This window comes from Paenibacillus sp. Negev47, assembly GCF_058313655.1.
Map to the genome: position 1 here is coordinate 3,516,742 of NZ_CM177754.1, position 115,343 is coordinate 3,632,084.

Consider the following 115,343-nt stretch of genomic DNA (forward strand, 5'->3'; position numbering starts at 1 on the left):
CCCGACTGTTACAAGACTCTGAACTCCGTGTAAACGATATAGCGCAAATGGTCGGTTACAGAAAAAATCAATATTTTATCCAGTTGTTCAAAGTGGAATACGGGGTTACGCCCTACCAGTACCGCAGAAATATGATCCATCAATGAATTCGTATGAATTGGGACAAACTACCAATCGAACTTAGATAAATAGATTATGATTCGCTTGGGATGCTTGTCCCAGATAGTAACCTACCCCACCAATGGTAACTTCGTCTATTAACTCTTCCCGCTGAATGCCCATTAAATCCATGGACATCTGGCAGGCTACCAGCTCAGCCCCTTGTGCGATAACGGACTGTAGCAATTCTTCCAATGAAGGAACATTATTATTTTTCATCAGACCACGAATAATCTTTGGACCAACACCAAGCATGTTCATTTTGGACATGCCAAGTTTTTGGCTACCGCGTGGTAACATGATATCAAACATCCGGCCGATCATATTTTTGGATATAGATTGTGTCTGATGTTTCCGAATCACATTCAATCCCCAAAATGTGAAAAACATGGTCACTTTACGTCCGCTGGCTGCTGCCCCATTCGCAATAATTAGAGACGCAATGGCTTTATCCAGATCGCCGCTGAAGACCACCATTGTGCTTGCAGGATCGATGTTAGGAGAATCCATAACAGATTGTGCAGCATTCTTGGTCATAACAGCCTCAATCGTACCGCTTTTGGAGCGTTCCAGCTGTAAGAGCGTCGAACCAGACATGGTTGCCCATGCTTTCACATCTTCGTAGAATCCCGGATCGGAAGCTTTTACCCTCAAGTTCTCTCCATCGGACAGTTGATCCATCTTTTGCTTCACTTGTATTAATGGGCCCGGACAACTTAAACCGCATACGTTCAACTCATGATCGATGCGTTGTGGCTGTTCAGAAGTCGATTGGACCGGACCATGATTGATAGAAGAAATGGGTGCAGGCTTAAACTGGGCTTGACGATATGTTTTGTAACCCCCACTCAAGTTTTTAACGCTGAAGCCATGCTGTCGCAAAATTTGTGAAGCCGTGTAACCACGCAGACCAACCTGACAGTATACCCAAATGTCTTTGGAGATATCTAGTTCATTTAACCGGTTGCGAAGTTCATCCACTGAGATATGGATAGAACCCGGAATATTCCCATTGTGATGCTCCAACTCACTGCGAACATCCAGCAGGATTGACTGCTCCGGCTCACGTTCGGACAGCTGATCATAGGTGAATGTCTCAACTCGACCAGCCAGGATGTTCTCTGCTGCATAGCCGACCATATTTACCGGATCTTTTGCAGATGAATAAGGTGGTGCGTAACTCAGTTCAAGCTCTGCCAAATCTCCGATGTGGCCTCCAAAATGAATCGCTACTGCAATGTCATCAATCCGTTTATCCACTCCGTCATATCCAACGGCCTGTGCTCCTAAAATTTTACCTTCCGGAGTAAACAGCAGTTTCAGAGTAATCGCGGTGGAACCGGGATAATACGATGCATGTGAGGCAGGATGCACAATTACAGAGCGATATTCCACGCCGAGACGCTGCAGTGTTTTTTCATTACTGCCTGTCGTTGCACCTGTCATTCCAAAAACTTTAATAATGGATGTCCCTTGTGTTCCTTTATAAGTGGAATTTAATCCGGCAATTCGGTCAGCAACAATTCTTCCTTGTTTGTTGGCTGGTCCAGCAAGCGGAATAGCTGTCTTCGTACCGTGAATGGTTTCAGTTACTTCGATGGCATCACCAACAGCATAGATGTGTGGCACACTGCTTTCCAGAGCTTCATTAACAATGATATGTCCACGTGTACCTAGGGCAATACCGCTGTCATGCAGGAAAGATGTATCCGGCGTTACCCCGATCGCAAGAATAACCAAGTCCGCTGTCAGAACATGATCATCAGCAAGCTTTACTCCAATGCCCTTCTCTAGAGAATGAAATGCCTGAACACGCTTGGAGAATAGCAACTTTACACCATTCTGCTCCATTTCCTGTGCCAAAGATGCTGCCAATTCAGGATCAAATGGGGTGAGTAGCTGTCCATTACCCTCGATTAACGTCACGTCCAATCCGGCTTCCTTTAAGTTTTCTGCCATTTCAACACCAATAAATCCACCGCCTATAACAATTGCTGACTGGTTGTTATATGAATTTACTTGTGCTTTAATCCGATCAATATCAGGAATGTTGCGAACGGTGTAGATAAGTGAATGATCTATACCCGGCAAATCAGGAATGATCGGTTTGGCACCGGGAGACAAAATTAATTCGTCGTAGCTTTCGTCATATTGCCCCCGCTCCTGACTGTTTATCCGAACGGAACGTTTCTGCGGATCAATTGCAACGACCTCGCTTCTTGTGCGCACATCTATATGAAAGCGATCCGCCATCCCTTTTGGAGTCTGTACCAGCAGACGCTCTCGATCTTCAATGGAGCCACCAATGTAGTAAGGTAAGCCGCAATTGGCAAATGATATATAGGGGCCTTTCTCAAAAATTATAATTTCGGCATGTTCATCCAGACGGCGCAGACGTGCAGCGGCAGATGCACCACCAGCTACACCTCCAACAATCAGTACTTTTTTACTCATGATTCACATTCTTCCTTTCCAAACAAAGTAATAATAATCTGTTCAATCCGTTGATCGGCAAGAACATAATTCACTTCGAGACCATTCCGCTCAGTAGCGACAACACCTGCACTGCGAAGCTTCTGCAAGTGCTGAGATACGGTTGATTGGGGCAGGTCCAGACATTCTTGCATGTATGAAACATTACATTTCTTTTTTAACATCAGTCCACGCACAATGCATAAACGGATCGGATGAGCTAAAGCTTTCAGCAGATTGGCTGGTTCATCGAACTGTTTGAGAGTATTGATATCGAAAGCGGGAGTGGTCAAAAGTATTCCTCCTAAATTGTTATATCGTAATAATACGATGTAACGATATTAATGTCAAACCCTCAATTTCAAGAAATAATCTGAAGCCAATCGAACAGCCAGAATAATTGCGCTATTCAGAGAATTATCAAAGATAAACACATGGTTGTATTTTACGGATTCCAGTGAGTTCCATACCTTTGAAGACTCCTTATCTTTAACCGCAGCCGCCAACTGATACCCAATGGGCCGATCCGACAACCTCCGGACGATCCAAAATCTCTCTCACGGTAGGCTGATATTTTGTAATAAAGCGGCGTAGTAACTGCTTCGCAACTTGTGGGATGATCCAGATTACGCGTATTCATGACCGTAATCCTTCATAACCTTCACCCCATAAAAAAAGACATAGCAGTTTGTAACTGCTACGTCTCTAGTTTTCTAGTAAACACTCAGTACATGGCAGGAATATCTCCCGTAATGACAAATGTTGTACCATCATCCATCCGTTTCAATAAGAAATCAGAACCGTCTAAACCATGCAACCTAAGTGTTCTTATTTCCTTGGTTTTTCTGGCTTGGAATGTTTGCCTGTCTCCAGTTTCGCAGCTGCTTCCAACAGAAATACACCGCTAAGCTGTGCAGTCAGGTGGAGTGGATTCTGGGCTGGTTGACCCCACGCCTGACCGAATAATCCGTCTTTCCGACTGCCTTTCAGTAACGCATCTGCATTGCGATCAATCGCTTTCTTCAGACTCTTGTTATGCCCAATGTTATATAACTCCGCCAGGTAACGGATTAATATGCCTTTAAACAAAGCACCATCTCCATCCCCGTCCTCTTTGAAGATCCCCGTCTTTTCATTCGTCAAAGTCTTCAGAGATCCTGCAGCTGTCTTCTCTGCATCTTGCAAATACGCCTGATCTCCTGTAATCCGGTAGAGTTCCACACCGGCTCCAATGAATGTGCCTTGGTTGTATGTGAAGATCCAAGCTTCATTAACATCAAGCGTGCCATCCTCACGCAGCACCAAACCATCCGCTACAAGTCCCGTTTCTGGATTAACAAGATATTGTTTCTCCCATTCGTATATCTTTTGTGCCCATTCCAGATCCTGTGTATCACCAAAGCGTTCATATAACCTTGCTGCCAGGATGGAAGCTGGTCCGCTGGAGCATGCATTCCGGTTATACCGCTGATCCTTCTTCCATGCCATACCGCCCAGATCATCCTCCCACCAGGCCGTTTTAATGTCCTTCCAAAGATCCAGCACGTATCCTTTCATCTCTTCACTGCCTGTCGCATCATAGAGCCGAAGAGCAGCAAGTGCAAGCCATTCCATATCATCGTAGAACTCATTATGAAGTGAACCATTGTGTTCAATAATACTGCGAACCAAGTCTTCCGCACGTTCCGTATACGCTTCGTCTCCTGTGCGTTCATATCCGTCTACTAGTGCATCAACCGCATGAGCTTTCCACCAATAATTCAGGGCTTGTTCCCCTTCCGGTGTCGATGGATAAGCGTTATTCATCATTTTTTCTTCATCGTTCCAGTAGTACTCATGCAGCTTCTCCTGTGCCCACTGTGCTTGTTGGGAATAGTGATTCTTGCCTCCACCGCTGGCACCCATAGTGGTTACCAAAATGATACTGAGTACAACCGTCAGACTTACAATTTTCTTTTTTCTCATCCTAATCCATCCCTTCTTCGTCATGAGATTATTCTTTCACTGCACCGAGAACAATTCCGTGGATTAAATAACGCTGTAGAAAAGGGTAAATCAGCAGAATCGGGATCATGGAGACCAGTATTTTGGCAGAATTCAATGTGGTGTTAGAAATTTTATTATACTGCTGCAGCTGTTCAACGGAGAGATTCTGCATCTGATCTCGCGTAAGACTGAGCTGCTGCAGATAGGTCTGAAGCGGTATTTTGGAGCTGTCGTTGATTAGAATGATTCCGTCAAAGAAGTTATTCCAGTGCCCGACGATGACAAATAGCATAATAGTCGCCAGACTAGGCATCGAGATCGGGATGAAGATTTTGAGCAAAATTTTCATTGGTCCTGCGCCGTCAATAAATGCGGCTTCTTCAAGTTCCTTCGGAATTCCTTTGAAGAAATTCATCAGAAGAATCACATTGAAGACAGGAACGGCACCTGGCAGTACGAGCGCCCATATGCTGTTGATCAATCCGAGCTTGCTAATCACCATGTACCAGGGAACAATCCCCCCGCTGAACAGCATCGTAAATACGATAATCCACATGTAGGTGTTCCTGGATCTGAACTGTCTGACACTGCGTGACAGCGGATAGGCCATAAGAATGGTCAGAACCATATTAATGGCGCCCCCCAGCAGCACCCGTTCCACGGATATCAGAAAAGCATTCCAAAACTTCGTATCTTTCAAAATCTGTGCGTAGGATGAGAAGTTCAACTCCACCGGAAAAAAGTAGACTCTGCCGGCATTCACAGCCGTACTGCTGCTGACGGAAACCATGATCGTATTCACAATCGGGGCCAGGGACATGAATGTAATCAGGATCAAAGTAAACATAATCAACAGGCGGGATAGCCTGGAACCCAGCGTTTTTGATTGAATCATGCTAACCCTCCTAGAAAATTCTGTACCCCGCATATTTTGATGCCAGTCTGTACGAAACGACAATCAAAACAAAGCTGATAACCGATTTCATCAAACCTATGGCCGTCGCGAATGAATACTGCATATTGATCAAACCCATGCGGTACACAAAGGTATCAATAATATCACCTGTTTCATATACGAGCGGATTGTACAGGTTGAATACCTGATCAAATCCTGCATTCAACACATTGCCAAGACTTAGCGTACCCAGAAGGATGATGGTCGGGAACATGCCTGGCAGCGTAATGTTTAGCGTCTGTTTCCAACGATTCGCCCCATCCATTGCAGCAGATTCATATAAGGCAGGGTTAATTGCCGTTAATGCAGCCAGATAAACGATGGTTCCATAACCAAATTCCTTCCAGGTATCCGTCACAATAAGCAGCGGCCTGAACCAGTCATTGCTCGCCAGAAACATAATCCGCTCCAGGCCGAGGATTTCAAGGAAATTGTTAATCATCCCGTCAAAAGAGAAAATCATCGTGAGCATCGTACCCAGAACAACCCAGGACATAAAGTGTGGCAAATAAACAATGGTTTGAATCGAACTCTTGAATACCTTCAGCCGCACCTCATTAAGCAGAAGGGCGAATACAATCGGGACAATCAATCCAAGCACAATTTTCCCAACCGCAATGACCAATGTATTGATAAAAATCTGCTTCGCGTCCGGCAGTTGAAACATATAGGTGAAATTGCTAAGTCCTGCCCATTTGGAGCCGAATATGCCTTTGGCAGGAATGAACTTCTGAAAGGCCATGATTACACCAAACATAGGCACAATGGAGAAAATGAATAGCATGACCATGCCGGGCAGCAGCATAAAATGGTAGGTCATCTCGTCAAAACTCTTACGTTTCTTTTTCCCTGGGTAGCGCACTTCCCTTTGCGGATGTATCGTCGTTTCCACTCGTGACATTGTCCGTTCCACCTCCATCCTGCACGTCTATAGGCAGGTCTTATCGGTAAAAGCGCTTGCGGAAGTCTGGTACCAGGCCTCCGCAACATTGCGCTCCTACTTCACTCCGATTATTTTCACCTTTTGCTCATCTCTTTGACTTCTTCCGTAATCTCATCTCCACCTGTGCGTTTCCATGTGTCGACAAACGTATCAAATTCGTCTACCGGAGCTTGGCCCATAATGATCTTGAGGATCGTTTCTTCCTCGAGCTTCTGCAGGTTCGCCCACTTCAGCTTCATGGTCTCCGTTGTTCCGTAAAAACTGGCAGGAGTCACTTCCAGATTGGGGTTATTTGCTTCACGTTGTCCTTCAATCCGTGAGAGGTATTCGCCGTATGTGTTTAGATCTATGGCATTTCCTTTCTCCTTGAATTCCTGATAAGCCTTGAATGAAACGACCCGGTCTTCCTGAACTTTGGAAGCATCTCCGGTCTCATCGGCTTTCATTAAATCTTCGTAATAACGCTTCAACACATCATCATAATCGACTTGCATCGGAATTTGTGTCGGATCGTTGTTCCAGCGGCTCGCATCGGTCAGCATCTCATCGGGATGTTCCTTCTTGTAATTGATCGCATCCTCTGTTAAGGAATAGAGGAAATCCGTCGTGAGGTTAACTGATTTCATGATCGCTTCCGGGTGGGCAAAGTTCTTGTTCACCACGACGATCCCTCCCCCTACAGGATCCTGCCGAATGGTTCTGAACTTGCCGTTCTCATCCAGTGGTGCCGATACGGCAACCCAGACTGCATCCGGATCTTGTTTGATGGAGTCTTTGTAGTTCGTATAGCCGATCCACCATGGATTAAAAACCATTCCCGCCTGTCCGTTAATAACGAGTGCCTCTTTCTCTTCACTCGACCGGACAGCAAATTGTTTATCAATCAAACCTTCCTTATACATGGCACTGACTTCTGCCAGCGCTTGCTTCATTTCCGGCTGAACTGAGCCGTAAACCACTTGACCATCTTTCTCGATCCAGTTCATCGGAAAGGCACCATGCGCAGCAAATATCGGGGTAAAGTTCATCGCATTGGAATCCATCACCATGCCCACCGTCTTGCCTGTGCCCGATACGTCCTTTTCCACAAACATTCTGGCGAGATTCCACACGTCCTGGGCGGATTCCGGCAGCTTCGCGCCCACCTTATCTACCCAGTCTTTCCGGACCCATAGTAATTGGTGCTGGTTTCCGATGTTCGTCATCGGAAGTCCCATGATTTTGCCGTCCACCTTTACCTGATCCAGCAGCAAATCCCCATAGGAGCCATAGATGTTCTTCACACCTTCGGATGCAGTCTTCTCGTAAACCTCTGTCATATCGGCGATCAGATCATTATCTACCAGCTGGTTAAATATTTCGCGGCTGACCAGCATCACATCCGGCAGGTCACCCGTGGTCATGGATAAAGAAAGCTTCTGATCCATGTCTTCTGTTTCCCAAGCTACCTTGGCCTTGACGTTCACTCGCTCCTCTACATATCTCGTGGCCAAATTGTCCTCAATGGTATCCCCTGAAGGCAAGTTATTCACGTGATTGGTATTGCGACCAATTGTGAATTCCACTGGGGCCTCGTATTTGCCGTAAGGTTCGTAGTCTTGCTCTGATATTTGGGGCTGTGTGTTCTCACTGTTGCCCCCACTGCAACCGCTGAGTACAACCAGCACCATACAGGCCAGCAGCAGTGAAGCGATCTTACCGCGTTTGTTCATCCCGTCATCCCCTTCATTTGATTTGCTTGAATAACCAAATTGTATGCGTTTTCAATTTTGGCGTATATGCAATTTTTTTCGGATATGTATCACTTTTTTCATGACCTCCATTTTTCTCCCACCGTGTAATTACTTGTGTGGGAAACAAAATAAGCGGCTGCCGCAGCAACCGCCTTCATTTCTTGCGTTTATTTTTGTATAACTGCTTAAGTTTAAGACTTCGGGATCACCATAGACACTTCTGTTCCGTGCGCCGGCTTACTTCGAATGGCGAGTCCATAATCCTGTCCATAATACAGCTTGATTCGGTCATTTACGTTCCTCACGCCGCATCCCCCATTTTCACTGGTTAGCAACCGCGCGATCTGTTCAGGCGTCATGCCTGCGCCGTTATCCATTACAGCTAATTTTATACCTTCGCTCACCCGGCAGATCGTAATCTGAATGCAGTAATCTGTCGCAGCTGGCTCCACAAAACCGTGCTTAATGGCATTTTCCACAATAGGCTGTAAAACAAAATGAATCACTTCAGCTTGCAGCAACTCTTCATCAATATCATAATCCACGTCAAACAGACCATCGTTCATAATGAGCTGCAGATCCAGATATGCCTTAATATGCTGGGTTTCAGCCTCTATCGTGGTCATATGTCTCCCCTGGTTCAATGTCGTTCTGTAGAAACGGGCTAATGCCGATACCATATAACTTGTTTCAATATCTGCCTTATTCTCGGCCCTCCACCGGATAAATGAGAGTGTATTGTACAGAAAATGGGGATTAATCTGGCTGATCAGCCTGTTATATTCACTTTCCTTCTTGGCGATCTCGGCATGATATACCTGTGAGATCAGACTATTGATTCTTCTCAGCATCTTACCGATGCCGTTCGTCAGCTCACCGAATTCATCCCGGGATGAACTCTGAATGATCACATCCAGATTGTTCCGTTCCACCTTGTCAACCTTGTATTTCAGACGAAGAATTCGGCGCGTAAAGTTGTTGGAGATAATATAGATGAACAGAAAAGTAACGATCAAACTGAGGAAAATGACAAACAGCGTAATTTGAAAAATGCCCATCGCATTCGCGTACGCATTGGTATTCAGCAGATCATAGTGGATCGTCCAACCATTGCTGGCAAGTGATCGGTTTAGGCTCAGATCGCTGGGCTCCCTTTTCTCCAATTCGGCTGCAGCATTCCGCTTTCTGTTTTCCTGAAAAATGACATGCCGATCCGAGTCTTCGATATGAACGGACACATGCTCAGACAGATTATCCAGATCTCCAAAGATGCTGTCATGCTGAATGGAAATCACCATAAAATTGCTGTCTTTCGGATTACTGATCAACTGCTGAACCAGATAGAGCTTCTCTCCATCCACAACCCAGCGTCTGCCTCGGAAACCGTCGTACCACGCTTTGCTCCTGAACTCCCCGATTGGCAATATATTATTGCGAATACCGAGAAGCTCTCCGGAAGTATAGAAGGTAATCCCTTCAATATTATCGTCCATCATTTTGATGTTTGAGATCAATGGTTCCATAATGTCACGAAGATCCAGGTACATATTATAATAATTATCATCGTAATCTTTGGTAAAGATTTGCGAGAAGTCTCGATTAAGTACCATAAACTCGCTCAGCGTATTGTACCGGTTGATTTTGTAATCCATGATGCTCGCCACCTGCTCCAGGCTTGCTTCCGCTTCACTTCGTAGCTCTTTCATCTGAATACGATAGGATTGAATGAAGGAGAGCAGTCCAAGCAGAAGAATCGGAATTAGCGCAATGACCAGATGCGAAAGCAACAGCTTGTTACGGAATCGGATATCATTGAATCTGCTCTTGATCCACCCGATCATGAAGCACCCCGCACTCTCTGAACTGTAACGGACTGATGCCGAACTTGTTTTTGAACAGCTTGGCAAAGTAGGAGTGGTTGTCAATGCCGACAGCCACCGCAATATCATTGATTTTCATATTCGAGTGAACCAGCAAATGACTTGCGCGGTTCAGCCGGTAATCCGTCAAATATTTCGAGAAGTTCTCCCCGGTTTCTTTTTTAAACAAAATGCTTAAATATCCTGGTGACAGATACACATCATGAGCCGCTTCAGACAATGAAATATCTTTCTGATGATTATCCTTCACGTAGTCCTTAACCTGCAGAATAACCTTCATTTCCATGGATTCAGGTTCAGACTGCCCGCCGTTCGGGCTCAGTTTTGTGATATCCACCATGACCTGCAAAAACTCTTCCTTTTCCAGTGGTTTAAGCAAATAATTCACGACACCCAGTCGAATGGCACTGCGGGCATATTCAAATTCATCATATCCGCTGCAAATGACAATATCCAGGTTCTGCTGCGTTTTACGTGCTTGCTTGCTAAGTTCCAGTCCGTCCATGAGTGGCATCTTGACGTCAGTGATCAGGATATCAATTGCATTTTGAACCAGAATCCGTTCCGCGGTCTTTCCGTTCTCCGCTTCCATGATGTGAAAAGGAAAGCCATAATGAGCAATCAAGTTCTTAATTCCTTCTCTTTGAACACACTCATCGTCAACAACAAGAACATTAAACATCATGACATCTCCTTTACGAGTGAAAGTAAGAGGATATAGAGATTAGGGAAATCTTCGTTATTTATGGTATGCCGGTTACAACGTAGTATATCATAGAATAAAGAAAGGGCTTTCATTTATCATAATCATTCCAAAATCATTGTTTTCAAACCAAAAAAGCCGCCAGTTAAGCGACTTCTTCAGCGTGACGATGCATGTGTTTCGACATCTGACATTATGTTAGTATGCGCAAATTGTCTCTTTTGTTTAAGAAACGATGATTTCTTTTTCCATCACAAAATCGTCCATCACAAATCCATTGCCAATATCAGCAACTTGTTCTCGAACCGTCTGAAATCCTTTTTTCTCATACACAGCAATACTTGATTCGTTATGACGATTTACAGTCAACCAGATCAGGTTCATACTTTGTTCTATACATAATTGCTCCAGAAAAGCGAGCGCTTGGCTGGCGTAGCCCTGTCCCCTGTGTTCCTTCCCAATATAAAATTTACTTAGGAACAGCTTACCCTCCTCTTGTTTAACAGACATATATCCGACAGGAGAGTCATCACGTTGGATGAAATAATATTCATATCCCTGTTGATAAATCTGTTCAGTAATGGCTGATTCGGATTGGTATTTTTGGATCATGTAATCAATTTGCTCAAGAGTAATGATGGACACATAATATTCTTGCCAAATTACTGAGGCCAATCGGGACAGTTCTGCGACCTCTTCTGATGTGTTAACTAGCGGAAATATAAGATTCATGGACTATTGCCTACCTCCTAGATCTCTCTCTCTCGTATTGATTCAGGCTCTCTACATATTATCAAATATTCCGACCAGTGGTAACAAATAAAACGCCATATCTCGGAATGAGATACGGCGTATTTTTAGTGGAGAAGGTTACCTGGGAAGTCCAATGGTGCGACTCTCTTTCTTGGCACTGATCCGGTACTCATCCGCAGTTAGCTCCTCCCCCTGGTAGGAAATCTGTACACGAAGTCTGACATCCCGCGCATCCAGTGTCCCATGAACATAAGAAGTAACATTTATTTGGTTCCGGTCAACATCCGGGGTCATGCGCACTTTCTGCAAGTGGATTGGGTCCACAGCCTCCAACCATACCGATTGCCATATGCCAGTCGTACGAGTGTAAAATATTTGTGCGGATTGTTCCTGCCAGAATTGCTTTCCGCGGGGTAACGTCACATCCTTGCTGTAATCCAGCGCTTGCACCGTTAATACATTGGTTCCCTCTTGCAAAACGTCTGTAATCTCGGCATGAATAGGGGTGTGTCCCCCTTCATGCCGAGAACCGCAAGCTGTCCATTGACCCAGACAGAAGCTTCATAGTCCACGGCTCCGAAATGCAACAGCAGACGTTTGCCTATAAACCCATCCGGAATTTCAAATGTGCGTTTATACCAGACGTTGTCGTGGAAATCCGGATCTTCAATACCGCTAAGCTGACTTTGAAAGGCAAACGGAACCTAAATGCGACGACTGAACGTTTGGGTACCTTCGCTCCATTTTTCTGAACGTCCACGATGATCGTCATCAAATTCGAATTCCCATTGCCCATTCAGACTCATCCAGTTTTGTCGCACAAATTGCGGTCGTGGATAATCTTCTCGTAACATTGTGATCTACACTCCTGTTCCCCATGAATCTGTAATGTATGCTTGAGGCTTCATGCCAGATTGATTTTGCGGATGACTTCCAGCGGTACTTTCGGCTGACGATCTTCCGTCAACAGACCATTAATCTCCTGCTGCACGTCCGTGACCTGTGTGTAACAATATCCCGAAATATAGGGAACAGCTTTGATCGCATCGGTGATGGAACGAAACCGTTCGATAAAGGCTTCAACTGAGTCCACCTGATTGCCATAACCCCAGCCTTTATCCGATTGGAAAGCAATCCCGCCGAATTCACTGATGATAATGGGTTGCCCTTTATAGTGGTAACCTTCGGCAAAAGCAAACTTCCATCGATTGGAGGCGGTTTTGTTATTTACGATGATGTCCTTATCCTGATACCGTTCCGAAAAAGCTTCTCCTGACTCCACATAATCATGGAGTGTCAAAATATCCGATACCGTATGCTCCCATCCGTCGTTGGTTATAACCGGGCGATAGGGATCGATGGCCTTGGTCAGATGATAGATGGATTGCGTAAACTGCTGCTGTCTCACCTCGTGGGCTATCGTAGGTATTCCCCACGATTCATTAAACGGAACCCAGGTAATGATGCTGGGATGATTATATTGCTGTGGTACAATTTCCAGCCATTCTTTGGTGAGACGGGTAACAGCATCATCATTGAACTCAAAGGTCGCCGCCATTTCCGACCAGACCAGCATGCCTTTTACATCACACCAATATAAAAAGCGTGGGTCTTCCAATTTCATGTGTTTACGGATTCCGTTATATCCCATCTCGGCAATTTTATCGATATCCTCAATCAGTGCTTCCACTGAAGGCGGGGTCAAATGGCTCTCCGTCCAATAGCCCTGATCCAGAATCAGTCTTTGGTACAATGGAGAATTATTCAGCAGAATCTGCCCATTTTCAATGGATATTTTTCGCATGCCGAAATAGGAATGAACCCGATCGATTTCCTTCTCATCTTCGTACATCACAAACTCGATATCGTATAGGTTCGGTGAATCCGGAGACCACAAAGACTGTTTCCATGGCCCACCCGCTTCATGTTTGACACTGGCTTCCACGGTCATCCAAGGTCGATCTGGAGACAGACTGATGGTTTGCACATGCTGACCCTTCAGCTCAATCCTTGTTTCCAAACGCAAGTTGTTTTTGCCTACTATTCCATTTAATTGAAAGTCCAAACGAATCATATGACGATCGATATCCGGTGTCATCTTAACCATTTCAACCCGTGCTTCACTTACATGCTCCAGCCAAACACTTTTCCATATGCCGGTGCTTTGCACATAAAAGCATTCAAAATTTTCATCTACCCAGCGTTGTTTCCCCCGTGGCTGCATCGCGCTCTGACTGTCTTCTACTTCAAGAACAATATTGTTCTCCGAACCGTAAGTGATATAAGGTGTAATGTCGAAGGAAAATGCCGCATATCCCCCCTCATGTTCACCCGCAACCGTTCCGTTCACCCAGCATTTGGCGCGATAATCTACACCCTGAAAATTCAAAATGGTTCTCTTCCCTTTGACCTCTTGAGGGATGACGACTTGCTTGCGGTACCAAACTAGCGGATGAAACGTCTCAATCCCGATTCCGCTCGCCTGTGTTTCATAGGTAAAGGGAACTTTAATTTGGAGTCCTTCCGGAAATTGAGCTTGATCATACCAATGCTCGCTTTCGCCCACCTGATTGTCATCAAAACTAAAGTCCCATTCTCCATTCAAATCCAGCCAGTCCTTACGTACAAATTGTGGTCTTGGGTAATCTTTACTGTAAAATTTAGTCGTCATATCGTTTCTCCCATCTCTTTGAGCTACATTGGGCTCGCTGGCCTGCAATAGCTGCTTTGTTTTTATGAAATTCGTACTTGCTCACATTATCCCTTAATTCCGGACATGCTGATTCCCTTGACGATCTGCTTTTCGAAAATGATAAACAGAATAATAATAGGAACTGACGCCACTGCATTGATGACCATGGGTTTTACATAATCCTCGGAGTATTGACCCATCAGCGTAGGAATGCCCATCGGTAGTGTAAATAAATTATCATCAGTTATGGACAGGAACGGCCACAGGAAATTGTTCCAGGAACCAATAAACGTCAGAATGGCCATGGAGGCCATTGCCGGACGGGTGAGCGGTAACATAATGCTGGTGAATATCCTCCAGAAACCACCACCGTCAATCTGTACACTCTCCAACAGATCATTGGGAACACCGTCAAAAAAACTTTTGAGTACGATGACAGCTACGGGCGAAGCAAGAGCCGGAATAATAAGTCCGCTGTATGAATTCAGCAAATGAAGATCTTTCGCCACCTGATAGAGTGGAATAATGGTAGCTTCCCCTGGTATCAACAGCCCTCCAAGGATGAAAAAGAAAACAATGGTACGGTAGCGAAACGGTACCTTGGACAGCGCAAACCCCGCCATTGCTGCAAAAATGACAGTGAGCACCGTTACAACCACTGCCACGAACAAACTATTGGCAATCCACTGAGACAATTTGGTCGTCGTTAGAATCTCTTCGTAAACGGCTAAAGAATAGGGAGGTTTGAACCAGTCCAGGACTGTGATGATCTTCATGCCTTCTTCCTTAATCGAGACGACAAGCATCCACACCAGCGGAGCCGCAAACATTACAGCCATCAATGCAGAACCCGTACGAAACAGCCACTTCATCAGCTATCCGCTCCCTTCCGGTTGTTAATCCAGTATTGCAGCACCGATAACACCAGTAGAATGACGAATAATATATAGGACATCGTCGCGGCATAACTGAGGTTATTATTCTTAAATCCGGTTTGATAGATCAACTGAATAATTGGACGAGTCTGATCCAACGGCCCTCCGCCCGTAATAACATATATCTGCATAAATACTTTGTATGAAGCGATGATTTGCAGCATCGTTATGGTTTTGGTCAGTGGAGCTAGATAAGGAAGCGTTATTCTCCAGAATATCTGAGTATCACTTGCGCCATCCAAACGTGCAGCTTCATAGATCTCATCCGGGATTTCCTGCATTGCCGAGAGATACAGAATGAAATTAAAACCTACCGTCCACCACAAGGTAATGACTGTAATGACGATCCAGGCCAGGCTCGTTTCGGTCAGCCAAAAAATTTCGCTGTTTTGGGGTAGCAGCCCAATGAGGTGCAATACGGAATTGACGAAACCCGTATAAGGCTGGAATACGAACAACCCTAGGTAAGCTGCGACAGCAACCGAGAGTACACTTGGGATAAAAAAGATAATCCGGTAGAACTTTTGCAAAACCGATTTTCGATTCGCAATCAGTGCCAGCACAATGGAGAGTACAATCATGGTCGGAGTACTTAGAAAAACAAAGAAGGTCGAGTGCCATATCGCTTCCCAAACTTCCCTGTCCTGAAGTACCTTGCGGAAGTTATCCAGGCCGACAAACTCCATTTTTTTAATTAGTGTCCATTTGTAAAAGGTCATTTCAATGCCTTTGATCATCGGCCAGATCGTAAACAATACATAGACAATTAGGAATGGAAGTAGAAATACAAGTGCCTGCATCTCCGCCCTCATTTTTTTGAACTTCATACCCGTCTCCCCTTTGATTGACACGCAAGCCCGCGATAATGCTTACCCATGCGCAAGCTTGCGTGTCCCGTCTTCCTTCTATTCACTCAGTATTTTCTGAATGCCTGCCTCCATGTTGTTCATGGCATCAGACGGTGTCATTTTGTTGACCCATACTTCATTCAAAAATTTAAAGGCGACTTCTTCACGGATTTGGGCAGTTTTGGTTGATTGTTTGCTGAATTTAACGACACTTGCCACCTCGGAGTAATCGCTGCGATAAGGCATATCCTTAAATTCCTGTTTTTCTAGAACGGATGGTTTGGAAGGAATATGGCCAGCTTTGGCCCATACTTGGCCATTGTCTGCAACCCAATCGGCGAATATCATGGCCGCTTTACGTTTGGTTTCGTCTTCATCCTGAGTCAAAGGCAGAACAATCGTGTGGGAGTCTCCCCATGTTGCTTCCTGATTATAAAATTTGGGAATCGGCATAGCACCAAATTCAAAATCTTTGGTGGATTCCCAGGTTCCTGTTGTCCAGACACCCGTCATCGTAATTGCGGCAGTTCCACTTTGGAAATTTTTATAGAAATCAGGATCATTTTTCTTGATATAACCTTCGGTATATAACTTCTGGATGTAATCGGCTGCCTGGATCCCTTTTTCTTTATCAATAGCCGCGGATTTCAGATCATCCGATACTACATCATTGCCACCCAACTGCGTATACAACGACCACCATAGACGGAAAGGATCATCATTGTTATTAGACAGTGCAAACGGAGTAGCCTTAGCCGGCAACTTTTCTTTTAGTGTCTTAAGGAAACTTACAAAACCATCAGCCGATTGCTCCAACACCGGTTTTCCATCTTTGCCGAGCAGACCTGCTTCTTTAAGTAACTTTTTGTTGTAGAACATGATAAAAGCATGTGTATCAATGGGCACTGCATAATGCTGGCCGTCCACTGTAACCGCATCCAAAAGATTCTGGTTGTAAGAATTCCAGTCCACATCTGCATCTGTAGCGGGTGTGTCGAGCTCAGTTACAACGCCTTGATCGATCAGATCGGGCAGCCTGGAGGAGTGGGAAATACCGATGTCAGGTCCATTGCCATTACCAACAGCAGTAATGAGTTTAGTATAATACTCACCCCATGCCAGTTTGGTATTTTTCACTACAATGTCAGGATGGGATTTATTGAATTCGTCAACCAATGTCTGCATGTTCGCACCGTCTCCACCATCGAATAGCGTCCAGAAAGACAATGTCACTTTTCCATCACCGGAATCCCCTTCACCAGCACCGCTATCGCTTCCATTACATGCGCTTAGAACCATTGATAGTAAGAAAAGTATTGTGAGTGCCAACAAGCCCATTCTTCTTTTCATGCGAGTATCCCCTTTGTTCTTGATTTATAGATACAAACGATATAATCAATTTATTACACTAATATTGTATCTATACGGGGATTATATCGATGGAATTATCTAATGTCAACGCTTTCAAATGATTTTTATGTAATTGTCAATTAAAAAGAAGCTTTAGTTACAGTATGTCCGCAACTAAAGCTTCTTTTTACCAAACTCCCTGATCCATTACATAATTCAGTGTCATTTTAATATTCTGATCATAATCTCCAAATTGCCGTCCAAAGAGGTTAATTCCCCCTTGATAAACAGCATCCGGTTTAATGCCTACACGCATTCTCAACTTATGGGTGTCCTGCAGATTAAGCTGATTCAACGTTACAGAGGAAATTTTCTCCATGTCCAAAGTTGTCTTTTCCCTGTCCACTCGCCATGTCTTCAACAATCCATACTGAGTAGACCACTCGTACCACCAGGCAGGATTCAGTTTGCCTCTTCTGTCTCCAAAATCTCCGGGACACGTCCACGTGCCAATATCTACACCATTAATCCAAACGGAGATATCCGATGGCCAGTTGTGGTCGTAGTTAGGCGCTTCGGAGCAGATTTCCATGGACAGTTCAAGCGATTCAATCCGAGCCCCAGTCGGGATCTCAAGTGGCATTAAATATTCTACATAACCCTTGCGGAACCACATAATTTGGGCTCCAATATGTTTGGGGTGAAAAAAGCTGGCAGGCTCGTCTTCTCTTATAATCATCCCATCGGCACTCGCCATGCCGCAAGTAGGAGATACTTCGCAATCACTATAATGACCAATAGGCATATCTACCTCATAAACCTGTACATCCCCTTTGGGTAGGGCCTTCTCCGTATTCAACGCAATGTGAATGTCATCATAATTACGGCTGCATACCTTCATAGCTCCGCGAGAGGCGGGCAACAGTTCTGTATTAATTAACCGTGCTGCTTCCAGTACCTTGATGTTGCTTGCTACGGTAGACACTGGAAGTTTGAGGGCTTCAGCGATTTCTACGATATTCAGATTCTTCGAAATCAGAAGGCGAAGAATATCAACTCGGGAGCGTGTGGATAAGGCATGAGTCACTATCACAAGCTTGTCCGGATCATCAAAACTAAGCTCAAGCATTAGAATTCCCACCTCATTTTATGAGTATATTACAATAATCTTACTGGTATACCCCAAAAGAGTCAATATTACTGTATTAAATTATTTATTTTGTATTAAATAGAGTTATTACATGAATTCGGAAGGTTCAATTCCATAACGACAAAACCCCGCCAAGGTCCGCGAGGGCCTGACAGGGTTCTGATCGTATTATATAAACATCTAGTTCACAGGTTTTATATCAAAAAAGTCCAGTTCTCCATAACCTTCACCCTTGGAAAAACGAATTTTGTTCACACCGGCATTCAGCTGTACTCGGGCAGTAGACAGTCCCCAGTTCTCCCACCCTTTGTTAGTGATATGAAAAGGACTCGCTGTGTCTCCATTCACACTCAGCAATAGATTGGACCAGTTGCCACCAGCCGTACCATTTGCCGTTCTTGCCAGCAAAATACATTGGCCAGCGGAGGCTGCATTCGCATTAAATTCTACATAGCTGTCGACTGTATCGATATGTCCTGCTTTCATGCCCCCCGAACGTCCCCTCTTCACCTTCGTATCGAACAACTGACTTTTCTCCCGAAGGCAAGGCAATTGGAGCATTGGGATTCACCGGTGCCCCCAAATTCGGAGTATTATCAGCCTTCCATGTGAATTTTTGCAACCGGATCTCCCGATTCCAACCGGAATTGTTGAACTTCGCTGTATGGTACATGATCCATTCTTCGGTTCCATCAGGAGATTTGGTAAAGGAATGATGGCCCGGACCATATAGGCCGTTTCCGGATTGGAAGATGGGCTGACTACGCTTGCTCCAGATGAAACCAGATAGGTTTAAAACGCTCGATACTCACGATGAACGAGGTACCGTTATTGGGCATATGGCGCATCCTTATCACCCGCATTCATCGTATACCTTACCTGCATAATAATGTTCTGTTCATGATCCCCGAACTCATTGCCAAACAGGTTGATGCCTCCTTGATGCTTAGCATCCGGATGAATTCCAATGCGTAATCTTAACTTGGGTTTATCCCCGAGGTGAAGATCTGACAGGGACACATCAGAAATTTTCTCCTTGTCCAGCATGGTCTTGTTGTCGTCCACACGCCATTTTTTGAGAATGCCGTATTGTGTAGAACCATCAGACCACCATGCCGGATTCAATTTACCACGGCGGTCGCCCAAATCTCCGGGACTTGTCCACATCCCGATCTCAATGCCATTAACCCATACGGAAATATCCGAGGGCCAATCATTATTATAGGTTGCTACTTCAGAACAGATTTCCATCGACAATTCCAAAGCTTCAATCGTTGCGCCTTGTGGAATATCCATCGGAAGCAAATATTCTAGGTATCCCTTTGCCAGCCAGATAATCTGAGCATCAATATGCTTGGGGTGATAAAAGCTGGCCGGGTCGTCTTCCTTCAAAATCATGTCCTCCGAGCTCGCCATACCACATGTTGGCGAAACCTCACAGTCACTGTAATGCCCTATCGGCATCTGAACTTCATAGATATTTGTATCGCGTTTGGAAAATGATGTAATCCGATCCAATACGATGTGAATGTCATCATAATTGCGGGTGCATACCTTCATTGCCCCACGGGAAGCCGGAAGCATTTCCGTATGTATTAAATTGGCCGCCTCCAGCACTTTAATATGATTAGCTACCGTTGACACTGGCAGGTCCAGCGCTTCGGCAATTTCGATAATGTTTAATTTGTTGACATTTAAAAGCTGGAGAATGTCAATCCGGGAACGAGTCGACAGGGCATGGGTTATAGTTACCAGTTTTTCCGGGTCGTTAAAGCTGAGTTCCAGCACGTATTTGCTCTCCTTTGGACGATAGAAATTAAAGATAATTCTACTGAATAACCAGCACAAACACAATTAAACCGTTTATCAGCCCACAAAAAAAACCAGCCAATGTTTGTTAAGCAGCATTTCAGCTCACGCAGGCAATCACAACCACCTTGTTGGCTTGGCCTCACGCATAAAGACCTTTAAATTATATCTAATTGGTTATAAGAATCCGTGCGCCCCTTTGTTATACTCCACTATAGAAATCGTTCATATTTTGAATTCAGGAGGTGTGCTTCTCTCTATTTTGAAATGTATTTTTTAAAAGCCATTTAAAAATAAAGGAGTTGCAATATGAAAAAATGGAGAATCCTGTTTTTAAGTGCAGCCTTATGCTTTCTGATGCCCACCAATATTTATGCGTACAATAATCCGTTTAATTTATCAAACTCTTGGCATTGGTCGAATAGCGATTTTTATGGTGAGGGTGACCCGTACATCTTGAAGTTCAACGGGACCTACTACCTGTATGTCAGCACAGTAGATGACTCGATAGGTGTGAAAGTATGGTCATCCCCAAATCTGGTTGACTGGACATATCGCGGTTTATGTTCGACGGAGGCAGTGACCAAGGCGGCGTATGCTCCCGAGGTTGTATATTGGAACGGCCAATTCTACATGTATACCTCCCCAGGAGGCGGTGGTCACTACGTACTTTCCAGCCCCAGCCCCACTGGCCCATTCACACTTCAAACAAGCAACTTGGGTATGGGCATTGACGGCAATGTCTTCATCGACGATGACGGCAAATGGTACTTCTACTCCACCGGGGAAAATACAATTGCTGCGCGTCCGATGACAAGCCCAACTACATTTGGTCCCCCAGTCGCAACCGGATTATCCATGGCTGGATGGACTGAAGGTTCAACCACTTTTAAACGAGACGGGAAATACTACATGACCTACACTGGAAACCACGTTTGGAGCACTGCCTACCGTGTCGATTATGCAACGGCCAGCAGTCCAACGGTTGGATTCAAACCGGAGGCGAACATGAATCCAATCCTTATTAATACCGAAGGCTCCAATGTCGGACTTGGTCACAATTCAATCATCAAAGGGCCAGACCTTGATTCAGATTATATCGTTTATCATAGTCATGCTTCTGATGGGAATATAACCTACCCTGGACGTAAGATGAATATGGATCGGATCGTTTGGAATGGAGACAAGCTTCTCGTGCAGGGACCCACAACCGCATCACAACCAAATCCGGAATTACCGGATTTTGAGGAACGCTTTAACAGAACATCGATCGGCAACAGTTGGACGAATGTTGGTGGCGGCACATGGGGGATTTACAACCAAGAGCTCATGTGGCAGGATACCATAGGTTCAGCATCAACGTACCGTCAGGTCACAGCAGTCAAAAGCGCCAGCGATTATACGGCCGAGTTTAACTTAAAACAGTTGAAACAAGGTACCACTGAAAACCCTGTATATGGTGCTGTCTTCTCCTATATCAATGAGAATTCTTATGGCGTGGCGGTATTGAATCGCAATAAAAATCGTTTGGAGACGAATTACGTTGTAGAAGGCGTGAGCCAGGGCTGGCAATATGCATCGCTTCCAGCAGGTTACGACTATTCCAAGTGGCATCAGATCCGCGTAGAAAAGGCTGGTACCTCCTTCACTGTTTATATGGACGGAATGAAGAAGCAGACTCGAACCATTGATGGACTCAACGGTGGTAAGATCGGTTACACGACTACGGATGCACACGCTGATTTTGGCTATACGGCATTCAGTAATAAAGTGAACGGTAGCAGTGCTTGGAACACGTATAAACCCTTGCCTGGCAAAATTGAGGCCGTTCATTATATGGATGGAAGTGAAGGAACTGCTTATCATGATCTTACAGCAGCTAATATTGGAGGTACCTATCGGAAGGACGCAGTTGATATTCGCAGCTCCGCGGCTGAAGGCAAGAATGTTGTTGGATGGAATCAGACTAGCGAATGGCTTAAATACCGTGTCAATGTAGCCGAGACCGGATACTATGATTTGGATGTTCGACTAGCCACGACGTTCAACGATGCAAGCTTCCGGGTATGGGACGGGGCAACCGATCTGACAGGCATCGTAAGTGCATCTAATTCAGGTGATTGGGAGAACTGGACAACGGCCAGCAAGAAAGGATTGTATTTGACTGCTGGCAATCATGAATTACGGTTTGAGTTTGTGAAAGGAGAATTCGATTTCAGCGATTTGACATTTACGCGCGGTGAGGCAGTGACAGGCATGGCAGATGATTTTAATGATGGCAATGATAATGGCTGGACACGATTCGAGGGAAACTGGTCAGTTACTACTGGTGGTGAGCTCGATTCTGCAGGCAACACTTTCGGAAAGACCACGATAGGCAAAGAGTCTTGGGCTGACTATACGGTTGAGTCGGACATTAAACTAATTGATACTAGTGGGGATGCTGGAATACTGGTTCGGGTTAACAACCCTTCCAATGGTAAAGTACTTGCGAACAATCCGGATTATGTACAAGCATACTATGCATTCATTAAGCCAGATGGTGTCTACCTGGGCAAAATGAACTACGGCTACGAGACGCTCGCTTCAGTCCCCCTTTCAATTGCTTCAGGTACCTGGCAGCAAATGAAGGTAGTGACATCCGGCACGACAATTACAGTGTATGTTGGTGATATGAACACACCAAAGATTACGTACAAGGACAATAGCATGAATCCGTTCACGCACGGCAAAGTTGGCCTGCGAACCATGAACAATCACACACGGTTCGATAATTTCCGTATAACACCATAATTAGTTAATAAAAAGAAGTGGTCTGGCAGTAGTTATGTCGGATCACTTCTTTTTACTTTCTTGTTGTTATGATGATGGAATCCATTCCATTGGCACAAAGAGCTTTTTGGGGGTTCGTACGCCGTGATGTATCTGATCCAATAGCAAGGTGACAGCCTGTACACCAATCATCTTCTCGTCTTGCTGAACATAGGCAATACCATCGATCCCGGGATCATCGAACGTGACGATCGCTACGCGTTTTGCGCTCTCCCTGCCAATAGTACGGATTAACGAATAATGAGCTAAACGCGCTAGTTCAACGTCAACAGCCACCAGTGCTGTAAATCGACCATAATATTGACTTATCCAATTGTCCAATATCTGCTCTCTATTCTGTATCGATTCATTAAAAATTTCATAAGGCATCGTAAGACGAATGATATCCTCTTGTGATATACGCGCTTTCGTCACCGCTTTTTCAAAACCTGCAATTCGTTCGATCACGACACTGTGCTCCTTGGGTGGGGTAACTAAAGCAAACTGTCGAAACCCTTGCTTAACCAAATTAGTTACAGCTATATGCGCCCCCTCTATATTATTCGAGCAGACGCTTATGTTTGGCTTGTCCATATAATAACGGTCAATTAATACATAAGGACACCCTAGTTTTGAAGCTCTGTCAATCGTTTGTCGTTCATGTTCACTCCCAATGGAAAACAGCACAAACCCTACAACTTTCAACTCATATAGCTCTTCAATAGCTAGGAGTTCTTTCACTGAACTGCCTCTCGAAACACGGATAACCAACGTATATCCGTTTTCGTTGACAGCGTTTTCGATTGCATCGAGCAGACGTTGCTCCACTTTAGTGCGCATGGACGGGATGATTATTCCTATCATTTCTTTTGCTTTTGGAGGTAACGGGATGTGATGACCCTTAAGGCTCTCGTCCGTTTTTTGGTATGTCTCAATTGGTATGCGTAGTTTGAACGAGGCTTGACCAGCCACGAATGTCCCTTTTCCTTTTATGCGGACGACCACACCCTCTTCTGCCAGCCCCGCCATAGCATTTTTGGTCGTTATTAAGCTGACATGGAATTGTTCGGCCAGTTCTTTTTCCGAAGGAATTCGGTCTCCTGAACGCAGATTTCCGAGCGTAATTTGATGTTTTATTGCATGTTGAATTTGCTTGTATAATGGTATGTTTTTCATGACAATCACCACTTTTACTATACTATGTGTTCTACTTCTGGGACAACTAGTTTCGCCAAGTGAAAGCTGCTGATTATACCTACCTGTGGATTTTGTTGATAATGATTTCTCTGCATTCCGCCTGATTAGAAAAACCTACGATTCAAGCTCTTTGATTACTTTGGCAGGTACACCTCCAATAACACAATTATTAGGGACATCTTTGGATGCGAGGAAAATAATGTCGGGTTTTTGAGCAAGAAGAATTACTGCCATTCGTTGAACGTGATCAAGGTGGGAGAAGAGTTTTAATGAAGAGGACTTAAGTTGGTTAGATCTGATTACTTGTTGTGGATTACGAATATTTCTATTGCAGATTTGCGCAAGATCGTTGAGCTTACTCAAGAAGGAGATTGGATAGAGCTTTTAAGAAAATCAGCCAAAGAAAAAAGAAGGGGCATTTCGCTCCTTCTTCTCTCCAGATCAGACATTACTCCAGCAGGAAATCCTTCTTAGTTGAAGTTATTCTTGAGATTTGCTTTGATAAACTGATTTCAATAGATGCTGAAATAGACATGCAATATCCCTTATCTTTACACACACTTCAACCTGATCTCCAACACATTAATCTATAAAAAAATATTTCCCTGAGTGTAAATCTTCTATTTCTTGAGAAAGTCTTTTAGTACGTGGCTTCATATAACTTTGAGCTTTTTGCAAAATATCTGTATGCCCACCTAGATCATACAATATTGTAGTAGATAACACTTGTACAATATAAAGGCTCGATTGAGTTGCCATCCATTCAAAAAAATCAAAAAAGTTCTCAATTAGTTCTGTGTCATCATTTTCACGAAGCAATCTTTCAACGTAAGTAGCCACTTCATCACCAAAAAACACATGTCCTAGAAACTCTTGATTTAAATCCAGATGTTCTATGTAATAATCGTGGAATTCAGGGAAAAGTCTTAGGAACTGATTGATTAAAATGTCACTATCCATTCTCCAGCCTCCTATCTACTATTTCAGGCCCCTTTTAACTCAGAACTTAATATAGTATCATCTGCAGACCAATTTTCGTTTGTTCTACTGTTCTTTTCGTTTAAAAAACATCTTGCCAACAATAAGTCCCATACCAGATGAACATATCAGATAGCCAAAGAACAAAAAAAGTAAATAAACACCATGAAGATCTGCAGGAATCTGCTTTAAGCCTTCAAACCAAGCAGAACGAAAAGGATACAGGAGTGCTACCCAAATGATCAGCAAGAAAAGAAGAAAATTAATTATTTTCAGCACAATAACGATCCTTTCAAGTCCGAGTGGAAACAATCGGAGATATACGCTGTATCTTTTATTTCGTATACCTTACTCCTGCCCGTACAATATTAGTTAGCTTATGTATCAGAGTTGCTATGTTGAATCTATAAATAATTACTAATTATACTAGTAAACATTAGGGGATTTCTTATTCTTCAGTGAGTATAACAAATAAAGGTAATATAAGCACACAAAATTAATCATGAAAGACGCCATCCTAAAGGAAACAACTCGCTGCTAACCAACGTTAAAGTTAAGTGAAAAATTCGTATCTTCCATGCGCGTTTTCATGCAAATTCGTGTTCGATTTTTTCTTCTTTCTTGGCTGTCCTTTCCAGGATAGGTACGTCCAAATCCGTAGGACATACTCGACCGGCCCATTTTTAAATTTCTTGAGATATAGTGGGCTGAGCCACAATTGAATTCCGTAAACAGCAACTGCAATAATTGCTCCGATGAATACGCCAGCACGACCAAATAGTCCCAGGCCGTATCCATAAAAGATTGTCGTACAGATGACGCTCTGCATCAGGTAATTTGTCAGTGAAAGACGTCCGACCGCCTCGAACCTGCCCATCAGGCTAGAATGGCGGCTTCCCGCGTACAACAGCGCAAATGCATATATGTATCCGAGTGCAAGCAGTGTTCCCCCAAGCGTCCCGCCGATTCCCATTCCGGGCCATCCTCCCGCACCCAATTTTGGCGCCAATTCACTATATGCTTTGAGTATCAAACCAACTGGAATCAAAAATAAGGCACGACGAAGATACATATGTCTCATGGCCTGAAGATCGTTAAACGTACCCATCCTGGCAGCATGCATGCCAAGCAGGAACATCGGTATCGTCATAAGTGGGGCTAACACCAGGGCTATTAGGGCGTATGATACCTCCAATTCCCCACCGAACGGATCGCCGTTATTACTGAAATCCCTGATCTCCGCGTAGGTGCCACTACCGTATACATCCTGACTTTGAATGATATAGTTATCCGTATGAGTCGACTCAATAGATAGCGGATTCATCGGATTGGATGCCGGGAGACCAAGTAGCCCTGCTCCAACAAGTAGCAGTACCGCCCAAATGAGCAGCGTTTTGGGTTTCCGATTTAGGAACATCAGCAGGAAGAAACCGAGTACGCCGTAAAACGACAGGATGTCCCCTTCCCAAAGATAGATTATGTGCAGCATTCCGATACCAAAAAGTAATAGAAAACGTCGAGCCAGATGACACTTTGGTCGCAAATCTCGTGATTTAAGACTTTCCGACAGTTTAATCATTCCGAAGCCAAACATAAATGCAAAGATTGGCATAAAACTACCCACCACAGTGATTAGCAGGAATGAGAGGAAAGCCTGGTCTGCACCGCCAATCCCGAACAGTTGGGGTTTACTCTGGCCAAACATTCCATATTGGAAAGCCAGCATATTCGCCATCACGATGCCGGCCAGACTGAATCCACGCAGTCCATCAATTAATTGGACGCGCTTTGTTGATGTGCTCAATCAATCACCTCTGTCTATAGCATAAAGATCAGATCTACATAATAAAAAAGTCGCTAATTTAGCGACTCTTAATTGAAACACCTTAAAGGGTGACAATGATTGGGCCATTCTTAGTAAGGATAATCGTATGTTCGATTTGAGCTACATAGCTATTTTTAGTAGCAAAGGTCCAGCCGTCTCCTTTTTGGTAGACTTCTTCTTCTGAAGTTGAGATAAACGGCTCGAATGCGATAACCATACCTTCTTTTAACAATTCATCATCCGATGGATCATTATAATTATAGATGTGATCAGGTGCTTCGTGTATCGCACGTCCAACACCGTGTCCTGTAAGGTTTTTAATAACCGTTAATTCATGCTGTCTTGCTGTTTGGAATACGGCTTTTCCGATTCCGCTTTTTTTGGAACCCGGTTTTGCTTTTTTGAGACCTGCTTCAAATGCTTGTTTCACAACGTCACATATTTTCGTTAACACTTCTTCGCCTTCGCCTACGACAAAGGAGATTCCGGTATCTGCAAAATAACTGTTTTTGGAGCCAGACACATCAATATTCACGATATCTCCTTCTTGAATAACCCGCTCCCCCGGAATACCATGTGCCACTTCTTCATTAACACTAATACAAGTATAGCCTGGAAAATCATACTCACTTTTTGGAGCAGAAATGGCACCTGCTTTCTCAAAAAGCGCTCCGGCTAGATCGTCAAGTTCTTTAGTTGTTATACCTGGAAGTGTTTTTTGTACCAATTCATCTCGAATAGAGCCGACGATTTTACCAATTTCCTTCAAACCATTAAAGTCTTCTTCTGTTCTTGCGATCATTTTTTCTACCTCACTATCTTTTATCATCCATTGATTACATAAGTGTTATCTTTTCGCATAACTCAAGCAATGTAAAATAGTATACGTTGATTGAACATTAGATAATCATATCCAAAGCAGCAAAGCTTCGCAACTTTTTTATCAACATCGTGACTGTGTTTGCTCTCTTATTCCTTCATATTATTGAAGTTCAATTCTCCATCCCTTCATATATTCTGCGCCGTAAGTAAGGGTATAGTTATGAAGGAGTTTCTGTATTGCGCTTATCTGTTCTGACATAGCTTTACTACTTGTTCTAACGACAAATACAGGAAAAATATCGTTTTCCCTGAACTGGTTAATGATCAATGTCAAAGCTTGAATATCGTCACAGTTTAATGAATCCAAAGTTTCTTCCAGTGTTGATTTTTCTTCGTCAGGTCCAAATATGTCGATGTGAATCCATCTATTTCGTTCATTGCTGATCGTCTCAGGAATTTTAAATAATCTACGATGTCTTGCAAGAACGAATGCTGGATCAATGACTTCTCTGGCGCGTTCTTTCATCTCCCGTTTCTTTATATGTTGTTCACGAAATACTTTTGGTCCTTCTGGAAAGATCTTATTGAATCGTTGATAAAAATACCTGGGCGAAGAAAAACCACTCTCGATTGATATTTCTACCAGACTCTGTTCGGTCGTTAATAATTGTTTAATGGCCTGCTCAATGCGTAAGTAATGGAGCAAGTTTTGCAGCGTATCGCCTATCAATAGCTTGAATTGTGATGATAAGTAATCCAAATTTAAATATTCCTCTGTATGTTTGACGATGTCATTCAAAGATGCTTTGTTCATAAACCCCCTTTGATTAAACAAATAATCATATATTCGTCCTATTCGTTGCAGCTTGGTTGCGTTCCCTTCGAACATTCTTTTCGCATCAAAATTCATAATGCACAGGTCCAGCAAATGTTCGACTGTATTCTTTAAACTTAACAATGGCACTTCGCTCGAAGTTAAACTTGGAGTAATTAACGTGCATATTTCTTCAATGATTCCTTCTACTCGTTCTAAACCTAGATACGCTCCTGGGCTAAATTCATGCGCAAACCAGACATATGATAAATCCGGGTAATATCCTTTTGCAAATTCAGCATCGATATTTATTTGCAGTACCACATTGTTTTCATCGGTCTGCCATAAACGGTGAACTTGATTGATATTGAAAATTTCTATTGTACCCGCACCTAATGTTCTTTGCTCATCTGCAATGGCAACATGAATACTACCTTCCAACACAATCGCTACTTCGATGGAATTATGCCATCGGAACGGTTCATCTTTAACTTTTAGAAACTGTACGTTCACGGGAGAACGGTGGGCCAAATAACCCGTAGCACTCATCCTGTATTTTCCCCTTTCACTACAAGTTAACTAATCATAAGCAATACACGAGCAACATAAGAAGAAATCTAAGAAATGTACCAACAACTCAAAGAAATGTGAATTGTTCACGTTGCTTCATTTTAGGAAAATGAATGATAGAACATCTATTAACTCTTATGTGAAGGATTGGGGAGATATCCATGAACCAAATTGAAATCACACAGCAGCTTCATGTACAACAACATGAACAAGTTGCTCATTTATTTTACGAAGCTTTTCCATTGAAAGTTAAACATCTGTGGTTTTATGCAAAAACGAAAGAACAAGCAGTCAAGCTATTATCTCAGTCTATTCAATTTGAACAAGGCATATATGCATTAAGAAATGAAGAAGTGGTAGGATTTCTCGGATACAATATTGGAAAAAGAGCATTCACACCAGCCAATTATAGAGCTTTTCGGAACGTGTACTCCCCATTTGAAGCGACTTGGCGATTTTTATGTTATGCATTTTATTTAAAATTTCATTTGTATCACGAAGATATCTTGCATATTGACCCTATTGTTGTATCAGAAGAAGCTCGTGGCCATGGAATAGGCAAATTGTTACTAAGTAAGGTGGAACAGCTCGCAATGAATCAACACATGACTAAGATCAATTTGGAGGTTGTTGATACGAATCCATCAGCACAAAAATTATATGAGCATTTCGGTTATAGGATCCAAAAAGAACTGAAATCCGGCCCAGTTACTGCAAAGGCTGGCTTCAACAAAGTGATATTTATGCAAAAATGCTTAGAGGGCACGAAAACAATCTAATCAATAGCGATAACCTCTCTTGCTGCCTCGATGAAAGATAGTAGGATTGGTGAAAGCCACTTGTCTTTGTGCCATAACATCTGTGTGTACACGTGCAAGTCTGGAATTTGCCATGGGAGGGCAACTAAATCGCCCCGTTTAACTTCTTCTTCCGCTGTTATTTCAGGAAGAAAAGCAATACCAATACCTGCAATGGCACATTGTTTGATGGCTTCGGCATTCTGAAATTCCAAGTATGTAATGGTATCCATGCCTTTTTGCTCAAATGAACGATCAAACATGGTTCGATAAGTACAGCCCTTTTCATTCGTCAGAAACACTTCTCCGTGAAAATCCTCCAACTGAAGTACAGTTTGATTCGCAAGTGGATGGTCTGGGGCCGCGAAAAAGCGGAATGTTTCTTCGATCAGCGGTTCGACGGCAAGTCCAGTTGAGCGAATGGATTCATCCAACATAAAGACAACATCCGCGGTTCCCTCAAAGAGCGTTTGCTTGAGTTGTTGATTGGGAACGGAACGGAAGATGAGACGAACTCCCGGATGGCGCAAACGAAATAGACGAAAGACAACTGGAAGTCGATAGGCGCAGAGTACCTCGTTGGCACTTATCGTTATAGTGCCGCTCAGTTGTTCATTGTCATGAACCTCACTGCGAGCTTCCTCCAGTTGATCCAGAACGCTGTGCACATGCGTTAAAAAACGTTTACCCGCAGTAGTCAGCACGAGTTGTTTGCCTAGTCGGTCAAAAAGACGAGCGCCAAGCTCATTCTCCAATGCTTTAATTTGCATCGTGACGTTTGAAGGGACATAATTCAACGCTTCCGCAGCCCGAGTGAAATTCAACGTGTATGCCACTGTGCGGAACGTCGTTAGTTGGCGCAATTCCATCATTCAATTCCCCTTTACTTTCAATAATATTGAATACTGCATTGATTTCTATTCACTTTTATTGAGAGTACCACAGGCCTATACTGACAACAAGAAATTACATTTTACTTATGTAGTTTCATCTTGAAGGGAGAGACAAAATGATGGAATATGAAATTTTTAATTTGGGTGACGTGACCTTGCAATCCGGAGTGACATTACCGAACGCTTTTCTTGCGTATAAGACGTATGGAAAATTAAATGAGAAGAAAGATAATGTCATCATCTATCCAACGGCATTTGGCGACCAGCATGTGCAGAATGAATGGTTAATTGGAAACGGCATGGCACTCGATCCGGAGAAATACTTCATTATCGTGCCGAATCTATTAGGCAACGGGTTATCTTCGTCCCCTAGTAACACGCCTCCCCCATTTGATCGGGCTAATTTTCCTCAGGTAACCATCTATGACAACGTGACATTGCAACATCGACTAGTGACCGAAAAATTCGATATTCAAAAGATTGCTCTCGTCGTGGGTTGGTCCATGGGAGGCATTCAAGCATTCCAATGGGGAGCAACATATCCCGACATGGTAGAACGCATTGCGCCGATCGCTGGAATTGCCAAGCCGTGGCCTCAGACCTTAGTGGTGCTGAATGGAGTCAGCGCCCCGCTTATGGCTGTCGCTCAGTTCGAACCAAGCAAACTCAATGATTTGACTTCTGCAGACTTGCGCGCTGTGGGTCGTACTTATGCAGGATGGGGATTTTCGCAAGCATTTTATAGAAAGGAGCTCTATCGTGAGTTGGGATTTGATTCAGTCGCATCGTTTGTGGCCGACTTCTGGGAGCCTGTGTTTATGACGATGGATCCACACAATGTCTTGACCATGTTATGGACAGGCCAACATGCAGACATTAGTGTCAACCCCTCCTATAATGGGGATTTTGATCAGGCACTCAAAAGCATTCAAGCTCTTGCCTACGTTATGCCAGGAAGCACGGATCTCTTTTGTACGGCGGAAGATAACGAATACGAGGTTAAGCTCATGCCTAATGCGGTGCTAAAACCTATCCAATCGATCTGGGGGCACTTTGCCGGTCGGGGAATCAACAGTGCGGATAATACATTTATTGATGACAACCTCAAACAATTGCTCACGCTTAGTGTAAATGGATAACCAAGTAGGAAACCACTCGTGCTTTCATCAAAATGATTTCCTTTCACATGGATAAATGTGGCTTTCGATTTGTATATGCCTCGGAAGATCTCTCATTCCATATGGATTAATATGCTAAAAAAAACGAAGGGAACTGCCTTCGTTTTTTACTACCTATGACGTCAAATTAGTTTACTATTCATTGTGTGTTTCTTAATAGCAGGTACAATGGTTGTTGCCCATACAACTCGTATTGGTACAACATTTTTTCAATAATTTGTTGAGGAGAACCGACTTTCTCTTCGAATAATTCTTCATATGAGCTCAATTCATGATTTGGTATGACTGGGGCCTAATCCGATTTTCTTGAGAAGATTAGTTAACTGTATTTTTTCTTCATTGGTAATATAGGAAAGATTCTTAGAAATTACCTCAACGTGTTGAGGAAAGATCTCTTTAAATAAGGCTTGACCTTGATCTGTAATGACTACATTTGATGATCGGCGGTCGGTTGGACTTGGTTCCCGTTTTACTAATTCTTTCTTTTCAAGCTTATCTACTACATATGTGATACTCCCACTAGGGATAGAAAATTTTTCACTTATATTTTGAACCGTGTGTGGTCCCTTATTATAAAGGAGTTCCAAAACCATGAAGTTCTCGTTACTAATGCCATAACTTTCTATATCTTTTGTAACATCATCAAAGACCGTTTTACTTGCTTTTATCCACACACGGAAAAGTCTTAAATCAATCTGACTTTGTTCATCTCCTTGAAACATGTAGCGAACCTCCTAATTAGATGACTACAAGAAAAGTCACCATTGGTTATCTTGGTTTATTATATAAAGGATACGCAACTTCTGTAGGAACTTCAATGAGTACAATTCTAAGGTCTTGATCTACAGCTTTTATGATGATTCTCTCTTCTTCCTTTGATTGAGTGATCATAAAGTCCTTATGTGAGAAATGAGTGGGTTCCCCTGTATCTAAAGCAAGCGTTCCATCCCCTCTAATCGCTAAACTAGCCAACGTACGGTTCAGGGAAAGGTTATGCGTGTATACCTTCCCTTGTGGAATAAATACATCCCACATTTGGGCATCTGTCACGATTTGCATGGGAGAATCGTTTCCTAAAACTTTTTTGATCTTCACATCGTCTATATATACTACCGAAAACTGATTAGAATCGAATTGTACATAAACAGGGGGACGTTTAACCGCTTGACTTAAATGAGGTTCAAACCAGATTTGAAATATTTCTGTTGGTTCCTTCAAAGCCTCGCCATGGTACACACCAGAGCCTGTTTGCATCAGTTGGGTTCCCCCTTCTTCTACAACACTTTCCGTACCCAGTGTATCCTGATGATATGCCTTACCTTTAATGACATAGGTGATGATTTCGAAACCTTTATGTGGATGCAAACCGATTTCTGCAGGTTCCTGAGAGTGAGCCCAAGCCCAGTAAAATAAGGGACCTAGACGAGTAATGATGGATCCTTCTCCAGAAAAACCAATAGGTTTTTGTTCTTGTATTTTACCGCCATCGAACTGACCACTCGCTTGATCTCCAGGTTTAATAATTTGGATTCCCATTATAATCTCTCCTTAGATTAACTCACTACTCACACAAACAAAGATCCGTAATTGATTAACAATACAACTAATCCCAACACTAATAAAATGATCGGCATGAGCATTTGTTTCAATTGATCCTTAACTTTAATGTGAGTAAGGATGGCACCGATCATCGTTACAACGATGACTAAACCACCCCAAGCAGCTAAATTTTCACTCCAAATACCTGCAATAACTAAACCTGCTGCAATAACTTCGATCAGTCCAGTAAACACTCGAAACGCTCCGGGATATCCATAATGCTTGAATCCCTCCACCATCTGCTTGGACCCAAACTTCATAAACCCAAACATAAGGAACCCTAACCCCAATATGACTTGCAGAACAATGGATAGAATACTCATAAATTCAATCTCCTCTTTACCCTATAATTATTTATCCTAACACTAGGATGAATATATCCTATCATTAGGATATATGGGTGTCAATTAAAAAGTTGATTTACCTTCTTACATATTGTCCGCTTGAATCTTGAATGCAATCTTCTCATTGACAAATCAAATATTTGTTTGTTAATTTTGTCTTTCCGGAAACATAAATACGGAAAAATCGAGAGGAATTTTCATATGAACACAATTTGGACACCAGTATCCGTAGGGAATTTGAATTTGCAACATCGCTTGGCTCTTGCTCCAATGACTAGATCCCGTGCGCTTTATGATGGTACCCCTGGAACACATAGTGCAGAGTATTATGAACAACGCGCTTCAATGGGTCTACTCATTAGTGAAGGAACTCAGCCATCCGAGGATGGACAAGGTTATTTAACTTCCCCAGGTATCTATACAGATGAGCACATAAGAGGTTGGAAACAGATTACAGATCGCGTACATCAGGCAGGAGGATATCTGTTCATTCAGCTTATGCATGCAGGCCGGATGTCACATCCAGAAAATACACCACATCACCGTCAACCCGTTGCTCCTTCAGCTATTGCTCCCAAAGCACAGATGTACACTGCGAAAGGCATGCAAGATATTCCTGCTCCGCGTGAGTTAAGTCTGGAAGAGATTCAAGAAACGATTCAGGACTTCCGTAAAGCAGCCGCAGCTGCGATAGCGGCAGGTGCTGATGGTGTAGAAATTCATGGAGCAAACGGTTATCTTGTACATCAGTTTATTTCTGAAAATGCAAATGTACGCACCGACTCGTATGGAGGTTCAATTGAAAATCGCGCTAGATTTGCCATCGAGGTAGCAAAAGCTGTAGCTGAGGAAATTGGAGCAGGTCGCACAGCAATTCGACTCTCTCCCGGGGTTCCTTTAGGCGATATATCTGAAGGCACAGACGGGCCTAAAGTATATGAATACTTGATTTCTGAACTTGCTAAACTTAACTTAGCCTATCTTCATATTCTGCATGGTGGGGATGAAGATCATCTTACAAATATTCGTTCAGCTTGGCCTGATGTACTTATTGTTAATCGACCAGGACGTCCTTTGGAAGAACTCGATAGGGACTTGAAGAATAACTTGGCGGAGGCATTTCCATTTATAACTCCCTCACTTTACAAGTGTTGAATTATTCACTACGCTTATAGAAGCACAAGCGGAAAGGTGAAGAGTGATGAACAACTTTGAAGAAGAACACAAACCAGACTCTAATACATCTCATGTAGAAAAAGAAATGCAAGTCATCCAGCAATTCCCCATTAACTTTGCGGTTTTTTCCATGGCGAGATCACATCGTGGTTTGGCTGCGCACTTGTTGCGTGAAGTTGGACTGTTTACTGGTCAAGAAATTATGTTAATGCAATTAGGAGAGCAAGATGGACAATCGCAGCAGAGTCTAGGACGGACGATGCGCTTGGACCATTCAACGATTGCCAAATCCGTTCGGCGATTAGAAGAGTCTGGCCTGGTCACTCGCTCTAAATCGCCCAAAGATGGGCGCGTCACGCTAGTTACACTGACTGAAAATGGCCGACAACTCGTTGACGAGGCTGTTGCCGTTTGGACAAAAATGGAGGAAGCTGCATCACAAGATCTCTCGGAACAAGAACGTGAGCTGTTAATCTCGGTATCTCGAAAAATTTCATCCAACCTAGAGGGTTTCCTTTAGGACTTAACCCCCCCCTCCAAAGGTGCATTTGACTTCTTCTACCTTAAAGGGGGGGTATTCTAAACTCCATATACAAAACTCACATAAAATTACTTCATTGGGCGATACTACCCAGAAATATATTCTCCGGTTTGGAGTTGAAGGCCAATGAAATCCACATCTAATATCAATACCTAGCACCAAGATGTTTGAAATCGATAAATGATGATCCTCGAACATCAAATTTTCGTAATTTGACTTGCTGTGACTTCATCCGTAATGAGCATATTAATATACCCTCCTCGCAAAGCAGCCAGGATGCAGTCGATTTTGTGCAGACCAAAAGCCATGCCCACCACCGTTTTAGTCTTCTTTAACTGCTCCAGTCCAAGGCCAATGACTCTATGATTAATGGGATGTTCGGTGATTGTACCTTTACGAGTAATAAACACAGAATTAATATCCGCTACCGTATGGAGTGCTTCTAATTCAGCTAACACTTGCTCATTCAGATAACCCGATCGTTCCATCGTTGACATGGAATACGGATTTCCGATCCCCACCAGAGCGAGATTGATATTCTCCCCCTCTTTAAGAACGGCCGAAATATTAGGCATGCCAACAATTTGCTCCCTTAACTCTTCTGTTTCCACAACGGCCGGAGCATATAACGTATCACAGGTTACGCCCATTTTTTTGGATAACTCATAGGCAATCTGATTGGAGTGCATTTCATTTCGCGAATTCCCTGTTCCACCCACCAGTGGAATGATTTTGACATTCTCTTTTTTCTCCAAAGGGAACTCTCGCACCATATGATAGAGCGTATTGCCCCATGAGACACCCACACGGTCACCGTTTTTAATCAGTTTTTGGACAAATTGAGCAGCAGCCTTGCCTACTGCACTCGACAACAACTCTTTATTCAGATCCTTGGTTGGAACGACCAGCACCTGTTTGAGGTTAAATAAATCTTCCAGTTTTTTCTCCAATTTGGACGTTTCGTAATCATCATCGTGAATGACAATCTCAATAATGCCCTCTTCCTTCGCACGCTGCAGCATCTTGGAGATGACTGGCCTGGATACACCGAGCTTCTCCGCAATCTTCTCCTGTGTCCAGGATTCATAATAATACATCTTACAGACTCTTATCATATTTTTGCGTTCGTCTATATTCACATATAAGTCCGCCTTTTGCGTTTAAATTTCCCTTCTTACACATTTCCCACTATAAAATGGGATTCGCGGCGGAGTCAAGCCAGGATAACTTTGCCAAAACAATTTTACAAAAGATTGACACTCGGTTGACACGAGAGTAATAAACTCTTTTTACAATTGTAACTGTACGGAACATTTGTAAAGAATGCAGATCAAGACAGACTGAGGTGCAAAGATGAATGTGAAGATATTAGGTTACTGGGGTGGTTATCCCGCAGCTGGCGGAGCAACTGCGGGATACCTTGTAACCACAGATGAAGGGCAGATTTTGTTGGACTGTGGTAGCGGCGTTATGAGTAAGCTCCCCACCGAGACATGTGTGGAAGAACTATCAGGTGTTATTTTGTCTCACTTGCATCATGATCATATCGCGGATCTGGGAGTCCTCCAATATGCTGCAGCGGGTGCTATTCGCAATGGTCGCATGTTGAATAAACTGAAGCTGTATGCACCGGATAATCCAGTGGATATTCTGAATGGTCTATATGGTGAACATACCGAGGTCATCCCGATTGATCCTTCATCCAAGATTCAGCTTGCTGGCGCAGAGATCGAATTTGTACAGGTGCAGCATACCATTACATGTTACGCCGTTAAGATCACATATCAAGGCAAGGTGCTGGTGTATTCCGGTGATACCTCGTACTGTGATTCCCTTATCGAGCTGGCTCGTGATGCAGACATCTTTCTATGTGAGGCTACCATCTGTGAAGGCAGTGTACACACAACTGGCCAAGGACATATGAATGCACTTCAGGCAGGCATGATTGCTGGTCAGGCTAACGTCAAGCAGCTCGTCCTTGTCCATCTTCCCGGAGATGGTAATCTGGAATTCATGCGGGATGAAGCAAGCCGCTCTTTCCAGGGGCCTGTGGATATACCCGAACCACTTCGTATGTATGTTGTGTAAGTTAATCGATCCGGGAGGAATATGTTCATGTACAGATTGTTAGCCCTTGATCTGGACGGTACGATGCTCAATCCAGATAAAATGATAACACCTATGACACGAAGCTCCATTCAACAATTAATCTCAGCGGAAGTGAATGTCACGATTGCATCTGGGCGATTTCCCGCTTCCGTATGGTCACACGCTAGGGAAGTCTCCATGAATTTCCCACTGGTAGCATTGAACGGTGCTGTGACGGTAGATCCCGTGACTGGACAACTGCTTGATGGCGTTGCGCTCAAAACAGAGGATATGCTGTTCATGTTGGATGTCATCCAGCAAGAAGGAGCTTACATCCATTTCTATGGATACAATGTCCTCTACGTCCAAGAGATTAATGATATCAATAGGAACTGGGCCATCAACAATAGGGTCAACAGACCGGAATTGGATTCATTTGAAGAAGGTGATGAACTTGATGCTAAACAGGCTGATCTCATTCGCTTCGTTGAAGTCGGAAAGGATTTCAGAACCTTTGTAAGCCAGATGTCAGGCATGCTCTTCAAAGCAGCCGTAATCTGTACAGACCACGACTCACGCGAAAACCTATTTCGTATCCTTGACGAATCAGGATTATTCCAATGTACACGAACAGGAAGTTTGCGATTTGATGTTAATTCAGCCGGAGTCAGTAAACGAGGCGCACTCGAACGTCTATGTCATGCACATCAGATCGAACCCAATAAGGTAGCTGCAGCCGGAGATTATGATAACGATCTGGACATGCTGCAATGGGCAGGATTAGGAATCGCCATGGGAAATGCAGAGCTCCATGTGAAAGAAATCGCTAATGTTGTGACTGGCAGCAACGCTGAAGACGGCGTTGCGCAGGCAATCCATACGTTCTTACTCTAAATTTATCAGCTAGACACCAAAGGAGAGATTATCTGTGATTCCATTCAAAAAGTCGTTACTACTGCCCCTTCTGGCAGGCATGATTGTATTCAGCGGTTGTTCTGCACAGGGACAAGCCACGCCAGATCAAGATAGTTCAGGCGCAGCTTCAAGCACAATGTCAGGTAAACTTTCCTTCTATACATCCCAGCCTGAAGAAGATGCAGGCAAACTGGTAAAGGCTTTTAACGATAAATATCCTGATGTTCAAGTCAGCATCTTCCGTTCCGGAACCGAAGAAGTCACTGCCAAGCTTCAGGCAGAGCGCCAAGCGGGTAAAACACAGGCGGATGTACTCCTGCTGGCCGATGCAGTTACCTTTGAAAATCTGAAAAAAGATGATCTTCTACAATCGTACAAGTCCCCAGAGCTAAGCGAAATCCCGACAGATCTGGTTGATCCGGACGGTATGTACGCCGGTACGAAGGTTATGGCAACGGTACTCGCTACCAACACCCAAAAAGTCACTACTCAACCGACATCTTGGCAAGAGCTGACTCTGCCGGACAGTAAGGACGCAAGTATTATGCCGAGTCCCTTATACTCGGGTGCAGCAGCATATAACATCGGTGTGTTTAGTCGAACAGATGGGTTTGGATGGGATTTTCTACAGGAAACCAAGATGAATGGCATGGCCGTAATTAAAGGAAATGGTGCCGTTATGAAAGCTGTAGCCAGCGGTGAAAAATCATATGGCGTCGTTGTGGATTACCTCGTAGCCCGTGAAAAAGCGAAAGGTTCTCCAGTTGAACTGATCTATCCAGAAGAAGGTGTTCCCATCATTACAGAACCGATCGGGATTATGAAAGAAGCTGCCAACGTACCGGCTTCTCAAGCCTTTGTAGATTTCATTCTCTCTGAAGAGGGCCAGAAGTTGTCTGCCGAGATCGGTTACTCCCCTATTCGTGAAGGTATTGCCCCACCTGAAGGATTGAAAGGTGTATCAGAAATGAAGATTTTGCCTGGCGATGCGGCCAAACTTGCAGCGGATCGTGAAACAGATAAACAGCAATTCATTAATGTGTTTGGCGAGTAAGGATTGGAGCTGTCTGAATGGAGAAATTGAAGAGAAACATGATCATTCTTAGGGGACAAGATAACGGGCGCAAGTCCGTTTTCTCCCTCCCCGGCCTGTTTCGTTGGAATCGATTGATCGCCCTGTTGGGTGCTATAGCTGTTCTATTATTCTTTGTGTACCCCATCCTGAAGCTGGTTCTTCTTAGCTTTCAGGGCGAGCAAGGGTTAACGTTAGCACATTATAACGAATTGCTTCAGCAGGAGCGTTTCTGGTCCACATTGCGTAATACCGTATATATCGTCATCGGTTCAACCGTGTTCTCGCTCGTGATTGGAACTGCACTGGCCTGGGTCGTCGCCTATACGGATATACGACACAAATCGGCCCTTCATATGGGGATCATGCTTTGTTTTATTCTTCCCTCTTATGTTCTCACGTTATCTTGGTCTTCATTTACCGGGTCACAGAGCTGGCTCGCACATCTGCTGCAATGGATTCATCCCGATCTGGCTCCTTGGAGCATGTACAGTATGGGCGGCATCGTGTTTGTGATGGGTATTCATCATTTTCCGTTGGTGTATATGTTCACTTTGGATGTACTCCGCAAAATCCCGCGTGATCTGGAGTGGGCAGCCAGAGCCGGTGGTGCCAGCAGGATCGAGGTCTTCCGTCGTATTACACTGCCGCTTGCTCTTCCGGGTCTAACGGCGGGCGGATTGCTGGTTTTCCTGGCTTCGCTGGACAATTTCGGAATACCTGCTTTCCTTGGCACACCTGTGAATATTTCCGTTCTCAGTACACTTATATATGAAGAGATTATCGGATTCGGCCCTTCGGCATTTGCCCGTGGTGCATCGTTATCTGTACTGCTCGGTGCTGCTGCGGTAGTCGGCAGTCTGTTGCAGTGGATTCTTTTACGTAAAAGTCATGCTTCGGATACGATGCAACCTGATCTTACCCCAAGGTATAATTTGGGTCGCATGCGCAAGCCGCTGACCTTGGCCATATGGGCAGGTCTCGCACTGATTACAATTATTCCGTTGTCTTCAATGATCTCGATGTCTTTAAAAAGAGCGTATGGTCTCGGTCTGACTCGTGCCAATATGACCCTGGACAATTATAAATATATTCTCTTCGAGAATGAGCGTGTGTGGCAGGCGATCCAGAACAGCCTGGTCCTCTCTCTTGTCACGATGCTGGCTTGTCTGATTATTGGTTCAGGATTTGCTTATATACGAGTTCGTAAGCCTAATCAATTCAATAAAATGGCCGAACTGGCCACTGCTGTTCCCTATACACTACCCGGCATTGTGTTCGCACTGTCCATGATTCTGGTATGGATGGAGCCTATTCCCGGTTGGAACCCTGGCATCTATGGCACCATGACCATTTTGTTTATTGCCTACATCTGCCGATTCCTTATTCTTCAGATCCGTTCAAGTGTCACTTCATTCATGCAGTTGGATGCATCCATGGAAGAAGCCGCGCGGATATCCGGAGCCGGTTTCTGGCGTAAATGGACTGCTGTTCTGCTGCCTTTATTGCTGCCGGGTATTCTGACCGGAGGTATGTTGGTCTTCCTGACTGCCCTGACCGAGCTTACTGTATCGGCATTGTTATATTCATCAGGTTCACAGACCATTGGTGTTACCATATTTAGTTTTGAACAGGCAGGAGATACCCTTTATTCAACTGCATTGTCCAGTCTGATTGTCGCACTTATTGCGGCAGGCGGAGTTATTTTGCTCATCGCTCAACGTTGGGCAACTCGTAAGGGAGTGAAGTCATGAGTATCCAGATTCAACAGGTCAGCAAATCCTTCGGAAGTTACCAGGCACTTCATTCCATTGATTTAACGATTAAGGATGGCGAATTCGTCGCGATCCTTGGACCGTCAGGCTGTGGAAAAACCACATTGCTGCGTATTCTTGCCGGATTTGAGCAGCCAAGTAGCGGTAATGTTCTGATGGATGGCAAGGTAGTTGCAGGTTCAGGGACATTGCTACCTCCGGAGAAACGCAGAATTGGCATGGTGTTCCAGTCCTTCGCACTTTGGCCGCATATGAATGTTTCCGAACATGTCCGTTTTCCCATTAGAACACATAAATCAACACCTCCTCATATTAAAAATAACGAGCAGAACCGCATTCAGGAAGTCCTGAATATGTCTGGACTGTCCCATCTGGCCGAACGTATGCCGCATGAGCTATCTGGAGGACAAAAACAACGCGTCGCTATTGCACGCGCCATCGCCCCCCAGCCCTCATTGCTGCTGATGGATGAACCCCTCAGCAGTTTGGATGCCATGCTTCGCATGGATATGCGGCGTGAGATTCAACAAGTACATCGGAATACGAAATCAGCCGTAGTTTATGTTACGCATGATCAGGGCGAAGCCCTTGCCATGGCTGACCGAATTATTGTGATGAAGGATGGTCGGATTGAACAGGCTGGAACGCCGCAGGAGATTTATTTGCGGCCAGAGACCGAATTCGTGGCGAGGTTTGTATCGAAATCCAATTTGGTCAAGGGTCACTGGGATACAGACATGTTCATCCCTGAAGACGGTACGAATATTGCTTGGCCTGGCAAGCATGTTGCAAACTATTTTAAATCCAACGGGTTGTATCCCGTTAGGCCCGATGAGTTTCATTTACAACCTTGCACTGAAGCTGGAATATTGGGCGAGATCGCCAATGTTCAGTTTCAAGGGAAAGAATTCCACTATGATATTCGCAGTGATACCAAACGTTGGGAAGTCATCTCTCCTCTTCCTTTCGCCCTGAATGAACAAGTAAGTCTGAGTCTTTCTTCCGTCGGCGGTGAAGGAGTGTGACGTTGTGACTCCAACCCCGAAACTGATTTTCTTTGACATTGATGGTACTTTGCTGGACCGCCATAATCGAATTCCCGCTTCCGCCAAGCAAGCCGTTCTGGCGTTAAAGGAAGCCGGACATGTGGTCGCTTTAGCTTCAGGACGATCTCCGTTCTTGTTGGAACAAGTGCGGCTTGAACTGGAACTGGAGTCTTATGTTAGTTTCAATGGACAATATGTGATGCATCAAGGAGAACTCATTCACAGTAATCCCATCCGTTCGGAAGCTTTGGAGCAATTGTCTGTATTTGCTGAATTATCGGGACATCCACTCGTTTATCTGGATCATTCACAGATGAGCTGCAGTCAGGAATATCATCCACATGTAGACCTTTGTCTAACGTCGCTTGGTGTTACGCATCCTGGTTACACCGAGGGCTTCTGTACGAATAGGTTGATCTATCAGACGATGTTATTCTGCTCCTCAGAAGAGGAAACAGTATACCGTGAAAAGTTTCATGATCTCCACTTTGTACGATGGCATCCGTTGTCCATGGACGTTCTACCCGCCGGAGGTTCCAAAGCCGAAGGTGTTACCCGACTCGCAGACCGAACGGGGTTTTCCCCTGAAGATGTGTATGCTTTTGGCGATAACTTCAATGATATGGAGATGTTCCGTTATGCAGGCTGCAGCATTGCTATGGGCAATGCCCCGCATTCTCTACAACAACTGGCGTCTCATGTTACAGCAAGGGCAGAGCAGGATGGGATCTGGCATGGTCTGAAATGGGCAGGTTTGTTGTAAAAAAAACAAGCAGCAGTACTCTACTCTCTGTGGCAAAGTATGAGTACGCAAAGACCTCCTTTATAAACATAGGGAGGTTTTTCAATTTGTCTGTTGATACCTTTCATGTTCCTTATAAAATACATCGTATAGGCCAGGCAGTATAAAAGGTGAAAAAGCAAAAAAAGCCGCTTAAATAGCGACTTTTAATGGGATTAGTTCTTCTTCATTATTTATTGAAAGTAACCTTCTCTGAACCGCCCTCAAAGATGATGGACGTGTCCCGCGGCTTGGATTCCGCGATTTTACGACCGCCTCTGTAAGAATAAAGCACTCCGGATTGTTTGCGTACGGCCTCATATTCATTCTCTGCTTCAAGAACGATGAAGTTAGCAGGTTTACCCTCTTCGATACCGTATACATCCTCGATGTGTAACGTTCTTGCACTGTTTTTCGTAATAAGGTCAATTGAATTCACGATCTGATCATAACCAAGCAACTGCGAAGCATGAATTCCCATATGCAGCACTTGAAGCATGTTGCCTGTACCGAGCGGATACCAAGGATCGAAGATGTCATCATGACCGAAGCATACATTCAGACCTGCTTCCTGCAACTCTTTAACCCGCGTCAGACCTCTTCTTTTTGGATACGTATCGAAACGTCCCTGCAAGTGAATGTTGACCAGCGGATTGGAGACAAAGTTCAAATCAGCCATCTTGAGCAAACGGAACAACTTGTACGTATAAGCGTCATTATATGATCCCATCGCTGTCGTGTGACTTGCCGTTGTGCGTGAACCAAGTCCACGTTCGTAAGCTTCCTTGGCAACGACTTCAACAAAACGGGATTGTTCGTCATCGATTTCATCACAATGGATGTCGATCAGACGGTCGTATTTTTCGGCCAGATCAAACGCGACTTTCATTGAATCAACGCCGTATTCCCGCGTGAATTCGAAGTGTGGAATGCCGCCGACTACGTCAACGCCCATCTTCAGTGACTCTTCCAACAGTTCTGCACCGTTTGGATAAGAGTGAATGCCTTCCTGCGGGAAAGCAACAAGCTGGATGTCCATATATGGAGCCATCTCTTCTTTTACTTCAAGCATCGCTTTAACGGCAATCAAACTCGGATCGGTAACGTCCACATGTGTCCGTACATGCTGGATGCCTTGTGCCATTTGCCACTTCAGTGCTGTTTTGGAGCGTGTTTTGACATCCTCATGTGTCAAGAAAGCCTTGCGCTCTGACCAGCGCTGGATGCCTTCGAACAGCGTTCCGCTTAGATTCCATTCCGGTTCGCCTGCCGTGAGCGTTGTATCGAGATGAATATGAGGTTCGATAAATGGTGGAAGCACAAGCGATCCGTTAACATCCAGGACTTCCTCATTTTCAATCACTTCCAGCGTTTGTGTGATTCGGTCGAACTTCCCGTCCTTCACTACGATATTCCATAGTCCTTCTTTACCCCGCAATTTTGCGTTCTGTATAATCATTTATTTTCCCCATTTCTTTGGATTCTTTCGCAGGAACAATCAGCATCAAGACAATATAGGCTACTGCTGTACCAAGCAGTGCGTTCAATGGTGTTACGCCAGGAGCCAGTTGGGCGAATGCCACGCCGATGGCCCAAGCCACCATCGCTACCCAGTTTACATTTTTGAAAGACATCTCGGCAAATGACTTATAATTTCTACGTTTCACAATGAAGTAATCTGCGATAATAATAGCCCCGATGGATGGTACCGCCGCGCCCAGTACGTTCAGGAAACTGACGAAATTGTTGTACATCCACATAGCGAATACGGTACCGACGATGCCGTTTACGATGACGAAGAATTTCTTCGAAATTTTGGTGATGTTGGCAAAACCAAGACCCGATGCGTAAAGTGCATTATCATTCGTCGTCCAGATATTCAGACCCAGAACAATAATTGCCGGGATCATTAACCCTTGCAGGAACATGACCTCCGAGATATCGGCCAGGTTATAGGCCATCGCACCAACTGCACCGAAGAGAAACATGAGTGAGTTACCCAGGAAGAATGCAATCACTGTTGCGATAACTGCCTGTTTCGATGTCCGGGAAAACCGGGCAAAATCGGGTGTCAGCGTTCCGCCGCTTATGAATGATCCGATACAGATCGTTAATGCTGCCGCCGCGGTAAGCGACTGAGTCGGCGTGTAATCAAGCAACCCTTGCAGACCACCCAGCGAACCTGCACCTTCGAACATGGAGTAACCACCGAGAATGGCAATCGCAGGAACCGCGATATATCCGAGAATGACGAGTGACTTCATGCCGAAGATGGCTGATGCTGTCATGGCAAGTCCGAACACGATAATTAACAGGTACACGTTCCAGTCCATGGCTTTGGCGACCGGAATCGCGAACATGGCTACGCCTACTCCGAACCATCCGACCTGTGTGAAACCTAGCAGGAATGAAGGCAGATACGACCCTTTCGCACCGAACGCATATTTAGCTAGCAAATGAGTGGACAGGCCCGTTTTGGCGGCGATATGTGCCAGTGCCCCTGTGTAGATACCGAGCACCAGATTGCCTGCAAGTACGATGCCAATGAACTCCATGAACGTCAAGCTGACGCCCAATGTGCCTCCTGCCAGCATGCTTGCAGAGAAGAAAGTGAAACCCAGCATGACGGATAACGTCTTCCAAAAGTGGTTTCTTTGCGCTTTCGGCACGGCTTGCCATGAAAACTCTTGATCTTGTTTGCTCATCAGAATACCCCCAACATAAAGTGTATCTGATACCAAAAAAAGCAGAAAAAAAAGGCTACTCGTCAAGTTATACACTGACAAGTAGCCTCTTTTTGCATCATAACCCGCGCGAAGACACAGAGCATCCTATTACGGAATATGCCCTGATTCTCGCGTGATTATGAAATCCGCTGCCCTTGCCAGCCTCTCTGGACTGAATTAAAGGTACCAGTATTCAATTACATTCTATTATTTTGGAAAAACCTGCAGTTGTCAATGTCATTATTATCCAACGGTTATTAATTCCTTATACAGCAAGCTATTTTTTATTCCTATACCATGCCTTATGTATTCTTTCAAATACCTATGACTAGATAGGCTACCAGTGACTGGAACAGGCTAATAATATGTCGAGTTTACGATATATGTTCAACAGCTTCTGGTAATATTTATATCAAAATCAATTCCCCTTTTGTATAATGTAGGAAATAAAAAAAGTCGCTATAATAGCGACTTTCAGTGTAAACATATGAATTTATTTTAGTGAACTTAATAGTTCTTCAAAAGCTTTTATATTCGTGTCAAAATGAGGAACGGTTTGCGTTTCTTCAGCTGATTTGACCAGTTGTACAACTAAATCATTATAAGGTGTCGCAATTCCAGTACCTTTTGCTCTGCTTGAAACAACCCCGTTAATATAATCAATCTCCGTTTTGCGGTTCTTCTCCAGATCTTGAAGCATGCTTGCTTTGAGGAGTCTGGAGGGCTCCATCACGTAACGTAAGGTTTTTACCCGTTCAGGGATATCTTCTCCGCTGTTCAGTTCGAGTGAAGCGATATCGAATCCATTCATTTTAACCAATGTGATCCCATTGGCGTGAGCCACTTTAATTGTCTCGTCAGCAATATGAGCTGCGCTCACAATGCCGGCTTCATGATCCATAATGTCTCCATATTCCCCATTCAATGCAGCGGATAGACCACTGAATGCGTTATTGATCAGCAATTTGGACCATTTTGTACCAACCAGGTTATCGGAAATATGTGTTCCACCCACTAGATCCAACACCGATTTCACGCGCTGAATTCGTTCGGTGAATTCACCATTTAATTCGCCTATTTGAAAAGCATACTGCTTAAATTGAGTGTACTCAGTGGTCAGGCTCGACACACCCGGTTCAATGAATGTAGCGCCGAACTCAACGGAGCCAGCAATAACACGTTTTTCACCCACGATGGATGCGACTTTTTCTTCCGGAATTCCGTTTTGCAAGGAACACACTATACTGTCCTCTTTCAAGAAAGGAAGTAATTCTTGGAGAATGGAATCGTTGTAGAGTTGTTTGGTTAAAAGTAACACGAGATCATATTGTCCTGATTTTTGATCAGGAGTAATTGCGTTTACTTTGGCCTGAAACTCTGTGGTACCCGTCACTTTAGCACCCGTCTGATTTAAAGCATCTACATGTTCTTGATATGCGTCGATTAACTCTACGTCGAGTCCGCCATCCGCAAGGTATGCGCCTACGATGGTTCCCAAAGATCCTGCTCCTACAATTGCAATTCTCATTTTATTTTTCCTCCTTATTTCTCTTCCAGGTAGTTATATACAGGTTGTGCAGCGTTTAAGGTTAGGTTGGTAAGGATATGAGAAGCGGACACAACTTCCAACACAGGCAGATCTGCAAGAGGTGCCAACGCATGTTCGAACAGATGAAGTCGGGCAGGTCCTGTCCAGGCCTCCTTCACTTCGATGTCCGTAATTTGAGTGCGGATCAGATCACATATTCTTAAATTCCCGGTATAGTCTGTAGCCATCTTAATCATAAAATTAGGTCGGCATATTTCACGTTTCGCGAACTCCTTATCCATCTCCACATGTTTATAGCCCATCGTTGCCGTGGCTACACGCAGCGTTCCATAATCAAGTGTGCCGACAAGTGTATCTGAATCGGTATACAACTTGGGTGCACCCAGCTTTTTCGGATAGGCGGTAAGCTCTCGACCACTCGCAATCGCGGGGAAATTGTCGACGTACATTGAATGCACATAATCGCCTTCCTCTCCATTAAATTGCACAGGAATAACTTGTCCAGCTTCTGTATAAGCACCCAGTCCAGAAACATCCGGCATCCACATCACTTCGAATTTAACCAAAGGTTCCGTAATTTCCAGAGGCTCTGGTACGGCTGCCCGCAAAGCTTTTTCATCGGTTCGATAAATAATATTCAAGTATTCACGATTCACGAATTTGTACGGTGGCATTGGGTATGCAGGAGCCGTTAGTGGTGTATTCAGATTTTTAGCTATGTTATTCACATCGATTTTCATCAAATGACACCTACCTTATGTTTTGTTTCTATATAAGTTGAACTCAAGATTATTCACACTGACACTACGATGACAGAACAACCTTCCAATCGCTGTTATCACCAGATTTTTCGATTCCCTTTTCTAAAGGGGAAAATTCGGGGATAGCTTATGCTTCCGATGCAGCTTTCTTTCAGAAAGCTTTTAGGCGAGCGCTTCGCTTTTCAGGTTTTTTCTGTCCTCTTCGTTATTGTGTAAATGAGTAGTTCAGCCTATATAGTCAGGTTTTTGGTATTTAAAATTTGATCTTTATCTCATAAAAAAATTCTACACCAATATTTAAATTTAATATAATACATAATAAGTGCTATATATATTTATCAGAATAAATAAGGAGTGCGAATGAATGGAATTGCTCCAGCTCAAATACTTTCAGACCGTTGCCTATACTGAACATATCTCCAAGGCAGCTGCACAATTGAATATCGCTCAACCTTCCCTAAGCTTAACGATTAAAAAACTTGAGGATGAACTGGGTACCCCCCTATTTCATAGGAGAGGACGAAACATTCAATTGAATTCCTCAGGTGAAATTTTATTGAAACATGTAAACCGGATTTTTATTGAAATTGAAAATGCAGAGATGGAGATTAAAGCAGAGGAACAGCAAATATCCAATACAATCAGGATCTCGATTACGAATACCCGATTTCTCACAGGCCTCATTAGTGACTATATCAACGCTTCTCCCGAAACCAAGCTTCATCAGGGTATTGGGACACGCAGTGAAATTATCACAGGTTTGAAGCAAGGCGACATGCATCTGGGCATTACAGGGCATCCGATTCAGGATGAGGAGATTGAGAGTGTTGTTCTTGTTGAGGAGGACATTGTTCTGGTTGTGCCCACGAATCATGTATACGGCGGAGAGACAAGCGTCTCATTAAGTGTTGTTGCAAACGAGCCCTTTATTTCCCTTGCAGATAATAAGGAGTACAGCCGATTTACCACCATGCTCTGTGAAAAAGCAGGTTTCCAGCCCAATCTTGCATTTGAGGTCGATTCTCATACCCTGCTTGAAATTATCAGGCTTAATCAGGGTGTTGCATTACTTCCGATCTCCGTGTGTAGAGCACTGGGCTTACGTTATGTAAAAATTGCTGATGATTCAGCGATATATCCAATTAGCCTCTCCTGGGTCAAACAAAAATGGTTATCTCCTGCTGTAAGAGAATTTCGTGATTTTATTACTTCGTACTATGAAGACCATGATGGATTGTTTAAAGTGGAGTAGGATTTCTTGATACATGACAAAAGATAAAAACAAAGACCACGTTAGTCCCTTGGAAGGAACCGACGTGGTCTTTGATCGTTCTCTATTCTTAGCTACACTGCAGTCTATCCTTGTACCAAACTTCCGGAATCATCTCACGCTCCAGTTCCAACAATTCATGGATGATCTTGTCCGCGTCACTGATGGAATTCACGAGCGGGTCAGTGAGCATCGCCCTTCTCAACTTCTCGTAGCTCTGTTCGAGCACAGCTTCGACCGTAAGCTCATGAGTATCCAGTATAAGTTCTTGCATACCTCTTATTCCGCGCGGCATCTCGCCTACATGGAGTGGCTTCGCCCCATCCATATCTACATTGCATAGTAGTTCCAGGAACGAATCCGCATTCATATTGGTTACCGCACCTTGATTGAGCGTATTGATGAAGAACTTTTTGCCCAAGTTCCCCACCATATTTTCGATGATATCTGTCGCATGATCCGGTCCGAAGGTGCTCATGTAATCGGCAATCGGAATGTTCCCCGCAAGGAAATCATCCACCTGCTGCCACATTTCGTCATGACGCTCATACCTGTCCTCTGTCTCCCAGATCGATAATGGAGGAATCGTGTCCGCAGTTTTGCCAAGACCCTGCCAATACCGAACGTATTCCTTTGTATGCGCGGTACAAGTAGGAATGATTCCGAAAATATCATACAGTTCATAGGTAATTGCATCGTTAAAAAGAGCTTTTGCGCCGCGATCACCGCCGTTATTCTCATCACCTGCCAGTTTACGCATGGCTTCTGCAATTGTGGGCATCACATTTTTTCCTTCATACTCGGCTTTGAGCAGCCAAGTGAAATGATTGACACCAGCGATACGAAAATCGAATTTCTGATCTATTTCTGCGGTAAACTGGCTAGTATTTTCGATGATTCCGGCTCGTACGGCATAATAGGCTTTCTTATGCGGCATATGATGACTATCGCACAGCGCAAACGATTTAAGCTTCGGAGCATAGCGATGTAATGCGATGCCATGAACGGTAGACGGGTTAATATAATTGATCACCCAAGCATCCGGACACAACTCCTCAATGTCTTTGGCGCAATCCATAATAACCGGCAGTTCCCGCATCGCGCGAAAGATTCCGCCTGGGCCAATCGTATCGCCGGAACACATGCGAATCCCATACTTTAGAGAAACCTGGCAGTCGATGCCCCGATATTTAACCGATTGTTCCGCAAAGCTGAGCACAACGAAGTCGGCTCCCGGAAGCACCTGTCTTCGGTCCACTGACCCCTCAATCTTTAGGGATACGTTGTTCTCCTTGGCGACCATTTCCGCTAGTGTTACCATTTTCGAGAGCCGTTCCTCGTCCGTATCTACCAAAGCCAACGTTCCCTGATTCAAATATGGGGAGTGAACCATCTGCCAGATGGACTGACGACCAAAAAACAGGCTGCCCGCCCCAATAACGACTACCTTTGGATGCTGTGTACTTGTAGCATTCATCCATAACCCCTCCTCATAACGATATAAGTTCATTATAGGTGAGTGGGCTGGAATCGGAATGTGTGATAGTTTTCAATACATGTCATATCGTACGATGGTTAACAAGAAGAAAATCCTTTGTTATGATAGTAAAATATAAAGGATGTCATAAAGTGGAGAGGAATGGTTTGGATTAGATGCATGCAGGAACTGTGAATATGAGTATAATCGATGAACTTTCGGAGTATATCACACTTCGCATGAGCTCTTATTTGGAACAAACGCACGACAGCACTTGGACGGAACACAAGTCTCATTCTGATTATGATCTGTGGTTCATTACAGCAGGCTCCGTGCAGATTACCATCGATGGAATCGAGCATAATGCAGAACCGGGTGACGTGGTGTTTTTTTATCCAGATATGCCCTACACTGCTTCCACGACAGGAGAGTTGTGCCGATTCATATACATGCATTTTGATTTCAGCATTGCTGAGCAAAAGCGAATTCTCGGCGAGTTTCAACTCCCGGGCATTGTACCTGGCAATCTGATTCAAGAGGAATCAACGCTGTTCACTTCGTCCTATCGAAGGTTCAAGCAGAGTAGCGGTGCTTCCGGAAGTCCACTTTACTTGAAAGCCTCTCTGCTTCTCGTCATCGCCAAAATTTTTGAATTACACAGGCAAGGCCTGTATCATGGTGTGTTTCTGAAAGACCGAAAACCGAGGAAAATCGAAGGAAGTTTGGAGGTTCTTCAGAATGTGTTTCCCTACGTGGATGCGAATCTCCATCGTGCCATCCGAGTTAACGAGCTTGCAAACATTGCCGGCGTCTCAGAGAAATATTTTATTTCTTTGTTCAAGAAAATTCTGGGTATTACACCGGGGCAGTACATCAATCAGATCAAAATGAACCGGGCCAGAGACTATCTGTACGAGAAAAAATATACGATTCAGCAAATTGCCGGATTTCTGGGCTATCCCGATCCCTTTACGTTCTCCAAAGCATTCAAAAAATTTTACAACGTGCCTCCTTCCAAATTTGAATAACATGCCGCAGACAAACAAAGAGGCAACCGGTCGATCCGGCTGCCTCCACACTCGATGAATCCTTGGTTATTCAGGGTTTAGTTTACGTACAGGTCTCTTCAGCGTTCCTCATACTCAAAAGGAGCTTCAGTGGAATACATCTCATGGAAAAATCCTTTGTACGGTATATCCTCTTCCAGACATTTAATGAGATACAACAGTTCTTCGTCAGCTTCCGGTTCTTCGCCCGCACGCTGCCTTTCCTCAAATTGACCTAGAATATTCTCCAAGAGGGTGACTTGAATAAATAAAGGCAGCTTCTCCAACATCGCATCTGCGATTCGGGTCTCGGAAGTATAACCGGCAAGTGCGGTTTTAAAATACTCTCCCATGAACGTTCTGCGTTTACTGACATCGGGTTCGAATTGTATCCAACCCATACCGTGCGTCCATAGATCAGCCAGATCATACATATACCAACCGAAGCATGAATTATCGAAATCATACACGGTAATCTGTCCTGTATCAAAATCGATCGAATAATTCCCGTCATTATAATCGAAATGGATCATCCCGAAGGTTTCCTGGTTTGTATCCAAACCTTGTAAGGTATTCAGGAGCTCGACCATCTTCTGCTTGAGCAAAGAGAATGATTCAGGTACCAAGTTATCGATATATTTACCGTTGTAATTGTCAATCAAATGATGCCGGCGATGGACGGGAGTATAACTTTTCGATATGTGGTGTATTTTCCCCAGGACTTTACCGCTATTATAATAGTATTCGGTAAGTGGGACCCCTTCACGGTACTGATAATGGTTCTCTACCAGCAACTTCCCCTTGGCCCTCACAAACATACAGATAAAGAACGTATGCTCATCATAAGTGATCTCTTCCAGCAGATGGCCCCTTTTCGAGTTAACTACATTCGAGACACTTGCACCGTGCTCAAATAAATACCGGACATACTCCAGTTCGGCAATGTAATCTTCTCGCTTTCTGTCATGCAAAAAAGACACCCGGAGAATTAGCGATTCTCGCCCCTCTTGCTCACAAGTGTAAACGACATTACGTCCCCCCTCATGAGGGGGAATAAGCTGAATGTTGTAACCCTCCAGGTCAAACAGCTTGGATACCAGTGCCAGTATATGTGTATTGCTAATGTTAACAGCTTCGTTAAAGTTAATCATGATCTCCTCCAGTAAACATTGTTTGGACGGTTTCCCGCACTGCAATGTCCACAAAAGGAATCCCTGTAACGCAAATATCCTTCTGTGAACCTAAAGCATACACACCTTGTTAGACATTTGAAAACGCTCCTTTTTGTTCAGATGGTTATATTTTATCCTAACATTCCAGATTATTCTATTCCTTTTTCAACGCTGCAGTCTCGTAATAGTACCGAATCAAAATGTCCTGATCGTAGTTGCCGAACCCTTTTCCAAACAGCGTAAGCCCACCACGGCCTGGCACCCCTTCTTCCGGTCTTAATCCAAACGTCCAGTAGGTGGAAGAATCCAGTTGCAGATCATGGATACGCACATCCGAGATGCGCTGGCCATCCATAAACGTCCCTTCTCCGTTAATGCGCAGCACCTTCAGTACACCATACTGGTTGACGTCCAATTTCCACCATAGCGGTGTATGTTTGCCCTTCCGATCCCCAAAGTCCCCTGGGCTTGTCCATGTTCCCAGGTGTTTGCCATTAAGGGAAAAGCGGATGTCGGAAGGCCAGTTTTCATTGACTTGGGGTGCTTCCGAACTGAGTTCGAGTGAAATCTCAATTTCCTGGAGATGCTGTTCTGTATTCAGATAATTGGGAATCTTATATTCCAGAAAACCTCGTGCCAACCAAAGAATACCCGCATTGACCCGATCCGGGTCCATGAAGCAGGCTGGTGTGTCATATTGCCCAATCATTTGCGTCGTTGTTGCAATGCCACAGGTGGGCCAAGCTTCGTAATCCGTATACTGACCAACCGGAATAGAGACTTCATGGTAAGGAGCATCAACGGGTTCAGGGGAGAGATTGATAGTCATAAATTCTTGCAGAATAAAGCAGTATTTATACGTTCCACCGTTCTCACGCTTCATGCGGCTGCCTACGATGCCCGCTTTCTGCAATTTACTCACATGTGTACTAACTATAGCTTTGCTCAGATACAGCTCTTTGGCAAGCGCATTGATATGCATCTCCCTGTTTTGCAATAATAAGCGAACGATATTTAAACGGGCCTCGCTGGCGAGCGCCTCATATATGATCAAGGATGAGGAATCCGTGCCAAGCATCATGAACTTCACTTCCCTATCTCTTTAGAATTCATTATATTATTGATTTAGAATTCGTTATTTAGCGAACCCTGTAAAATAAACTTGCTCAATATAATAGCATTATGATACACATTAGATAATAAATCAATGAGTTGATTTTGCTTTTTAGCGAACTCATCGTGAAATAAATTTTCTTACACACCTAAAATTAATTCTATGGAGGTTTTCATTTTGCTTACATCCAAGATGCTTATTGATAAAGATTTTCAGGTAGCAGAGGTCGATCCACGGCTGTACGGCTCTTTTGTTGAACATTTGGGACGTGCTGTCTATGGCGGTATTTACGACCCTGGTCATCCCACAGCGAATGAACAAGGTTTCCGCCAGGACGCCATCGAAGCGATCAAAGCGCTGAATGTGCCGATTATCCGTTATCCGGGCGGGAATTTCGTATCCGGTTACAATTGGGAAGATGGTGTGGGCCCGGTAGCAGAGCGGAAACGCAGACTTGAGCTAGCCTGGTGGACCATTGAAACCAATGCGGTCGGTACCAACGAATTCGCTGATTGGGCCAAACTTGTCGGAACCGAAGTCATGATGGCGGTCAATCTCGGTACTCGCGGCATTGACGCGGCTAGGAACCTGGTGGAATACTGCAACCATCCTTCGGGCACCTATTGGAGTGATCTGCGGATCTCCCACGGATACAAAGAGCCTCATAAATTCAAAACGTGGTGTCTTGGTAATGAAATGGACGGACCTTGGCAGATTGGCGCTATGACCGCGCATGAGTACGGCCGAATTGCGAATGAAACGGCGAAAGCGATGAAATGGGTCGACCCGAATATTGAACTCGTGGCGTGCGGTAGCTCCAGTCGTGGCATGAGCACTTTTGCAGATTGGGAAGCGACGGTTCTCGACCTCTCCTATGAAAATGTGGATTATCTGTCCTTGCACGCTTACTACAACAATAATAAAGACAACACATATAACTTCCTGGCTACATCGCTGGATCTGGACCAATTCATCGACAGTGTGGCATCGATCTGCGACTATGTACAAGCCAAGAAACGCAGCAAAAAGAAATTGATGCTGTCCTTGGACGAATGGAACGTCTGGAACTCCATCGGCACGAGCCGAGCTGAAGAACGCTGGCAGATTGCACCACCAGAATTCGAAGATGTATACACGCATGAAGATGCTCTCGCAGTAGGTTGTTACCTGATTACGCTGCTCAAACATGCGGACCGCGTGAAGATGGCTTGTCTTGCACAGCTTATTAATGTCATTGCGCCGATCATGACCGAGAATAACGGAGCGATCTGGTTCCAGACGACCTATTTCCCGTTCATGCATGCGTCCAATTTCGGTCGCGGTACCGTGCTTCAATCTATCGTATCTTCACCAAAGTATGATTCCAAAGACTTTACGGACGTGCCTTACCTTGAAGCCATCAGCGTGCATGATGAAGAAAATGGAATGATCACCATCTTTGCGGTCAACAGACATCTGGAAGAACAGATGGAATTGAATGTGGACCTTCGCTCCTTCGGGGAAACTACATTTATTGAGCATATCGTACTGGAGAACGACGATCTGAAAGCCATCAATACCAAAGCGAACCCGCGTAACGTGGTTCCGCACAACGGCGGACATACAACGGTTGATCAGGGTACAGTGCAAGCTGTCCTGAACAAAGCGTCATGGAACGTGATTCGTCTGAAAACCAAGCAGGCTTAATTAAAGCAAGTTAGCTGAACTACCTTTTTCGTTAAAGAAGGGCGTCATACCGCGTTTCAATACTACGCAAGACCACTATAGTAAGGGACTGTCCCATGAGTCATATCGATGACGGGGAAAGTCCCTTATTCGTGTTCACTGTTACATACAAATCATGTTTACGCAAATAAGCTGCCTCCATTGATCACGGGAAGCAGCTTGCAGTTTCCTTTCTTGTAAAGCTATTGATTAATCCTCGTTCTCTTCCGCTTCAGCTTGGCTGGATTGAACTTGGCTCTGTGGAGCCATTAGACCTTGAACCGCACCCATGAACGGCTGAATGGACTTGATCATACCATAACCCATCTTCACAACCGGTACGAATTGCCGGATCATGCCAAATAGCCGCATACCGCCGCCCAGCATGCCTCCAAGTGAACCCGCTCCGCCAAGGCCGCCAAAGAGCGAACCCATCATGGGCATAAAGGATGACACTTGCGCACGTGATGCTGATCGCGAACGTGTGGATGGTTTGCGCGTACCGTTTATCTGTTTACGGCTCTGAGCACGAGTGCCTTTACCCTGTGAACCGGATTTTTGCTTGGAAGAATGAGTTTTTCGCTGAGCTGTAGTTTGGCGAGAAATCGCGCCTCCCCCGGTAAGCACCACACCTCCGTTATTCACGTCCGAGATGTAACCGATGTACGTTTCGCCATTATGGAGCGTCACGTAGACAGGTCGATCCTTATATCGCTTTGCCTTCAGGCGTATTTCATTGGTTTTAGCCATGGAATTTCACCTCGCTCTACTGAATGTACTTCAGTTTACGCGTTGGCTGGACTGCTTGCCTGTGCGAATGGGACATCTATGTGCACATCTAACCATTCAAGTCTTCATGTTCCTCATTTCCTAAATACATAACCGTTTTTTCTCCCTCAACCAACCTAACAATCTGCTTTCGTAATTTTGAGGGCAATAAAGGTTGTTGGATCAAGTTTTTAATTTCGAGCCATTCATATTCTACTTGGTTTTCGTCACTTGGCAGAATAGAATTGTCATTGTCCACTAAGCCTATGTACTCGGATAAAAAAACAAAATCTACACGATGAAGCGCTGCACCGTATACACCTTCAATTACGAATTCCAATGATAAAGGCTCTACCTCTACTCCGACTTCTGCTGCTACTTCTCTCTTCACGGCATCAGTCAGCGTTTCACCTGCATTCTGGCTCCCGCCAGGCAAGATATAGATTACATCGCCATTATCTTCCTGCCTAATCGCAAGCATTCTCCCATCTTTGATAATTAATGCTTTTGCAGAATTTCTAATCTTTCTCTCCATTGTAATCCCCCATATATCTGTCTCAAGTTGTTGAAGGTTAATTCCGTTTAACTTCACGATTTACATGAAGAATATTTTAACATATACGTCTAAACAAATTCTGAACAATCAGATCAACTCACTCTTTGCGGTCTGAATGAAAGCAGCCATGGATGGTGATATCCACTTCTCCCGATGCAAGAGCATTTGCGCAGAAAAGGATACATCCGATAAATCCCACGGCAGAGCAATCACTTCCCCTTCGCTCAACTCTTTCTTCAAAGCCATTTCAGGTAATAAAGCGATCCCTAGACCAGCCACAACACATTGTTTAATGGCTTCTACACTATGAAACTCCAGCTCTGTCAGAGCATCCGCGCCTTTTTTCAGTAGGGATTGGTCAAATTGAGTACGATATGAACAGTTCTTTTCGGTCAACAAAAAGTGCTGTTTGTGGAAGTCATCAACGATCAATGAGGAACGCGATGCTAACATATGATCGGGAGACACCACCATCTGAAAGGTCTCATCCTTTAAAAACTCCGAATGAAGGTCTTTGGAAGCAACAGATTCATCCAATACAAAAACGACATCGGCATGTCCTTCTCTCAGACTGGATTTAAGCTCTTGCCCAGACAACGGACGGAATAATAACCGCACACCAGGATACTCGGCTCGGAAGCGTTTGAACAAGGCCGGAAGAAGATATGCACATAGAACTTCATCTGCTCCGATTACAACCGTTCCCGCCAATTCTCCGTCCTGACTAGATATGCACTTCGCTTCCTCTACATCGTTTAAGATTTTGGTGGCATACGGCAAAAATTGATGGCCTGCATCCGTTAGTATGACCTTTTTGCCTAAACGATCCAACAATTTCACGCCAAGCTCTTCTTCCAGGGATTTGATTTGCATCGTTATGGTAGACGGTACATAACTCAATAATTCAGCAGTTTGATGAAAGCTGCAGGTCGAAGCAAGTGTCCAAAAGGTTTTTAGTTGGCGAATTTCCATGAATCAAGCACCTTCTCTGTTCAAAATAAATGAATGATATGTTCGATAACGTTTCGTTGAATTGATGATAGGCCTATTGTAGAGTGAAATCAAGTTATTACTATATTTTAAAGGAGAATCTATCCATGAACGATTATGATACATATAACCTTGGAGACTCATTACTTCAATCGGGGCAACGGCTTCCTCAAGCCTTTATTGCTTACAAGACCTATGGAACCTTAAATGCCGCGAAGGACAATGTTATTGTCGTTCCCACGTGGTTTGCCGGACTTCACACGGATAATGAATGGTTAATTGGAGTGGACAAAGCACTAAATCCCAGTCGTTATTTTATCATCGTGCCTAATATGTTGGGTAACGGATTATCGTCCTCTCCCAGCAATACCCCTGCCCCATACGATAAGGAAAACTTCCCTCTCATCTCCATGTATGACAATGTACGTTTCCAACATCAACTGCTCACTCAAAAGTTCGGTATCACCAAAATCAGACTCGTTGTGGGCTGGTCTCTGGGAGCCATGCAGGTTCTTCAATGGGGAACGAGTTATCCCGAGATGGTTGAACGTATTGCCCCCTTTGGAGGAACCGCAAAGAGCAGACCGCATACACAACTGGTATTCACAGCAATGATCGCGGCGTTAACGGCAGATTCGAATTTTAAAAACGGAAGATATGAGCGCCCACCGGTTGCCGGTCTCGCAGCGATGGGTAGAGCTTATGCTCCATGGGGGTTCTCACAGGCGTACTATTTGGAGAAATTGTATCAATCCGAAGGTTACGAGACCTTGCAATCTTATGTAGAAGATTACTGGGACCAGGTGTTTTTATCCTTCGATGCTAACGACTTAATCACCATGCTTCGTACAGGAATACATGGAGACATTAGCGATAATCCCGTAGATGACCGCAAGTTCGAACAGGCGCTAAGCAAGATCACCTCTCCTGCACTCGTTATGCCAGGGTCAAGTGACTTGTTCTTCACGCCAGAGGACAGTGCGTATGATGTTCAACACATGCCGAATGCTGTATTTCAGCCTATAGAATCCAAATGGGGACACTGCTTCGGGATCGGAGCTAACGAAGCGGATTCACTCGTTATCGATCGTCATCTCAAGCAATTTTTGGAGACATGAGTAAAAAAAGAATGAGTGAAAAGTAAAAAAAGTGCACAAAGCTCATTTATCTTTTCTCCGCTACGACTCGAAAGTAAAAAAACATACGAATTCTCGTCAATAACGTTTATATCCCCTTCCCCCTTTCTCGTTTAGAATATTTTCAAGAAAGCGTAATTGAAATAGGACTGATAAGGGGGAAAAGAAATGAACAAGAAAACGAAAACTTTAGTCTTGTCTTTATGCATGTCAACCTTATTACTCGCAGCCTGTAGCAATGGAAGCAATACGGAGAAAGATGCCACTACGGACCCGGATTCCAACGAGGCTGGAACGACAACGATCCACACCGTGACGTCGGAATATTCTTCTGCCAAGTATCCAAAGGGTGATGATATCACAAATAATGTGTGGATTAAGCGCTACAAAGAGAAGTTCAATATTGATGTCAAAACAGACTGGGTCAGCGATGAGTATGATACAAAACTCAATTTGGCTATCGCATCGAACGATCTTCCTGACGTCTTCAGGGTTAATCCCTCGCAACTGAGACAGTTGGTCGAAGCCGATATGGTCATGGATCTTTCCGAGGTTTTTGATCAACACGCTTCCGATCGTCTCAAAGGTTATATGGAAGCGGATGCGGACAGTTACGAGTCTGGAAAGAAGGACGGTAAGCTGTACGGGATACCGCAGATGCACTGGGGATTAATTGAACAACCAGACTTCATCTGGATCCGGAACGACTGGAAAGAAGAATTGGGAGTCCAGGATCCGAAATCTGTGGAAGACATCAAGAATATCGCACTGAAATTCATGGATAAGCACGGCGGTTATGGTATAGCCGTAGATCAATCGTTGGATTACCTGAACTTGCTCGCCATTGCATGGAATGCGCACCCGGATATGTGGATCGAGGATAACAGTGGACAACTCGTGTACGGCTCCGTCCAGCCTGAGATGAAGAATGCGCTGGCTGAGTGGTCAGAATGGTACAAACGGGGCATCATTGATCCTGAATTTGCAATCAAGGATTTCAACGCGATGAACGCGGATATCGTCGCCGGCAAAGTGGGAATGCAGCCTTATTACCAATGGTGGGGTTATAATCCGGGTGTCGATACGGTATCCAATCTGGGTAAGGACGCCATCTTCTACCCTTATATCATCCCTACCGTCGATGGAAAGGAAGCAAAACAATCCATTTTCTTCGCCAACAACAATTATATCGTCATGAAAAAGGGATTCAAGAGCCCTGAAGAAGTGATCAAGATTTTGAACGACTATGCTTATATCGTGGATGAAGGCAATGGCAAGGAATCTCCAGAAACGCTATCTGCCTTGCTGGATAACGATATTGCCCATGTTGTCGGTCCGTTCCGTGTACTTAATCCAAATTCGGATTACGAGCAATTTGAAGCTGTGTCAGCTGCCCTTGAATCCAAGGATACCAGTGGTCTCACGACTTCGGGAATGTGGCAAAAGTATAACAACAGTGTTGAATTCATGGAGAATGCAACCCCAGGAGCGGTCGGTGATTATTTGCAACAAGGTGCTCCAAAGAACGCTTATGGTCTCGCCAAAAAAGTACTCGACAGCGAGAACTATACGAAGACAGCCTTATGGGGTGTTACGCCAGAGATCCTGTCTAGCTATGGAACAACCTTGGATGATATCCTGACCGAAGGCTTCACCAAGATCATTATGGGTAGCGAAAGTATCGATTATTTCGATGTGATTGTCCAGAATTGGCGAGCAGCCGGAGGCGATGACGCAACTCAGGCAGTCAATGACGCATACGGAAAATAACAAGACTGTTGCCAGTGAGGGATGGGGATGTTCTCATCTCTTGTTGGTAGCGGTTACAACTTGATCTCGTCAAGAACGGAGGAATATGAATGCTGAGAAAATGGAAGCAGCAGAGTCCCTACCATCTCATGTTGATCCCAAGTCTGGTCCTGGTCTTCATCTTTAGTTACATCCCTTTTTACGGACTTATTATTGCGTTTCAGAAGTACAATCCGGGCCTCGGGTTCAACTCCCCATGGGTGGGATGGGATAATTTTACGCACATATTTAATCAGCCGAACTTCGTAAGAACGATCTGGAATACACTGTACATGTCTGTCTTCAAAATTATCGGCGGTATTATCGTACCTGTTATTTTCGCATTACTGCTTAACGAAGTACTACACAGTGGAATCAAACGTACATTCCAAACGCTGGTATACATTCCGAACTTCCTCTCTTGGGTCATTATGGCCGGCATCATGCTGGATATCCTTAGCTCCGACGGCATTATCAATACTTTTCTAGGTGTATTCGGGATTGCACCGATCTCCTTTCTTGGCACACCCTCTATTTTTCCTTGGACGATGATTGTGAGTGACATATGGAAGGGCTTCGGGTTTGGTACAGTGGTATACCTGGCAGCCCTAACCAGCATTGATCCGGGGCTGTACGAGGCTGCAGTGATTGACGGAGCAAAACGGTGGAAGCAGACCATCTACATTACGTTGCCCCTCCTCATGCCCACGATTGTCTTAATGACCGTATTGTCACTTGGAAACGTACTCAATGCTGGCTTTGACCAGATCTATAATCTCTACTCCCCTGTCGTCTATCAGACCGGTGATATTATTGATACCTATGTATATCGGTTGGGAATTCAGCAGGCCCAGTATTCAATTGGTACCGCCGTCGGATTATTCAAATCCATCATTTCCAGTGTTCTGGTTGCCGTATCGTACATCCTGGCCTACAGGGTGGCTGGCTATCGCATCTTCTAAGAAGGAGGAACTCCCGTATGATCCATGATAAAAGTATGAGCAGGCGTGTGTTTCTTATCATAAACTACATCATATTACTACTGATCTCTCTGCTCTGTATTCTGCCGTTTATCAACCTGTTGGCAGTTTCATTCAGTAGCAGTTCAGCTGTATCTGCAGGCAGTGTTACGTTCTGGCCTGTCGAATTCACGACAAAGGCTTATGAATTTGCATTAACTGGAGGGTCCTTCTTCTCCTCTCTCTGGGTTGCCATTCAACGAACCGTTCTCGGGACATTGGTGAATCTGGTTTTGATCGTGCTCACGGCTTATCCCCTTTCCAAATCGAAACAAAAATTAATGGGCCGTAATATTTATATGGGATATTTTATTGTGACCATGTTATTTAGCGGAGGATTAATTCCAACGTATCTTGTTGTTGTTAAAATGGGACTGATTGATTCCATATGGTCTCTGATCCTGCCTGGGGCTCTCCCCGTATTCAGTATGATTATTCTGATGAATTTCATTAGGGGCTTGCCAGAGGAGATTGAAGAATCAGCAATCATCGACGGGGCTGGGCCTGTACAGGTATTGCTTCGTATTCTACTCCCGCTTCTCAAGCCCGCTCTCGCAACGGTTGGTTTGTTCAGCATCGTTGCCCACTGGAATTCATGGTTCGATGGCATTATCTATATGAACAATCCAGCCAATTATCCATTACAAAGCTACTTGCAGACCCTCCTGCAGAGCTTTGAGCAAATCATGCTGAAATCCGGATCAGATTATACGCAACTGTTATCCATGATGAACGCCAGAACGGGACGTGCCGCTCAAATGTTCTTGGGTGCCATTCCGATTCTGCTCGTGTATCCGTTCTTACAGAAATATTTCACCAAGGGTTTGGTGCTAGGTAGCGTTAAAGGCTAAACAAAAGGGCTTGCAGTTTATACTGTAAGCCCTTTTGTTCATATCTAATCTTATTTTTGGGGTCGCTGTACCACGTTATGACATCCATGAATGAAAGCATGGATGACTATTTCGCTTCTATGATGGCAGGTAGCAGAATGGAGAAAATGGTACCTTCATCTATTTTACTCGCGACTTGTATTCCATAGGGTTTACCAAAATGAAGTTGAATCCGCCGCTGCACGTTATGCAATCCAATCCCATTCGTTCCTGTACTGGCACCGGACTTTTCTTCCATCAAGTTCTGCATCGTATGATGATCCATACCAACGCCATTATCGCAGACCTCGATCACAACTTCATCCAGCTGTGATTGAATCCGAATGGTGATGATTCCGTCTTCTTCGAGTTCAGCCAGACCATGAAAAATCGCATTCTCCACAATCGGCTGCAGGATCATTTTGGGCATGCGATAATCCAACAGTTGATCCTCAACCTCATATCTCATCTGAATACAACCATAGTATCTGACATTCTGAATCGTTACGTAATTCGCTATATTATCGAGTTCTTCACGAATGGTTACGAGGGTTCCATCGGATTTTGTTGCATAGCGGAGCATCGAGATTAGTGCATCGGTCATTTCCACGATTTTATCAGCCTGCTGCATCGAGGCGATCCATTTCACCGACCCAAGGGTGTTATACAGAAAATGAGGTTTGATCTGGTCATGGAGCGCACGCATCTCGGCTTTGGCTTTCTCTATTTCTTCCTGCTGCATCCGTTCGACCATTCGCTTCAATTCATGCGACATCCTGTTGAACCGGTTGGATAAGTGTCCAATCTCGTCTCTTGAGCGGATATGTTCAACTTGTTCGAACTGACCTTTCTCGACCAGAGCGATATTCCGGAGCAGTTTCTTAATGGGAGTTGTGATGACATGAGATAGAAATATGGATATGACGGCAGCAAAAAGAACCATGACAATGGCCAGCGTCACGAGATTACGGCCCAATATTTTGCCATCGGCAGTCAACTCAACCAGTGGCATATATAAATACGTTGTCCATTTTTGCTGACTAAGCGGGCTGGTCACCACGACATTCAATGATTCGGGTGGACGAACGTTGTCCCGGAACAGTGTACCAATTAATCGGTCGTTCACGTTATATACAATCTTGTCATTTTCATCGATAATCATGAATCTGGAGCGGAGCCCTTCCTGTAAGTTGCGATTGACAATTTCGATGAATTTGATATCAATACTGACCACGATCACGCCAATCAGTTCCCCGCTAGCCACATCATGAATTTTGCGTGCATGTGACACCGCCAATATTTTATTCTCCAATTGCTCATCAATTCGCGTTGTGAGCGTAATGGTTCGATCATTTTCGTGCATGAACTTTTTGAACCACAATTCGTTCGCCACTTTGAAGTCTGGGTCAATGGGCTGGTGTGGGCTGACGAACAGATCCTGTCCCCCGTTCATATTGTAGAGGTAGATGGAAAATACGCGGTCTTTCATCATGATATAATTCATCAATATATTGTATGCGGCAATCTCATTTTTTTCGTTACCCTCTCGCAGGAAATCCTGGATCGGAAAACTTCCTTCATGGGTCGCAGATAGATTGTTGCTAAGGCCATTGCTGGCTAACAGCGTGATTTTCTCAATCTCCTTCAAGAATTCGTCAATACGAATATTCGTCTGCTTGGCCAGATCGCTTAACAACGTTGTATAGTTCTGTGCCAATAACCGCTCTGAAGAGTAGTACGAATTGATTGTCATTACAAATACCGGAAGGATAATCACCGTCATACAGATGACCATAATTTTGTGCTTGATTTGGAATGGCTGGACAAGCTTCATATGCTGCACCTCTGTTCACCGATTACATTCATGCCTGCTGTAGTTCTCGATATTCCTCCGGAGTGACGCCTACCGATTTTTTGAAAATCTTACTGAAGTATGTGTAATTATGGTAGCCCACCTTTTCTGCAATTTCATACACTCTCAGTCCTTTGCTCAATAGATAAGACTTCGCATGCTCAATCCGAACACGAGTCAAGTACGTAATAAAGTTCTCTCCTTTTTCCTGTTTAAACAATCGGCTTAGATACGATGGGTTGACACTGATTTGGCTAGCGATACTTTGCAGTGAAATATCTTCCGCATAATACTTGTCGATCAACTCGATGGCGAGGTCGGCGTAGGTACTTTCCTGGTTCATTTCGGAATCGGTTTGGAAGTAATGCGCAATATGAGCAAGCATATCCTGATGGATGTCCTCCCAATACTCACCCTTCAGAACGGTTTCATAGGGCGATTTCTTTGTAAAAGAAGGCGTACCTCTTTCCGCAGCTCGTGACAGATGGGAGTGTATCGTTTCCATTACCATGATATATTGCTTACGAATGCTATTCTCATCCGCCCGCTTGGCTTCCAGATCCGAGCGAATTCCTTCAAGGAACTCCTCCGCCTTTTGGTTGTCTTTGCTTACCCACAACTTCATAAAATCTCGTTCTTGTTGTGGACTCAGAACGCCCTTAACTTCATTTCGATCTGGGGATTGAATCATGTCCTCGTAATACAATACCTGGTTACTGCCTTTGAAAAAACCTTGTTGCAGAGCCATTTCTGCCTCTTGGCAAGCCTTTCTAATGTAAGAGAAATTGGGAACGATTGTACTCACACCAGCCGTGAGCGATAGATTCATAAAATCCTTGATGGAAGAGAGCAATTTGTTACACAGTTTGTTCAAGTCGGCGTGTACAGATTGGCTCTCAGGAAGTACATTGACGATAACCCAGTATTCAGAAGAACTTTCAACAAAGATCTCTTTCTCCCATTTCGAAGGAATAATTTCTTCCATAATATTAAGAATCGAAAATCGGAGCAGCTTTTCCCCCTTCTCTACATATTTCCGCTTCGCATCCTCGTAATAGTTCACGATGAACTTGATGACGACCAACTGGTCTGATCGTATACGGAAATGCAGTTCCTCCGCTTTGGCAACGATATCCTTCTCACCAATGAATCCGCTTACAATATCTTGGAAGAAGCTATCCTTTAGATGTCTTAGGGTCTTGGAATAATCCTGTGCCATAGAGGGTGTGTTGGTCGGGCGAATATGTTCGCTTTGCAGTTTCTGTCCCACGGTGCTCAGGAGCTCGATAAGTGCGGTTTCTGTAATCTCGCTTTTAATCAAGTAGTCTGAAGCGCCAAGTTTCAGTGCCTCTTTCACATAATGAAATTCGTCAAAATTACTTAGGATGACATACTTACATGTTTTCAGTACGCACGAGGCCTCCTGTATGAGTTGTAGACCATCCATAATCGGCATCTTGATATCTGTAATAATTAGATCAGGCATCACTTCAAGCGCAAGACTCAATGCCTCTTTACCATTTCCCGCTTCACCAACAACATAGAAATTGTACTCTTCCCAATTCAGCATGGAACGAATTCCAACCCGCATGAGTAATTCATCATCTACGATCATCAGTTTATACATGCGCATCCCCCAACATGAACCATTTTAGATATTTTACCATTAAACGAACCATTGCAAAGATGTCTAGCGAACCTTCTTGAATTGCAGGTCTCATAAATATCACTTTTACAGAACGTATGTTCCTGTTATAATCAGATTATCGTATTTTGTGTAGCATAAAATGCCGCCTGGAAAGGATACATACCATGAATTTATACAAGTTTGAATTAACGGTGAATGGATATCTGTTACGCGTTCATTTCAGTGCATCTGAAGAAAGTGGATTGAAATGGTGCAAACGAATTGCTTCTGAATTCCAGAGTAACGTTGCCAATCTGGAGATCAAGGTTGATATACATAAAAAGCAGAAACAAAAGCATGCACGAGAATATCACGGAAAACCATATCTGTATGATCGGACACTCAGGAAAAAGCCGCTTGCCAAGAAAAATAACGCGTCTGAATCATCTGCTGCTATGTAAAGGTAAATGGCTTGTTGTCTAACGATATAGAGCCACTGATCTGGTTTATTCAGATCAGTGGCTCCTGGTAACGTAACATTGTCAGTTCTTTATACTTGCACCTGTTTAATAGTATCTTTGATTACATGTGTACTGCTTAGCGTTACAATATGCTGTGGTTCCAGCCCTAGAAGCACTCTTCCGTACAGTTCCATGCAAGTAGAAGCTGTGGTAAACGCATGATTAGCCCCACCACGAATATCGCGGAATATTTGGGATAGTCGGTTCGAATCCAGTATTACACTTCCGCCGCTTTCGACCACTAACATTTCAACGGCTTCCCAACATAACATTGCCGCATATCCAATATCCGTTTGAACCCGCACGAAGTTTTGTTGGTCCAGGAGCTCACAGTTCTTTTCATAAGTCTCTAGAATTTCAACGGATCGATGGATATGAAGATGAGCAGATTCGATCTTCATGGCTGCCAGTCCTACCTTGTACTGGATATGTCCAATTTCTGCCTGGGATTTGTGGATTGTCATGGCTATTCCCTTATGGGGTGCCTTTTCAACAAAGTGTTCCAACGCTCCTCTTGCAAGTCCCAGAATTGTGCTAATTCCTGTCGTGAGACTGGTTATCAAAAATAGATAAGGTTTGAATCGGTCTTCGCCTTTAAGATGCTGCAGCATGCTTTCATCAACTTGCTCTACATCTTCATAAGCGACAAACTCATCGGAAATAAAAACATCATTCATTTCCAAACTGTTACTTGCCGACCCTTTTAGGCTCATCGTGTGCCAATCATCAATAATTTTAATTTCATCCATTGGAACAACAGCGAGCTGCATTTTGGGATCTTGCTGCATTCCACTCGCATCCTTTAAATTTAACAATGCATGTGTTGCATGTTTAGACCCTGAACCAAAGGCCCAACGACCATACTCAACCAGATAACCTCCCTCTACTTTCCTCACCTCTGTTTTGATGGCTTGAAGTACCGAGCAAAATCTCACTTCGTTAACTTGATTGAAGATTTTACTTACCACATTTGAGGGTAGTAGCTTTGATGCACTATAGTTATTTCCGTTTATATTTTGAATCACCCAGCCCACGGAACCATTACCTTTCGCCACTTCAGAGACCATTTCAATCATTGCTCGTATGCTAACTTCAAAGCCACCATATTTCTTCGGTGTTCTAAGTTTAAAGAGTCCTGCACTTGAAAGCTTGTCGATAACTTCTTCCGGTATATGCATGTCTTTATCAATTTTCGTACCGTATTCCTTTAAAAATGGAACTAATTCTGTAGCATGCTGGAGAAGTTGTTGCTCTTCCTCGGTAAGTGAAATGACTGTGCTTAGGTTTGACATTCCAAACACTCTCCTCTTATGGGCTTATACATGCTCGCGCTATATCTCATCATCATGTACCTCAATAAACTTCCAGTTATTCGGAAGACAGTACTTTAAAATAAAAAGCTGACGACGAAGAGGATAATCTCGTTGCATTTTTTTGATCATCCGTCCTTTAACCTCGACGATTTCAACAGAACCATCTTTGAGTTCCATATAGAAGTCAGGGGTATAGACACGTTTTCTGTACTTCTTGCCACAGTGTTCCACAGCTTCCATGATCTCAAAAGTTTTATGAAGCTCTAGCTTATGAAGGTAACCCGCAATAATTAAAGGCACAATCCGCTTATTATAGAAGCGTTCCTCCGCTTGACTATCAAATGTAGGGCATTTAGTAGGTAAAGGGTTCCGAGGTTTTAACAACCTACGATCTTGTTCTCGAATTTTCACATGGGGGTTCGATGTTAGGAGTTCCATGAGATCGGCTTCAGACATATGCATAGGACACCTCATTTTCTTCTTGAGAAGCATTATGACCAATCGGAGTCTCCAGACCACTGTTGGACTTTCACTCGTCTAACAAACACTCCAAGAACAAGGCCAGCAAGAGCTACAAACATCGTGAAGAATAATGCGTTCTGCATACCAGCCGTCAAAGCCAATGTTGCGTTAGCCGGGTTTGAAGGATCAGCAACATTGCTCATGAACTCGCCTACCCCGCTTGTCATGACACTAACCGCCATAGCAATACCAATCGCTCCTGCAATTTGCTGCAGCGTGTTCATAATTGCCGTACCATCCGGGTACATCTCTGCAGGTAGCTGATTCAGACCATTCGTCTGAGCAGGCATCCACACCATAATAATTCCAACCATCAGACAGGTATGCAATACAACAATCAAAGCGATTGACGATGCAACCGTAATATCAGAATAGAACCATAGAGTGACCGCAGTCAGAATTAGACCAGGAACAACCAAAAACTTAGGTCCGAATTTGTCAAAGAGTGACCCTACAACGGGAGAAAGCACAGCAGAGATAATACTTCCTGGAAGAAGAGTCAATCCAGCTGTCAAAGCACTTAATTCAAGAACACGAATCAAAAACATAGGGAGAATAAACATTGCTGCAAGATCTACACTCATACAAATGAATACTAGCACCGTACCGATAGCAAACATCGGGTTTTTAAGTGTTCTTAAGTTCATTAGAGGTTCTTTCATATTCAGTTGACGAATCACAAATAGGATCAATGCGACAACACCTGCAATCAGAGATACAACGACCACAGGGTTACCCCAGCCATGATCTCCCTCTCCAGCAGTACTAATACCGTAAACCAATCCTCCAAAACCAATGGTTGATAAAACCAAAGAGTAAATATCAATACGTGGTTTAGTTATGGGTGCTACATTTTTTATAAATGTAACGCCTACTACCAAAGCAATCACCAGCGTCATTAACGATACCCAGAATATCCAGTGCCAGCTCAAATTATCAATCAATAGACCTGAGATGGTTGGACCTAGAGCTGGTCCCGCTGTGAACACAAGAGTAACCAGCCCCATCGCTTTTCCGCGTTTCTCAGCCGGGAATATAATGAGTGCAGTATTAAACATCAATGGGAAGAGCAAGGCTGCTCCAGCCGCTTGAAGTATTCTACCGAAGAGCAATATTTCGAAACTTCCTGCCATTGCTCCAATAGCTGATCCTACGATGGAAATGATGACTGATGTCAGGAACAGTTGCCGCGTTGTAAACCACTGAATTAACAATCCTGAAAGGGGAACTAAAATTCCCAGTGTGAGTAAATAACCACTCGTTAACCATTGGACTGTGGATTCCGTGATCGCGAACTGATTAATTAAATCGCTAATCGCAATATTAATTGCCGTTTCATTAAACGTACCAATGATACCCGCAAGCATTAATGCAAACATAATGGGTAACACCTTAACATTTGGAATCTTTTGCTCTTCTGAAATAGTACCTGTTTGCAAAACCTTCACTCCTCTGTGTCTTTCTAGTTTTCACTGCATGGCAGAATCGACGCAGTGCTGAAACCTCTATTAGAAAGAACGTTGACCAGAACCGCGATAACAGGCAGCGCATTGTGTTACGTGCATATGTAATCCTCCTCTTGCATACTTATCTCATTCTCTCTCCAAATCTGTTGAGGAGAACTTTCAACTTTTTGATCATACCACACGCATGTCAAGTACCCCCCTCAACCAAAGGGAAAGTCAACCCCCTTTATTTTTTTTGATTCTCTAAATCAAAAAAAGCCGCAATTTATGCGACTTTTCAAGCAATAATCTGTTTTATATTTCTCTAGGTTTCCTTTCTCAATGCCTCCACGATACTTGTTTGATTCAATCGGTACATCGGCCAGGCTGTGGCAACGAGCGTTGTTGCTATGGCACCTGCACAAGCGAGAACAATGCCCCCCCATGGGATCGTCCAAGCTACATCGACAGCACCTTTGAAGAGATGATGTATACCATAGCTCAGTGCTGTTCCGAGTATACTACCGTATAGCGCAGCGTACAGGCCGTATAAAACGCCTTCCAACAAGATCATTTTCCCTACATTACGGTGTGTCATGCCGATAGCATTGAGCACCGCAAATTCTTTGGTTCGTAGAATGAGATTGGTGCTGACGGTGTTCAGTATATTTAGGAACGCAATCAGGACAATGACACCAATAAATCCATATAAAAAGATCTTGGCGGTTGTCGCATCGTTTTTGGCTTGGGCAAGTTGCTGCACCTTATCTGTGTAGCTGTAACCGGCATCTTTTTGGGTCAGGGATTTGAGATAGTCCGTGATCGGTTTGTTGGAATTATCGGTTTTGGCAAGAATAAAGATTCTGGAGTACGTATCGTTACCTGTAACCTTCTCTACGACTTCAGGCGTCGTGATGAATTCAATAACAGCACTCTCATTATGGCTGCTCGACAACAAGCCTTGATCAATAATTCCAGTTACTGTCAGTGTTGTGTATCCTTGACCCTTCCCGTCCGAGTCCAAGGCACGTACTTTGATGTGATCCCCAACCTTGAATTGGGTTTGATCGATAATGATCTGTCTGCCTTCCTCTGTTGTCATTCTTAATTTCTGATTGATGATAACGCCATTTTCCCGGTTTATCTTCTCTTTGTCGATCGTACCAGCCGTTAGTTTGGATTTCAGAGCATCGAGTCCGTTATCTCCGTAGGATTCGAGGTAATTGTTGTCTGTGCGATACCCCTCTCCTTCTTCAACAGAGTACATTCCGGGTCGGAGTTCATAGTACTTGGGATTAACTTTTTCTTTCGGAAAGATAGCCATCACTTGATTATTGTAAAACGGATAGGCATGTTCTACTGCATCAAGCTTCATAATGTCAGAATAAACGGAATCATCGATCCGTTTGGAAGGTCCTTCATAGATAACCGAGTAGGAATAATCAATTCCTGATTGCGATGTCTGCCCCAGCAAACCAGCTAGTCCGCTAAAGACAATAAATAGAATCATGCTGACTACTATGGAAAAGGCAGTGATGCGGAAGCGCTTTTTGTTCCGCCTGATGTTTCGACTAGCAAACTGTCCTTCGATACCCATCATTTTTCCCAGCAGTTTTGATCTCCGGACAGATGTTACGATCTCCACCTTCGTGCTTCCCGAGCTATGCACCGCCTCAAGTGGGGATACCTTCGCTGCCAATCTCGCAGGTCCGATAGCTGATAGATAAACAGTCAATAATCCTAATACACCAGCTATGATCAGGATTGGCAGAGAGATGACCATTTGCATATCATTCAGAAATCCCAACGCCAAAAAGCTGATGTTGTAAAACAGAAGCTTCATAAAGACAGTTCCCGTCAATAATCCAACAGGAATGGCAATCAGACTGAGTATTGTCGCCTCTTTGAGAACTAATTTACGTATTTGTGTTGGGGTAGCCCCAATGCACCGCAGCATTCCGAATTGGGAGGTCCGCTCCAAGACAGAGATATGAAACGTATTATATATCACCGCACTCGTACAACCCATTATAATAATGATGATTGCTGCGAATGCATATAACAAACTATGGTTTACACCTTCATAGGTGCTTTTGCCATACAACTTAAGCAGTTCATTATTATATTCGACTCGAATATTTTTATATTGAATATCCTTATCCAAGGCTATGGCAGAGCCTTGATCCACTTGGTCTAGCTTCAATGAAGATATCATCGCTTCCGTCTTCGCCTGAATCTGATTCATCGATTTCATTTTGACATAGATAAAATAATTTTTGTCCGCATCGATTTTTATATTATCTTCATACGTGATGGCTGGTAATATGAAGCTGGAAGACCACGAAGCGTTAGCACCTGGCTTCATAAATCCCACAACGGTATATTCTCTCTCCTTTTGGGGACGAAAGTCTTCATCCAGATCCCAGCCAAAATCACCTAGGCCATTGATGGGTTTGATCTCCCCGGTTGATGCGACAGTACGCTCGCCAAGACTTAGGGTAAGTGAATCACCAAGTTTCGGTTTGGTCGCAAAACGATCCAGACTCCAGGTCGAAAGAATAATTTCATTTGGATTCTTGGGCAGTCGGCCCGAATCCAAATGAACCTGGAGCTTGTTCATCGCATCGGCATCATATCCTTTGAGATTCAAATATCGATAAGGTGCAGCAAATGGATTTTCATGCTTTTCTTTCACACTCGTTTTGCTGATGACCGAATATCCTTGCCTACTAATGATTCCAGCACTTTCTACGGATGCGTTATTGACAACTTTGGAGACGGCTTCTCCGGGTAATCCGTTAAAAGAAACATGGTAATCTCCGTACTCTTGAACAGTTTGCCGAACCACCTTGTCTCTGAAGCTGAGGCCAATGGTTCCAATGGCAGTAAGTAGTGTCACAGACAAAATAATGCCGACGATCGTTAGTATTGATCTCTTTTTCTGCCCCAGCAGATATTTTGGGGTAAGACTAGTATACTTATTCACGATCTCTCACCCCTGTTTGCTGCAAGAGTGTGCCATCTTTTATATTTACAACACGGTCCGCTCGCTGGGCTACATTCAGATCATGCGTGATCATAATCAAGGTTTGATTATACTTTCTGACGGAGTAGGTAAGCAGATCCACGATTTCTTTACTGTTCTTGCTGTCCAGATTGCCTGTTGGTTCATCCGCCAAAATAATCGATGGTTTATTGATCAATGCGCGTCCAATTGCAGTTCGCTGCTGTTGCCCGCCTGATAATTGGGACGGAAGGTGCTGCCTTCGATCGCTGAGTCCCAACACGCTTAATAATTCCTCGAGATAACCCTCGTCCACATGTTTATTCTCAAGCAGCATCGGCAATTTAATGTTTTCTTCCGCAGTTAGCACCGGGATCAGATTGTACGATTGAAAAATAAAACCGATTTTGCGTCTTCTGAACACAGCGAGTTCATTTTCACTTTGAGAATACAGGTCCATACCATCAATGATGACTTGACCACTTGTCGGTTGATCCACTCCTCCGAGCAGATGCAGCAATGAGCTTTTACCAGATCCACTGGCACCCACGATTGCAACGAATTCTCCTTGATTGACGGACAGATTAACATCTTTCAACGCTTCCACCCTAGCGTCAGCACTTCCGTATATTTTACATAAATGATCGGTCTTCAAAATTTCCACCTTGTTGTACCTCCAGTTGTATGATTAACATTGCTTGATTGTTAGTATAGGTGTGGAAGCTTACGTTGAAGTGAAGAAGAAGCTTACATTTTCGTAAGCTTCTTCTTAAGTCCACTCTTTTTTGAAAAACGAAATTCTGAATGTCGTCCCTTCTCGAGGCACGCTCTCCACCGTAATGATCCCGTGTTGTTCCTCAATGATCGATTTGGTCAAAGCAAGACCAATGCCTATACTGTTGGGCTTATTATGATTCTTGCCTTTATAGAATCGCTTGAAAATGTGAGGCATATCATCGGGATGAATACCTTCGCCGTTGTCTTGGATAACGATCGTATCAAACAATGCGTTTTCTTCCAAACGGATTTGAACCTCACCCTCTGGTGGCGTGTGTTCCAGGGCATTTTTTATCAAATTCATGACAGCTTCCTTAAGCCACTCTTCATCTCCTTGCACATACGCATTCTCACTTCCGAGGATGGTAATGTTTTGCCGCTTCTGGTCTGCTACCGTCCGGAGTGAATAGACAGCGCTCTCCACTATCTCCCTTACCTCGATCCTTTCTTTTCGAAATCCGATAGCTCCCGCTTCGACCCGTGCCAGCTTTAGCAGGCTGATGATGAGCCATTCCATTCGATCAAGCTGTTGCCGACTTCGTTCCAGAAACATCATTCTCATTTTTTCCTTCATCCCGGGTTCATTGAGCAGATTTTCATTGAACACAATCAGAGAAGCCAGAGGTGTCTTGAGCTGGTGGGAAATGTCGGATAACAAATTGCGCAGAAAGGTTTTTTCCTGTTCGAGTTGCTCCAGGCTGTTGGTGAGTCTTTCAGCCATCGCATTGAAACTCCGGCCAAGCGACCCGAAGTCTCCATCCTCCGTCTCGGGCAGCTTTTTATCGAATTGCTGTTCAACAACCTGCTCTGCTGCATGAGAAATAGTTCTGATTTTTACGAAAAATTTACGATACTCCCACAGAAGCAATATCAAGATTGGGATCAGGAACAACAATACTTGAGTCGCTGTTTTCAAGGGTAATGCTCGTCCTGAAAGAGCCGGCTGATCTTCTACAGGCATACCCGCCTGATAACCGTATTGGGCAAGGATACGTTGCCCCTCAGCGAGTTCATTGGTCTGGGCTCCTTGGGTAACAAAGTGAATTACCTCATTCTCCAACTGGGGATCTTTCATCAACAAATGTCCGATTAGTGCGCTATTTTGATTCACGATGGTTGTATTGATGCTATCGACTTGATGCTGCATGTAAAAAAACATCATAAACGACAAAAGAACTTGCAGGGCAAGTACTTTAAAGGCGATGGATTTCCACTCTGGATTTCGGAGGACTTCGATCATGTTCATTTCCCTATAACTTCCACGTTCCATTTATATCCGATCCCCCGAACGGTTACGATATATTGTGGTGCTGCGGGAACATCTTCGACTTTCTCTCTTAACCTGCGGATATGAACAGAGAGCGTATTATCATCAATGAAGTCGCCCGAGAGATCCCAGAGATGATTCAGTATTGAACTTCTGCTGCATATCTGCTTGGGGTGAGAGATTAACATCAATAGTAGTCGATATTCAAGCGCCGTCAGTGTAATTTCCCTATTGTTTTTGAGTACAGTTCCTTCTAATATGCGCACCTGGATGATGTCGGATATCCATAGGCTTACTTCTTGTTTTCCCCTGTTGTTACGTCGCAATACGGCTTTAATTCGTGAAATAAGTTCTTTGGTTCGGACAGGCTTGGTTACATAGTCATCAGCTCCCAGCTCAAGTCCTACGACCACGTTCGCTTCCTCATCCAAAGCCGTCAAAAAGATAATGGGCACTTGCGAAGTTACCCGAATCTCACTGCACAGTTGATATCCTGATCCATCAGGTAAATTGACATCCAACAAAATCAGATCGATCGACTTTGCCTGCAGTGCCTGCCTGGCTTCTTCCAAGCTACCCGCCACGACAACCTCATATCCTTCACTTGACAATGTATATTGAATACCGAACACCAGATTTTCATCATCTTCTACGAGTAATAACCGATTCATCGTACACCTCAGCTCATGCTATTTTGAATTTGTATTTATTTCATTTTGATCATAGAGTTCCTGCGTCATTATACATCATTTGAGTTCATACGCGTGAATGGTTGCTCACTTAACGATTATTCTCGATAGATCGACAAAAAGACTAAAGAACGACTTACTGACGATAACATCAGTGATGTTCTTTAGTCTTTTAAGAAGCACTATCGACACTTTGAGTAGGGCTGATATTCGTTTTTACACCCCGATGTCTCCAATCATTTGTTTTTCTATTTGCTTCATTTCATAAAAATAGCCTTTTTGCTCCATCAGCTCGGAGAAGGAGCCCGATTCCACGATCTTTCCTTGGTCCATGACAACAATCCGGTCCATCTCTTCCAATCCCGTAAGCCGGTGACAGATCAGGAGAAGTGTATCTTCGGCCGCTTGTGCAAGAAGATGCTGGAGCACATGTTTCTCTGTGACGTAATCCAGCGAAGAAGTCGGTTCGTCCAGAAGCCATAACCGTCCTTTGCGCAGCATGGCCCGTGCGAGAGCCAGCCGCTGCTTCTCGCCATCCGACAGGTTCTCCCCTTTTTCATATACCATATCAGTCAATGATTTATTGGGCAGTTGTACTTTATCCAGCACAGCCGACAATTGTTCCTCCGAATGATCTTCTCCGTTCAGCAGCAGATTATCTCGGATGGTTCCCCGGAAGAAATGACTTTGTTGTAACACCACATTCGCGTTTTGCCAGATACTTTCTTCATGTAGTTCCTTCACCGGAACATCGTTTAAGCGTATATCACCAGACGTTGGTACACGCAACTTGAGTAGCAAATCGATTATCGTTGACTTCCCTGAACCGCTTGGCCCCACTATTGCTGTTTTGGTGCCTGCTGCAAGTTGCAGGGATAATTCCCTCAGCGCGGGTCTCCATTCCCCTTCATATTGAAAGCTAACACCGGATAGTTCAATCGAAACCGCCTGATCGGTAGACATTTCACCACTTGGCTGCACAGATTGTACATTGGAGGTCGGGACCGTTTCCGTCAGTCGCTTAGCTGCATGTTCGCTATCCTGTTTATAAAAAGGCAACGTAGCCATTGCCGCAGCTTCTTCGAACACGGTCTGCGTGGCCAGGATTAGCATGGCGAGGAATACACCGGCAAACGCTCCATTCACAATTAAAAAGGCGCTCAGTGCCAGCACACCCCATGTAACGAGATACGTCACAAAAACGTGCATGGATTGCCCGCGCAGCAAGTGCGAAGCGGCTTGCTTCTGTTCCGTTGCCAATGCAGCTGAAGCCTGCTGAAGCTGCTGCTCGCGCTGTTCCAATTGACCGTATACTTTCAAATCCCTGAAACCATACAACACTTCAGTTACTTCCGTGGACAGCATAGCCCGTTGCTGACGAACACGTCCATGTATTTTTCGCTGGCCGAGCAAGACAATTCCAGGTACACCAAATGCCGTGATCAGCATGCCTAATACTAGCAAGCACGCAATCCAGATCGAAAAGGCCGACGTGAACAGCATGGTAGCCAAAAACACCATAACGACAATGATCGGTGGGTATGCGACGCGCAAAAAGTAATTTTGTAAGCTTTCCACATCACCCACGATCCGCGCAAGCAGATCCCCGCTTCGGTTTTTGTTCAAGATACCCGGCGTTACCGGAATCAGTTTGGCAAAAAAGGATGTCCGCAAGCGGCTCAACATGGAGAACGTTGCCCTGTGGGAATACAATCGTTCTCCGTAACGGCTCGCCGCTCGAAGGAAACCCAGCAGTTTGACCATGGAAGTGAGTACAATTAAGGTGTACAGCGGTGGTGCAAATACCGTTTGCGATATCATGTACCCACTCGCGGAAAAGAGAGCTACACCTGCTATGCCGGCGATAAATCCGCCCAATATCGAAAGCAAAATATCTTTGCGCTCTTGAATCATCGCCTTTGACAGAATCGTCAGCTCATTCATGCTATTCCTCCTTTCCGTTGAACATCCACCATCTCCGCATACTGAGGCAGGCGCGCCAGAAGCGCTTCATGATCTCCCGAATCCACCAATACCCCATCCTCCATGAACAAAATGTTGTCCGCATGTTGAATTGTGTATAATCGGTGAGCGACCGTAATCATCGTCGCCGTTTTGCCCAATGCTGCAATGGATCGTTGCAGTACCCGCTCGGTGTGCAGATCCAGTCCAACGGTGGGTTCGTCGAACAAAATGACAGCTGGTCGCTTCAGAAAAGCACGTGCCAAAGCAAGTCTTTGCTTTTCCCCACCAGATAGCCCCCTGCCACCTTCACCAACAAACGTGTCTAATCCCTGCTGCAATTGAGCGACAACGCCAGCAAGTCCTGCTTCCTCTGCCGCCTGTTCAATTTCAGCTCTGGAGACATTCCGACCCGCGCCAATTGCAATATTTTCGGCAAATGTACCTGCAAAAATATATGGATGCTGTGTAATGTAGCTAACACGCTCGAACCATGCAGCCTCCTCGTATGGCGAAAGCTGGCTTCCATTAACCAGAACCGCTCCCGAATCAGGTTTCAGCAAACCGGCAATGAGATGAAGCAGCGTTGTTTTACCTGAACCACTTTTGCCTACAATAGCGATCTGTTCTCCCGGTCCAAGCGAGATCTGTCCTGTCTCAAGTCCAAAGGAATCAGGTGCGTACTGGAACCGGACATGATCCAGTTCAATGGTTGGTGGCATTGGAATCAACTCCGTACGAGGGGCATGTACCCCATCCTGCTGCACCTTCAGATCATTAGTATCACGGGTATGTGTAGCCTTGTCAGCCTTCTCATGTTCGGCTGGAATGCTTGTGACACTTGTGTCCGCAAGCATCTGTTCCACCTTGCGAATCGCCCCCATACTGGTACGACCGCTGTGAAAAGCCGTTCCCGTATTCTTCAACAGACTGTAGAACTCGGGAACAAGCAACAACACGAGAAAGGCCGTGTGGAAGGTCATCGATTTGAAAACAAGTAACTGGATGGCAAGTTCGAGCGCAACAATACCGATACTTAACATCACGATCGATTCCAGCATAAACGTATTTGTAAATGCAATCTTCAAAATGCCCATCGTGGCATCACGATAACCCAGGCTACTGCGTTCAATCTCCTGTTGCTGACGTTTAGACCATCCGAATATTTTTAACGTAACCAGCCCTTGAAGTGAATCCAAGAATGTACCGGAAAACTCGGCCAGTTGAGCATATTTTTCTTCTGATTTGTTCTTCGTCTGGAGTCCCACCAAAATCATGAACAGTGGGATAAACGGTGCCGTAAACAGCATAATGTATCCTGTGTTGGCGTGCTGCGTAAACGTAACAACCAGTATCAGTATCGGGATCATCGCGGCTTCCATCATTCGAGGCATATATTGACTGAAATAACTGTCAGCCTCATCTACAGCATCGAGAGCAATGCTGACCTTTCCTCCCGTCTGTCCACTCAGGGTTGAAGGCATGGAAGCGCGGGTTAGGTTCTGCAACACAGATGCTCGCATATTCGTCTTGGCCCGGGCGGCCATATGCAAGCCCACTTTCCCGTTACCATACGACAACAGTGCACGTACAGCCATGACAGCCAGCAATAGGCCCAGTAACAGAAACACGGATGAAAAGGAAGCTTTCTCTACAAAGATTCGCTGGACTGCTTCAGCCACCAATGTGGCCTGGCTTACAATAGCTACACCAAGGGCCAGCGAAATCATCGCAAGGAAAAGCCTGTTTTTTCGTTGTAAAGACATTTGCTGAGAGATCAGATTGGATTTAGCTTTCCTTTTCACAGAACGCTCCTCCTTTATTTTTTCCCTTTCACATAATCCGCATCAAACAGGAAAAGTTTGAAGACCAGAATAAGAGAAGGAATTAACAGGCACAGACCACCGATAAACACAACGACGAGTGCGAAGCCCATTGCAGGTGAGGTGGCGCTGCTCTGAATCGTGATGTATGGATCAAGAATGTAAGGATATTGCCCAATCCCGTAAGCGAAAAAGGCTGTGAAAAATTGCAGCATGATGCATATAAAAGCTAAACCGTAACGGCGTCCGTTATATAACAGCCACATGGCGATCATGAAAAACGCAACGGAAAGAGCCAGCAGCCACCATAAATCCATCATGTTTTGAAAATGACGCTCATTGTGTTGACCCAAATATATAAATGCAGTCAGCGCGAGAATAATGGTCGGTGTGCTCCAGAACAAAGCATAGTTCCGCATGAGCTTCAATGCCGAATGATCCTCTGCCCGAGAAGCGTAAAATGTTAGAAATGACCCGCTAATGAACAATACGGATACGATGGCCAGTCCAACGATGCTCCACGATAACGGATTGGTAAATAACGCCCAGTAATCCAGGGAAACGGTATCTCCCTGCTTCAAAATAAAGCCACCTTCAGACAATGTCAGTGCCACAGACAACGACGCTGGAATAAGCAACCCGGTAGCTCCGTATAAAAACAGATATACGATGTTATTTTTGGAACCATAGTTCTCAAAGGCGTAGAATGAACCACGAATAGCAAGTAAAATGACGGCAATACTTCCCGGTACAAGCAGCGCAGAGCCATAATAGTAAGCGGTATCCGGGAAAAACCCGACGATGCCAATATAGAAAAAGACAAAAAATACATTGGTGATCTCCCAAACCGGTGATAGATACCGGGAGATTAGACGATTAATCAGGTGATCCTGCTTCGTCAGGCGTGCATAAAAGGCGAAGAAACCTGCTCCAAAATCAATGGAAGCTACAATAAGATAGCCGTACAAGAACAGCCAGAGTACAGATATACCAATCAATTCATAACTCATCAGGCCTGATCCCCTTTCTTGGCTGATTGATCATGCTTCTCTTTCAACTATTTCTCCATCTCAAGGTCAGCAGGATTGTTATTGAACAAACGTCTCAATACGAGAACACAGATGACGCCGAGCACGATGTATAGAAGCAAGAAGACGAAAAATAAAATTCTTACACTCGGTGAAGAAGTAGCGGCCTCTTCCACTCGCATATAACCTCGGATGATCCATGGCTGCCGCCCGATCTCTGCATAGAACCAGCCCATCTCAACGGCCAGAAAAGCGAGCGGTGCACTGAGTGCAACCATACGAAGCATCCACTTGTTAAACTGATTACGTTTCTTCCAAAACACAAACAGGAAGTACAGACTTGATATAGCAAGCAGAGCGAATCCAATTCCAGCCATTAGATCAAACAAATAATGCACAAGTAAGGGCGGATGCTCATCTGGTGGAAATTCGTTCAGCCCGGTTACCTCGGCGTTAAAGTCTCCAAAGGCAAGGAAGCTGAGCACCTTCGGCAAATGAAGTGCGCCTATGATTTCATGTTCAGCATTCAGCCATCCCAATAAAATCAAATCCGCGCCGCTTTCTGTCTCGAAATGCCACTCGGCAGCTGCGAGTTTCTCTGGCTGGTGCTCAGCCAAAAACTTGGCAGATACATCTCCAGCTAAGGAATTTAATAAACTGAATACCAGAACAACCGCCATCATAAGGTTCAGGCCCTTCTTGTGGTAGGCCGACACCCCTTTTCTCAGCATCGCAAAGGCTGCTATTCCTGCTAACAGAGCAGCTCCTGTCAGATAAGCCGAGCTTAAGACATGGAATACTTTGGAGAAGGTCGCCGTATTCAGCATCGCTTGCACGGGATTCACTGCCATGAATTGGCCTGCTTCCATGACAAAGCCTTCAGGCTGGTTCATGAATCCGTTCACTGTAGTAATAAAAACAGCAGACATGCCTGCCCCGGCGACAATTGGAATGGTCAGCAACCAGTGGATATACGGATTTTTGAACCGATCCCACGTATACAGGTAAATGCCCAGGAAGATGGCTTCAAAAAAGAATGCGAATACTTCCATAAATAGTGGCAGTGCAATGACATTCCCGGCCAGCTTCATAAAATTCGGCCATACCAGGGCCAATTGCAGCGATATCGCTGTGCCTGTCACGACACCAACCGCGACAGAAATGACAAACCCTCGTGACCACCTCTTCGCCATAAGTATGTAATGGTGATCTTTCTTCCGAATACCGATGAACTCTGCAATCGCGATCATCAAAGGTACACCGACACCAAGTGTTGCAAAAATAACGTGGAACCCGAGCGTCAAACCAGTCACCAGCCTGCTCCATAACACCGTATCAATAGCCATTCGTTATACTGCCTCCCTTCAAACTCTGTTCAATTTTGAAACATTCAATATCAGCTTCGGCCAAGCTCAATGCAGAGTTGCGAAAAATTTCACAAAGTTAGGTATGACGATATCTTGCCACACCTTTAATGCGTTTACTCCTGTTGGTCTCCCGATTATAGCAAGAGTTGGATGCCTATTAAAATCTGATATTGATGCACTCAAAGTACTAATCAAGCCTATTAATCAAAATTATTATATCTTTATTTTTTGCTAATTCAATCCATGACACGTGTTCTACCCTAAACGTTCAAGAAAGGATCAACTCTTTCTGACAACTTGGTGAAAAACAAAAAATACACCCAATGGAGCTATTGATTCATTAGGTGTAAACGTGCTATTGCACTTCACTTTTCCCCTTCGCATCCTTCAGTTTAAACTGTTTAAGCGTTGGTAGAAGTCTTCAGAGAAAATTACAAAAACATTTCTTTCGAATAGACCAGTATGTCTACCTTGTTATCTCCTAAGCTTTCCTTTAACCCTTCATTAAACTGATCTCTGCTCTGGGGCGTTCGATCTTTGAAGGTTGCTTGTGTAACCCTGTTTGTCCAGCATTACAGCAGTTTTCTGTATATTTTTATGTCTACTCCGGACTCCGTTGGATAACCTTCTCCAACAAGTGTCTCACTGTTCAAAAAGGATAAGGCTTTGCTGTCCGTAATCATTTTCGGGGAAGTGCGAAATAATGCCGTTTTGAGATTTTTATCAATATTTCCGTTATTTTCGATATAAATTTTGCAGGAATGCCCTGTGTTGTCGGTTCCTTGGAGCATGTATCTTGCCGATAGAGTATGCGGGTCCCCATTCTTCCCGATGATCTGAGTATCCACTCCTCCATCTAGCACGATTCCTTCAAAGTACTTTCCGGTTACGCTGCCTGAAAAAGTAATCATCACCACCGAATGTTCTTCGCTATTCTGTAATTCAAATGTGTTCTCGATATCTACATGTACCGTGAACAATTCTTCTAAATTCACCCTTTCCCACCTCCATATGAAGTCAATTATAACTCCATTCATTAGACTGCTTCACTAAAAAAAAGATTTACAGATCTCCTTGGAACCCATTAAAATGGTTTACATGACGTAAAGGTTAACACGATGTAAATGAAGGGGATTATGACGTACTATGAGTACATTACCAAAATCAGTTCGCTTTCCACTGTTCATTCTGATGTTAAATCTGTTTATCGCTTTATTGGGGCAAGGGATGCTCATCCCCATATTGCCGGAGTATTTGAAGCTTTTTCATGCGGGAGGCACAGCAGCAGGATTTTTAGTTGCAGCCTTCGGTGCCGCTCAATTCTTCTTTTCACCTCTGGGAGGACAACTGTCTGATCGATTTGGACGCAAAAAGTTGATCATGGCCGGAATGTTTCTGTCTGTCATTTCAGATATCATATTTGCGCTGTCGACGTCATTGCCATTCCTCTATGTCGCACGGTTTATCGGTGGAATCAGTCTCGGTTTAATGGTTCCTGCAAACCTCGCATATGTCGCGGATATTACAACGCCAGAGACACGTGCGAAAGGCATGGGCTATTTCGGCGCAGCTATGAACTTGGGGATGGTTCTCGGACCTGGTCTGGGCGGTCTCATTGCCGAGATGGGCATTCGCATGCCCTATTTCTTCGCAGCGGGTCTGGGATTGATTGCGGCACTAATGACGCTGCTATTGCCTGAGACACTTCCCCCCGAGAAAAGAACTGTCTCCATCCGTCTTCAAAAAGGAGATCACTTGGGCAAGAAGATCTGGAGTTCTTTTAAAGTCCCCTATTTCAAATACTTGATTGTGTTGCTCGTCATGACCTTTGGCCTCATGAGTTATGAGACGGTATTCGCTCTTTTTGCAGAGCAAAAATACGGATTCAACGCTGCGACGATCTCCATCATTATTACCTTGGGTGCGATTATCGGTATCGTTGTGCAAATCTGGCTTTTGGATTGGTTCGTACAGAGAATCGGTGAAGTTAAGCTGATCCGTCTCTCCTTAATAATCACACCTATAGCTTTATTGTTAATGTTAATTAAGGTCAACCTTGTGTATCTGTTGTTCGCTTCTGCGTTATTCTTTGCCTTTAATTCGTTTTTGCGGCCTTCGGTCAGCACGTTAATATCCAAGAATGCAGGAGATCGGCAAGGTTATGTATCGGGTCTGAACACCACATTCTCAAGTCTGGGAACGGTGATTGGTCCGCTGATCGCAGGGTTATTGTTTGACAAAAACATAAACTTCCCGTATATTTTTGGTGCAATTATGCTGCTCGCTTCTCTCGGACTGACCTTGAACGCATTTCGTTCGAAGAAAGGACAATTGTATACAAGTGAATGAAAACTGGCATCAACAATTGAGAAATAAACATCGTGATGATTTGATTGAAGCAGGTAAGGAACTTTTTTTGAAATATGGATTGCTCCAGGTGAAGATTAAGGATGTGTGCACTAAAGCTGAACTTAGCAGAGTGACCTTCTACAAACATTTTCAGTCTATGGATGAGCTTCTTCTAGCCATACAGATGCAACTGATTGAACATTTAGCAGATGAGGTTAGTCGTACATCAACGAAGGACATGAACGGGCGAGAACAACTCACGGTCATGTTGAATGCATGGGTTGTGTTTGCCCAGGATCATCCAGACTACATCCGATTTATTCAATTATTTGATATCAACTATGAGATGTATGATTTTAGTCCTGAATTAAGAGAACAGTACGAACGATTCAACCAGCAAGGGAAAGAAGACCATTTTCTCTTGCATGCTTTAACTACAGGCGTTGCTGACGGCAGTATCAAGAATCCGTCCCCTCCACTCGAGCTTGCTCAATTCATCTTCACAACAATGATGGGTATGCTACAGAGGATCGTTAAGATCGATCCGTCGAAATCCAATGCAATGGATACGCGGATCAGGGAGCAGTTTGTGAAGATGCTGCTTCATTTTGTCTGTAGCGAGGAAATATCCGAGTGAGGTTAGCATCTATGTACATGGATCGATGAAATCTCAAAATTTAAATAAAAAAACGGATCCCGTATACTGGAATCCGTTTTTTTGTCTTCATTTATTTATCATTTAATCCGTTTGTACGGGTAACTTTCCTTCAGGCCTCAGTAGTCCAAGCAATACTTTGATCCCGGCAGACGTATTCGGCTCCTGCTTTCCATACACAGCAATCCCTGAGCGCACGTCCTGCAAATAGATCGTTTCGTAAGGATTACCGAGTGACAACAACGTGTATCGCTGATTACTCTTGTTCATCACATTAATCAAAGTTTGATAATCGCTCCGTCCAAACTGGCTCGCCACATTACGAAATTGGTAAGAAGCAAGAATGACGTAATTGGCTTTGCCAATCGCCTGAAGCGATTCATCTATTTTGCCTTGTCCAATAAGCGAAATTTCTGTCTTTAACGACAGGTTATTAGCGGCTTGCAACAGCTGCTTCTCAAGCTGTTTTGCCTGTTCCTGCTCGGCTGCGACAATAACAACCCGGTCGCCTTGCTTAATTTGATCAGGAAGCACACCTTCGCGGCTACTAAGTACAGTGACCGCTCGCTCTGCGATTGTCTGCTCCACTACTCGATGCTCCTTCGATCCGATGATTCCATTGAGCTGAGCTAGTTTGTGTGAAAGCGACTCGCTACGTTCAAACAAACCATATTTCGCTTTCATCTCCAAGATTCGCTTCACGGATGCATGTATGGTTTCATCCGCGATAATTCCATTGTTCACCGCGTTCACCAGCGTTTGATGGGCGGCTGCTGAATCTTTCGGCATAAGAATGATATCAACACCTGCGGAAACGGCGCGTTCTACCGATTTATTCTCTCCAAAATGCTCCGCAATTGCATTCATGGTAAAAGCATCCGAAATGATAAGACCTTCATATCCCAGCTCTCCGCGAAGCAGTCCGGTCAGTACCTTTTTCGATAAGGTGGCCGGGATCGGCACACGTTCTCCGTCTTTGAGCGAAGTGACATACTCGTTATCTATCGCTGGAAAAGCAATATGCGCGGTCATAATCATCTCTACCCCGTTTTCAATCGCAGCCCGAAATGGTTTCAATTCTACCGCATCAAGCCGCTCACGATTATGAGTTAGTACCGGCATTCCAAGATGGGAGTCTACCTTCGTATCTCCGTGCCCCGGAAAATGCTTAACTGCCGCCATCACCCCGGATTGCTGTAGGCCCTGTATTGTTGCGATACCAAGCCGGGACACCAAATCTGCATTTGAGCCAAATGATCGGATGCCAATGATGGGATTGTCTGGATTGCTATTGATGTCAAGCACTGGAGCAAAGTTGATCTGCAGCCCCAGTGCCTTCAGCTCCTCCCCTGTCAGCTGCCCGGCCGCTTCGGCCAGTGTATTGTCTCCGGTTGCGCCAAGTGCCATTTGACCCGGCAGATTCGTCCCGCCTGGAATGCGCTTAATCACGCCTCCTTCTTGGTCGATGCTAAGAAATAGAGGAATGTCGCCGGCTTCCCTTTGCAGATGGTGTGTGAACGTTGTAAGCTGCTTCACGTCTACAATATTTTTATCGAAAAGAATGAGTCCGCCCAAGTCTTGATCATGGATAGTGCGTTTCAATCCATCATTAACGGTCGTCGTCGCTTTACCGTTCCATTGCCTAATATCAGGCATAAGCATCTGGCCGACTTGCTCGCTTACCGTCATATAGGATATCAGTTTGTCCCAATCTTGTGTCCTAATGGCGGCTTCTCGTTCGAAGCGAATCACACGCGCCATAAATACGGCATATTCAGCGCGCGTGACAGATTGATTTGGACGAAAAGTGGCATCCGAATAACTGCCGACCAAACCATTGGAACTCATGATAAGAATGGGTGCTGCTGCCCAATGCATGTCCGTATCTGTCCATCTTGCGGGTTCATTACCTTCCGCGAGTGAATATGCGCGTGTAAGGAACGCCGCAGTCTCTGCGCGGCTAAGCGGCACATCCGGTCGGAAGGTCCCGTTAGGGAAACCACTCGCAAGTCCATTTTTAGCTGCTATTGCGATCTCTCGATGGAAAGGGTGTGTAGTTGGGACATCCGCATATATCGTGCCTTCTACTTCTTTTTGAAGCTGATCTGGATATAGCTCCCGAACCATAAAAGTAACGGCTTGTGCCCTCGTCACCTGTGCCTCAGGCTTGAATATTCCATTTCCATATCCCGCTACTGTTCCACGCTTCGCCATGTACTCAATGCCATCCTCAGCCCATTTGGAGTGCTGCAGATCGACAAAACGTTCTTCCGCAGCTGCACTCGCCGCCCCTATAAGCATGGAGCCGAGAACACCACCTATAATTGTCATCCATTTTACATGCATCTATTTCACTCCTGTTGCTATTCTATGGATGAATAGACGCTACTTCGATATCGTTTGTTGCGCTTTTTTACAGTATTAATATATAAATGAGAAGCATCTCTGCCAGTGTACTGTAATCTCATGAGCATCTAAATGAACAAAATTAACTTGAATTATCACAATCCCATCCCAACATTAGAGTTGTTCCAATCGTAAATTCCGAAACTGACAGTACAATAAAAAAAGCCGCTATAATAGCGACTCTGTATCGTTCATTCCATTTAGTTAACGTGAAACTTGGCTAAAGTTATAGAATATTTCGCTCCATTTGTTGCATTAATTGCCTCAATATCAGCCGATCTTCCGAAGAAATGGATTGAAGTAATTTCTCTTGTTGCTCTCTCCATTTACACTCAACCGGTTTTTCTAATTCTTTGCCCTTATCGGTTAGAAAGATACGCATGATCCTTGCATCCTGTGCATCACGTTTACGATATATAAATCCGTTCTGCTCCAGTGATTTGACCATGTTCGTAACCGTTGGTGGTTCGCATTTCATATGTTCACTTAGTTGCATCTGTGTTACCCCATCACCCAACCACAGCCGATACAACAAATTATCTTGTCCTACATAGAGATTAAGTTCCCGAAGAGATTCACTATAATTTCGACGCATTTGGGAGGAAATTCGATCTAAGGACTGTCGAATATCACAATCTACTGCATCTGTCATGAACGATCCCTCCCTTGCATCCGAATTATATTTAGCAGACTAAATGTATCATGGGGATATATAGGTGTCAATTCACCTTTGGTAACAATGAAACCAAGAGTCTTGGAAGAATGAAATTAATGGCCTTTTGCTGCTTGGCTCGCCATATCGTTAAGTTGCGTTACAAAAGCTCCTTCGTTCGGGCCTTGATTATCACGAATCATCTTCGCTTGTTCAACTATAACCTCTTCAGCATCCGTACCGAGTAATCTTATTGTTTCTTTAACGAATGCTTCAAGTGGCATCGCATGTGGATCGTCACTAAGATCTGCCATGAGTTCTGTTTGAACCCCAGGTGGTATGATTTCTAATACTTTTACTGTCGTATCCTTAAACAAATAACGTTGTGATAAGGTATAGGAATGTAGTGCTGCTTTGGTAGCGGAATACACCGCAGTCGCTGCGTACGGAACAAACCCGACCGCAGAAGTCGTATTAATGATTACAGCTTCTTCTTTAGTCTTCAAATGTTCGATTAATGAAGATGTCATTCGAATTGGTCCAAGCAAGTTAGTTGAGACCGTAGAAATTAGCACCTCTTCGTTAATCACACCCGCAGCCTCATCGAAAAGCATGATGCCGGCATTATTAAATAAGACATTCAAATCAGGGAAGTCCTTAATAAGTTGCTCAGCGGTTACCTCAATACTGGAAAGATCCTGTATGTCCAGTTCAACTGCAGACATTCCGGGATTAGCACCAAGTACTTCCTCCAGACGCTCTTTTCTCCTACCCGAGACGATTACTTTGTTTCCAAGCTTGTGTAAAGCTTCTGCCAATGCACGCCCAATTCCTGAGCCGCCACCTGTAATGAAGATCGTGTTTCCTGTAAGTTTCATTATAAAATCCCTCCAATATTTAGTATTCTTAATCACTTTGAAGTTTTATTATTTACACTGTTAGATGAAATCAGTACTTACTATTAACCTTGCACTTTAAATTTTTTGAATAGACTAACCACCTTCTTAGTTTTATACTAATACAACAATAGTTGCTTTAGTAGTTCAATTGTATCCGGAACATTATTGATGAACAACCAACAATGCGAGCCTTTTGTTGGTTTAAAGAAGGGAGATAGATTCATGGGACTTAAAGTAAGAAATATTCGTACAACTCGAACAAGAGAATCCATTTTTGAGTCACTTTTTGAACTGATGGAAGAAAAAGATTTTGATAAAATAACAATACAAAATTTAACGGATCGAGCCCAAATCAATAGGGCAACATTCTATGCTCATTTCCAAGATATATATGAATTGTTGGATGAGATTATAAAAAAATCAGCAGAAGAACTTATTCAACAACATACTAATGGTGTGTGTGCATTTACCAAAGACAATATGATGCACTTGGTATTCGCAGCATTTGAGTATCATCAACAAGTCAAAAAGAAATGTCGACGGAACTATAATAAAATTATTCCTCTTCTCTCTTCAAAATTAGTCATTGCACTAAAGCATTATTTGGATCTTTGTATGCAGGACATAAACTCTGATGAACGTACTTTGTACGCACAAATCTATGCTAACATGATTAATGAAGCAGTTACTCTGCATACTGCTGAACAAACTAAACTAACAGAACGAAGTATAGCAGAGCATATTGTGCGAATGATGCACCAAAACTAAACGAAAAAGGAGCAACATTAGTAACAGCAGCTACTAATGTTGTTCTCTGTTGTTCTCACTATATCTCATAGTTTTGAAGAGGCATGATTTATCATACTTGATAAGTTACAGTCGTCAGTTTACCTATTATGGACAACTCTAAAGTTCAGGAAGTTTGGATTTATCGTAAAGCTTATTTTTTGGCAAAACCTTGCTTGTTCAAATAGGCCATCATTTGCGGCTGAATACTTCTCTCGAGGTGATCCTGGATATGGTCACTCCATCCTTTTACTTTTTTTACGGTGAAAGGAGCTCTCATTGGACGATTTTCATAATACTTCAGCATGGTCTCATCATAGATTGCTAATTTCTCCTGATCCAATGGTTGGTATTGATTATCAAGTAATACCATCAATTGAGGGAGCCGAGGTTTCAGTTCCGGCTTATCTCCAGCTGGATTACCGATACATAATCCCACCAGAGGGATAACATATTTAGGTAAATTCAATACGTCAGATAGTTCGCTAATATTGGCTCTGACCCCACCAATGAACACCCCGCCAAGTCCCATCGATTCGGCCGCGGTTAACGCATTTTGTGCCATCAGGCCCGCATCGAATGAACCAATCAACAGAAATTCAATATATTCAATATCCACATCCGGAGCGATTTCATGATTTCGGTTGAAGTCTGCACAGAAGATCCAGAATTCTGCCGCTTCTTCAATATAGGGTTGATCGACACAGAGATGTCTGACTTTTCTTCGAAGAACTGGATCTGTGATGCGAATAATGGATACAGCCTGCAGAAGACTGAACGATGAAGTTTGATTCGCTGCCTGAAAGATTGCATCTCGTTGTTCCGGAGTCAGAGGTTGAGATGTGTAAGAACGATACGATGTATGGTTATGAAGCAATTCGAGTGTGTTATTCATAAAAGCCCTCTCCTCTATCTATCTGGTTATTTCATTTCTCGCATTCCATACTCATAAGGAACACCCATATTCTCGCGTAGTGTTTTTCCTTCATATTCCTTATGGAACAAACCGCGCTCCTGCAAAATGGGGACAACCATATTGACAAAATCGGCAACTCCGTCAAAAGATATATCCGGTACCACTGAGAATCCATCACATGCACCTGCCAAAAACCATTCTTCCAAGAAATCAGCAACTTGTACGGGGGTACCCGCAACCACTGGGTGATAGTTAATAACGCCATGGGCCAGAACCTCACGAATCGTTAATCCTTCTAAAAGTAACTTCAAAGCCCTTGCGGAACGGGGGTCCATTGGGTTGGCATATGCATTTCTCAACAAGTTGGGTGCTAATGGTTTATCAATATCTACCGAGTTTACCGAGAGCGGTATACCGATCATGGAACCAAGGTAACTTACCCGATTGGGTATCTCCTCAGGATTAAAACTCATGAGCTGTTTTCGACGTTCCAACGCTTCTTCTTCCGTAGCAGCCAGAGAAAACATAAAACCTGCAAACATTTTGATATCATCTGGGTTTCGACCGAAACGAATAGCACTTTGTTGAATGGCTTGTCTGTGCTCACGAGCGGACTCTATGTCATATGGATTAGCATATACACCTGAAGCGTATTTACCCGCCAACTCAAGTCCCTCACTTCCTCCTCCAGCTTGGAAAATAACCGGCTGTCCTTGCTCGGATGGAGGAATCGGCAGAGGACCACGAGATGCGTAATATTGACCTTGAAGGTTAATAGGTCGGATTTTGTTCATATCCGCAAATTCCCCTCCCTCCACATCTAACGTCCAAGCATCTGATTCCCAACTTCCCCATAAGGACTGAACAATCTGAATGCTTTCATGTGCTCTGTCGTAGCGTTCCTGGCGACTTGCCACCCGTGCCCCAAAGTTTGCCGCTGCTACAGGATCGGATGTGGTAACCGCATTCCATCCCACACGTCCATGACTGATTACATCCAGTGCTTTGAACTGACGTGCAATGTTGTAGGGATAATTAAATGTCGTAGATAGCGTAGCAACTAGTCCAATGTGCGTGGTCTCTCTAGCTACTGCCATCAGTGCCAGCATCGGATCCATAGGGAACATAGGTGTCTGAGGACCTAAGTTAACGGTTAGTGCTGGTGTATCAGCGATGAAAATCATATGAAATTTCCCTTTTTCGGCCAATTTGGCTCGTTCCACATAACTATCCGTGTTCGTATAAGCACCGGGATCTGTCCCCGGCATTCTCCACGCACTGAATTCTGCTCCATATCCCGAAACCATCTGTAGTGCCAGTTGCATCTCACTTCTTTTACTCATAACGTTTTTCTCCTTGAAGATTATAGATATTGACGTTCACCGCTCTGTGCTGATTTTTCGACAGCATCAAGTAACTGATGAAGTTTTACCGCATCCGCGAAATTAGGTGTCAAGGATGTCCCCTCTTGGATATCTTGGGCGAACTTACGATAAGCTTGAGCTATATTTAGAACAAATCCGGAGTCGGTTTTAAGTGAATCAGGAACATCGTAATAGGAATCGGGAATACTTAGTTCACGAAGTTCGTTGTCCATTGTTCCTGCACCGCGTAATTGGTGTGATCCGAATTGAATGGATGCAGGTGCACTCAGCACGATCGTTCCTTTGTCTCCGAAAATTTCTAGCGTTAGTCCTGTCTGATGTTTAACTCCACCTTGAATATGAACGCTGGCTGCTGCCCCATTAGTCAATTTTCCTGTAATCATGATTTGATCATCCGTCGTCTTCTTGATGACTTTCTGAATATCTACCAATTCAACTTCTGGAAACTGTTGAGCTGTGGTGGCAGACAATTCTGTAAAGTCCCCAAGCATGTAAGTGAAGGCATCCAGATTATGTCCCCCTACAATGGTCAGCAAATTCCCTCCAACTTTCCGGTCAAACAAGTACGCAGTCGACTTGTCACCAACGCCACCCATGCCATCTATAGAGATCTTCAGGTTGGCAGACAACACATTCCCAACATAGCCCTCTGCCAACAAATCTTTCACATACTGAATTGCTGGTGCTTGTCTGGCCTGAAGTCCAATCGCATTTGGCAATTGGGCAGAGGATACCCATTCCTGCATTTCAAGCGCTTCCTCTGTATTAGAACCCAGGGGCCATTCACAATAGATTGGTTTGCCAGCGGGAGCGATGGCTTTGACTGCATTATAATGCTCCCTAACGTTAATGCTAACAACCACCATATCAACATCGGTATGATGAGCCAATTCCTCGATGCTATCAAATCCGTGATCTGCGCGGAAAGTTTCTGCGCTCTTCTTTGCACTTGCCATATTACTTGTTCCCACTGCGGTAAGCTCATACTCATCCAGGTGCTCAATAGCTGGAATATGTGTGCCACTTGCCCATCCGTTATTAATTGAAGCTCCTACGATTCCTGTACGAATTTTTTTACGCATTATTATACATCTCCCTTGTTATAATTTGCGGTATGATCAAATATCAGTTTGTCTTCAACCATGTATATCTAAACAACGCCACCCCTATTTCCTTCTACTTTCTGTATGCCCTTATCAGTCACTCCTTTCTATGATATATTTATTTAGCTTGCTAACTATAGAATCAAGATATTATTATTATTCTTTCACATTCTAGGTAAACTAAAATTGTTTTGGTGTTGACACCATCATAGGTGTATTCGTTTTGTTTGCAAAGAGGGCAATTTAAATGAACATAGTACATCTTTTTGTACCTTTGGATCAGGAGTGATAACAATGAGAGTATGCAACGAAGGATTTGATCAAGAGTTTATAGATGGAAAAAGTGACATGTACGCCATAGCTTTTACTCAGAATGTCCTTTCCGGGCGTTGGAAATATTTTATTTTATGGTATCTAAAAGACGAAACACGTCGATATACGGATATCAAAAAGTTCCTTGGAAATCTGTCTCAAGGCTCTCTCACGAAGCAGCTTAAAGAGTTGGAGAATGATGGCGTTATTCAACGTGATGTATATCCGGAAGTTCCTCCACGGGTCGAGTATTCATTAACAGTCAAGGGAATAAAGTTACTTCCGATCCTTGAAAAGATGGCGGACTTCGGTAACGAATACGGTGAGACAACGGAAGCTTAGAATACAACGTCAACATCCGCCGTATTCAATAATATTGGTTTTAATTCTTTTGGCGCATTGATCACATCCATGGTTAGCTGCAATTTATTGAATAAAATCCAAAAAAGCCGCTAATATAGCGGCTCTCGGCGCTTCGTATATCCTACCTCTATTGAATGGAGTTCATAAATAGCTGACTAACTTGACTATCAATATCTTTCCAATTGGGTTTTATTTTCATGAAAAAAACGGTCACCATAGTGACCGTTTTTGATCGGTTAACTGCAACTGCATCTAAGTTTACTCTTTTACCCCACCAAGCTGCAAGCCATGAACAAAATACTTCTGCAAGAATGGATAGACGACCAGGATCGGCAATGCCGCTACAATCGTAATGGCTGCCCGGATAGATACCGGAGTGACCATGTTACGTGCAGCACCAAGATCTGCACCATTGGCAACCGCAGCGCTGCTGTTAGAGTTCATGGAAGAAGACAGCAGTTTCATCAACTCATATTGCAGGGTACTCAGGTTTTGCTTGGAAGAGGCGTACAGAAACGTATCGAACCAGGAATTCCATTGACCGACTGCAATGAACAGAGCAACGGTAGCCAGAACCGGTTGGCACAGCGGTAGAATGATCGATATGAATGTTCTGAAATCTCCAGCACCATCGATTTTGGCCGATTCGATCAATCCTTCGGGGAGTGTCTGGATATAAGTTCGAATAACAATCATATTGAAGGCACTGATCAGTCCAGGAATAATATACACCAGGAAATTATTTAACAAGTGTAAGTCTTTCATCAAGAAGTAGGTTGGAATAAGTCCTGCACTGAAATACATCGTAAGTACGACAAAAATGGTGATTGGTTTACGTAATATATAATCTTTTCGACTTAATGTGTACGCTAACATGGAGGTCAGAAACAGACTTAATACTGTTCCCAAAACCGTTCTCGCCACCGAGATACCAAAGGCGCTGAAGATAGTCCCTCCTGCAAATACAGCCCTGTAGTTTTGATCTGTCCATACCCGAGGCCACAGATAAATCCCGCCCCGGATGGTGTCATTACCGGCATTGAACGATACGGCGAGTGTATTCACAAACGGATACAGGGTAACAATCGCGATCGCGATCATCAGCACACCGTTTAACGTATGGAAGACAATCGGCTCAAGCCGAGATTTATTGATTCCCATCTCTAGTCCCCCCTTATATTAATCGGTCTTCCCCGAGTCGTTTGGATATAGAATTCGCCGCAAAGATCAGCGTAATACTAACTACCGTCTTGAAGATACCTGCTGCGGTAGCCAAAGAGTAGTTCCCGATCTGTAGTCCGTATTTCAGGACAAATATATCTATCGTCTGTGACCAGTCCACAACCACACCGTTACCCAACAAATACTGAACTTCGAATCCAGCTTCCAAGATCCAGCCCATATTCATGATCAGCAAAATGATAACAATGGATTTGATGCCCGGTAAGGTCACATACAGCATTTTCTTATATCGGTTTGCACCATCGATCTCTGCCGCTTCATAGAGCGAAGGATCGATAGAAGTGATGGCCGCCAAATAGATAATGGCATTCCAGCCTACTTCTTTCCACACATGAGATGCACCTACAATGCCCCAGAAGTATTCGGGAACACTGAGCCACATGATAGGTTCTTGAATGATATTCAACTTCATGAGTACCACATTGACGATCCCGCCGTCCACAGACAGTGAACTTGCCACGATGCCTGTCACGATGATCCATGAGAGAAAGTGAGGCAAATACGATATGGTTTGGATGGTTCGCTTATATAACTTATGTTTGATCTCGTTAAGTAAAATGGCAAATATAATCGCTGTCGCAAATCCGAGCACCATATTGATTACGCTCATCGCAATGGTATTACGAAGCACATTTAGAAATGCATCGTCTGTCAGCAAAAACTTGAAGTGTTTGAGCCCGACCCATTCCTGCTGGGAGAAACTCTTGGCAGGACTATAATTCTGAAAAGCCATAACCCAACCCCAAATGGGGTAATACGAGAATACGAGAATGTACGCAACGATGGGCAATGACATGAACATCAGTTGTCTTTGTCCGCGTAACCGTTTTAATATGGGTGTTTTGGCAACGGCTGTGCGAGTAGATTGCTCCGGTATGGCTCCAGGCGTGTTCGCCATGTTTCACTCCTCCTATTGGCTTGCAACGACATTATGCATGATTGTCCCGGAAGGCACTCTCGGAGTAAGCCTCTGGTTGGTACCTTCCGAGGGAATCATTGCCGCATTTTTTTATTTAACAGACCAGTTTTCAATTCTCCATTTCAGTTGTTCATTAATCCGGTCTTCATAGGATTTAACATTGATTTTCTTGTAAGCGTCTACATATTCGTTCCAAATGTTATCAAACTCATCCGGTTTCGACATGATCGCCTTAGGCAAGAATTTCAATGAAGTGTCTGTCATTTGCTTGTTCGCTACCGCAGCATCAGAGCCTTCTTTTAGATCGACCTGCCATGCTGGATAGTACACTGGATTCTCTGGTGCAGGGGAGAAGAAGTCACTCCACGTTTTGAAGCCATAAGCATCCAGAAGTTCTTTATCTTCCGGTTTGAGGTTGTCATAGAATTCCTCAGGTTGGTTGATCGCTCCAATCGCATTGCCATCTTCAAATGTTCCTTCGAGCTTTGGTGCCGCAGCGTAGAAACCTTCTGCTTTGTTGACCAATCTCCATGCCGGATCATCCTGCTCTTTCCGTTGCTCTGGCGTACGGTAGAATCTTCCCTCTTCATTCACCTGATAGTCTACACCCTCTTCACCCCATGAAAGGAGCTTCTGGTACTTCTCATCCATAAGCTTATCGAGGAATTTGATGAGTGCGACAGGATCTTCGGCATCTTTACTGATCCCAAAACCATTGTTCAAGTTGATGACCGGACGATCCAGGTAATGATCTTTAATACTTGTATCATAGACTAGCGGGAAGCCTACGTAGGTCTGGCCAATCTTGCCCTGTGCTACGAGTGGGTCTTCTCCGGCTTGGAAATTCCAGTGCTGGTCGAACATGCCAAGCACTCGACCCGAAGAAATTTTGGCCAAATATTGATCGTAGTTCTGAACAAAGGCTTCTTTATCAAGCAATCCATCATTGTACATTTTGTTCAGTTCCTTATAATACCGTTTGGAGATGTCTTTGTCGGCAAAAACACTTGCTACGCCGTTCTCATCTACAACCACACCACCATCATTGGGATGACCCGTAAGATGCTCTGGTGGATTAAGCAATGGGAACGTCCGCCAGTCAGAAGCCAGTGTAGTAAAGCCAATGGTCGGTTGACCATCAATAGTCGGATTCTTGGCTGCGTAATCACGGATCAACTGAGTGAATTCATCCAACGTTTTAGGAGTCGGGTACCCGGCATCCTTCAGTATGGATTTTTGAATCCAGAAGGCAGGGCCAGAGTAATAGTTACTAATGAACTCCCCTGTATACACACCATAGTTAGGTAACCAGTAGATATGTCCGTCACTGGAGTCTTTCATTCGATTCCAGTCTTTACCGAAATGCTTCTTCAGATTGGGTGCGTGCTCCTCGATTAGGTCTTCCAGCGGAATAACCGCGCCAGCTGAGACCAATTTGGTATCCGCTGTGATCAGGTCAGGGAAATCGCCACCAGCAATCATAACGCCCAACTTCTGTTGAAGATCACCTACCAGAAATTCCATCTCAAGATTGACACCAAGTTCATCCTGGATTTTCTTGTAGATTCGGTTATCTTTAGCTGGCGCCTGATTTGGCGTTCCGATAAAGGCCGAGATGTTCAGTACCTCTTTACCATCCGGTGTAGTCGCTTTCTCATTGTCACCGCTGCATCCTGCCAGTGCCAAACTTAAAGCCAGAACGAGTGATACGGAACCCCAAAGCTTCTTTTTCTTAAGTCCCCCCATGTACTTGCCCTCCTTGGAAGTGGTATGTCTTACTATTTTTAGTATGAATAAATGTATGCGGTTACAAAATACACGAATTTAAGGTCCACCCCCCTGTAATTTTAGGTATTGTTCAGAAGGGTTCTTTTCTAACATGCCTCAATTCGTATACTTCAGCCGGTATTCTACAGGTTTCATGGCTGTTCTTTTTTCGAAATGTCTAAGAAAGTGCTGGTAACTGCGATACCCTACCTGTTCTGCAATCGCACTTGATGTCTGGTTCGTCTCCCGGAGCATGCGCTTCGCTTCTTCCATTCGCAGATCATGTACCACCTCTATTACACCCTTGCCGTACTTGCGCAAGAATGATTGACCCAGATGAACCGGGTTCATATAGAATCGTTCTGCGAGCTCCTGGATCGTGAATGTCTCCTTATAGTGATTCTGCACGTATTCAGCTACTGAGGCCTGAGTTCCTCCTATTTGTCTCTCCCGGAGAGTAGCCAGTTCCGATTTGCATTGCAAACAGAAATGTTCCAGATTGCAAGCAACCTCTTCTATATTTCGTTGACTCTTCTCCAAAATAACGCTCGCTGACTCGCTCATCAGAGCATTAGGAATCCCCCCCAATTCTTTACATAAGGACAGTCCCCGAAACATAATGTGTGTAGAGAAAATATGTATAATCTCTGGCGCGGCCTTCATCTGTATAAACATATCAAAGGCATTCTTGATGGAACACGAAAGTTCATCGATAGAACCGTTCTCTAGCAAATCGGTAATGCGGTCAACGTCGGACAGCGTTTCCGGATCGAACTGCCATTTCTCCAGATCGAGATCATCAGCAAACAATAGACGGTCCCGATTAAAAAACAAATAACGTCCAACCTCCAAAGCGGAGCGGTATGAATCAGACAACTTCTCTAGATTGCTGACCGTTGAACCGACTGCGATTCTTATCTCATCACAGCCGTTATTTTGCAGTTTATTCATTAAGAGTTGGGCGAAAACTTTAATTCCTGCCAACGACTCCGTGTTGCTTGACGCATCCTCGCCCCATACAAGTCCGAATGAGTCTCTTGTTCTTTCTATTACATAACAACAGGTTGTTTCATTCGCCATCTGTTCGACGCCTGAACAGGCCTGCTGAACATCTCCCTGAAAAGTAATTCGAAGGTATGCCCATTGAGACTTATCTACACGAGAGCAGAGCTCTAAGAGCTCTTGCCCTAAGGAATCCTGTTTACCCTCGACCAGTGCCAATAGCAAAGCTTTGCTCCTCTGCTCGTTGGCAAGTTCCCGAACACGCTCCTGCTTTTCACGTTCCTGCAAATGTAAACTAAGGCGTTCCAACATCTCCTCCGCTTCGGCACTGTCCACCGGCTTGGTTAAATAATTGGAGACACCTAATCGGATCGCTTGTCTGGCATAATTAAAGTCACTGTATCCACTGGTAATGACAAACAGCATGGATTCATGCTGCAAACGTCGTGCTTCTTCGACGAGTTCCAGACCATTCATGACTGGCATGCGGATGTCAGTAACCACGAGATCTGGCTGATCTTGTTGCATCATCCGAATGGCTTCTTCCCCGTTGGAACAGACGCCTTGGATCTCAAAGCCGTGCTTTTCCCAGTTAATCAGAAGTTGTAGACCTTCAATGGCATAAGGTTCATCATCCACTAACAGTACTTTATACATGAGAGACTACCTCCTATTTCTCTGTTCAAGCCTGGAAAGGGGTATGCGGTATCCCGCTGTGGTCTCCTTGCCCGGTACACTGCTAAGACTGAAGATCGCATTCCCTTCATAGAAGAGCTCCAATCTTCGATATACATTGCGGAGTCCTACGTGCTCCCCGTTCCTTGGTCTTTCAGAACGAATATCGATCAGAAGTTTGGCAAGTCTACCCGCATCCATACCAATTCCATTATCGATTACCTGAATATCCAGCTCACCAGCGCTTTGTTTCGCGATCACTTTGATCTGTCTTCCATCTTTCCGAGCCTGCAACCCGTGTTTGCATGCATTCTCGACGAGCGGCTGAATACTCATTCGAGGTATGAGTAACAACGCTGCATCAGGGTCAACATCGAAGGTGTAATCAAAAAGTTCTCCAAAGCGAAACTTCTCAATCTGGAGGTAAAGGTTCGTGAATTGAAGCTCTTCTTGCAACGGAATCAGATTGTCAGAATGACTGAGCAACTGTCTCATCAGCAAGGATAGACTTTTAATAATCTCAATCACTTCCGAATATCCGTTCTTCGTACTAACGACCAGCAGGGCATTCAATGTGTTAAACAAGAAATGAGGATTCATCTGACTTTGAAGCATGGACAATTCGGTCCTCACCTGATCCAGTTCCAAATCCTTTTGTCGTATCTCCAGTTTATACACGTCATTAATCAGGGTATGAATTTTACCGATCATGATGTTAAATGTACGAATAAGCCCGCCAATCTCGTCTCGGCCTTCCTGAATCTCAATCAGGTCGAATCGCTCATTGCGAACCTTCTCCATATGTCTGGAGAGCTTGCGGATCCGGTAGTGATAGGATCGTAAAATAATGTAGATCAACACAGATGGGACGATAATACTTATTGCGAGTAGCCCCAGAATTGAATTACGGGCTTCTTGCAGCAATTGGTCAAGATGACGAGTATCGGCAACGCCAATCAATTTCCAGCCCTTCAGGTAGGCAAGATTGCCCAACGACTTTTCTAGAGTGTAAGCAGTATTATCGCTTTCCTTGGATACCCCATTGTCATCAGGTTGGGACAAATCGGTTTCGCCAAACTCCCCGCTTGAAACGACTGTTCGATTGTTGCTATCCACCAGACGTAACTGAAGACTGTCTGATTCACGATTTAAAATGCTATACACCCTGCTCACTTCCAGATCAATCTTGGAATACTTTTCGTAATTGGCATAGGAGGTGTAAGTATCCATTTTGCCAATCACACTGATCCTTCTTCCTGCGTTAAATCCGGATGGTTCAACATAATCCACCACCAGAATACCGCCGCTAGTCGATTTCAGCTGTTTCAATCCAGGAAGTACATTCTTGTCTTTCATGACGATATAATGACTGCCCGTCTGAATGGTATCGTTGTCGGTATAGATCCGCACTTCTAGAATATTGGCCGACATATAACGTGTTAATTTATCTCGCAGAAAAGCATGATACTCGTTGTAATAATCTACGGGTGAACGATAGGTCCGATCCAGTGCCTCATAGAGTGAATCGTCTGCTGCAATAATACGACTTAGAGCAACGCTCTCATCAATCATACCCAGCAGTTCCCCCGCCGCCCTGTCGATGGATTTGCGCAGATTTTCCTGTTCTCGAATCTTGATATCGGCGGAGGTTCGCTGATAAAAGAAGATGTTAATGGTTATTACGGGAAGGAGTATGCTAAGTACATAAATGAGCAGAAATTTGGATCGGAGAGGAATATCATTAACCTTACGGAACATCCATAATTTATGCCGCATATGATCACCCTTGGTTTTTGTTTTTATAGACGGATGGTAACTCCCCTGTATGCGCTCTGAATTTTTGGGTGAAATATTCAGCATCATGATAGCCCAGCTTGAATGCAATATCAGTGATCTTCATGTTGGTACGTCTCAGTAGTTTACGGGCCTCTTCAACCCGCAGCTGATGCACGTAGTCACTGAAACTGACTCCCATCTCCCGCTTGAATTGCTGGCCCAGATAGGCAGAATTAACGTGAATACGATTAGCCACATCTTGCAATTTAACTTTAGTTCGGTAGTTTTGTTTCAGTTCATGAACTGCTTCCTCAACAATACCCCCTGCACCCAATTTCTTCAGATCTGACTGGGACAATTGCTCGGACATCCGAACACACAACTCTTGTAATGTGCCGGAAGACCAACTCGCAGTCTCGTGCCATTCTTTCTCACATAGTATTTCTCTGCAATCCTCCCTTTTGCCATACTTTCGGAGTAACTCGCCATGGATGTATCGAATGACATGGTGTATCCATTCCAACGAAACCTCTTTTTTCTTACTCATCTGAAGTAATTCACTCACTGCGGTATCCATACCACAAGTGTCTCCTGCTTCAATCATTGCCAGGATGTCTTTTGAGACCTTCATCAATTGCTCCAAGTCGTAAGCTTCGGTTATTCGTTGATCACGAAGAGGCTCTTTATACGCTTCATCTGTGAACAAAGCGCTATCCCGCTGTTTTAGCTCATCTCTGCGTTTATCCAGAGGTTCTATCATTTCCATCAGGATTTGATGGATTTCCTCGGGAACAAGAGGTTTAAGCACATACTGATCGACCTGATACCGAATGGCTTGCTTGGCGTAATTAAAATCGGAGTATCCTGTAACGATAACAATTTTCGATGTATAGGCGAGATCCTCTCGCAAGGTATGAATCAACCCCAGACCATCCATGACGGGCATTTGAATATCAGTGACGACAAGATCCGGTTCAACAGAATTGAATAAAGCAAGTGCTTCCTCTCCATCTGTTGCTGTTCCACAGAGTTCATATCCACAAGCTCGCCAGTCTATCATCGTTCTCCATCCTTCTAGCATAAACGGCTCATCATCCGCGACAATAACCTTGTACATTAGCTCACCTGCCATTCCTTCGTGATCAGCTATATGAAACTTGTCACTTGTCTACATCTACTTGTAGATTCCAGTTGTTCTCGAACACGCTAAACAGCAGAACAACAATCGGATCGTTGTCTGCCTTCACCATCCAAGTGTAACGCTTACAAATGAGTACAACAACCTGACAGATTATAGGTTTTCACCTGACAAAGTATAGATCGAACTGTAGGAGGGTCTCTTTTCGAAAAAAAACGCTATTCTCCTCGTACGATTCGAAACCCTTGATCAGGACCAAAACCATTCGCATCAAATTTGCCACGGAATGAAATTTCATTGTTATTGACGCCGCCGATCCAGCCACCGCCTTTTACTACTCGCCAGGATTGTATGGTACTCTCCGAATCACTGTACCAGTCCCAGCACCACTCCCTCACGTTCCCAGACATATCATAGATTCCTAACTCATTAGGTTTCTGGGTACCAATCTTTTGGGTTTGATTACGATTACTCTCAATTGCGGGCCAGCTCCAGTCACCAGTCAGTATAGTGTCACCAGCATTTCTCCAGTACCAAGCAACTTCATCTGGATTATTACTTCCACTGTATGTGTAATCTAAGCTCTTTTGACCTCCGCTTGCAGCATATTCCCATTCTGCTTCTGTCGGTAAACGGTAGCCGTTAGCTTTTTCATTTATCGTTACATTCCATTTTATATTGTCGTTTTCATTGTGATTATTCGTGTCCTGGTTGTCTTTGTCTATATTGTAATAAGGTTTCAGGTTCTCTTTTATGCTCTTATGATTACAGTATTCCACTGCATCATACCAGCTCACCATTTCAACGGGCAGGTCATCTCCCTTGAAGCCAGACGGGTTTTCCCCCATGACCTCTATCCATTCTTGTTGAGTCACTTCGTATTTGCCAATATAGAACGAGTCCAGCGTTTCATTTCTCTCCAAATGACTAGATTTACTGCTATTGAAGGTGCCTCCCTCGACGAATACCAAATCATCGTCTAATCCAGACTTCCCCCCGGAACAAGCACTTAGACTAACAACTATGGCGATTAAAGTGAACCATACCAGCTTTCTCATTCAACGATTCTCCTTTGCTAAGCTTGAATCCCTCAACGTCGAGGACCGTCAGTCTGGTGAACAGCGGTCCTCAACGCTTCCGGAAAAATCTAATTCCAAATACAGGTACAGATGTTTAACTTACATTACAACACCTTACCAAACGGTCACGTTGGCGCTTCCGCTGCTTTGATACCCCTCTGTTGCCATCACCTGGTAGGACCAGTTGTTACCTAAGTACATCCCTTTGCTCGCCCAAGCATTCACATGATTGCTGAACGTGATAGTAGAATTGACGCCAGTCTGTCTCTTGGTCTGTCTAACACTCCAATACTGAGGGAAGGTCTGCGTACCATCAATGGAAGGCGCGTTGTATCTCATCGTTGTATAGATGTCGTATGTGCCACCATCACTAGTCATTGAGCCCTTGTACGTTCCGGTCGGACGATATGTGCCCCAGCTATCTACCACGTAGTATTCAATGAGAGCGCCTCTTGTCCAACCATAGAAGGTCAGATATCCGTTACCTGAAGGGGAGAATACACCTGCATTGTAATTGACCACTCGATTAGGTGTGCCGTATGTCCACCCTTTTCCGACAACAAAGTTCCCGGTATTCTGCCAGTTCACACTGTAATTCCCACCAGAACCGTTCACGGCGTTAACCGTTCCTCCGCCATCTGTCCAATTCTGCCAATAGTCCGTTGCGGCACTGGATGTTGCTGCGAAGACACCAAAACTCATGGAAGCTGCAAGAACAACGGTCAACCATTTTTTGCCCAATTTAAACATGGTAGAATACCTCCTGATATTTTAATAGATTTACTTGAAAAGCCGTTGCGAGAATAGATTCAGATCGTTTTTCCATACAGGCCAGTCATGTCCTCCACTTTCCTCATACCAAATGTGAGGCACACCGTGTTGCGTCAAATATTGATGAACTCCAAGACTGATGTTTATGAGATTGTCCTGATCCCCGCAAGAGAGCCATAACAGTGAGAGCCGTGATGACACTTCCGATGGATCGGGAACAAGCAGCTCAGGACTTCTGGTATTTGGAGCTGAGGAGAAAGCACCGATCCAGGCGAAGTGATCTACATTGGCCAATCCGAATGTAAGCCTTCAGAAGAGATCGGCTAATCATGTCGCGATATCCATGTGATCCAAAGTCAATATCAGGCTCGTTTGCCGACTCTGTTACTCCCACTGGATCGCGCGGTGCAGTGAGTCCCTTGTTTCCACCGGCATCTCCTGAATCGTGGAGCATACTACACTATCACCTCCTCCCTGCTAGATTCGGATAACCCTCGAACAACTTTTGAAGGATCACGGCTCTCATGTTCATTACTTCAAATGTGAGCCTTCTCTCAAAGTGTATATCTTACATAATTTTACAACAACCTGACAAAGTATAGGATTTCATTTACTATATCATTTCAATTTGGGTGAAATGTCACTTCTAATGGAACACCTATAATTTTTCATGTAAACGCTTTAATTTGTATAGTATGACGAATGATATAATGTATTGAACCGATTAACGAAGGAGGAGACCCATGAATATCACAGGTCGGGGCGCATCGGACACGGGTACATATACGAATCTGTTTCTGAAGCTAGGTTATGGTGAGAATGAGATTACGACTAGATTGGAAGAGACATGGAACGAGCTGTTTTATGGCGATAAAGATACGCGGATATATTACCCTATGGGTGAGGACAAAGGATATTTGCTGGACACCGGTAATCTGGATGTTCGCTCTGAAGGTATGTCTTATGGCATGATGATGGCTGTTCAAATGGATAAAAAAGAGGAATTTGATCGACTCTGGAACTTCTCCAAAACATACATGCAGCATACCACGGGCCGATATAAGGATTACTTCGCATGGCATTGCAAGCCTGATGGAACTCGCTTGTCACAAGGACCTGCGCCGGATGGCGAGGAGTTCTTTGCCATGGCCCTTATCTTTGCCTCCAATCGTTGGGGTGATGGAGCAGCGCCATATAATTATGCTGCACAAGCAAGAACCATACTTCATGCCTGTGTGCATCAAGGAGAACATGGCGAGGGTGATCCGATGTGGGACCCGGACACGAAACTGATCAAGTTTATACCGGAAACGCCGTTCAGCGATCCATCCTACCATCTCCCCCATTTTTATGAATTGTTTGCCAAATACGCTGATGAGAGTGACCAGCAGTTCTGGACAGAGGCTGCGGCAGCAAGTCGGGCTTATCTGCATACAGCATGTCATCCGGTAACCGGACTTTCACCCGAATATGCCAATTTTGACGGGACTCCTGCACCCATTCAGCCTCATGGTGATTTCAGACATTTCTATAGTGATGCATACCGAACCGCGGCAAATATTGCTCTGGACTGGGAGTGGTTCCGCAAGGATCGCTGGCAAGTGGAGCAGTCTAATCGCATTCAAGCCTTCTTCAGTGACATTGAAGTATCGGATTATCGACGATATACGATCGAGGGCGAGCCCTTCGATGAGCCATCCCTGCACCCTGTAGGTTTGCTCGCTACCAATGCGATGGCTTCACTCGCCGCGGACGGTCCTTATGCGAACCAGTATGTGCACCAGTTCTGGAACACACCTTTGCGACAAGGCGAACGCCGCTATTATGACAATTGTCTCTATTTCTTCAGTCTGTTAGCACTGAGTGGGCGCTACCGTATCTTTTGACATAAATGATATCCATATATAAAGGCGGACCCGACTCGCAGAATATGCGAAACGGGTCCGTTTTCTTTGGAGCAGATATAGACTTAACTTAGTTGTTGACTGCAATGAATTTCCATTGCTGATTCGTTGCATTCGTAAAAGCGTTCTGTTGCAATTTTGCACCATCTGCTGTAGATGAAGCTGCTACCTCAATAGCCTTGTTGCTGCTCACGTTGATAATGCTCCAATACCCATTGCCCAGATCGTTAACTTTGAAATGCTGTGCACTGGTATTGAGATTACTCATCAACTGAACCACTTCACCGTTGTTATTCGTACCATTACGAATGTCGATGACTTTGTCAGGTGAGTTTACACTGGTTAACGTGTAACTCCCACCAGCCAGCTGATTCAACACCCACTTTTGAGGATTGCCCCCCAAATCACTCCATTGCTGAAGCTGTAAATTGTTCTCATTTTGACCTCCAGGAACATCAATAACCTTGCCTGAATGTCTGGCTACGATCTTGTAGGTTGTTCCCGAGATCAATCCATTTGTTGGTGCGCCAACGTTCGGATAAGACTGTGCACGTTCATGGTACCAGTTGAAGAGGAACCGTCCCATCGCGCTCCGTGAAGCATCCCCGTCCCACTTCAGGCCTGCCGTAGGATCAGCAAAGGAGCTTCGTGGTCCTTCATCCAGAATAAAACCGTTCATATGTGCTGCAATGCTGACATTGCCTGATGCATTAAAAATGGTTTTGGTATTGTTACCAAAGCCTTCATTGCTACCGTTGAACAGATCCCAGTAAGCGGAATCGCCAGCTTTCTTTTTGAACCACGTTACTTCTGTAATATTGATTGGATATTTATCGGCCGCAGCCTTCACATTCGTATTCCACTGATCCTGAAGGATCGAAAAGTTGTCATATGCACCGTACCCTGGATACCAGTGAACGGCATAACCGTAGTTGTTCAGCGGATCTGTTAGTGGATGGCTTGCAGTCAGGCTGTAAAATTGGTTGTATCCAAGACCCGCAGCCCAGATGACATTATCTGCGCCTTGGCTGCGGATCGTTGAGATGATGGAATTCTGGAAATTGCGCAGGTCGTTCCAGTGATCAACGAAGTCATTCTCGCCGTTATAGCCGCCCCAATGCCCGTTGGCATATGATTTCACCGGCTCATTGATCAGCTCGAAGTGTACGTTATCCGCGCTTTTAATTTCCGGCCTTGCAGCGAGGTAACCCCAGATTTGATTGAATTTTTGCAGGTTGGCTGGCGTCGTAGCCTGGTCGTCCTTCAATGTAAAGTCAAGTCCAAGTGTCACATATACACCTTTGGTTTTGGCATATTGAATATAAGGGATGATCACGTTCTGCGTTACGGCTTGTACCCCGGCAAAATTGTAAGTTCCTGCCGCGACATCACCCATGTCCTCACGGTCAATGAACAGACGAATCTGATTCATATTCCAGCCATGGCTGCTTCCGTATTTTGGGCTGGTGCTTGTAAACGTATCGGTAATGTCTTTCAGATAAGCCAGTGTAGCTGCATGACGATTGTTTCCGTGAAGATTGAGATAATAGTTGCTGTTCTGGTATGTCCAGTACGCACCAGAAGGCTGATGCCAGCCGTTCAGAAGCACGGGCTGATTACTGCTGTTCACCAAGTGTTTACCATTGACATGAAGCTTGCCCATTGGCATACCTACCCATGCTTCAGCACGACCGCCTCCCCATGGAACTATGGTAATCAGTAATGCAAGAATCAGCATCATTTTGCATGACGTTATGATCTTCTTCAATATTATTCCTCCTGATATTGAATTGAGTTACAATCAACCTGTGAGTAGTGAACCGCAGACTCAACAGCTGTGGGTGCACGTTTCCGTAAGCCGTTCCAAACCAAGAACTGCATTCTCTCTTGCATGATGCCTCTCTCCTTTCCATAGAAATCAGGTCTTTACACCCGGTTGTATTATCCGACTATACCTGTGCGTTCTACGCTCTCCACGAAGTAACGCTGTACAAACAGATAAATGATGATCAGTGGCAGAATGGCAAGTAATATACCTGTGTCCTGAATCATGCTCAAGTAAAATGGATCAGCCTTGGAAGCTCCATCGCTGACTTGTTGGGCCAGATTATATGGGAGTGAAGACAACTGTGTGGACATTACTTTGCTCGATGTCAGATAGGTTGTCGTATAGAAACTGTCGTTCCACTGCCATACGAAGGAAAATAGCATGACGGTCACCATCGATGGAATGGCATTCGGCAACATAATTCGGGCAAAGGTTCGGCTAATCCCTGCACCATCAACATAAGCCGCCTCTTCCACTTCCTTGGGTATACCCCTGAAGAACTGGCGGAAGATGAAAATATATAATCCCGCCTTTAACGAATTGGCTGTAATCGCGGTCAGAATGAATGGCCAGTAGGTGTTCAGCAGATTCACCGGTTTGCCTGCAATCAGTGTTATGAGCCCCATGAGATCAAAACTTTTGAGGTTCAGGTATACCGGTATGAGAATCGTAGTTGGGGGAACCAAAATGGTTAGGATAACACCTGCGAACAACCAGTTGCTCCCCTTGAACTTCAGCCTGGCGAACCCGTATCCCGCTAGGGCACAAGAGATTGTGGTCAGAAGCGTCGTCGTTGCAGACAGTGCAAAGGTATTAAACAGCGTTGTCCAGTAATCCATAACATGAATGGCCTGCTTGAAATTGTCGATCGAGAAGTTCTGAGGAATCCATACCACTACCGCAGAATACAGGTCACCCTTATCCTTAATGGATGTCGAAACTTTCTGGAATATCGGAAACAGGATAACAAAGGAAAGGCCCGTTATCAGTATGAATCGCACGATGGACCACAACCAGCCTTTCCAGTGTTCCAACGATAATAATCGTGATGTCGTCACGCTGGACACCCTCCTTTCTAATCTTGGTAGAAGACACGTTTGGAGAAAATAATGGATACAATCACCAGAATGATGGCGATAGCCAAAAAGTAGACCCAGGCCATGGCGGAACTCAAACCGAAATCAAATTTGACAAATCCGGTATCCCGGATCAGTTCGGTCATGGCATTATTCGCAAAAGAATCGATGACCGTATAGATCATGTTGACGAAAATAAGCGGGCTGACCATCGGGAACGTAATTTTCCAGAAAGACTCGTACCCTGTCGCACCTTCCATCTTGGAAGCTTCGTACAGTTGAGGCGAGATGGTCTGAATGCCTGCCAGGAAGATTAAGATCTGTACCCCGGATTGACTGACAACCTGATAGATGCGATCAACAGCACTGCTTAAGTACGTTACAATCCACTCGCTGACCCCGGCATCGATCATCAGATTTTCCAGTTCAAATGTGCCGAGTGCACTTCCACCGGTGCTGTTCTGATTCACAGCATCAATTAGGCTGGTGCTTTCCAGTGACATGATAACCCCGGATGCCAGAATGACTGGCAGAAAAAAGATGGATCTCGCCACCGCACGGCCTCTAAACTGCTGGTTCAGAATAACGGCAAGGAACAGGCTGAATATGACGATCAGAGGCACGTTCACGATGACATTTGTAATAGATTCGATCAATGCCCTGTTGAAACTTGTGTTCACAGTAAGCGCCTGAATATAGTTGGCTACACCTGTGAATTGAATTGATATTCCTTCTGCATTGGCCTGAATCGAACTCAGACTGTATCGCAGGGAAGCCAGCAGTGGAACAAAGAAGAACAGCACGAACCCGACAAGCCAGGGAAGCACGTAGATGATACCCCACATGGCTTTCTGCTGAGCGTACGTACGACTTCCCCATTTCAATTTCAGGAGCGTTTTCAGAGCTGCTCACCACCTGTCACATAACTTTGGGCTTCCACGGTATGATTCTCAACTTGTGCGGGAGTGTCGTTGTAGTTAACGAGCACGAATCCGCCATTAGCTACGTTGTCCGAAATACACCTTCCGCCACTTGATCATGCGATATCATGGGGTGCCCGGCGAACGACTGGTTTACCTGATTGACCTCGGTATACATCTCCGCAGCAAGGTCAATCCACTGCTCGTAGTTCGCAGCGTAAAGGTTATCATAATCCGTTTCTTTCACGACATGATTCGGTGCGTTAAACCAGGTAAAGTAAGGGCTCGCTCCGTATTCAATCAGTTTCAAGACATATTGTCTTGCATTCGTATAAGTCGTGAGATTGTAGGGTGAACCGGTGTAACTGATACTACCGTGTACAACTAACTGGAAGAATGGAATCTCTTCATCCTCCAGCTTGAACCGGCTGCTAGTCATGGGTGCATCCGTCAAGGATGTCACATAGGGGAGTGCATAAGCATTGCCTCCCTCAGCGACAACGGATGTTGCCTGATGCTTGATAAGTTCAAGCGTACTGGTTATGTGCTGCACTGCCTCCGTCCGATCCATAAGCTTCTTCGGATTCATATCGCTGTTCAGCTGTTCTGCCAGATCCCGGAGAGACAGTCCATCTGTCTGGAATGGCTTGAGTTCCTTCAACATCTCTTCCGTGACCTCATCCAGTACGTTAGGAGACAGAACGTATGATGGTAATCGATCCCGGTCACGTCGTTGTCTTGCAGGGTCCATGGGATACAAAGCCGCCGGTTCCTGAGTTAGCGTCCGTGAAGCCTCTTTGGATGGTTTGAATCCTTTGCTCGAATGTACGTTCAGCACAGCGACATCCGGATAGAAAGCGATCCCTGCTTCACGAGCATAATCACTGAATTTCCCCATGCCTTTCTTCCCACCCAATGCCCCATCCACTTTAATGGAATCCGGGAGTCGATGTTTCAGTCCCCCGTTGAACCAACCCGCATAGAGGACCTGAATATTTGCTACCTGCTTCTCCTTGAGCGTAGACAGAATTTGCTGCGCTTCCTCAAAGGAAGTCAATGCCTGAGTGGAATCGTAAGGTATACCGAGCATATGTTTTTGGGTTGTCATTCCGCCGACCAGTTTGAGGTAAAAAGGAATATCTGCTTTCCCCTCACTCGCTTGCATTTCGGAAAGACCTCCCGTGCTGAGCAGATAATTCCGGTATAGACCAGCCAAGCCAGAGTAAGAAGCCTCTTCTGCGCCGACAAATGCGTAACGAACCACAAAATCAGATGAGGTCGGCTTCTTCTGGAATTTCGGAAGTGTTCGAACCATATCACTCGCCTGGAGAGTTACATCACTCTTGTTCATGACATAAAAGCTTGGATATACGTTGTTATAGCTGTTCAGTTTGCCGCTAATATCCGCATTCACAACAGCCGCTGCAGCGCCTTCCTCGATGATCCCCAGGAAAGCACCGCCCTCCCGAATCAGGCCAAATACCGGAAGCCTTGCTTTTGCTTCATTCGAGGTTGCCTCCCGCAGCTTCATCGTCATATCCGGTCCATAAATATCTTGCTGATAACCGGGGTACTGGAGCTTACCATTGTTAAAATGAATCAATGCTCCTGAACCATCAGGCACAAGCATGGAGCCCTCGTCGCTCGCACTTCCTGCCCCGAAGTAATCCAGTACGGATATCGTGTTGATTGGGTATTGTTCCGGGAAATGAATGCCGGATGCGGGGACACGTACTAGCAAGTCCTCTCCTTCCAGCTCATATTCCATCGTGATCATGAACAGCCTTGGACCACTTCTCTCTTGTTCAATCCCATGCTCTGCATGGTCCTGTGCAAGATCTTCCGAGGTGTAACCGGCTGTTTCAAAAGCTTTCAAAGCTCTGGATAACTGCAGACCCTGCATGGCTTTGTCGATTCGGACGTAGACACCTTCGTCCTTGTCCTCTGCATAACCAACCTTCAACGCTCGTTGTCCTGCTTTGTCGAGCTGGGACAAAAGCTTTTGTTCAAACCGTTCTTTACTTATTTTCACCGGCAGGTCTTCAATGGAACTCTCATTGTTCCCGAACTGATAATTCACTCGAACACCGTTTGGAAGAGTTTCATAACTCACCTGCTTATGCCCTACACTATCGGTGTACGAATTCACTGTACTGCTCTGCCCCAGATTGTTGAAGAAGCTGAGCTTGGTTTGCGATGACAGGAGGTCTTTATTAATCCCGGCAGCGATCCCATCCTGCTCGCGATTCTCCGGATTACTGCGCCATATCTGGCCACTATCCCTGTGTAGTACTGCAATCTCGGCCGTACCTTCATGGATGAACAACTGCAACGCTTCGTTTCGGGCGATCCCGATCATATCTGGAAGACGCTCATCTCTAAAGGAAGCTGTCAGTTTTTCTCCGGGAGGCAGGGTGGGAACTCCGGTCTGCTCCACAGCAGTAGCAGATACTTCGGTCGCTGGTGTGGAGGAGAACTGACAACCACTAATGAGCAGGCCGCTAATAAGCAACATTCCGGTTATTTTTTTAGCTACGGCATATTTCATTGCACATTCCTCCTTCCTTAGCCCCGAAGCACTAATTCCTGATAGATGGTAACTCCAAAGGACACGATCTGTTGCACCAGGCTGAAGAACAGCAGGCATAGAAATGCCATAAATGCCATGGCAACAAGTGTCAGCAGCATCGTGAGCACCGTTTTACCTGGTGAATACTGATGTACCGTCATATTTCCTACAAATAACAGATACAATGTCCAGCCAATGGCAAGAGCATTAAAAAAATAATAAAAGGCGGTTTCCTGCACAGAAATGACGAGACTCAGCCAGATCCATGGAAACTGAATAAGAAATAGCGGGACCAGCGCAAAGCATGTAGACATAAAAATTTCCGAGAACTTTCCTTCGCCGTCCATAAGCGTAGTTAACGACCAATTGGCTACACACCAGAACAACACGGGAATAATGACATACATGACTTCCAGCAGGCTGTTCAAGTGATTCGGATTGTTGAAATTAATCAGAAAACTGCTGTATTGGGCGTGAAGAATTTTGGTGACCACAAGCAGCCCCAGAATCATGCATGCAATGAACAGCGTGGTTCTCTGGTTCCGCTCATATTTCAGTTCCCAATACCCGTCAAACGGATGAAAAATGAGATGCAGCGGATATTGGTACAGTTGTTTACTTGACGCCTGCATTCGTTGTCCTCCTTTTCTGCCTGCAAACGATGATGACGGTTACAATTGTGGCTGCAATCAGAAAAATACCGGACATCATCCACGAGAAATGCTCACGCAACAGGTCTTTGCGGAACAAGAGAAATGCCTTGGAGTATCCTTCACGCTCCATGCTTCGCTTGAAGTATTGGGCAGATTCTGCGTATTCCTTCTGACGAAGCAACGCTTTGCCGATCCCCGCATAGGCATACTCCAGATTCGCATTCATGTCAGCAGCTTTGGAGAAAAGTACCGAGGCTTTATCTTCATTCCCATTGAAATAACTATGAACTGCCTCATGCAGCGTTCGACCATAATCTGTCGTCTGAAATACAGTGATCTCACCAAGCGCTTTGTCAAGTACCAGCATTCGGTCCCCCACACGCTCCAGCGCAACTGGCGTATTGAATTGACCGAGTCGATTTCCGATCCCGCCAAAGATGTGGAGTAAGTAACCATCACCGTTATACGTAAAAATCCGGCCCATCTTGGAGTCCAGGACGGAATACATATCGCTTTCTCCTACATCCACATCAATCAGACGAGAAGGCCCAAGCTCATTGCTGTACTTTAGATCCCCTTGGGGTGGTTGATACCCCTCTCTTCGAAGGATGTCTGTTCCTTGGGCATTCAGTTTCTTGATAGGCTCCTTGCCTCGGTCCCCGCTGGTTGCATAGATAAATCCCTCTTCATCCATGTCCAAATTAGTGAACTCTGTCGGGGTAAACATGACCATCTGACTCCGTTGCTGCCGGGTTGCAAATCGTTTCCAAAGGTACTCCACCGGGTCTACCTGAACCCTGTTTGCTCCTATGAATGAAGAGAATGTACCATCCGCATTGAATTCCATGAATCCATCAAAAACGCCTTCTGCCATGACGTAGATTCGTTCTCCTTTATCCATGACAATTCGCAGCGGTTTGAACTGAAAATCCGGTTTTAACAGATCTGATTGCGGTTGTTCCACAACCTTGACCAATTGACCTTGTTCATCCAGATGCACCACCCGGTGATTATCCGAATCAGCTATGAGCATATGTCCGTTATTCGTAACATACAGTCCCTGAGGATTTTTGAAATGATCCTTCTTGCCATCCCGCTCAAATGAATCAATCTCTCGAATCAGCTTCAGGTCACGATCCATCTCTACAATACGGCCATTGCCCGAATCCAGGACGAACACATGCTCATCGGCTGTCACATGCAGATCACTGGGCTCTTTGAATGCTCCGATCTTTAGCTTGGTGCCTGTAATCATTCCCGTCGCTTCGTATGCCGCTGGAGAGGGAACGGTTTCTCCCCAATAGGAGTAATGATACGCGTCTGCTGAACCATCCGCGTTCGCGGGTGCTGCGTCTGTACCTGAGAACAGGAGGCAGACGATGCCCATGGTGATCCATCCGCATTTTTTCCATGTGCTTTTTCGCACTTTGCTGCCTCCCTTCTACTCTTTCATGCCTGAAGTAGCC

The 115,343-nt window shown here is 44.5% G+C and carries 102 protein-coding genes (2 of these 102 only partly in view); 26 read left to right on the top strand and 76 right to left on the bottom strand.

Features of this window, described 5'->3' with window-relative positions; translation table 11 throughout:
• Positions 1-146 carry the final stretch of a response regulator transcription factor gene (locus tag AC4G47_RS15730; protein ID WP_491101738.1) on the top strand. 1,204 nt of this gene lie to the left of the window's left edge, so only the last 146 of its 1,350 coding nucleotides appear in the window; the start codon falls outside the window, past its left edge; its stop codon occupies positions 144-146.
• 34 nt (positions 147-180) lie between these two features.
• Here the strand turns inward: AC4G47_RS15730 and AC4G47_RS15735 are convergent, their stop codons facing one another.
• The 20 genes from AC4G47_RS15735 to AC4G47_RS15830 all read right to left on the bottom strand — a co-directional run bounded on the left by AC4G47_RS15735 (position 181) and on the right by AC4G47_RS15830 (position 20,347).
• Complete coding sequence (locus tag AC4G47_RS15735) at positions 181-2,613, bottom strand: FAD-dependent oxidoreductase (RefSeq protein WP_491101739.1); 2,433 nt, start codon at positions 2,611-2,613, stop codon at positions 181-183.
• Complete coding sequence (locus AC4G47_RS15740) at positions 2,610-2,924, bottom strand: ArsR/SmtB family transcription factor (protein WP_491101740.1); 315 nt, start codon at positions 2,922-2,924, stop codon at positions 2,610-2,612. The genes AC4G47_RS15735 and AC4G47_RS15740 overlap by 4 nt, the downstream gene beginning before the upstream one ends.
• Positions 2,925-3,459: 535 nt before the next feature.
• A complete protein-coding gene (locus tag AC4G47_RS15745; RefSeq protein ID WP_491101741.1) occupies positions 3,460-4,596 on the bottom strand; it encodes a glycoside hydrolase family 76 protein in 1,137 nt (378 codons plus the stop codon).
• Positions 4,597-4,624: 28 nt separating this feature from the next.
• Positions 4,625-5,512, bottom strand: a complete 888-nt coding sequence (locus tag AC4G47_RS15750) for a carbohydrate ABC transporter permease (protein ID WP_491101742.1) — start codon at positions 5,510-5,512, stop codon at positions 4,625-4,627.
• Between the two features lie 10 nt (positions 5,513-5,522).
• The gene (locus AC4G47_RS15755) at positions 5,523-6,392 is read right to left on the bottom strand and encodes an ABC transporter permease (protein ID WP_175394862.1); all 870 of its coding nucleotides are present in this window, start codon (positions 6,390-6,392) and stop codon (positions 5,523-5,525) included.
• A gap of 197 nt (positions 6,393-6,589) precedes the next feature.
• On the bottom strand, positions 6,590-8,227 hold the full coding sequence (locus AC4G47_RS15760; protein WP_491101743.1) for an extracellular solute-binding protein: 1,638 nt from the start codon (positions 8,225-8,227) through the stop codon (positions 6,590-6,592).
• Positions 8,228-8,439: 212 nt separating this feature from the next.
• The gene (locus AC4G47_RS15765) at positions 8,440-10,089 is read right to left on the bottom strand and encodes a sensor histidine kinase (RefSeq protein WP_491101744.1); all 1,650 of its coding nucleotides are present in this window, start codon (positions 10,087-10,089) and stop codon (positions 8,440-8,442) included.
• Positions 10,058-10,813: a response regulator transcription factor gene (locus AC4G47_RS15770; RefSeq protein WP_491101745.1), complete on the bottom strand. Its 756-nt coding sequence runs from the start codon at positions 10,811-10,813 to the stop codon at positions 10,058-10,060. Before AC4G47_RS15770 ends, AC4G47_RS15765 begins: the two co-directional genes overlap by 32 nt.
• A gap of 243 nt (positions 10,814-11,056) precedes the next feature.
• The gene (locus AC4G47_RS15775; protein WP_491101746.1) at positions 11,057-11,563 is read right to left on the bottom strand and encodes a GNAT family N-acetyltransferase; all 507 of its coding nucleotides are present in this window, start codon (positions 11,561-11,563) and stop codon (positions 11,057-11,059) included.
• 138 nt (positions 11,564-11,701) lie between these two features.
• The gene (locus AC4G47_RS15780) at positions 11,702-12,061 is read right to left on the bottom strand and encodes a hypothetical protein (RefSeq protein ID WP_458126952.1); all 360 of its coding nucleotides are present in this window, start codon (positions 12,059-12,061) and stop codon (positions 11,702-11,704) included.
• The gene (locus tag AC4G47_RS15785) at positions 12,037-12,255 is read right to left on the bottom strand and encodes a sugar-binding domain-containing protein (protein WP_491106719.1); all 219 of its coding nucleotides are present in this window, start codon (positions 12,253-12,255) and stop codon (positions 12,037-12,039) included. The genes AC4G47_RS15780 and AC4G47_RS15785 overlap by 25 nt, the downstream gene beginning before the upstream one ends.
• 33 nt (positions 12,256-12,288) lie before the next feature.
• The gene (locus tag AC4G47_RS15790) at positions 12,289-12,438 is read right to left on the bottom strand and encodes a hypothetical protein (protein ID WP_491101747.1); all 150 of its coding nucleotides are present in this window, start codon (positions 12,436-12,438) and stop codon (positions 12,289-12,291) included.
• A gap of 50 nt (positions 12,439-12,488) precedes the next feature.
• Positions 12,489-14,255, bottom strand: a complete 1,767-nt coding sequence (locus AC4G47_RS15795) for a glycoside hydrolase family 2 protein (protein ID WP_491101748.1) — start codon at positions 14,253-14,255, stop codon at positions 12,489-12,491.
• A gap of 86 nt (positions 14,256-14,341) precedes the next feature.
• Positions 14,342-15,148, bottom strand: coding sequence for a carbohydrate ABC transporter permease (locus AC4G47_RS15800; RefSeq protein ID WP_413408796.1), 807 nt, complete (start codon positions 15,146-15,148; stop codon positions 14,342-14,344).
• A complete protein-coding gene (locus AC4G47_RS15805) occupies positions 15,148-16,038 on the bottom strand; it encodes a carbohydrate ABC transporter permease (RefSeq protein WP_491101749.1) in 891 nt (296 codons plus the stop codon). Before AC4G47_RS15805 ends, AC4G47_RS15800 begins: the two co-directional genes overlap by 1 nt.
• Positions 16,039-16,116: 78 nt before the next feature.
• Positions 16,117-17,409, bottom strand: a complete 1,293-nt coding sequence (locus tag AC4G47_RS15810) for an ABC transporter substrate-binding protein (protein ID WP_491101750.1) — start codon at positions 17,407-17,409, stop codon at positions 16,117-16,119.
• A 187-nt stretch (positions 17,410-17,596) separates the two neighbouring features.
• Positions 17,597-18,538 carry an ArsR/SmtB family transcription factor gene (locus tag AC4G47_RS15815; protein WP_458126948.1) on the bottom strand — a complete coding sequence of 314 codons (942 nt, stop codon included), beginning with the start codon at positions 18,536-18,538 and terminating at the stop codon, positions 17,597-17,599.
• Positions 18,539-18,739: 201 nt separating this feature from the next.
• Positions 18,740-19,084 (bottom strand): carbohydrate-binding protein, encoded by a 345-nt coding sequence (locus tag AC4G47_RS15820; protein WP_491101751.1) that lies wholly within the window; start codon positions 19,082-19,084, stop codon positions 18,740-18,742.
• Positions 18,999-19,337, bottom strand: coding sequence for a family 43 glycosylhydrolase (locus AC4G47_RS15825; RefSeq protein WP_491106720.1), 339 nt, complete (start codon positions 19,335-19,337; stop codon positions 18,999-19,001). Before AC4G47_RS15825 ends, AC4G47_RS15820 begins: the two co-directional genes overlap by 86 nt.
• Positions 19,338-19,387: 50 nt before the next feature.
• Positions 19,388-20,347, bottom strand: coding sequence for an ArsR/SmtB family transcription factor (locus AC4G47_RS15830; protein ID WP_491101752.1), 960 nt, complete (start codon positions 20,345-20,347; stop codon positions 19,388-19,390).
• 330 nt (positions 20,348-20,677) lie between these two features.
• Between AC4G47_RS15830 and AC4G47_RS15835 the strand changes: the two genes are divergently transcribed.
• Positions 20,678-23,161 carry a family 43 glycosylhydrolase gene (locus tag AC4G47_RS15835; RefSeq protein WP_491101753.1) on the top strand — a complete coding sequence of 828 codons (2,484 nt, stop codon included), beginning with the start codon at positions 20,678-20,680 and terminating at the stop codon, positions 23,159-23,161.
• A gap of 66 nt (positions 23,162-23,227) precedes the next feature.
• Here AC4G47_RS15835 and AC4G47_RS15840 read toward each other — a convergent pair whose 3' ends face one another.
• Entirely contained in the window at positions 23,228-24,355 is a 1,128-nt protein-coding gene (locus AC4G47_RS15840; protein WP_491101754.1) for a GntR family transcriptional regulator, read from the bottom strand.
• Between the two features lie 306 nt (positions 24,356-24,661).
• Between AC4G47_RS15840 and AC4G47_RS15845 the strand changes: the two genes are divergently transcribed.
• Positions 24,662-24,850, top strand: coding sequence for a hypothetical protein (locus AC4G47_RS15845; protein WP_491101755.1), 189 nt, complete (start codon positions 24,662-24,664; stop codon positions 24,848-24,850).
• Between the two features lie 108 nt (positions 24,851-24,958).
• Here AC4G47_RS15845 and AC4G47_RS15850 read toward each other — a convergent pair whose 3' ends face one another.
• The 4 genes from AC4G47_RS15850 to AC4G47_RS15865 form a co-directional block, all read right to left on the bottom strand.
• Positions 24,959-25,336 (bottom strand): DUF7674 family protein, encoded by a 378-nt coding sequence (locus tag AC4G47_RS15850; protein ID WP_491101756.1) that lies wholly within the window; start codon positions 25,334-25,336, stop codon positions 24,959-24,961.
• 571 nt (positions 25,337-25,907) lie between these two features.
• A complete protein-coding gene (locus AC4G47_RS15855) occupies positions 25,908-27,158 on the bottom strand; it encodes a DUF418 domain-containing protein (protein ID WP_491101757.1) in 1,251 nt (416 codons plus the stop codon).
• 82 nt (positions 27,159-27,240) lie between these two features.
• Positions 27,241-27,981: a type I methionyl aminopeptidase gene (gene map, locus AC4G47_RS15860; RefSeq protein ID WP_491101758.1), complete on the bottom strand. Its 741-nt coding sequence runs from the start codon at positions 27,979-27,981 to the stop codon at positions 27,241-27,243.
• A gap of 180 nt (positions 27,982-28,161) precedes the next feature.
• A complete protein-coding gene (locus tag AC4G47_RS15865; RefSeq protein WP_491101759.1) occupies positions 28,162-29,364 on the bottom strand; it encodes an AraC family transcriptional regulator in 1,203 nt (400 codons plus the stop codon).
• Between the two features lie 182 nt (positions 29,365-29,546).
• Here AC4G47_RS15865 and AC4G47_RS15870 point away from each other — a divergent pair, with 182 nt between their 5' ends.
• On the top strand, positions 29,547-30,164 hold the full coding sequence (locus AC4G47_RS15870) for a GNAT family N-acetyltransferase (RefSeq protein WP_491101760.1): 618 nt from the start codon (positions 29,547-29,549) through the stop codon (positions 30,162-30,164).
• On the opposite strand, the gene AC4G47_RS15875 is transcribed toward AC4G47_RS15870, so the two are convergent.
• The gene (locus tag AC4G47_RS15875; RefSeq protein WP_491106721.1) at positions 30,161-31,051 is read right to left on the bottom strand and encodes a LysR family transcriptional regulator; all 891 of its coding nucleotides are present in this window, start codon (positions 31,049-31,051) and stop codon (positions 30,161-30,163) included. The genes AC4G47_RS15870 and AC4G47_RS15875 overlap by 4 nt on opposite strands.
• Positions 31,052-31,194: 143 nt before the next feature.
• Here AC4G47_RS15875 and AC4G47_RS15880 point away from each other — a divergent pair, with 143 nt between their 5' ends.
• A complete protein-coding gene (locus AC4G47_RS15880; RefSeq protein WP_491106722.1) occupies positions 31,195-32,214 on the top strand; it encodes an alpha/beta fold hydrolase in 1,020 nt (339 codons plus the stop codon).
• Between the two features lie 308 nt (positions 32,215-32,522).
• On the opposite strand, the gene AC4G47_RS15885 is transcribed toward AC4G47_RS15880, so the two are convergent.
• The 3 genes from AC4G47_RS15885 to AC4G47_RS15895 are packed head-to-tail and all read right to left on the bottom strand — an operon-like array spanning position 32,523 to position 34,175.
• Positions 32,523-32,975 carry a MarR family winged helix-turn-helix transcriptional regulator gene (locus tag AC4G47_RS15885; protein ID WP_491101761.1) on the bottom strand — a complete coding sequence of 151 codons (453 nt, stop codon included), beginning with the start codon at positions 32,973-32,975 and terminating at the stop codon, positions 32,523-32,525.
• Positions 32,976-33,021: 46 nt separating this feature from the next.
• Complete coding sequence (locus AC4G47_RS15890) at positions 33,022-33,789, bottom strand: pirin family protein (RefSeq protein ID WP_491101762.1); 768 nt, start codon at positions 33,787-33,789, stop codon at positions 33,022-33,024.
• Between the two features lie 29 nt (positions 33,790-33,818).
• Positions 33,819-34,175 carry a DoxX family protein gene (locus tag AC4G47_RS15895; protein ID WP_458126938.1) on the bottom strand — a complete coding sequence of 119 codons (357 nt, stop codon included), beginning with the start codon at positions 34,173-34,175 and terminating at the stop codon, positions 33,819-33,821.
• A 222-nt stretch (positions 34,176-34,397) separates the two neighbouring features.
• On the opposite strand from AC4G47_RS15895, the gene AC4G47_RS15900 reads away from it, so the two are divergent.
• A complete protein-coding gene (locus AC4G47_RS15900; protein ID WP_491101763.1) occupies positions 34,398-35,351 on the top strand; it encodes an alkene reductase in 954 nt (317 codons plus the stop codon).
• 46 nt (positions 35,352-35,397) lie between these two features.
• Positions 35,398-35,892 carry a MarR family winged helix-turn-helix transcriptional regulator gene (locus AC4G47_RS15905; RefSeq protein WP_440119582.1) on the top strand — a complete coding sequence of 165 codons (495 nt, stop codon included), beginning with the start codon at positions 35,398-35,400 and terminating at the stop codon, positions 35,890-35,892.
• Between the two features lie 218 nt (positions 35,893-36,110).
• Here the strand turns inward: AC4G47_RS15905 and AC4G47_RS15910 are convergent, their stop codons facing one another.
• On the bottom strand, positions 36,111-37,010 hold the full coding sequence (locus AC4G47_RS15910) for a sugar-binding transcriptional regulator (RefSeq protein WP_491101764.1): 900 nt from the start codon (positions 37,008-37,010) through the stop codon (positions 36,111-36,113).
• Positions 37,011-37,266: 256 nt separating this feature from the next.
• Here AC4G47_RS15910 and AC4G47_RS15915 point away from each other — a divergent pair, with 256 nt between their 5' ends.
• From AC4G47_RS15915 to AC4G47_RS15940, 6 genes are read left to right on the top strand one after another with little or no spacing between them, the layout of a single operon-like run.
• Positions 37,267-38,001, top strand: a complete 735-nt coding sequence (locus AC4G47_RS15915; protein WP_491101765.1) for an MBL fold metallo-hydrolase — start codon at positions 37,267-37,269, stop codon at positions 37,999-38,001.
• Positions 38,002-38,028: 27 nt separating this feature from the next.
• Complete coding sequence (locus AC4G47_RS15920; protein WP_491101766.1) at positions 38,029-38,895, top strand: Cof-type HAD-IIB family hydrolase; 867 nt, start codon at positions 38,029-38,031, stop codon at positions 38,893-38,895.
• Positions 38,896-38,929: 34 nt separating this feature from the next.
• On the top strand, positions 38,930-39,970 hold the full coding sequence (locus AC4G47_RS15925) for an ABC transporter substrate-binding protein (protein WP_491101767.1): 1,041 nt from the start codon (positions 38,930-38,932) through the stop codon (positions 39,968-39,970).
• Between the two features lie 17 nt (positions 39,971-39,987).
• Entirely contained in the window at positions 39,988-41,742 is a 1,755-nt protein-coding gene (locus tag AC4G47_RS15930; RefSeq protein ID WP_491101768.1) for an ABC transporter permease, read from the top strand.
• A complete protein-coding gene (locus AC4G47_RS15935) occupies positions 41,739-42,788 on the top strand; it encodes an ABC transporter ATP-binding protein (protein WP_491101769.1) in 1,050 nt (349 codons plus the stop codon). Before AC4G47_RS15930 ends, AC4G47_RS15935 begins: the two co-directional genes overlap by 4 nt.
• A 4-nt stretch (positions 42,789-42,792) precedes the next feature.
• Positions 42,793-43,572, top strand: coding sequence for a Cof-type HAD-IIB family hydrolase (locus AC4G47_RS15940; RefSeq protein ID WP_491101770.1), 780 nt, complete (start codon positions 42,793-42,795; stop codon positions 43,570-43,572).
• A 208-nt stretch (positions 43,573-43,780) separates the two neighbouring features.
• On the opposite strand, the gene AC4G47_RS15945 is transcribed toward AC4G47_RS15940, so the two are convergent.
• The 4 genes from AC4G47_RS15945 to AC4G47_RS15960 form a co-directional block, all read right to left on the bottom strand.
• Positions 43,781-45,049: a cytosine deaminase gene (locus AC4G47_RS15945; RefSeq protein WP_491101771.1), complete on the bottom strand. Its 1,269-nt coding sequence runs from the start codon at positions 45,047-45,049 to the stop codon at positions 43,781-43,783.
• A complete protein-coding gene (gene codB / locus AC4G47_RS15950) occupies positions 45,018-46,295 on the bottom strand; it encodes a cytosine permease (RefSeq protein ID WP_491101772.1) in 1,278 nt (425 codons plus the stop codon). The genes AC4G47_RS15945 and codB overlap by 32 nt, the downstream gene beginning before the upstream one ends.
• Before the next feature lie 514 nt (positions 46,296-46,809).
• The gene (locus tag AC4G47_RS15955) at positions 46,810-47,844 is read right to left on the bottom strand and encodes a ketopantoate reductase family protein (RefSeq protein WP_491101773.1); all 1,035 of its coding nucleotides are present in this window, start codon (positions 47,842-47,844) and stop codon (positions 46,810-46,812) included.
• Between the two features lie 14 nt (positions 47,845-47,858).
• Positions 47,859-48,605, bottom strand: a complete 747-nt coding sequence (locus AC4G47_RS15960) for an acetoacetate decarboxylase (protein WP_491101774.1) — start codon at positions 48,603-48,605, stop codon at positions 47,859-47,861.
• 385 nt (positions 48,606-48,990) lie between these two features.
• Between AC4G47_RS15960 and AC4G47_RS15965 the strand changes: the two genes are divergently transcribed.
• Entirely contained in the window at positions 48,991-49,878 is an 888-nt protein-coding gene (locus AC4G47_RS15965; RefSeq protein WP_491101775.1) for a LysR family transcriptional regulator, read from the top strand.
• 88 nt (positions 49,879-49,966) lie between these two features.
• On the opposite strand, the gene AC4G47_RS15970 is transcribed toward AC4G47_RS15965, so the two are convergent.
• Positions 49,967-51,373, bottom strand: a complete 1,407-nt coding sequence (locus AC4G47_RS15970; RefSeq protein WP_491101776.1) for a family 4 glycosyl hydrolase — start codon at positions 51,371-51,373, stop codon at positions 49,967-49,969.
• Positions 51,374-51,549: 176 nt separating this feature from the next.
• Between AC4G47_RS15970 and AC4G47_RS15975 the strand changes: the two genes are divergently transcribed.
• A complete protein-coding gene (locus AC4G47_RS15975; protein ID WP_491101777.1) occupies positions 51,550-52,401 on the top strand; it encodes an AraC family transcriptional regulator in 852 nt (283 codons plus the stop codon).
• Positions 52,402-52,499: 98 nt separating this feature from the next.
• Here the strand turns inward: AC4G47_RS15975 and AC4G47_RS15980 are convergent, their stop codons facing one another.
• Positions 52,500-53,570: a phosphotransferase enzyme family protein gene (locus AC4G47_RS15980; protein ID WP_491101778.1), complete on the bottom strand. Its 1,071-nt coding sequence runs from the start codon at positions 53,568-53,570 to the stop codon at positions 52,500-52,502.
• Positions 53,571-53,745: 175 nt separating this feature from the next.
• Entirely contained in the window at positions 53,746-54,672 is a 927-nt protein-coding gene (locus tag AC4G47_RS15985; RefSeq protein WP_491101779.1) for an ArsR/SmtB family transcription factor, read from the bottom strand.
• Between the two features lie 225 nt (positions 54,673-54,897).
• On the opposite strand from AC4G47_RS15985, the gene arfA reads away from it, so the two are divergent.
• The gene (gene arfA, locus AC4G47_RS15990; RefSeq protein WP_491106723.1) at positions 54,898-56,391 is read left to right on the top strand and encodes an arabinosylfuranosidase ArfA; all 1,494 of its coding nucleotides are present in this window, start codon (positions 54,898-54,900) and stop codon (positions 56,389-56,391) included.
• 228 nt (positions 56,392-56,619) lie between these two features.
• On the opposite strand, the gene AC4G47_RS15995 is transcribed toward arfA, so the two are convergent.
• From AC4G47_RS15995 to AC4G47_RS16005, 3 genes are all read right to left on the bottom strand, one after another.
• Positions 56,620-57,159: a hypothetical protein gene (locus AC4G47_RS15995; protein ID WP_491101780.1), complete on the bottom strand. Its 540-nt coding sequence runs from the start codon at positions 57,157-57,159 to the stop codon at positions 56,620-56,622.
• Positions 57,160-57,247: 88 nt separating this feature from the next.
• Positions 57,248-57,712, bottom strand: coding sequence for an NUDIX domain-containing protein (locus AC4G47_RS16000; protein ID WP_145326039.1), 465 nt, complete (start codon positions 57,710-57,712; stop codon positions 57,248-57,250).
• A 108-nt stretch (positions 57,713-57,820) separates the two neighbouring features.
• Positions 57,821-58,705, bottom strand: coding sequence for a LysR family transcriptional regulator (locus tag AC4G47_RS16005; protein ID WP_491101781.1), 885 nt, complete (start codon positions 58,703-58,705; stop codon positions 57,821-57,823).
• A gap of 125 nt (positions 58,706-58,830) precedes the next feature.
• Between AC4G47_RS16005 and AC4G47_RS16010 the strand changes: the two genes are divergently transcribed.
• From AC4G47_RS16010 to AC4G47_RS16025, 4 genes are all read left to right on the top strand, one after another.
• A complete protein-coding gene (locus AC4G47_RS16010) occupies positions 58,831-59,841 on the top strand; it encodes an alpha/beta fold hydrolase (protein ID WP_491101782.1) in 1,011 nt (336 codons plus the stop codon).
• A 186-nt stretch (positions 59,842-60,027) separates the two neighbouring features.
• The gene (locus AC4G47_RS16015; RefSeq protein WP_491101783.1) at positions 60,028-61,629 is read left to right on the top strand and encodes a type 2 periplasmic-binding domain-containing protein; all 1,602 of its coding nucleotides are present in this window, start codon (positions 60,028-60,030) and stop codon (positions 61,627-61,629) included.
• 89 nt (positions 61,630-61,718) lie between these two features.
• Positions 61,719-62,609 carry an ABC transporter permease gene (locus tag AC4G47_RS16020; RefSeq protein WP_145326031.1) on the top strand — a complete coding sequence of 297 codons (891 nt, stop codon included), beginning with the start codon at positions 61,719-61,721 and terminating at the stop codon, positions 62,607-62,609.
• A gap of 17 nt (positions 62,610-62,626) precedes the next feature.
• Positions 62,627-63,517: a carbohydrate ABC transporter permease gene (locus tag AC4G47_RS16025; RefSeq protein WP_336757841.1), complete on the top strand. Its 891-nt coding sequence runs from the start codon at positions 62,627-62,629 to the stop codon at positions 63,515-63,517.
• 106 nt (positions 63,518-63,623) lie between these two features.
• Here the strand turns inward: AC4G47_RS16025 and AC4G47_RS16030 are convergent, their stop codons facing one another.
• Positions 63,624-65,369, bottom strand: coding sequence for a cache domain-containing sensor histidine kinase (locus tag AC4G47_RS16030; RefSeq protein WP_491101784.1), 1,746 nt, complete (start codon positions 65,367-65,369; stop codon positions 63,624-63,626).
• Positions 65,370-65,397: 28 nt separating this feature from the next.
• On the bottom strand, positions 65,398-67,014 hold the full coding sequence (locus AC4G47_RS16035) for a helix-turn-helix domain-containing protein (RefSeq protein ID WP_491101785.1): 1,617 nt from the start codon (positions 67,012-67,014) through the stop codon (positions 65,398-65,400).
• A gap of 185 nt (positions 67,015-67,199) precedes the next feature.
• On the opposite strand from AC4G47_RS16035, the gene AC4G47_RS16040 reads away from it, so the two are divergent.
• Positions 67,200-67,475 (top strand): hypothetical protein, encoded by a 276-nt coding sequence (locus AC4G47_RS16040; RefSeq protein ID WP_491101786.1) that lies wholly within the window; start codon positions 67,200-67,202, stop codon positions 67,473-67,475.
• Positions 67,476-67,564: 89 nt separating this feature from the next.
• Here the strand turns inward: AC4G47_RS16040 and AC4G47_RS16045 are convergent, their stop codons facing one another.
• The 12 genes from AC4G47_RS16045 to AC4G47_RS16100 all read right to left on the bottom strand — a co-directional run bounded on the left by AC4G47_RS16045 (position 67,565) and on the right by AC4G47_RS16100 (position 83,727).
• Positions 67,565-68,827, bottom strand: a complete 1,263-nt coding sequence (locus AC4G47_RS16045) for an acyl-CoA dehydrogenase family protein (RefSeq protein WP_491101787.1) — start codon at positions 68,825-68,827, stop codon at positions 67,565-67,567.
• 39 nt (positions 68,828-68,866) lie between these two features.
• A complete protein-coding gene (locus AC4G47_RS16050) occupies positions 68,867-69,304 on the bottom strand; it encodes a DUF1064 domain-containing protein (protein WP_491101788.1) in 438 nt (145 codons plus the stop codon).
• A gap of 35 nt (positions 69,305-69,339) precedes the next feature.
• A complete protein-coding gene (locus AC4G47_RS16055; RefSeq protein WP_491106724.1) occupies positions 69,340-70,749 on the bottom strand; it encodes a DHA2 family efflux MFS transporter permease subunit in 1,410 nt (469 codons plus the stop codon).
• 391 nt (positions 70,750-71,140) lie between these two features.
• Positions 71,141-73,801 carry an FtsX-like permease family protein gene (locus AC4G47_RS16060; protein WP_491101789.1) on the bottom strand — a complete coding sequence of 887 codons (2,661 nt, stop codon included), beginning with the start codon at positions 73,799-73,801 and terminating at the stop codon, positions 71,141-71,143.
• The gene (locus AC4G47_RS16065; protein ID WP_491101790.1) at positions 73,794-74,483 is read right to left on the bottom strand and encodes an ABC transporter ATP-binding protein; all 690 of its coding nucleotides are present in this window, start codon (positions 74,481-74,483) and stop codon (positions 73,794-73,796) included. The genes AC4G47_RS16060 and AC4G47_RS16065 overlap by 8 nt, the downstream gene beginning before the upstream one ends.
• Before the next feature lie 105 nt (positions 74,484-74,588).
• A complete protein-coding gene (locus tag AC4G47_RS16070) occupies positions 74,589-75,866 on the bottom strand; it encodes a HAMP domain-containing sensor histidine kinase (RefSeq protein ID WP_491101791.1) in 1,278 nt (425 codons plus the stop codon).
• Positions 75,839-76,534: a response regulator transcription factor gene (locus AC4G47_RS16075; RefSeq protein WP_491101792.1), complete on the bottom strand. Its 696-nt coding sequence runs from the start codon at positions 76,532-76,534 to the stop codon at positions 75,839-75,841. Before AC4G47_RS16075 ends, AC4G47_RS16070 begins: the two co-directional genes overlap by 28 nt.
• A gap of 234 nt (positions 76,535-76,768) precedes the next feature.
• Positions 76,769-78,496: a thiol reductant ABC exporter subunit CydC gene (gene cydC, locus AC4G47_RS16080; RefSeq protein WP_491101793.1), complete on the bottom strand. Its 1,728-nt coding sequence runs from the start codon at positions 78,494-78,496 to the stop codon at positions 76,769-76,771.
• Positions 78,493-80,280 (bottom strand): thiol reductant ABC exporter subunit CydD, encoded by a 1,788-nt coding sequence (gene cydD, locus AC4G47_RS16085; RefSeq protein ID WP_491106725.1) that lies wholly within the window; start codon positions 80,278-80,280, stop codon positions 78,493-78,495. Before cydD ends, cydC begins: the two co-directional genes overlap by 4 nt.
• A gap of 53 nt (positions 80,281-80,333) precedes the next feature.
• The gene (locus tag AC4G47_RS16090; RefSeq protein WP_336757827.1) at positions 80,334-81,347 is read right to left on the bottom strand and encodes a cytochrome d ubiquinol oxidase subunit II; all 1,014 of its coding nucleotides are present in this window, start codon (positions 81,345-81,347) and stop codon (positions 80,334-80,336) included.
• 47 nt (positions 81,348-81,394) lie between these two features.
• Positions 81,395-82,711: a cytochrome ubiquinol oxidase subunit I gene (locus AC4G47_RS16095; protein WP_491101794.1), complete on the bottom strand. Its 1,317-nt coding sequence runs from the start codon at positions 82,709-82,711 to the stop codon at positions 81,395-81,397.
• Positions 82,712-83,304: 593 nt separating this feature from the next.
• Positions 83,305-83,727, bottom strand: coding sequence for a DUF3237 domain-containing protein (locus tag AC4G47_RS16100; protein ID WP_491101795.1), 423 nt, complete (start codon positions 83,725-83,727; stop codon positions 83,305-83,307).
• Between the two features lie 151 nt (positions 83,728-83,878).
• Here AC4G47_RS16100 and AC4G47_RS16105 point away from each other — a divergent pair, with 151 nt between their 5' ends.
• Positions 83,879-85,081: an MFS transporter gene (locus AC4G47_RS16105; protein WP_491101796.1), complete on the top strand. Its 1,203-nt coding sequence runs from the start codon at positions 83,879-83,881 to the stop codon at positions 85,079-85,081.
• Entirely contained in the window at positions 85,074-85,718 is a 645-nt protein-coding gene (locus tag AC4G47_RS16110) for a TetR/AcrR family transcriptional regulator (RefSeq protein WP_491101797.1), read from the top strand. The genes AC4G47_RS16105 and AC4G47_RS16110 overlap by 8 nt, the downstream gene beginning before the upstream one ends.
• A 102-nt stretch (positions 85,719-85,820) precedes the next feature.
• Here AC4G47_RS16110 and AC4G47_RS16115 read toward each other — a convergent pair whose 3' ends face one another.
• From AC4G47_RS16115 to AC4G47_RS16125, 3 genes are all read right to left on the bottom strand, one after another.
• A complete protein-coding gene (locus AC4G47_RS16115) occupies positions 85,821-88,082 on the bottom strand; it encodes a glycoside hydrolase family 3 N-terminal domain-containing protein (RefSeq protein ID WP_491101798.1) in 2,262 nt (753 codons plus the stop codon).
• 286 nt (positions 88,083-88,368) lie between these two features.
• The gene (locus AC4G47_RS16120) at positions 88,369-88,794 is read right to left on the bottom strand and encodes a MarR family winged helix-turn-helix transcriptional regulator (protein ID WP_491101799.1); all 426 of its coding nucleotides are present in this window, start codon (positions 88,792-88,794) and stop codon (positions 88,369-88,371) included.
• Between the two features lie 116 nt (positions 88,795-88,910).
• Positions 88,911-89,672 carry an SDR family oxidoreductase gene (locus tag AC4G47_RS16125; protein ID WP_491101800.1) on the bottom strand — a complete coding sequence of 254 codons (762 nt, stop codon included), beginning with the start codon at positions 89,670-89,672 and terminating at the stop codon, positions 88,911-88,913.
• A gap of 243 nt (positions 89,673-89,915) precedes the next feature.
• Between AC4G47_RS16125 and AC4G47_RS16130 the strand changes: the two genes are divergently transcribed.
• Positions 89,916-90,461 (top strand): TetR/AcrR family transcriptional regulator, encoded by a 546-nt coding sequence (locus tag AC4G47_RS16130; protein ID WP_491101801.1) that lies wholly within the window; start codon positions 89,916-89,918, stop codon positions 90,459-90,461.
• Between the two features lie 172 nt (positions 90,462-90,633).
• Here AC4G47_RS16130 and nfsA read toward each other — a convergent pair whose 3' ends face one another.
• Genes nfsA through AC4G47_RS16145 form a run of 3 tightly spaced genes read right to left on the bottom strand, consistent with a single transcriptional unit; the run spans position 90,634 to position 93,862 of the window.
• Entirely contained in the window at positions 90,634-91,374 is a 741-nt protein-coding gene (nfsA, locus tag AC4G47_RS16135) for an oxygen-insensitive NADPH nitroreductase (protein WP_491101802.1), read from the bottom strand.
• 26 nt (positions 91,375-91,400) lie between these two features.
• A complete protein-coding gene (locus AC4G47_RS16140) occupies positions 91,401-92,738 on the bottom strand; it encodes an NtaA/DmoA family FMN-dependent monooxygenase (protein WP_491101803.1) in 1,338 nt (445 codons plus the stop codon).
• A 20-nt stretch (positions 92,739-92,758) separates the two neighbouring features.
• Complete coding sequence (locus AC4G47_RS16145) at positions 92,759-93,862, bottom strand: Gfo/Idh/MocA family protein (protein WP_491101804.1); 1,104 nt, start codon at positions 93,860-93,862, stop codon at positions 92,759-92,761.
• A gap of 315 nt (positions 93,863-94,177) precedes the next feature.
• On the opposite strand from AC4G47_RS16145, the gene AC4G47_RS16150 reads away from it, so the two are divergent.
• Entirely contained in the window at positions 94,178-94,537 is a 360-nt protein-coding gene (locus AC4G47_RS16150; RefSeq protein WP_491101805.1) for a winged helix-turn-helix transcriptional regulator, read from the top strand.
• 279 nt (positions 94,538-94,816) lie between these two features.
• Here the strand turns inward: AC4G47_RS16150 and AC4G47_RS16155 are convergent, their stop codons facing one another.
• The 9 genes from AC4G47_RS16155 to AC4G47_RS16195 form a co-directional block, all read right to left on the bottom strand.
• Entirely contained in the window at positions 94,817-95,719 is a 903-nt protein-coding gene (locus tag AC4G47_RS16155; RefSeq protein WP_336760215.1) for a carbohydrate ABC transporter permease, read from the bottom strand.
• A 13-nt stretch (positions 95,720-95,732) separates the two neighbouring features.
• Positions 95,733-96,698: an ABC transporter permease gene (locus tag AC4G47_RS16160; RefSeq protein ID WP_145325969.1), complete on the bottom strand. Its 966-nt coding sequence runs from the start codon at positions 96,696-96,698 to the stop codon at positions 95,733-95,735.
• Positions 96,699-96,809: 111 nt separating this feature from the next.
• Positions 96,810-98,465, bottom strand: a complete 1,656-nt coding sequence (locus AC4G47_RS16165) for an ABC transporter substrate-binding protein (protein WP_491101806.1) — start codon at positions 98,463-98,465, stop codon at positions 96,810-96,812.
• Between the two features lie 138 nt (positions 98,466-98,603).
• A complete protein-coding gene (locus AC4G47_RS16170) occupies positions 98,604-100,145 on the bottom strand; it encodes a response regulator (protein ID WP_491101807.1) in 1,542 nt (513 codons plus the stop codon).
• Positions 100,146-100,151: 6 nt separating this feature from the next.
• Positions 100,152-101,939 (bottom strand): sensor histidine kinase, encoded by a 1,788-nt coding sequence (locus tag AC4G47_RS16175; protein WP_491101808.1) that lies wholly within the window; start codon positions 101,937-101,939, stop codon positions 100,152-100,154.
• A gap of 4 nt (positions 101,940-101,943) precedes the next feature.
• Positions 101,944-103,056, bottom strand: coding sequence for a response regulator transcription factor (locus AC4G47_RS16180; protein WP_491101809.1), 1,113 nt, complete (start codon positions 103,054-103,056; stop codon positions 101,944-101,946).
• Between the two features lie 239 nt (positions 103,057-103,295).
• Positions 103,296-104,135, bottom strand: coding sequence for a formylglycine-generating enzyme family protein (locus tag AC4G47_RS16185; protein ID WP_491101810.1), 840 nt, complete (start codon positions 104,133-104,135; stop codon positions 103,296-103,298).
• Positions 104,136-104,270: 135 nt separating this feature from the next.
• Positions 104,271-104,906 (bottom strand): glycoside hydrolase family 11 protein, encoded by a 636-nt coding sequence (locus tag AC4G47_RS16190; RefSeq protein ID WP_491101811.1) that lies wholly within the window; start codon positions 104,904-104,906, stop codon positions 104,271-104,273.
• Positions 104,907-105,153: 247 nt separating this feature from the next.
• On the bottom strand, positions 105,154-105,381 hold the full coding sequence (locus AC4G47_RS16195; protein WP_491101812.1) for a hypothetical protein: 228 nt from the start codon (positions 105,379-105,381) through the stop codon (positions 105,154-105,156).
• A 289-nt stretch (positions 105,382-105,670) separates the two neighbouring features.
• Here AC4G47_RS16195 and AC4G47_RS16200 point away from each other — a divergent pair, with 289 nt between their 5' ends.
• Positions 105,671-106,813, top strand: coding sequence for a family 8 glycosyl hydrolase (locus AC4G47_RS16200; protein ID WP_491101813.1), 1,143 nt, complete (start codon positions 105,671-105,673; stop codon positions 106,811-106,813).
• Positions 106,814-106,901: 88 nt separating this feature from the next.
• On the opposite strand, the gene AC4G47_RS16205 is transcribed toward AC4G47_RS16200, so the two are convergent.
• The 7 genes from AC4G47_RS16205 to AC4G47_RS16235 all read right to left on the bottom strand — a co-directional run.
• The gene (locus AC4G47_RS16205; RefSeq protein ID WP_491101814.1) at positions 106,902-108,599 is read right to left on the bottom strand and encodes an RICIN domain-containing protein; all 1,698 of its coding nucleotides are present in this window, start codon (positions 108,597-108,599) and stop codon (positions 106,902-106,904) included.
• A 173-nt stretch (positions 108,600-108,772) separates the two neighbouring features.
• Complete coding sequence (locus tag AC4G47_RS16210; protein ID WP_491101815.1) at positions 108,773-109,717, bottom strand: carbohydrate ABC transporter permease; 945 nt, start codon at positions 109,715-109,717, stop codon at positions 108,773-108,775.
• 17 nt (positions 109,718-109,734) lie between these two features.
• Entirely contained in the window at positions 109,735-110,580 is an 846-nt protein-coding gene (locus AC4G47_RS16215; protein ID WP_491101816.1) for a carbohydrate ABC transporter permease, read from the bottom strand.
• 157 nt (positions 110,581-110,737) lie between these two features.
• Complete coding sequence (locus AC4G47_RS16220; protein ID WP_491101817.1) at positions 110,738-113,203, bottom strand: DUF5696 domain-containing protein; 2,466 nt, start codon at positions 113,201-113,203, stop codon at positions 110,738-110,740.
• 17 nt (positions 113,204-113,220) lie between these two features.
• The gene (locus tag AC4G47_RS16225; protein WP_491101818.1) at positions 113,221-113,856 is read right to left on the bottom strand and encodes a Yip1 family protein; all 636 of its coding nucleotides are present in this window, start codon (positions 113,854-113,856) and stop codon (positions 113,221-113,223) included.
• Positions 113,840-115,303 carry a hypothetical protein gene (locus AC4G47_RS16230; RefSeq protein ID WP_491101819.1) on the bottom strand — a complete coding sequence of 488 codons (1,464 nt, stop codon included), beginning with the start codon at positions 115,301-115,303 and terminating at the stop codon, positions 113,840-113,842. Before AC4G47_RS16230 ends, AC4G47_RS16225 begins: the two co-directional genes overlap by 17 nt.
• 15 nt (positions 115,304-115,318) lie before the next feature.
• Positions 115,319-115,343, bottom strand: partial view of a carbohydrate ABC transporter permease gene (locus AC4G47_RS16235; protein WP_105409724.1) — the final stretch only. Its footprint extends 851 nt past the window's final position; 25 of the gene's 876 nt are visible here — the last part of the coding sequence; the start codon falls outside the window, past its right edge; the stop codon is at positions 115,319-115,321.

What these genes read in the sequence shown, in the direction of transcription:
- AC4G47_RS15870 (WP_491101760.1), top strand. Translation starts at nt 29,547, where the DNA reads ATGAACCAAATTGAAATCACACAGCAGCTTCATGTACAACAACATGAA.
- AC4G47_RS15935 (WP_491101769.1), top strand. Translation starts at nt 41,739, where the DNA reads ATGAGTATCCAGATTCAACAGGTCAGCAAATCCTTCGGAAGTTACCAG.
- AC4G47_RS15815 (WP_458126948.1), bottom strand. Translation starts at nt 18,538, where the DNA reads ATGCTTGAGCTTAGTTTTGATGATCCGGACAAGCTTGTGATAGTGACT.
- AC4G47_RS16160 (WP_145325969.1), bottom strand. Translation starts at nt 96,698, where the DNA reads ATGGCGAACACGCCTGGAGCCATACCGGAGCAATCTACTCGCACAGCC.
- AC4G47_RS16105 (WP_491101796.1), top strand. Translation starts at nt 83,879, where the DNA reads ATGAGTACATTACCAAAATCAGTTCGCTTTCCACTGTTCATTCTGATG.
- AC4G47_RS15885 (WP_491101761.1), bottom strand. Translation starts at nt 32,975, where the DNA reads ATGTTTCAAGGAGATGAACAAAGTCAGATTGATTTAAGACTTTTCCGT.
- AC4G47_RS16130 (WP_491101801.1), top strand. Translation starts at nt 89,916, where the DNA reads ATGGGACTTAAAGTAAGAAATATTCGTACAACTCGAACAAGAGAATCC.
- AC4G47_RS16005 (WP_491101781.1), bottom strand. Translation starts at nt 58,705, where the DNA reads ATGGAAATTCGCCAACTAAAAACCTTTTGGACACTTGCTTCGACCTGC.
- AC4G47_RS15995 (WP_491101780.1), bottom strand. Translation starts at nt 57,159, where the DNA reads ATGGCTAAAACCAATGAAATACGCCTGAAGGCAAAGCGATATAAGGAT.
- cydC (WP_491101793.1), bottom strand. Translation starts at nt 78,496, where the DNA reads ATGAATGAGCTGACGATTCTGTCAAAGGCGATGATTCAAGAGCGCAAA.
- AC4G47_RS15765 (WP_491101744.1), bottom strand. Translation starts at nt 10,089, where the DNA reads ATGATCGGGTGGATCAAGAGCAGATTCAATGATATCCGATTCCGTAAC.
- AC4G47_RS16020 (WP_145326031.1), top strand. Translation starts at nt 61,719, where the DNA reads ATGCTGAGAAAATGGAAGCAGCAGAGTCCCTACCATCTCATGTTGATC.
- AC4G47_RS16125 (WP_491101800.1), bottom strand. Translation starts at nt 89,672, where the DNA reads ATGAAACTTACAGGAAACACGATCTTCATTACAGGTGGCGGCTCAGGA.
- AC4G47_RS16220 (WP_491101817.1), bottom strand. Translation starts at nt 113,203, where the DNA reads ATGAAATATGCCGTAGCTAAAAAAATAACCGGAATGTTGCTTATTAGC.
- AC4G47_RS15970 (WP_491101776.1), bottom strand. Translation starts at nt 51,373, where the DNA reads ATGAATGCTACAAGTACACAGCATCCAAAGGTAGTCGTTATTGGGGCG.
- AC4G47_RS15850 (WP_491101756.1), bottom strand. Translation starts at nt 25,336, where the DNA reads ATGGATAGTGACATTTTAATCAATCAGTTCCTAAGACTTTTCCCTGAA.
- AC4G47_RS16050 (WP_491101788.1), bottom strand. Translation starts at nt 69,304, where the DNA reads ATGTCTGAAGCCGATCTCATGGAACTCCTAACATCGAACCCCCATGTG.
- AC4G47_RS15945 (WP_491101771.1), bottom strand. Translation starts at nt 45,049, where the DNA reads ATGATTATACAGAACGCAAAATTGCGGGGTAAAGAAGGACTATGGAAT.
- AC4G47_RS15795 (WP_491101748.1), bottom strand. Translation starts at nt 14,255, where the DNA reads ATGACGACTAAATTTTACAGTAAAGATTACCCAAGACCACAATTTGTA.
- AC4G47_RS15745 (WP_491101741.1), bottom strand. Translation starts at nt 4,596, where the DNA reads ATGAGAAAAAAGAAAATTGTAAGTCTGACGGTTGTACTCAGTATCATT.
- AC4G47_RS16025 (WP_336757841.1), top strand. Translation starts at nt 62,627, where the DNA reads ATGATCCATGATAAAAGTATGAGCAGGCGTGTGTTTCTTATCATAAAC.
- AC4G47_RS15955 (WP_491101773.1), bottom strand. Translation starts at nt 47,844, where the DNA reads ATGAGAATTGCAATTGTAGGAGCAGGATCTTTGGGAACCATCGTAGGC.
- AC4G47_RS16040 (WP_491101786.1), top strand. Translation starts at nt 67,200, where the DNA reads ATGAATTTATACAAGTTTGAATTAACGGTGAATGGATATCTGTTACGC.
- AC4G47_RS15915 (WP_491101765.1), top strand. Translation starts at nt 37,267, where the DNA reads ATGAATGTGAAGATATTAGGTTACTGGGGTGGTTATCCCGCAGCTGGC.
- AC4G47_RS15975 (WP_491101777.1), top strand. Translation starts at nt 51,550, where the DNA reads ATGCATGCAGGAACTGTGAATATGAGTATAATCGATGAACTTTCGGAG.
- AC4G47_RS16150 (WP_491101805.1), top strand. Translation starts at nt 94,178, where the DNA reads ATGAGAGTATGCAACGAAGGATTTGATCAAGAGTTTATAGATGGAAAA.
- AC4G47_RS15810 (WP_491101750.1), bottom strand. Translation starts at nt 17,409, where the DNA reads ATGAAAAGAAGAATGGGCTTGTTGGCACTCACAATACTTTTCTTACTA.
- AC4G47_RS16095 (WP_491101794.1), bottom strand. Translation starts at nt 82,711, where the DNA reads ATGGCTATTGATACGGTGTTATGGAGCAGGCTGGTGACTGGTTTGACG.
- AC4G47_RS15875 (WP_491106721.1), bottom strand. Translation starts at nt 31,051, where the DNA reads ATGGAATTGCGCCAACTAACGACGTTCCGCACAGTGGCATACACGTTG.
- cydD (WP_491106725.1), bottom strand. Translation starts at nt 80,280, where the DNA reads ATGTCTTTACAACGAAAAAACAGGCTTTTCCTTGCGATGATTTCGCTG.
- AC4G47_RS16030 (WP_491101784.1), bottom strand. Translation starts at nt 65,369, where the DNA reads ATGAAGCTTGTCCAGCCATTCCAAATCAAGCACAAAATTATGGTCATC.
- AC4G47_RS16035 (WP_491101785.1), bottom strand. Translation starts at nt 67,014, where the DNA reads ATGTATAAACTGATGATCGTAGATGATGAATTACTCATGCGGGTTGGA.
- AC4G47_RS15910 (WP_491101764.1), bottom strand. Translation starts at nt 37,010, where the DNA reads ATGTATTATTATGAATCCTGGACACAGGAGAAGATTGCGGAGAAGCTC.
- AC4G47_RS16165 (WP_491101806.1), bottom strand. Translation starts at nt 98,465, where the DNA reads ATGGGGGGACTTAAGAAAAAGAAGCTTTGGGGTTCCGTATCACTCGTT.
- arfA (WP_491106723.1), top strand. Translation starts at nt 54,898, where the DNA reads ATGCTTATTGATAAAGATTTTCAGGTAGCAGAGGTCGATCCACGGCTG.
- AC4G47_RS15760 (WP_491101743.1), bottom strand. Translation starts at nt 8,227, where the DNA reads ATGAACAAACGCGGTAAGATCGCTTCACTGCTGCTGGCCTGTATGGTG.
- AC4G47_RS16115 (WP_491101798.1), bottom strand. Translation starts at nt 88,082, where the DNA reads ATGCATGTAAAATGGATGACAATTATAGGTGGTGTTCTCGGCTCCATG.
- AC4G47_RS15805 (WP_491101749.1), bottom strand. Translation starts at nt 16,038, where the DNA reads ATGAAGTTCAAAAAAATGAGGGCGGAGATGCAGGCACTTGTATTTCTA.
- AC4G47_RS16215 (WP_491101816.1), bottom strand. Translation starts at nt 110,580, where the DNA reads ATGTGGGGTATCATCTACGTGCTTCCCTGGCTTGTCGGGTTCGTGCTG.
- AC4G47_RS16175 (WP_491101808.1), bottom strand. Translation starts at nt 101,939, where the DNA reads ATGCGGCATAAATTATGGATGTTCCGTAAGGTTAATGATATTCCTCTC.
- AC4G47_RS15735 (WP_491101739.1), bottom strand. Translation starts at nt 2,613, where the DNA reads ATGAGTAAAAAAGTACTGATTGTTGGAGGTGTAGCTGGTGGTGCATCT.
- AC4G47_RS16015 (WP_491101783.1), top strand. Translation starts at nt 60,028, where the DNA reads ATGAACAAGAAAACGAAAACTTTAGTCTTGTCTTTATGCATGTCAACC.
- AC4G47_RS15890 (WP_491101762.1), bottom strand. Translation starts at nt 33,789, where the DNA reads ATGGGAATCCAAATTATTAAACCTGGAGATCAAGCGAGTGGTCAGTTC.
- AC4G47_RS16045 (WP_491101787.1), bottom strand. Translation starts at nt 68,827, where the DNA reads ATGTCAAACCTAAGCACAGTCATTTCACTTACCGAGGAAGAGCAACAA.
- AC4G47_RS15800 (WP_413408796.1), bottom strand. Translation starts at nt 15,148, where the DNA reads ATGAAGTGGCTGTTTCGTACGGGTTCTGCATTGATGGCTGTAATGTTT.
- AC4G47_RS16195 (WP_491101812.1), bottom strand. Translation starts at nt 105,381, where the DNA reads ATGCTCCACGATTCAGGAGATGCCGGTGGAAACAAGGGACTCACTGCA.
- AC4G47_RS16155 (WP_336760215.1), bottom strand. Translation starts at nt 95,719, where the DNA reads ATGGGAATCAATAAATCTCGGCTTGAGCCGATTGTCTTCCATACGTTA.
- AC4G47_RS15755 (WP_175394862.1), bottom strand. Translation starts at nt 6,392, where the DNA reads ATGACCTACCATTTTATGCTGCTGCCCGGCATGGTCATGCTATTCATT.
- AC4G47_RS16190 (WP_491101811.1), bottom strand. Translation starts at nt 104,906, where the DNA reads ATGTTTAAATTGGGCAAAAAATGGTTGACCGTTGTTCTTGCAGCTTCC.
- AC4G47_RS15835 (WP_491101753.1), top strand. Translation starts at nt 20,678, where the DNA reads ATGAAAAAATGGAGAATCCTGTTTTTAAGTGCAGCCTTATGCTTTCTG.
- AC4G47_RS15880 (WP_491106722.1), top strand. Translation starts at nt 31,195, where the DNA reads ATGGAATATGAAATTTTTAATTTGGGTGACGTGACCTTGCAATCCGGA.
- AC4G47_RS16090 (WP_336757827.1), bottom strand. Translation starts at nt 81,347, where the DNA reads ATGAGTTATGAATTGATTGGTATATCTGTACTCTGGCTGTTCTTGTAC.
- AC4G47_RS15905 (WP_440119582.1), top strand. Translation starts at nt 35,398, where the DNA reads ATGAACAACTTTGAAGAAGAACACAAACCAGACTCTAATACATCTCAT.
- codB (WP_491101772.1), bottom strand. Translation starts at nt 46,295, where the DNA reads ATGAGCAAACAAGATCAAGAGTTTTCATGGCAAGCCGTGCCGAAAGCG.
- AC4G47_RS16120 (WP_491101799.1), bottom strand. Translation starts at nt 88,794, where the DNA reads ATGACAGATGCAGTAGATTGTGATATTCGACAGTCCTTAGATCGAATT.
- AC4G47_RS15865 (WP_491101759.1), bottom strand. Translation starts at nt 29,364, where the DNA reads ATGAGTGCTACGGGTTATTTGGCCCACCGTTCTCCCGTGAACGTACAG.
- AC4G47_RS15930 (WP_491101768.1), top strand. Translation starts at nt 39,988, where the DNA reads ATGGAGAAATTGAAGAGAAACATGATCATTCTTAGGGGACAAGATAAC.
- AC4G47_RS15840 (WP_491101754.1), bottom strand. Translation starts at nt 24,355, where the DNA reads ATGAAAAACATACCATTATACAAGCAAATTCAACATGCAATAAAACAT.
- AC4G47_RS16140 (WP_491101803.1), bottom strand. Translation starts at nt 92,738, where the DNA reads ATGAGTAAAAGAAGTGAGATGCAACTGGCACTACAGATGGTTTCGGGA.
- AC4G47_RS15750 (WP_491101742.1), bottom strand. Translation starts at nt 5,512, where the DNA reads ATGATTCAATCAAAAACGCTGGGTTCCAGGCTATCCCGCCTGTTGATT.
- AC4G47_RS15900 (WP_491101763.1), top strand. Translation starts at nt 34,398, where the DNA reads ATGAACACAATTTGGACACCAGTATCCGTAGGGAATTTGAATTTGCAA.
- AC4G47_RS16180 (WP_491101809.1), bottom strand. Translation starts at nt 103,056, where the DNA reads ATGTACAAGGTTATTGTCGCGGATGATGAGCCGTTTATGCTAGAAGGA.
- AC4G47_RS16145 (WP_491101804.1), bottom strand. Translation starts at nt 93,862, where the DNA reads ATGCGTAAAAAAATTCGTACAGGAATCGTAGGAGCTTCAATTAATAAC.
- AC4G47_RS16010 (WP_491101782.1), top strand. Translation starts at nt 58,831, where the DNA reads ATGAACGATTATGATACATATAACCTTGGAGACTCATTACTTCAATCG.
- AC4G47_RS16170 (WP_491101807.1), bottom strand. Translation starts at nt 100,145, where the DNA reads ATGTATAAAGTACTGTTAGTGGATGATGAACCTTATGCCATTGAAGGT.
- AC4G47_RS15965 (WP_491101775.1), top strand. Translation starts at nt 48,991, where the DNA reads ATGGAATTGCTCCAGCTCAAATACTTTCAGACCGTTGCCTATACTGAA.
- AC4G47_RS16075 (WP_491101792.1), bottom strand. Translation starts at nt 76,534, where the DNA reads ATGAATCGGTTATTACTCGTAGAAGATGATGAAAATCTGGTGTTCGGT.
- AC4G47_RS16055 (WP_491106724.1), bottom strand. Translation starts at nt 70,749, where the DNA reads ATGTTTGCATTAATGCTTGCGGGTATCATTGGTACGTTTAATGAAACG.
- AC4G47_RS15985 (WP_491101779.1), bottom strand. Translation starts at nt 54,672, where the DNA reads ATGATGCTTGGCACGGATTCCTCATCCTTGATCATATATGAGGCGCTC.
- AC4G47_RS15920 (WP_491101766.1), top strand. Translation starts at nt 38,029, where the DNA reads ATGTACAGATTGTTAGCCCTTGATCTGGACGGTACGATGCTCAATCCA.
- AC4G47_RS16225 (WP_491101818.1), bottom strand. Translation starts at nt 113,856, where the DNA reads ATGCAGGCGTCAAGTAAACAACTGTACCAATATCCGCTGCATCTCATT.
- AC4G47_RS16185 (WP_491101810.1), bottom strand. Translation starts at nt 104,135, where the DNA reads ATGAGAAAGCTGGTATGGTTCACTTTAATCGCCATAGTTGTTAGTCTA.
- AC4G47_RS15895 (WP_458126938.1), bottom strand. Translation starts at nt 34,175, where the DNA reads ATGAGTATTCTATCCATTGTTCTGCAAGTCATATTGGGGTTAGGGTTC.
- AC4G47_RS16200 (WP_491101813.1), top strand. Translation starts at nt 105,671, where the DNA reads ATGAATATCACAGGTCGGGGCGCATCGGACACGGGTACATATACGAAT.
- AC4G47_RS15980 (WP_491101778.1), bottom strand. Translation starts at nt 53,570, where the DNA reads ATGATTAACTTTAACGAAGCTGTTAACATTAGCAATACACATATACTG.
- AC4G47_RS16000 (WP_145326039.1), bottom strand. Translation starts at nt 57,712, where the DNA reads ATGGAGAGAAAGATTAGAAATTCTGCAAAAGCATTAATTATCAAAGAT.
- map (WP_491101758.1), bottom strand. Translation starts at nt 27,981, where the DNA reads ATGATCGCAAGAACAGAAGAAGACTTTAATGGTTTGAAGGAAATTGGT.
- AC4G47_RS16070 (WP_491101791.1), bottom strand. Translation starts at nt 75,866, where the DNA reads ATGGAACGTGGAAGTTATAGGGAAATGAACATGATCGAAGTCCTCCGA.
- AC4G47_RS15770 (WP_491101745.1), bottom strand. Translation starts at nt 10,813, where the DNA reads ATGATGTTTAATGTTCTTGTTGTTGACGATGAGTGTGTTCAAAGAGAA.
- AC4G47_RS15775 (WP_491101746.1), bottom strand. Translation starts at nt 11,563, where the DNA reads ATGAATCTTATATTTCCGCTAGTTAACACATCAGAAGAGGTCGCAGAA.
- AC4G47_RS15790 (WP_491101747.1), bottom strand. Translation starts at nt 12,438, where the DNA reads ATGTTACGAGAAGATTATCCACGACCGCAATTTGTGCGACAAAACTGG.
- AC4G47_RS15960 (WP_491101774.1), bottom strand. Translation starts at nt 48,605, where the DNA reads ATGAAAATCGATGTGAATAACATAGCTAAAAATCTGAATACACCACTA.
- nfsA (WP_491101802.1), bottom strand. Translation starts at nt 91,374, where the DNA reads ATGAATAACACACTCGAATTGCTTCATAACCATACATCGTATCGTTCT.